74 protein-coding genes, 1 tRNA gene and 4 pseudogenes are annotated in these 96,577 nt (G+C 58.9%); 42 read left to right on the top strand and 37 right to left on the bottom strand.

Going from position 1 to position 96,577, the window contains the following annotated elements; all coding sequences use genetic code 11:
* The 6 genes and pseudogenes from CKW29_RS21670 to cmoB all read left to right on the top strand — a co-directional run.
* A pseudogene (locus tag CKW29_RS21670) lies at positions 1 to 194 on the top strand (DDE-type integrase/transposase/recombinase); the annotation flags it as partial.
* 321 nt (positions 195 to 515) lie between these two features.
* On the top strand, positions 516 to 2,936 hold the full coding sequence (lon, locus tag CKW29_RS21660) for an endopeptidase La (protein WP_095149086.1): 2,421 nt from the start codon (positions 516 to 518) through the stop codon (positions 2,934 to 2,936).
* 146 nt (positions 2,937 to 3,082) lie between these two features.
* Positions 3,083 to 3,475, top strand: a complete 393-nt coding sequence (locus tag CKW29_RS21655; RefSeq protein WP_095147082.1) for a protease inhibitor I42 family protein — start codon at positions 3,083 to 3,085, stop codon at positions 3,473 to 3,475.
* A gap of 2 nt (positions 3,476 to 3,477) precedes the next feature.
* A complete protein-coding gene (locus CKW29_RS21650; RefSeq protein WP_095147083.1) occupies positions 3,478 to 4,113 on the top strand; it encodes a lysoplasmalogenase in 636 nt (211 codons plus the stop codon).
* A gap of 134 nt (positions 4,114 to 4,247) precedes the next feature.
* Positions 4,248 to 4,991 (top strand): carboxy-S-adenosyl-L-methionine synthase CmoA, encoded by a 744-nt coding sequence (cmoA, locus tag CKW29_RS21645; RefSeq protein WP_095147084.1) that lies wholly within the window; start codon positions 4,248 to 4,250, stop codon positions 4,989 to 4,991.
* Positions 4,988 to 5,944, top strand: coding sequence for a tRNA 5-methoxyuridine(34)/uridine 5-oxyacetic acid(34) synthase CmoB (cmoB, locus tag CKW29_RS21640; RefSeq protein ID WP_095147085.1), 957 nt, complete (start codon positions 4,988 to 4,990; stop codon positions 5,942 to 5,944). Before cmoA ends, cmoB begins: the two co-directional genes overlap by 4 nt.
* Positions 5,945 to 5,989: 45 nt before the next feature.
* Here the strand turns inward: cmoB and tadA are convergent, their stop codons facing one another.
* The 6 genes from tadA to CKW29_RS21610 form a co-directional block, all read right to left on the bottom strand.
* Positions 5,990 to 6,487: a tRNA adenosine(34) deaminase TadA gene (gene tadA / locus CKW29_RS21635; protein ID WP_095147086.1), complete on the bottom strand. Its 498-nt coding sequence runs from the start codon at positions 6,485 to 6,487 to the stop codon at positions 5,990 to 5,992.
* The gene (locus CKW29_RS21630) at positions 6,487 to 7,863 is read right to left on the bottom strand and encodes a multicopper oxidase family protein (protein ID WP_095149092.1); all 1,377 of its coding nucleotides are present in this window, start codon (positions 7,861 to 7,863) and stop codon (positions 6,487 to 6,489) included. Before CKW29_RS21630 ends, tadA begins: the two co-directional genes overlap by 1 nt.
* 216 nt (positions 7,864 to 8,079) lie before the next feature.
* Complete coding sequence (guaA, locus tag CKW29_RS21625; RefSeq protein WP_095147089.1) at positions 8,080 to 9,657, bottom strand: glutamine-hydrolyzing GMP synthase; 1,578 nt, start codon at positions 9,655 to 9,657, stop codon at positions 8,080 to 8,082.
* Positions 9,658 to 9,756: 99 nt separating this feature from the next.
* The gene (gene guaB, locus CKW29_RS21620) at positions 9,757 to 11,226 is read right to left on the bottom strand and encodes an IMP dehydrogenase (protein ID WP_095149085.1); all 1,470 of its coding nucleotides are present in this window, start codon (positions 11,224 to 11,226) and stop codon (positions 9,757 to 9,759) included.
* A gap of 151 nt (positions 11,227 to 11,377) precedes the next feature.
* Complete coding sequence (locus CKW29_RS21615) at positions 11,378 to 11,926, bottom strand: sugar ABC transporter ATPase (RefSeq protein ID WP_095147091.1); 549 nt, start codon at positions 11,924 to 11,926, stop codon at positions 11,378 to 11,380.
* A gap of 89 nt (positions 11,927 to 12,015) precedes the next feature.
* The gene (locus CKW29_RS21610; RefSeq protein WP_095147092.1) at positions 12,016 to 12,783 is read right to left on the bottom strand and encodes a sulfite exporter TauE/SafE family protein; all 768 of its coding nucleotides are present in this window, start codon (positions 12,781 to 12,783) and stop codon (positions 12,016 to 12,018) included.
* A 102-nt stretch (positions 12,784 to 12,885) separates the two neighbouring features.
* Here CKW29_RS21610 and CKW29_RS21605 point away from each other — a divergent pair, with 102 nt between their 5' ends.
* From CKW29_RS21605 to leuA, 4 genes are all read left to right on the top strand, one after another.
* Complete coding sequence (locus tag CKW29_RS21605; protein WP_095149084.1) at positions 12,886 to 13,791, top strand: LysR family transcriptional regulator; 906 nt, start codon at positions 12,886 to 12,888, stop codon at positions 13,789 to 13,791.
* 77 nt (positions 13,792 to 13,868) lie between these two features.
* Positions 13,869 to 15,248, top strand: a complete 1,380-nt coding sequence (gene xseA / locus CKW29_RS21600; RefSeq protein WP_095149083.1) for an exodeoxyribonuclease VII large subunit — start codon at positions 13,869 to 13,871, stop codon at positions 15,246 to 15,248.
* Positions 15,249 to 15,251: 3 nt separating this feature from the next.
* Positions 15,252 to 16,073 carry a M23 family metallopeptidase gene (locus CKW29_RS21595; protein ID WP_095147095.1) on the top strand — a complete coding sequence of 274 codons (822 nt, stop codon included), beginning with the start codon at positions 15,252 to 15,254 and terminating at the stop codon, positions 16,071 to 16,073.
* A 331-nt stretch (positions 16,074 to 16,404) separates the two neighbouring features.
* Positions 16,405 to 18,084 (top strand): 2-isopropylmalate synthase, encoded by a 1,680-nt coding sequence (leuA, locus tag CKW29_RS21585; protein WP_095147097.1) that lies wholly within the window; start codon positions 16,405 to 16,407, stop codon positions 18,082 to 18,084.
* A gap of 93 nt (positions 18,085 to 18,177) precedes the next feature.
* Here the strand turns inward: leuA and CKW29_RS21580 are convergent, their stop codons facing one another.
* From CKW29_RS21580 to trmJ, 21 genes are all read right to left on the bottom strand, one after another.
* Positions 18,178 to 18,969, bottom strand: a complete 792-nt coding sequence (locus CKW29_RS21580; protein WP_095149091.1) for an amidohydrolase — start codon at positions 18,967 to 18,969, stop codon at positions 18,178 to 18,180.
* Positions 18,957 to 20,105 (bottom strand): pyridoxal phosphate-dependent aminotransferase, encoded by a 1,149-nt coding sequence (locus CKW29_RS21575; protein ID WP_095149082.1) that lies wholly within the window; start codon positions 20,103 to 20,105, stop codon positions 18,957 to 18,959. Before CKW29_RS21575 ends, CKW29_RS21580 begins: the two co-directional genes overlap by 13 nt.
* Positions 20,106 to 20,296: 191 nt before the next feature.
* Complete coding sequence (gene der / locus CKW29_RS21570; protein ID WP_095147100.1) at positions 20,297 to 21,760, bottom strand: ribosome biogenesis GTPase Der; 1,464 nt, start codon at positions 21,758 to 21,760, stop codon at positions 20,297 to 20,299.
* Between the two features lie 136 nt (positions 21,761 to 21,896).
* The gene (gene bamB / locus CKW29_RS21565) at positions 21,897 to 23,048 is read right to left on the bottom strand and encodes an outer membrane protein assembly factor BamB (RefSeq protein ID WP_095147101.1); all 1,152 of its coding nucleotides are present in this window, start codon (positions 23,046 to 23,048) and stop codon (positions 21,897 to 21,899) included.
* Entirely contained in the window at positions 23,041 to 23,682 is a 642-nt protein-coding gene (locus CKW29_RS21560) for a tetratricopeptide repeat protein (protein ID WP_095147102.1), read from the bottom strand. Before CKW29_RS21560 ends, bamB begins: the two co-directional genes overlap by 8 nt.
* Before the next feature lie 40 nt (positions 23,683 to 23,722).
* Entirely contained in the window at positions 23,723 to 25,012 is a 1,290-nt protein-coding gene (gene hisS / locus CKW29_RS21555) for a histidine--tRNA ligase (RefSeq protein WP_095079953.1), read from the bottom strand.
* A gap of 22 nt (positions 25,013 to 25,034) precedes the next feature.
* On the bottom strand, positions 25,035 to 26,144 hold the full coding sequence (gene ispG / locus CKW29_RS21550; RefSeq protein WP_095147103.1) for a flavodoxin-dependent (E)-4-hydroxy-3-methylbut-2-enyl-diphosphate synthase: 1,110 nt from the start codon (positions 26,142 to 26,144) through the stop codon (positions 25,035 to 25,037).
* Between the two features lie 3 nt (positions 26,145 to 26,147).
* Positions 26,148 to 27,170 (bottom strand): RodZ family helix-turn-helix domain-containing protein, encoded by a 1,023-nt coding sequence (locus tag CKW29_RS21545; RefSeq protein ID WP_095147104.1) that lies wholly within the window; start codon positions 27,168 to 27,170, stop codon positions 26,148 to 26,150.
* Positions 27,170 to 27,928, bottom strand: a complete 759-nt coding sequence (pilW, locus tag CKW29_RS21540; RefSeq protein ID WP_095147105.1) for a type IV pilus biogenesis/stability protein PilW — start codon at positions 27,926 to 27,928, stop codon at positions 27,170 to 27,172. The genes CKW29_RS21545 and pilW overlap by 1 nt, the downstream gene beginning before the upstream one ends.
* A 12-nt stretch (positions 27,929 to 27,940) precedes the next feature.
* Positions 27,941 to 29,089 (bottom strand): 23S rRNA (adenine(2503)-C(2))-methyltransferase RlmN, encoded by a 1,149-nt coding sequence (rlmN, locus tag CKW29_RS21535; RefSeq protein ID WP_095147106.1) that lies wholly within the window; start codon positions 29,087 to 29,089, stop codon positions 27,941 to 27,943.
* Between the two features lie 28 nt (positions 29,090 to 29,117).
* The gene (ndk, locus tag CKW29_RS21530; protein WP_007916882.1) at positions 29,118 to 29,543 is read right to left on the bottom strand and encodes a nucleoside-diphosphate kinase; all 426 of its coding nucleotides are present in this window, start codon (positions 29,541 to 29,543) and stop codon (positions 29,118 to 29,120) included.
* Positions 29,544 to 29,633: 90 nt separating this feature from the next.
* Positions 29,634 to 29,834, bottom strand: a complete 201-nt coding sequence (gene iscX / locus CKW29_RS21525) for a Fe-S cluster assembly protein IscX (protein ID WP_007941386.1) — start codon at positions 29,832 to 29,834, stop codon at positions 29,634 to 29,636.
* 14 nt (positions 29,835 to 29,848) lie between these two features.
* A complete protein-coding gene (fdx, locus tag CKW29_RS21520) occupies positions 29,849 to 30,190 on the bottom strand; it encodes an ISC system 2Fe-2S type ferredoxin (protein WP_095079940.1) in 342 nt (113 codons plus the stop codon).
* A 2-nt stretch (positions 30,191 to 30,192) separates the two neighbouring features.
* Complete coding sequence (hscA, locus tag CKW29_RS21515; RefSeq protein ID WP_095149081.1) at positions 30,193 to 32,055, bottom strand: Fe-S protein assembly chaperone HscA; 1,863 nt, start codon at positions 32,053 to 32,055, stop codon at positions 30,193 to 30,195.
* 51 nt (positions 32,056 to 32,106) lie between these two features.
* On the bottom strand, positions 32,107 to 32,628 hold the full coding sequence (gene hscB / locus CKW29_RS21510) for a co-chaperone HscB (protein ID WP_095079937.1): 522 nt from the start codon (positions 32,626 to 32,628) through the stop codon (positions 32,107 to 32,109).
* A gap of 8 nt (positions 32,629 to 32,636) precedes the next feature.
* Positions 32,637 to 32,960, bottom strand: a complete 324-nt coding sequence (gene iscA / locus CKW29_RS21505) for an iron-sulfur cluster assembly protein IscA (RefSeq protein ID WP_095147109.1) — start codon at positions 32,958 to 32,960, stop codon at positions 32,637 to 32,639.
* A gap of 34 nt (positions 32,961 to 32,994) precedes the next feature.
* Positions 32,995 to 33,381: a Fe-S cluster assembly scaffold IscU gene (iscU, locus tag CKW29_RS21500; protein ID WP_028620148.1), complete on the bottom strand. Its 387-nt coding sequence runs from the start codon at positions 33,379 to 33,381 to the stop codon at positions 32,995 to 32,997.
* Between the two features lie 95 nt (positions 33,382 to 33,476).
* A complete protein-coding gene (locus CKW29_RS21495) occupies positions 33,477 to 34,691 on the bottom strand; it encodes an IscS subfamily cysteine desulfurase (protein WP_095147110.1) in 1,215 nt (404 codons plus the stop codon).
* Between the two features lie 50 nt (positions 34,692 to 34,741).
* Positions 34,742 to 35,233, bottom strand: a complete 492-nt coding sequence (iscR, locus tag CKW29_RS21490) for a Fe-S cluster assembly transcriptional regulator IscR (protein ID WP_019693470.1) — start codon at positions 35,231 to 35,233, stop codon at positions 34,742 to 34,744.
* Between the two features lie 183 nt (positions 35,234 to 35,416).
* Positions 35,417 to 36,193, bottom strand: coding sequence for a serine O-acetyltransferase (gene cysE / locus CKW29_RS21485; RefSeq protein WP_095149080.1), 777 nt, complete (start codon positions 36,191 to 36,193; stop codon positions 35,417 to 35,419).
* Positions 36,194 to 36,195: 2 nt separating this feature from the next.
* Entirely contained in the window at positions 36,196 to 36,966 is a 771-nt protein-coding gene (gene trmJ / locus CKW29_RS21480) for a tRNA (cytosine(32)/uridine(32)-2'-O)-methyltransferase TrmJ (RefSeq protein WP_095147111.1), read from the bottom strand.
* Positions 36,967 to 37,268: 302 nt separating this feature from the next.
* Between trmJ and suhB the strand changes: the two genes are divergently transcribed.
* Positions 37,269 to 38,087: an inositol-phosphate phosphatase gene (suhB, locus tag CKW29_RS21475; RefSeq protein WP_095147112.1), complete on the top strand. Its 819-nt coding sequence runs from the start codon at positions 37,269 to 37,271 to the stop codon at positions 38,085 to 38,087.
* Positions 38,088 to 38,420: 333 nt separating this feature from the next.
* On the opposite strand, the gene CKW29_RS21470 is transcribed toward suhB, so the two are convergent.
* From CKW29_RS21470 to queA, 6 genes are all read right to left on the bottom strand, one after another.
* A complete protein-coding gene (locus CKW29_RS21470) occupies positions 38,421 to 38,969 on the bottom strand; it encodes a glycine zipper 2TM domain-containing protein (protein WP_095079924.1) in 549 nt (182 codons plus the stop codon).
* Between the two features lie 119 nt (positions 38,970 to 39,088).
* The gene (secF, locus tag CKW29_RS21465; RefSeq protein WP_095147113.1) at positions 39,089 to 40,003 is read right to left on the bottom strand and encodes a protein translocase subunit SecF; all 915 of its coding nucleotides are present in this window, start codon (positions 40,001 to 40,003) and stop codon (positions 39,089 to 39,091) included.
* A gap of 9 nt (positions 40,004 to 40,012) precedes the next feature.
* Positions 40,013 to 41,881, bottom strand: coding sequence for a protein translocase subunit SecD (gene secD / locus CKW29_RS21460; RefSeq protein WP_095149079.1), 1,869 nt, complete (start codon positions 41,879 to 41,881; stop codon positions 40,013 to 40,015).
* A 62-nt stretch (positions 41,882 to 41,943) separates the two neighbouring features.
* Positions 41,944 to 42,279 (bottom strand): preprotein translocase subunit YajC, encoded by a 336-nt coding sequence (gene yajC, locus CKW29_RS21455; RefSeq protein ID WP_095147115.1) that lies wholly within the window; start codon positions 42,277 to 42,279, stop codon positions 41,944 to 41,946.
* Between the two features lie 44 nt (positions 42,280 to 42,323).
* A complete protein-coding gene (gene tgt, locus CKW29_RS21450) occupies positions 42,324 to 43,439 on the bottom strand; it encodes a tRNA guanosine(34) transglycosylase Tgt (protein ID WP_176465364.1) in 1,116 nt (371 codons plus the stop codon).
* Between the two features lie 14 nt (positions 43,440 to 43,453).
* Positions 43,454 to 44,518: a tRNA preQ1(34) S-adenosylmethionine ribosyltransferase-isomerase QueA gene (queA, locus tag CKW29_RS21445; RefSeq protein WP_095149078.1), complete on the bottom strand. Its 1,065-nt coding sequence runs from the start codon at positions 44,516 to 44,518 to the stop codon at positions 43,454 to 43,456.
* A gap of 108 nt (positions 44,519 to 44,626) precedes the next feature.
* On the opposite strand from queA, the gene CKW29_RS21440 reads away from it, so the two are divergent.
* From CKW29_RS21440 to CKW29_RS21300, 30 genes and pseudogenes are all read left to right on the top strand, one after another.
* A tRNA-Leu gene (locus tag CKW29_RS21440) sits at positions 44,627 to 44,711 on the top strand.
* Positions 44,712 to 44,886: 175 nt separating this feature from the next.
* Positions 44,887 to 46,128 carry a tyrosine-type recombinase/integrase gene (locus CKW29_RS21435; RefSeq protein ID WP_095149077.1) on the top strand — a complete coding sequence of 414 codons (1,242 nt, stop codon included), beginning with the start codon at positions 44,887 to 44,889 and terminating at the stop codon, positions 46,126 to 46,128.
* 166 nt (positions 46,129 to 46,294) lie between these two features.
* Positions 46,295 to 47,272, top strand: a complete 978-nt coding sequence (locus tag CKW29_RS21430; protein ID WP_143496900.1) for a hypothetical protein — start codon at positions 46,295 to 46,297, stop codon at positions 47,270 to 47,272.
* 165 nt (positions 47,273 to 47,437) lie between these two features.
* Positions 47,438 to 47,701: an AlpA family transcriptional regulator gene (locus CKW29_RS21425; RefSeq protein ID WP_095149075.1), complete on the top strand. Its 264-nt coding sequence runs from the start codon at positions 47,438 to 47,440 to the stop codon at positions 47,699 to 47,701.
* Position 47,702: 1 nt separating this feature from the next.
* A complete protein-coding gene (locus CKW29_RS21420; protein ID WP_095149074.1) occupies positions 47,703 to 48,227 on the top strand; it encodes a Rha family transcriptional regulator in 525 nt (174 codons plus the stop codon).
* A 299-nt stretch (positions 48,228 to 48,526) separates the two neighbouring features.
* Positions 48,527 to 48,736, top strand: coding sequence for a hypothetical protein (locus CKW29_RS21415; protein WP_095149073.1), 210 nt, complete (start codon positions 48,527 to 48,529; stop codon positions 48,734 to 48,736).
* Positions 48,736 to 49,044 (top strand): hypothetical protein, encoded by a 309-nt coding sequence (locus tag CKW29_RS21410; protein ID WP_095149072.1) that lies wholly within the window; start codon positions 48,736 to 48,738, stop codon positions 49,042 to 49,044. Before CKW29_RS21415 ends, CKW29_RS21410 begins: the two co-directional genes overlap by 1 nt.
* A gap of 3 nt (positions 49,045 to 49,047) precedes the next feature.
* A complete protein-coding gene (locus CKW29_RS21405) occupies positions 49,048 to 50,010 on the top strand; it encodes a toprim domain-containing protein (RefSeq protein ID WP_095149071.1) in 963 nt (320 codons plus the stop codon).
* Entirely contained in the window at positions 49,997 to 51,802 is a 1,806-nt protein-coding gene (locus CKW29_RS21400; RefSeq protein WP_095149070.1) for a DUF927 domain-containing protein, read from the top strand. The genes CKW29_RS21405 and CKW29_RS21400 overlap by 14 nt, the downstream gene beginning before the upstream one ends.
* 417 nt (positions 51,803 to 52,219) lie before the next feature.
* A pseudogene (locus CKW29_RS25860) lies at positions 52,220 to 52,368 on the top strand (IS3 family transposase); the annotation flags it as partial.
* A 138-nt stretch (positions 52,369 to 52,506) separates the two neighbouring features.
* Positions 52,507 to 53,220: an autoinducer binding domain-containing protein gene (locus tag CKW29_RS21390; protein WP_095149090.1), complete on the top strand. Its 714-nt coding sequence runs from the start codon at positions 52,507 to 52,509 to the stop codon at positions 53,218 to 53,220.
* 156 nt (positions 53,221 to 53,376) lie between these two features.
* The gene (locus CKW29_RS21385; RefSeq protein WP_095149069.1) at positions 53,377 to 53,925 is read left to right on the top strand and encodes an acyl-homoserine-lactone synthase; all 549 of its coding nucleotides are present in this window, start codon (positions 53,377 to 53,379) and stop codon (positions 53,923 to 53,925) included.
* Between the two features lie 55 nt (positions 53,926 to 53,980).
* A complete protein-coding gene (locus CKW29_RS21380) occupies positions 53,981 to 54,919 on the top strand; it encodes a diiron oxygenase (protein WP_095149068.1) in 939 nt (312 codons plus the stop codon).
* 16 nt (positions 54,920 to 54,935) lie between these two features.
* Positions 54,936 to 55,526, top strand: a complete 591-nt coding sequence (locus tag CKW29_RS21375; RefSeq protein ID WP_159950331.1) for an aminodeoxychorismate/anthranilate synthase component II — start codon at positions 54,936 to 54,938, stop codon at positions 55,524 to 55,526.
* A 32-nt stretch (positions 55,527 to 55,558) separates the two neighbouring features.
* Positions 55,559 to 57,019, top strand: a complete 1,461-nt coding sequence (gene pabB / locus CKW29_RS21370; protein WP_095149066.1) for an aminodeoxychorismate synthase component I — start codon at positions 55,559 to 55,561, stop codon at positions 57,017 to 57,019.
* Positions 57,016 to 58,275 carry a chorismate mutase gene (locus tag CKW29_RS21365; RefSeq protein WP_095149065.1) on the top strand — a complete coding sequence of 420 codons (1,260 nt, stop codon included), beginning with the start codon at positions 57,016 to 57,018 and terminating at the stop codon, positions 58,273 to 58,275. The genes pabB and CKW29_RS21365 overlap by 4 nt, the downstream gene beginning before the upstream one ends.
* Positions 58,276 to 58,277: 2 nt before the next feature.
* Positions 58,278 to 59,600, top strand: coding sequence for a hypothetical protein (locus CKW29_RS21360; protein WP_095149064.1), 1,323 nt, complete (start codon positions 58,278 to 58,280; stop codon positions 59,598 to 59,600).
* Positions 59,597 to 61,303 (top strand): thiamine pyrophosphate-dependent enzyme, encoded by a 1,707-nt coding sequence (locus tag CKW29_RS21355; protein WP_095149063.1) that lies wholly within the window; start codon positions 59,597 to 59,599, stop codon positions 61,301 to 61,303. The genes CKW29_RS21360 and CKW29_RS21355 overlap by 4 nt, the downstream gene beginning before the upstream one ends.
* Positions 61,215 to 65,402, top strand: a pseudogene (locus CKW29_RS21350) (amino acid adenylation domain-containing protein); the annotation flags it as partial. The gene CKW29_RS21355 and the pseudogene CKW29_RS21350, both read left to right, overlap by 89 nt.
* A 30-nt stretch (positions 65,403 to 65,432) precedes the next feature.
* Positions 65,433 to 67,037, top strand: a complete 1,605-nt coding sequence (locus CKW29_RS26350) for a (2,3-dihydroxybenzoyl)adenylate synthase (RefSeq protein ID WP_371850802.1) — start codon at positions 65,433 to 65,435, stop codon at positions 67,035 to 67,037.
* A gap of 31 nt (positions 67,038 to 67,068) precedes the next feature.
* Positions 67,069 to 67,962 carry an isochorismatase family protein gene (locus CKW29_RS21345; RefSeq protein WP_095149061.1) on the top strand — a complete coding sequence of 298 codons (894 nt, stop codon included), beginning with the start codon at positions 67,069 to 67,071 and terminating at the stop codon, positions 67,960 to 67,962.
* Entirely contained in the window at positions 67,959 to 68,729 is a 771-nt protein-coding gene (locus CKW29_RS21340) for a 2,3-dihydro-2,3-dihydroxybenzoate dehydrogenase (RefSeq protein ID WP_095149060.1), read from the top strand. Before CKW29_RS21345 ends, CKW29_RS21340 begins: the two co-directional genes overlap by 4 nt.
* Before the next feature lie 38 nt (positions 68,730 to 68,767).
* Complete coding sequence (locus CKW29_RS21335) at positions 68,768 to 69,562, top strand: hypothetical protein (protein WP_143496898.1); 795 nt, start codon at positions 68,768 to 68,770, stop codon at positions 69,560 to 69,562.
* Positions 69,559 to 70,965, top strand: coding sequence for a chorismate-binding protein (locus CKW29_RS21330; RefSeq protein ID WP_095149058.1), 1,407 nt, complete (start codon positions 69,559 to 69,561; stop codon positions 70,963 to 70,965). Before CKW29_RS21335 ends, CKW29_RS21330 begins: the two co-directional genes overlap by 4 nt.
* Positions 70,966 to 71,055: 90 nt before the next feature.
* Positions 71,056 to 72,966: a threonine--tRNA ligase gene (gene thrS, locus CKW29_RS21325; protein WP_095149057.1), complete on the top strand. Its 1,911-nt coding sequence runs from the start codon at positions 71,056 to 71,058 to the stop codon at positions 72,964 to 72,966.
* A gap of 294 nt (positions 72,967 to 73,260) precedes the next feature.
* Complete coding sequence (locus tag CKW29_RS21320) at positions 73,261 to 74,331, top strand: 3-deoxy-7-phosphoheptulonate synthase (protein ID WP_095149089.1); 1,071 nt, start codon at positions 73,261 to 73,263, stop codon at positions 74,329 to 74,331.
* Positions 74,332 to 74,347: 16 nt separating this feature from the next.
* Positions 74,348 to 74,683, top strand: a pseudogene (locus tag CKW29_RS21315) (IS5/IS1182 family transposase); the annotation flags it as partial.
* 1,300 nt (positions 74,684 to 75,983) lie between these two features.
* Positions 75,984 to 79,994 carry a hypothetical protein gene (locus tag CKW29_RS21310; protein WP_095149056.1) on the top strand — a complete coding sequence of 1,337 codons (4,011 nt, stop codon included), beginning with the start codon at positions 75,984 to 75,986 and terminating at the stop codon, positions 79,992 to 79,994.
* A gap of 103 nt (positions 79,995 to 80,097) precedes the next feature.
* Positions 80,098 to 80,868 carry a hypothetical protein gene (locus tag CKW29_RS26145; RefSeq protein WP_256584931.1) on the top strand — a complete coding sequence of 257 codons (771 nt, stop codon included), beginning with the start codon at positions 80,098 to 80,100 and terminating at the stop codon, positions 80,866 to 80,868.
* Positions 80,869 to 81,373: 505 nt separating this feature from the next.
* Positions 81,374 to 82,117 carry a hypothetical protein gene (locus CKW29_RS21300; protein WP_256584930.1) on the top strand — a complete coding sequence of 248 codons (744 nt, stop codon included), beginning with the start codon at positions 81,374 to 81,376 and terminating at the stop codon, positions 82,115 to 82,117.
* Positions 82,118 to 82,269: 152 nt separating this feature from the next.
* Here the strand turns inward: CKW29_RS21300 and CKW29_RS21295 are convergent, their stop codons facing one another.
* The 4 genes from CKW29_RS21295 to CKW29_RS21280 form a co-directional block, all read right to left on the bottom strand.
* The gene (locus CKW29_RS21295; RefSeq protein ID WP_095149055.1) at positions 82,270 to 82,689 is read right to left on the bottom strand and encodes a hypothetical protein; all 420 of its coding nucleotides are present in this window, start codon (positions 82,687 to 82,689) and stop codon (positions 82,270 to 82,272) included.
* Positions 82,682 to 83,389 carry a hypothetical protein gene (locus tag CKW29_RS21290; protein ID WP_095149054.1) on the bottom strand — a complete coding sequence of 236 codons (708 nt, stop codon included), beginning with the start codon at positions 83,387 to 83,389 and terminating at the stop codon, positions 82,682 to 82,684. Before CKW29_RS21290 ends, CKW29_RS21295 begins: the two co-directional genes overlap by 8 nt.
* 310 nt (positions 83,390 to 83,699) lie before the next feature.
* The gene (locus tag CKW29_RS21285) at positions 83,700 to 86,945 is read right to left on the bottom strand and encodes an ATP-binding protein (RefSeq protein ID WP_095149087.1); all 3,246 of its coding nucleotides are present in this window, start codon (positions 86,943 to 86,945) and stop codon (positions 83,700 to 83,702) included.
* Between the two features lie 1,602 nt (positions 86,946 to 88,547).
* On the bottom strand, positions 88,548 to 92,072 hold the full coding sequence (locus CKW29_RS21280) for a hypothetical protein (protein ID WP_143496895.1): 3,525 nt from the start codon (positions 92,070 to 92,072) through the stop codon (positions 88,548 to 88,550).
* A 2,025-nt stretch (positions 92,073 to 94,097) separates the two neighbouring features.
* Here CKW29_RS21280 and CKW29_RS21275 point away from each other — a divergent pair.
* The gene (locus CKW29_RS21275) at positions 94,098 to 96,293 is read left to right on the top strand and encodes a hypothetical protein (RefSeq protein WP_095149052.1); all 2,196 of its coding nucleotides are present in this window, start codon (positions 94,098 to 94,100) and stop codon (positions 96,291 to 96,293) included.
* Positions 96,294 to 96,577: the final 284 nt, after the last annotated feature.

The raw sequence follows: 96,577 nt of genomic DNA, 5'->3' as shown, positions 1-96,577 counted from the left end.
TGATCACTGACGCCTACTCACGGAAAATCGTGGGTCATCATGTGCATGAGAGCCTGCACACCGCGTCAGTGATCAAGGCGCTCAAGAACGCCGTCGGACAGCGCCAAACCAAGCAGACGCTGATCCAGCGTTCAGACCGTGGCGCCCAGTACTGCTCCGATCTTTATCAGCGGCTGCACATCAAGCACGGCATGGTCAGATCCTCGGAATCGACCAGTGCCAGTTAAAGACTGTTACCTATGTGCTTGAACTGTTTTGTTACCTATGTGGGTGAGTCATACCGGCGAGACCTTTTGGGTACTTTTGGGGCGTTTGCCAAAAGTGCCTCGCCGTAAGGGCGAAACCGCCAGCCGCCATGACCGCAGCAACGGATATGTACACCAGAAAAAGAAGGTCGGCAGTCAGGCCACGTAACAACCCGCTTACCAAACAAATCCCCCCCAAAGCCCCCTGAACATTGAAACCGCCCCCCACCTGCCCCATCTAACTTTCATACCCCATTGCGCAGGTGCCCCATGAGCGACCAGCAAGCATTCCCGAAAGACCCCAGCGAATACGCCGCACCCGAAAACGCCGAACACCACCACGCCGCCGGTAAAGGCCTGGCCCTGCCCGAGCAGAACCTGCCGGACAAGGTCTACATCATCCCGATCCACAACCGGCCATTCTTCCCGGCGCAAGTGTTGCCGGTGATCGTCAATGAAGAACCCTGGGCCGAGACCCTGGACCTGGTGGCCAAGTCCGAGCATCACTCGCTGGCCCTGTTCTACGTCGACACCCCGCTAGACGACCCCCGGCATTTCGACACCTCCGCCCTGCCGCTCTACGGCACCCTGGTGCGGATCCATCACGCCAGCCGCGAGAACGGCAAACTGCAATTCGTCGCCCAGGGCCTGACCCGCGTACGCCTTAAAACCTGGCTCAAGCACCATCGCCCACCGTACCTGGTGGAAGTCGAATACCCGCACCAGCCGAGCGAACCGACCGACGAGATCAAGGCCTACGGCATGGCCCTGATCAACGCGATCAAGGAACTGCTGCCGCTCAATCCGCTGTATAGCGAAGAGCTGAAGAACTACCTCAACCGCTTCAGCCCCAACGACCCGTCGCCGCTGACCGACTTCGCCGCCGCCCTGACCTCGGCCACCGGCAGCGAACTACAGGAAGTGCTGGACTGCGTGCCCATGCTCAAGCGCATGGAAAAAGTCCTGCCGATGCTGCGCAAGGAGGTCGAAGTCGCGCGCCTGCAGAAAGAAATCTCCGCGGAAGTGAACCGCAAGATCGGCGAGCACCAGCGCGAGTTTTTCCTGAAAGAACAACTCAAGGTGATCCAGCAAGAGCTGGGGCTGACCAAAGACGACCGCAGCGCCGACATCGAGCAGTTCGAGCAGCGCCTGACCGGCAAGGTCCTGCCGGCACAGGCGCAAAAACGCATCGCCGATGAAATGAACAAGCTGTCGATCCTCGAGACCGGCTCACCGGAGTACGCGGTGACCCGCAACTACCTGGAATGGGCGACGGCAGTGCCGTGGGGCATTTATGGGGAAGACAAGCTCGACCTCAAGCACGCGCGCAAGGTGCTCGATAAACACCACGCCGGACTGGACGACATCAAGGACCGCATCCTCGAATTCCTCGCCGTGGGCGCCTACAAAGGCGAAATTGCCGGTTCCATTGTCCTGCTGGTCGGCCCGCCGGGCGTGGGCAAGACCAGTGTCGGCAAATCCATTGCCGAGTCCCTCGGGCGGCCGTTCTATCGCTTCAGCGTCGGCGGCATGCGCGACGAAGCCGAGATCAAGGGCCATCGCCGCACGTATATCGGCGCCCTGCCGGGCAAACTGGTGCAGGCGTTGAAAGACGTCGAAGTGATGAACCCGGTGATCATGCTCGACGAAATCGACAAGATGGGCCAAAGCTTCCAGGGCGACCCGGCCTCGGCACTGCTGGAAACCCTGGACCCGGAACAGAACGTCGAATTCCTCGACCATTACCTGGATTTGCGCCTGGACCTGTCGAAAGTCCTGTTCGTCTGCACCGCCAACACCCTGGACTCGATCCCGGGCCCGTTGCTGGACCGCATGGAAGTGATTCGTCTGTCGGGCTACATCACCGAAGAGAAAATCGCCATTGCCAAGCGCCACCTGTGGCCCAAGCAGCTGGACAAGGCCGGGGTGGCGAAAACCAGCCTGTCCATCAGCGACAACGCCCTCAAGGCCCTGATCGACGGTTACGCCCGCGAAGCCGGGGTACGGCAACTGGAGAAGCAACTGGGCAAACTGGTGCGCAAGGCCGTGGTCAAGCTGATGGATGATCCGCAATCCGTGATCAAGATCGCCCCCAAGGACCTCGAAGCCTCCCTGGGCATGCCGGTGTTTCGCAACGAGCAAGTGCTGTCCGGCACCGGCGTCATCACGGGGCTGGCCTGGACCAGCATGGGCGGCGCGACCTTGCCGATCGAAGCCACCCGCATCCACACCCTCAACCGCGGCCTCAAACTCACCGGGCAACTGGGTGATGTAATGAAGGAGTCGGCCGAGATCGCTTACAGCTACGTGACCTCGCACCTCAAGCAGTTCGGTGGCGATCAGAAATACTTCGACGAAGCCTTCATCCACCTGCACGTTCCGGAAGGCGCGACCCCCAAGGACGGCCCGAGCGCCGGCGTGACCATGGCCAGTGCTCTGCTCTCGCTGGCACGCAACCAGCCGCCGAAAAAAGGCGTGGCCATGACCGGCGAACTGACCCTGACCGGGCATGTGCTGCCGATTGGCGGTGTACGGGAAAAGGTGATTGCCGCGCGCCGGCAGAAGATTTTCGAACTGATCCTGCCCGAGGCCAACCGTGGCAGCTTCGAAGAACTGCCGGACTATTTGAAAGAAGGCATCACCGTGCACTTTGCCAAACGCTTTACGGATGTGGCCAAGGTGCTGTTCTGAGGTTTCTGTAGCGCCTGGACCGGCCTCTTCGCGGGTAAGCCCGCGAAGGCGTCGGCACTGACGACTGCATCCCGGTCTAACCGTCACAATTTGTCTCATCTTCGGTTATGCTCGCCGTTCGTCGCAAATCCGGAGCGCCTGACCCCATGTCCCCAACCCGCCTGTTGCTGCCCTTGAGCCTTGCCTTGCTGACCGCCTGTGCCACCCAGTCGAAACACAACGTGACGCTGGAGCAACAGAGCCAATGCCCGGTGCAGTTGAACAACGGGCAGAACCTGATCCTGACCCTGCCGAGCAACCCGACCACGGGCTATCGCTGGGCCATTCAGGATTCGGCGGGGGGCGTGCTGCGGGCGATCAGCCCTGAGGTGTACACCAACCCCGAAGAAAGTGGCCTGGTGGGTGCGGGCGGACAATCAACCTGGCGCTTTCAGGCCTTCGCCAGCGGTAACGGCCGCTTGCGTCTGACCTACCAGCAGCCGTGGGAGCCGGAAGCAGAACCGGCGCAGACCTTCGACTGCACGATCACGGTGAACTGACCATGGGCTGGCTGATTCTGGCGCTGATGGGCGCATCGACCTTTCTCTACGGGGTGAGTGTTCACGCCGAGTTGCTGTGCCTGCTGGTCAAGCCGTTGCCGGTGCTGGCCCTGCTGGGCTGGTTGCACGACGCACCGCCCAGCGAGTATCGACGCTGGATCAGCCTGGGCCTGATCTTTTCCCTGCTTGGAGACGTGCTGTTGGCGTGGCCCGGCGACCTGTTCGTGTTTGGCCTGGGCGCGTTCCTGGTGGCTCACCTGGCGTACCTCAAGGCTTACTTGAGCGATTGCCGACGCTTGGCACTGCTGCCGCTGATCCTGGCGGTCGTCGTGGGTGGACTGTTGCTCAGCCTGCTGATTTCCCACGGCCTGGGCCCCCTGCTGATTCCGGTGATTGTCTACGCCACGGCCATCAGCGCCATGCTCTGGCGCGCCCTGGCCCGCCTGGACAGCGATGTCCCCAAGCGTTCGGCACTGCTCGCCGCCGCAGGCGCCGTGGCCTTTGTGTTCTCCGACAGCGTGATCGGCATCAGCCGCTTCGTGATGCCGTTCGACGCCGCGCCCTACGTGATCATCATCAGCTACTGGCTGGGGCAATGGGGGATCGCGGCGTCGGCCTTTTCCCAGAAGCAACGTTGAACCACCGTGGCGAGGGAACAAGCGCCCTCGCCATACCCATTGCCTGATGCTGGCGGTTTATCAGACAACCCGCGCATCCACGCGCCAACTTGGCTAAAATACCGGCCTTTTCCACATCCGCCGCTGGAACCGCCGTGAGCAAACAACCCGATCGCCTTTTCGCCCAGCCTTTGGCCCAGGTGCCTGACTTCGCCTTTAACGAGGATGTGGTGCGGGTGTTCCCGGACATGATCAAGCGCTCGGTACCGGGTTATCCGACCATCGTCGAAAACCTCGGCGTGCTCGCCGCACAGTTCGCCCAGCCCAACAGCGTGCTCTACGACCTTGGGGCCTCCCTGGGCGCCGTGACCCAGGCACTGCGTCGTCACGTGCGCACCGACGGTTGCCGGGTGATCGCGGTGGATAACTCTGCGGCAATGGTCGAGCGCTGCCGTGAATACCTCAACGGCCAGGACTCGATGTTCCAGGAGTTGCTGCCGGTAGAAGTGATCGAGGGCGACATCCTCGCCCTGCAATTCCGCCCTGCCTCGGTGGTGGCGTTGAACTTCACCCTGCAATTCATCGCCCCGGACCAGCGCACGGCGTTGCTGTCGCGCATCCGTCAGTCGCTGTTGCCCGGCGGCGCCCTGATCCTCTCGGAAAAACTGCGCTTCGAAGACGAGCAGGAGCACGCGCTGCTCACCGACCTGCACATCGCCTTCAAACGCGCCAACGGTTACAGCGAACTGGAAATTGCCCAGAAGCGCAGCGCCATCGAAAACGTCATGAAGCCCGACAGCCTCGAAGAACACCGCGAACGCCTGCTGGCGGCCGGGTTCTCGAAAGTCGTGCCGTGGTTCCAGTGTCTTAACTTTGCCTCGTTGATTGCCTTGCCATGATTGATCTGTCTCCCCTCGCCCGCCGTCTGGCCGGTACCCCGCTGGCCGACTGGGCCAATACCCTGCAAGCGCAACTCGATAGCAAAATGGAAAAGGGTCATGGCGATCTGGAGCGCTGGCAGAGCGCGCTAGACGCCTTGCCCAGGATCCAGCCGAGCGAAGTCGACCTGCTGAACGGCCTGACTCTGGACACCGACTGCGATGACCAGACCCGTGCGCAAATGCGCACCGCACTGATGGGCCTGTCGCCGTGGCGCAAGGGGCCGTTCGACCTGTTCGGCGTGCATGTCGATACCGAATGGCGTTCGGACTGGAAGTGGTCGCGGGTCGCCCCCCACCTGGACCTTGCGGGCAAGCGCATCCTCGATGTCGGCTGCGGTAACGGGTACTACATGTGGCGCATGCTCGGCGCCGGCGCTGACAGCGTCATCGGCGTTGATCCCAACTGGCTGTTCTTCTGCCAGTTCCAGGCCGTGCAGCGTTACTTGTCCGAGCCCAACGCCTGGCACCTGCCGTTCCCGTTCGAAGACCTGCCACCGAACCTGGAAGGCTTCGACACCGTGTTCTCCATGGGGGTGTTCTACCATCGCCGCTCGCCGATCGAGCACTTGCTGGCGTTGAAGGATTGCCTGGTCAAGGGTGGCGAACTGGTGCTGGAGACGCTGGTGATCGAAGGTGACGAGCAACAGGTGCTGGTGCCGGAAGACCGCTACGCGCAGATGCGCAACGTGTGGTTCCTGCCATCGGTGCCGGCGCTGATGCTCTGGCTGCGCCGCGCCGGGTTCAGCGATGTGCGTTGCGTGGATGTGAGCGTGACCACGATTGAAGAACAACGCGGGACGGAGTGGATGAAGTATCAGTCGCTCAGTGACTTCCTCGATCCCGAGGATCACAGCAAGACGATTGAAGGGCTGCCAGCGCCGATGCGGGCGGTGATTGTGGCCCGCAAGTAAGCCGATCGCCCGATCATTCGAGATCAACATGTGGGAGCGGGGTGTTTAGTCTGAAGGCTTCGCTCGCCGAGCCTTGAAAAACTCGCTCAACACCGCCCCGCACTCCTCGGCCAGCACCCCGCCTTCATACAACACCCGATGGTTGAGAAAACCCTGAGTGAAGAACTGGCCCTGGCTCTGCACAATCCCGGCCTTGGGCTCCAGCGCCCCATAGACCACCCGGGCAATCCGCGAATGCACGATCAGCCCGGCGCACATGCTGCACGGTTCCAGCGTGACGTAGAGCGTGCTGCCCGTCAGGCGATAGTTGCTGACGGCCTGGGCGGCGGCACGGATGGCGACCATCTCGGCGTGGGCGCTGGGATCGCTGCCACTGATCGGGCAATTGAAGCCGCGACCGATGATCTCACCGTCCTGCACCACGACCGCGCCGACCGGCACTTCTCCCAGGGCCGCACCTTGTGCCGCGAGGGCCAGGGCTTCACGCATGAAGTGCTGGTCGCGACTACGGTCGATGATCTGCGCGGGGCGAATCTGACGCATCAGGCCACCTCGATCGCGGCCATCAGGCCGGTTTCCATGTGGTCGATCACGTGGCAGTGGAACATCCATACCCCCGGGTTATCCGCCACCAGCGCGACGCGCGCGCGCTCGTTCTTGCCCAGCAGGTAAGTGTCGGTGAAATACGGGACGACCTTGTGCCGGTTCGAGGCAATGACCTTGAAGCTCATGCCGTGCAAGTGGATCGGGTGTTGGTACTGGGTCATGTTCTTCAATTCGAAAATATAGCTCTGGCCTTTCTTGAGCGTAGCAATCGGCCGGTCGGCGCAGGTCTTGTCCGTGATATCCCAAGCCTGGCCGTTGATCTGCCACAGGCTGGGCGGCTTGCCATTGTCAACGTTTACCGACACCGAGCCCACCCACTCGAAATTGAAGTTGAGTTTCTCGGCATTGGCCATGTCCGGCTCGGCAATCGGATTGGCCGGCAGTGCGGGCGGCCACTCGGTGGGTGCATCGCTGTTGGCCACCGAACGGAAGGTGCCCAGGCGCACCGGACCGTTGCGCAGTGCCAACTCCTCACCCGCCGCGGGCGCCTTGATCGCCAGGCAAATGCGCATGCCCGGCCCCAGCCAGTATTCTTTGCCCAGCGGGCGCGGTTCGATCGGGTTGCCGTCCAGTGCATAGATCCGGGCTTCGACTCCCGGAATATTGATGCGGTAGGTCAGGGTGTTGTCCAGGTTGAGCAAGCGCACCCGAGTGATCTGCCCGGCCGGCAGCTCGATCACCGCCTGCGGCACTCCGTTGATGGTCGACAGGCGCCCCGCCGTGCCACCCCGCGCAGCCTCGCGTGGAATGCTGAAGGGTACGAACGAACCTTCCTCATCCACATGCCAGTTCTTCAGGCTCAGGGTTTTCTCGTACTTGAAGCCGGTGGGCTCACGTTCTTCGACAATCAACGGCCCCACCAGCCCGCGCCCCAGCTCTTCGCTGCTGCTCACATGAGGGTGATACCAGTAGCTGCCGGCGTCCGGCACGCGGAACTTGTAATCGAAGTACTCGCCCGGCAACACCGGCAGCTGCGAAACGTAGGGTACGCCGTCCATTTCCAGTGGCAGGCGGATGCCGTGCCAGTGAATGGTGGTGGCCACTGGCAGGTGGTTGATGAAGCGCACCCGCAGCCACTCGCCCTGGCGCACCCGCAACTCGGTGCCCGGCGCCGATGGGCCGAATGCCCAGGCTTCGGTCTTATGCCCGGGCACCAGCTCAACGTCCAAGGGCGCGGCGATCAGCTCGTAGTCATGCCCTGCGTTGGCGTCCGCCCGCTTCCCCAGCCAGTAACGCGACGCACCACCGACCCCGACACCTACCACTGCCAGACCGGCCAGACCACCCAGTATTTGTCGACGGGTAAAGGACATGGACTCAACTACCTCACGTATCTGCCGCAGGCGCAGGGCCCGCAAAAGGCGAATACGATACACCCGCAGTTGTGAAAGAAACAGCAAAGCGGACGTGACCACGGGACGCAGGCAAGCCAGACGACTGTCCATCACAACGCAAAAAGGCCGCGTGAACACGAGGTTCACACGGCCTTATTCGATACCGGCAATCAAGCCATCAAGGCTTGCGCGGGATCATTCCCACTCAATGGTCGCTGGCGGCTTGCTCGACACGTCGTAGGTGACGCGGGAGATGCCTTCGATTTCATTGATGATGCGCCCGCTGACGGTTTCCAGCAGTTCGTAAGGTAGGTGTGCCCAACGCGCAGTCATGAAGTCGATGGTTTCCACGGCACGCAGGGCCACGACCCAGGCGTAACGACGGCCATCGCCCACCACACCCACCGATTTCACCGGCTGGAACACCACGAACGCCTGGCTGACCTTGTGGTACCAGTCGGCCTTGCGCAGTTCTTCGATGAAGATGTGGTCGGCACGACGCAGCAGGTCGGCGTATTCCTTCTTCACTTCACCGAGGATGCGCACGCCCAGGCCCGGGCCCGGGAACGGGTGACGGTAGACCATGTCGTACGGCAGGCCCAGTTCCAGACCCAGACGACGAACTTCATCCTTGAACAGCTCACGCAGGGGTTCAACCAGCTTGAGGTTCATTTCTTCCGGCAGGCCACCCACATTGTGGTGCGACTTGATCACGTGGGCCTTGCCGCTTTTCGCGCCAGCCGACTCGATCACGTCCGGGTAGATGGTGCCCTGGGCCAGGTACTTGATGTTGTCCAGCTTGCAGGATTCGGCATCGAACACGTCGATGAAGGTACGGCCGATGATCTTGCGCTTCTTCTCAGGGTCGGACTCGCCGGCCAGGTTACCGAGGAACTGCTCTTCGGCGTTGGCGCGGATCACCTTGACGCCCATGTTCTCGGCGAACATGGCCATCACTTGCTCGCCTTCGTGCAGACGCAGCAGGCCGTTGTCGACGAAGACGCAGGTCAGTTGGTCGCCAATGGCCTTGTGCAGCAGCGCGGCAACCACCGAGGAGTCCACACCGCCGGACAGGCCGAGCAGTACGTTGTCGGTGCCGACCTGGGCACGGATGTTGGCAATCGCATCTTCAGCGATTTTCGACGGCGTCCACAGGGCTTCGCAGCCGCAGATGTCGAGGATGAAGCGCGACAGGATGCGACCGCCCTGCTTGGTGTGGGTCACTTCCGGGTGGAACTGCACGCCGTAGTAGCCGCGCTCGTCGCTGAACATGCCAGCGATCGGGCAGCTCGGGGTGCTGGCCAGGATGTGGAAGTCTTCCGGCATCTTGGTGACCTTGTCACCGTGGCTCATCCATACGTCGAGGCCGAACAGGCCGTCAGCGTCGATGTGGTCTTCGATGCCGTCGAGCAGGCGGCTCTTGCCGACCACGTCAACGCGGGCATAACCGAACTCACGCAGTTCGGAACCTTCCACCTTGCCGCCCAGCTGTTCAGCCATGGTCTGCATGCCGTAGCAGATACCGAAGACCGGTACGCCCAGGTCCCAGACCGCTTGCGGTGCACGAGGGCTGTCGGCGACGTGTACGGACTCGGGGCCGCCGGCGAGGATGATCCCTTTTGGCGCGAATTCGCGAATCGCTTCGTCGTCCATGTCGAACGGGTGCAGTTCGCAGTACACGCCGATTTCACGCACGCGGCGGGCAATCAGCTGGGTGTACTGGGAACCGAAGTCGAGGATCAGGATGCGGTGAGCGTGAATGTCGAGGGCCATGATTCAGTCTCGTCTAAGTAATTCAGAAACAGTCGTGATTCAGAAACAACTCGGGGCTGAATAGAACAGCCCCGGTTACTTAACTTTTTGCTTGAAGGCTCAACCTACGCGGTAGTTCGGCGCTTCTTTGGTGATCTGCACGTCGTGAACGTGGGATTCGGCCATGCCAGCGCCAGTGATCCGCACGAACTCAGGCTTGGTGCGCATTTCTTCGATGTTGGCGCTACCGGTGTAGCCCATGGAAGAACGCAGGCCGCCCATCAGTTGATGGATGATAGCGCTCAGGGTGCCCTTGTACGGAACACGCCCTTCGATGCCTTCCGGAACCAGCTTCTCGGCGCCGGCCGAGGAGTCCTGGAAGTAACGGTCGGAGGAACCTTGAGCCTGGGACATGGCGCCCAGCGAACCCATGCCACGGTAAGCCTTGTACGAGCGACCCTGGAACAGTTCGATCTCGCCCGGTGCTTCTTCGGTACCGGCGAACATCGAGCCCATCATCACGCAGGAAGCACCGGCCACGATGGCCTTGGACAGGTCACCGGAGAAACGGATGCCGCCGTCGGCGATCAACGGAACGCCAGTGCCTTCAAGGGCAGCGGCAACGTTGGCGATGGCACTGATTTGCGGCACGCCGACACCGGCGACGATACGGGTGGTGCAGATCGAGCCAGGGCCGATACCGACCTTGACCGCATCCGCGCCCGCTTCGGCCAGAGCCTTGGCCGCAGCGCCGGTGGCGATGTTGCCGCCGATGACCTGCACTTCAGGGAAATTCTGTTTGACCCAGCGAACGCGGTCGATCACGCCTTTGGAGTGACCGTGGGCGGTGTCGACCACCACCACGTCAACGCCGGCTGCCACCAGGGCGGCAACGCGATCGCCGGTGTCTTTACCGGTACCGACGGCAGCGCCGACACGCAGGCGACCTTGATCGTCCTTGCTGGCCAGCGGGTAAGCCTTGGCTTTTTCGATGTCGTTGACGGTCATCATGCCCTTGAGGGCGAACTTGTCGTCGACGATCAACACGCGCTCGATGCGGTGCCTGTGCAGCAGTTCACGCACATCGTTCTTGTTGGCGCCTTCCTTGACCGTGACCAGGCGCTCTTTAGGCGTCATCACTTCACGGACAGTGGCTTCCAGACGGTTCTCGAAACGCACGTCACGGGAGGTGACAATGCCGACCAGGTCGCCATTGTGCAGCACCGGAACGCCGGAGATGTTGTGCATGCGGGTCAGTTCGAACAGCTCGCGCACGGTAGCGTCGGCGTCGATGGTGATCGGGTCCTTGACCACACCGGCTTCGTAACGCTTGACCTTGCGCACTTCGGCAGCTTGCTGCTCGATGGTCATGTTCTTGTGGATGATGCCGATACCACCTTCCTGAGCCATGGCGATTGCCAGACGGGCTTCAGTGACGGTGTCCATGGCGGCGGAGACCAGTGGAATATTCAGCTCGATGCCACGGGTAAGACGGGTTTTAAGACTGACTTCGTTAGGAAGCACCTCGGAATAACCAGGCACTAAAAGAATGTCGTCGAAGGTCAGAGCTTCTTGGCTGATACGCAGCATCGCGGGGGCTCCCGAGCGGGAAAATGGAAGCGCGCCATTATACTCAGACACCCCCGCGGGCTCAATGTAAAAGTCTGTCTATTATTCGCATTGCTGATGTACGGGGATTTCGTTCTTTGTCGGCGCGGCCGAACGCTGCGCCTGCGGGTATTCAAAGTTCGACTTTTACCCAACTCACCGGCAAATCCAGCCACTCGGCAAACTCATCGATAAAACCCTGCTTGAACCCGGCCTCGGCCCAGTTATTGAAGATAAAGCCCAGGTTGGAAAACCCGCACTCCTGCAGAAACAGGAAGCCATTGATGTCATCTTCATGCCCGCATTCGGGGCATATGAAGTTATCGGTGCGGCCCGGCATCCAGTCTTCAAGGCTTTCGAACAGTGCTTCGCCGATCTCCTTGCGGCATTCGGCACAACCGGCCTCCTCGAGAAAACCCTTGGCCGGGGTATAGATGCAGCGCTTGGTGATGATTTCCAGGCCGTTGACGGGATCGCCGAACGGCAGCGCTTCGGGATGCAGCACCACGGCCCGCGCGCCGGGCGCGATGGCATGGGCCATGCGATTGCCGGTACGGCCGCAGGTGGTGAGTGCCTCCTCAATGATGTTCTTGCGCACCAGCCACCGCACAATCGCCCGCGCCCGGGCCTCATGCACGGGCAGGGTAGAGATTTTCGGGACGATGATGCTTTGGGAATTCATGAGGCGGCCTGCGACTTCTGATAAGGATGTGCTGCGGTATTCGACCTGACGCCAGGGCGGTCGGCAGCATAATCCCTGCCCCGCTCAGGTCAAGTACTCAGGTACCGCCCGATCAACGCAATCCCGCTGGCCAGCACCAGCCAGGTGACCAGTCGCACAAAGGCTTCCCGGGACAACTTCATGGTCAACCGTCGACCCATCCACAGCCCCAGCACCATGGCCGGCAACAAACACAGCGCCAACATCAACAAGGGTAGCTCGGCATACACCCCGGCGATCACGAACAGGCTCAAGCGCACCACCGTACTGCAACTGATCAGCGCACTTTGCGTGGCCCGGGCTTCGTCCTTGGGCAAGCGACTGTTCAGGTAGATGGCATACAAAAAGCCCCCGCTGCCGAACAGCGCACCAAACATCCCGCCGACCGTGCCCATGGGCATTGCCCATACGGCGGACAACCGGGCTGGCCGCGCCTTCACCCACAGGCTATAGACCGCATAGACGCTGATGAACAGCCCCATCAATAACAGCAACAGGTCGGACTTGAGGTTCAACAGGAAGATCACCCCCAGTGTGCAACCCAGCGCCATGCACGGCAGCAGGCGCAGCAGTTCGGGCCTGGCCACGTCCCGGCGCGAGGGCAACAGATTGCCGAGCGCCGCGACGAAATCCAGCAACACCAGCAGCGGCACAATCTTCGACAACGGCATGAACAGAATCAGCACCGGGCCCGCCACCAGCGCCGTGCCAAAGCCGGCGATGCCAAACACGATATAGGCCAGGACAATCCCCGCGCCGATCACCAGCCAATCCACAGAGCCAAACGGCCATTGCTGCAACAACTCGATAACACTCATCGGTTCGACGTCCTGAGTCCAAGGTGAAATGACTTTAGCCAGCGACGAGCCTTGCGACTAATATCTTCAGCGCCGCCTACCCATCTCGAAAAGGCATGACTCGTGCTCTCCATCCGCCAACTGCGCTACTTCGTCGAAATTGCAGAAACCGGCAGCTTCAGTGCTGCCGCCGAACGATTGTTCGTGGCCCAGTCGGCCCTGAGCCGACAGATCAAGGAAATGGAGAGCCGACTCAACACCCCGCTGTTCGAACGCACCGCTCGCCAGCCAAGGCTGACCGCCGCCGGCGAAGCCTTTTACCCTCGGGCCAGAGACCTGCTGATCGAACTGGGCAAAGCCAGCGACATGGCAACCCAGGTGGGCACAGGTCAATTGGGCACCTTGCGCCTGAGCCACTCCAGCACCGTTCCCTTGAGCGGCCGGTTGCTCAATGCAATCAGTGGCTACCTGGATCATTGCCCCGGCGTCTCCATGGAGATCGTCAAGCTGTCCTCCGAAGCACAACTCGAAGCGCTGGCCGAGGGCCGCCTGGACGTCGGACTGCTACGCCTGCCGGTGCTGCGCCAGCGCGAAGGGGTGAGCATTGTCCCGCTGTTCAGCGAGTCGTTATTACTCGCCGTCCCTCCCACTCATCCACTGGCAATCGATCATCCCGAACAGGCCATCGATCTGGCGCAATTGAAGGACGAAGCCTTTATCTCGATCCCCCATCCGCAGCGCGGGGGGCTCAGCTATTTATCCGCCGAGTTGTGCATGCGCCAGGGCTTTTTTCCCAAGGCGGCCCGCGTGGTGTCGCGCAAAACCACCCAGTTGCAGCTGATTCAGGCCGGTTTCGGGATTGCCCTGCTGCCGGAATCGATGCGCGACATCGCGCCAGCCAACATCCGCTTCCTGCCCCTGGCGGATCCGGACTGCCAGAGCACCGTCGCCCTCGCCTTTGCGCAAAATCCCACGGCGCTGGTCCAGCAGTTCACGCAACACTTCACCCAGTCTTGCGCACCTTTCTGAGGGAGCAGCGCCCACCCCACAAGGGATTTGCGCTGACTCATGGAGATTGATCGCCGAATGCCTTTAAACTGCGCCCCATGATTAAAGATCCCTTTGCAAGACTCGGCCTGGACCGTGAAGTCCTGACCGTCAGCCAGCTCAACGGCCGCGCGCGGGTGTTGCTCGAAGACGTGTTCAGCAACATCTGGGTCGAAGGCGAAATCTCCAACCTCGCCCGCCCGGCGTCCGGCCATGTGTATTTCACCCTCAAGGACAGTGGCGCCCAGGTGCGTTGCGCGCTGTTTCGGCAGAACGCGGCGCGGGTGCGCCAGGCGCTGAAGGATGGCCTGGCGGTGAAGGTCCGGGGCAAGGTCTCGCTGTTCGAAGGCCGTGGCGACTACCAGCTGATTCTCGACACCGTGGAGCCGGCTGGTGACGGTGCGCTGCGCCTGGCCTTCGATGCGCTGACGGAGAAGCTCAGCGCCGAGGGCTTGTTCAGCGCCGAACGCAAGGTCGCGCTGCCGGCGCATCCGCAACGCATTGGTATCATCAGTTCGCCCACCGGCTCGGTGATCCGCGATATTATCAGTGTGTTCCGCCGCCGCGCGCCGCACGTGGCATTGACCCTGATCCCTACCGCCGTGCAGGGCCGTGAAGCCACCGGGCAAATTGTCCGCGCCCTGAAGCTGGCCGACGCCCGAGGCTTCGATGCCTTGATCCTGGCCCGTGGCGGCGGCTCGCTGGAAGACCTCTGGTGTTTCAACGAAGAAGCCGTGGCCCGTGCGGTGGACGCCTGCGTTACGCCGATCGTCAGTGCCGTCGGCCATGAAACCGATGTGTCGATCTGCGATTTCGTCGCCGATGTCCGCGCCCCCACGCCGTCGGCCGCCGCCGAGCTGCTGGCACCGGACTCCAGCGACCTGTTGCACCGTGTCGAAAGCCTGCACCGCCGACTGGTGATGCGCATGCGCGACCGCCTGATGCGTGACCGCTTGCGCCTGGAAGGTATGGCCCGGCGTTTGCGCCATCCCGGCGAACGCCTGCGTCAGCAGGCACAGCGCCTGGACGATCTGGACATGCGCCTGCGCCGCGCCTTCGAGCGCAACCTCACGGCTCGCCGCGAACGCTTGATCCGCCTGGAAACCCGCCTCGCCGGGCAGCACCCGGGGCGGCAACTGGCGCTCTTGCGCCAGCGCCTGGACAGCCTCGCCGAACGCCTGCCGCGTGCGATGCGCGAAGGCCTCAAGGCACGACACCTGCACCTGCAGACCCAGATGCAAACCCTGCACGTGGTCAGCCCGCTCGCCACCCTGGGCCGTGGTTACGCCATCTTGCTGGATGAGCGCGGCAATGCAATCCGCAGCGCCGCGCAAACCCAGAACGGCCAACGCCTGAAAGCCAGGCTGGGCGAAGGCGAACTGCAGGTCCGGGTCGAAGACAACCATCTGACGCCTGTCACCCTTTCTCTACTGGATTGATCCATGCCGCGTTTTTTCAGTGTTCTCTTTGTGCTGTGCCTGACCGTCAACGCCCACGCCGACAGCTACATCACCCGCTTGCTGAACAAGCCGGTTCCCGGAGGCGTTGCGGTGCTCGACCTGGGCACCTCGGCCCAGGCGCCAAAGGCCAGTTACCAGGGCAAACCGGTGCTGGTGGTCAAGGAGCAGAACAACTGGCTGGCGATTGTCGGCGTGCCCCTGACGGTCAAACCCGGTACCCAGCAAATCAGCAGCGGTGGCCGCACCCTGAGCTTCAGCGTCGGTACCAAGCAGTACCCGGAACAACGCATCACCCTGAAGAACACGCAGCAGGTCAACCCGAACCCGACCAATCTCAAGCGCATCGAGGGTGAACTGGCCGAGCAGCTCAGCGCCTACCGCACCTTCAGCCCGAACATTCCGAGCAACCTGCTATTGGACAAACCGGTCAACGGGCCGCTGTCGAGCAAGTTCGGCGTGCGCCGGTTCTTCAACGGCGAAGAGCGCAACCCCCACGCTGGGCTGGACTTCGCGGTACCCGCCGGCACCCCGATCAAGACCCCGGCAGGCGGCAAGGTGATCCTGATCGGCAACTACTTCTTCAACGGCAACACGGTATTCGTCGACCACGGCCAGGGTTTTATCAGCATGTTCTGCCACATGTCGAAAATCGACGTGAAGGTCGGCCAGCAGCTGGCCCGCGGCGGTGTCGTCGGTAAAGTCGGCGCCACCGGCCGCGCCACCGGACCGCACATGCACTGGAACGTCAGCCTGAACGACGCCCGCGTGGACCCGGCGATATTCATTGGCGCGTTCCAGCCATAACCCGCCCACAGGGATTGCGCATGACGAACGGTCTGCGCAATACCCAACAACATTTCCACATAATCCACGAATAAAATCTCGCCAATAACGACTTTTCGAGTATTCCTCTCAAAGTTTTTCGACTGCTTGCCATCCTTCCTCGCCGCGGTTAGGGTTGAAGGCATGAAAACCTCTCACACCCTCATTCAGCTTCGCCAGCACCGCAGCCTGTGCCTCGTCAGCGCACGACTGCCGGGCTGAATCGCAGTGCCTCGCCCCCGGTTTTATCCCACGTATTTTTGATCCACCGGCAGGCCGCCACTTTTCGGCCAACAGAATAAGGACTTCCCAGATGAGCATGCTCAAAAACCCGTCTTCCAAATACCGCGCGTTCCCGACCATCGACATTGCGGATCGCACCTGGCCGTCGAAGACCATCACCGCCGCGCCGATCTGGTGCAGTTCCGACTTGCGCGACGGCAATCAGTCGCTGATCGAGCCAATGGACGCGGTGAAGAAGCTGCGCTTCTGGAAAACCCTGGTGTCGGTGGGCGTGAAGGAAATCGAAGCTTCCTTCCCGGCGGCCTCGCAAACCGACTTCGACTTCGTGCGGACCTTGATCGAAGACGGCCACATCCCGGACGACACCACCATTCAGGTGCTCACCCAGGGCCGTGAAGACCTGATTGCGCGCACCTTCGAATCCCTTCGCGGGGCGAAAAAGGCCATCGTCCACCTGTATAACGCGACCTCCCCTTCCTTCCGCCGGATCGTCTTCAACCAGGACAAGGACGGCGTCAAGGAAATCGCGGTCAGCGCGGCCAAGCTGTTCGTCAAATATGCCGCCCAGCAGCCGGAAACCGAATGGACGTTCGAGTACTCGCCGGAGACCTTCAGCGCCACCGAGCTCGAGTTCGCCAAGGAAGTCTGCGACGCCGTGATCGAGGTCTGGAACCCGACCCCCGAACACAAGATGATCCTCAACCTGCCCGCCACCGTTGAGTGCGCTACACCGAATATCTACGCCGACCAGATCGAGTGGTTCGGTCGTCACATCAACCGTCGTGACAGCGTGATCATCAGCCTGCACACCCACAACGACCGTGGCACTGGCGTTGCGGCCACCGAACTGGGCTTGATGGCCGGCGCCGACCGCGTCGAAGGCTGCCTGTTCGGCAACGGCGAGCGCACCGGTAACGTCGATCTGGTCACCGTGGCCTTGAACCTCTACACCCAGGGCGTCAACCCTGAGCTGGATTTCTCCGACATCGACGGCGTGCGCAAGGTCGTCGAGGAGTGCAACCAGATTGCGGTTCACCCACGTCACCCGTACGTCGGTGACCTGGTCCACACCGCATTCTCCGGCTCGCACCAGGACGCCATCCGCAAGGGCTTCGCCCAGCAGCAACCGGACGCCCTGTGGGAAGTGCCGTACTTGCCGATCGACCCGGCCGACATCGGCCGCAGCTACGAGGCCGTGATTCGCGTCAACAGCCAGTCCGGCAAAGGCGGTATCGCCTACCTGCTGGAACAGGAATACGGCATCAACTTGCCACGCCGCATGCAGATCGAGTTCAGCCAGGTGGTCCAGCGCGAAACCGATCGCCTGGGCCTCGAGATGACGGCTCAGCAGATCCACGCCTTGCTGCACAGCGAGTACTTGCAGGCCAACACCCCGTACGCGCTGGTCAGCCATCGCCTGCAGGAAGAGAACGGCCATAGCTCGGTCGAAGTGGAAGTTTCCAGCAAAGGCCAGGGCGAAACCAACCTGCACTGGCGCGGCAAGGGCAACGGTGCCCTGGAAGCCCTGGTGGCCGGCTTGCCGATCCCGGTGGAAATCATGGACTACAACGAACACGCCATCGGCGCGGGCACCAATGCCAAGGCAGCGGCCTACATCGAGCTGCGTGTGAACGGCGAACGTGCAGTGCACGGCGTGGGCATCGATGAAAACATCACCACCGCCAGCTTCAAGGCCCTGTTCAGTGCCCTGAACCGCTCCCTGAGCCAGCCACAGGCCAAAGCGGCGTAACACGATAGCCACAGCGCAAAGGCCCCGGGGTGTGAACCTCGGGGCCTTTTTGTTGGCTTTCTATTTTGCGTTGCCTGTCAGGCAACAAGACTCTCAAGTGAACGCGAAGGTATCGGCATCCAGATCAGCCGGGAACCGTGTGCGGTAAGCGGCTAGCTCGGCAGCATCCAGCACCACCTTGAACACCCCGTCGGCCTCGCCGGCGCTGAGCAGCGTCTCGCCCTGGTAATCCAGCACCTGGCTGTCGCCGGTATAGGCAAAGCCCTTGCCATCGGTGCCAACACGGTTCACCGCTGCCACGTAGCACAGGTTCTCGATCGCCCGCGCCGGCAACAAACGGTTCCAGTGCTGACGCCGGGCTCCCGGCCAGTTGGCGGTGTACAGCAACAGGTCGGTGTCGTGTGGATCACGGCTCCAGACCGGGAAGCGCAGGTCGTAGCAAATCAGTGGACGCACCCGCCAGCCCTTGAGTTCGAACTGCACCTGACGCTCACCCGGGGTGAAATGGTTGTGCTCGCCCGCCATGCGGAACAGGTGGCGCTTGTCATAGTGCCAGACCTCGCCGTCCGGTCGCGCCCACAATAGCCGGTTGCGATGACTGCCATCGGCGGCCTGGACAATCACACTGCCGGTGATCACCGCGCCCAGTTTCGCCGCCTGAGCCCGCAACCATTTACTGGTCGGGCCGTTTTCCGCTTCGGCGAGGGTCTCTGACTCCATGGAGAAACCAGTGGTGAACATCTCCGGCAGGATGATCAGGTCCGCACCGCGTGCCTGCTCCAGCAACGGTTCGAAATGCTCGAGGTTGGCCTGGCGGTCATGCCAGGCCAGCGTGGTCTGGATCAACGCAACATTGAGATTGGGCAAGGTACTCAGATCACGCATAGTTTTTCCGCTGCCTCACGCAGGGTCTCCTCTCGCTTGGCAAAACACAGGCGCACCAGACGCTGTTCCTGTGGTGGGTTCTGGTAGAACACCGACACCGGGATCGCCGCCACACCGTGCTCGCGGGTCATCCACATCGCCATGTCGACGTCGTTCAGGTCCGGGCGAATCGCGGAATAGTCGAGCAACTGGAAATAAGTGCCGGCAACCTTGGTAAAGCTGAAACGCGAAGGCAGGAGCAAATCGCAGAACAGATCGCGCTTGGCCTGATAGAACGCCGGCAACTCCTCGACATGCTCCGGGTGCTCGGCCATGTAGTCGGCCAAGGCGTACTGCAACGGTGTGACACCGCAGAAACTGACGTACTGGTGCACCTTGCGCAGTTCCGCGGTCAATGCCGGTGGCGCGACCACATAACCGGTCTTCCAGCCGGTAACGTGATAGGTCTTGCCAAACGAGCTGACCACAAAGGCGCGCTGATACAGCTCTTCGTGGGCCAGGACACTGACATGGGGCACGCCATCGAACACCAGGTGTTCATATACCTCGTCGCTGATCACATAGATGTCGCGGTCGCGGATCAGCTCGGCCAGTTGATCCAGCTCGGCACGGGAGATCAGTGCACCGCTGGGGTTATGCGGCGAGTTGAGGATGATCATGCGCGTGCGCGGGCTCAACGCTTCACGCAACTTCTGGAAGTCGATGGCAAAGTCCTTCACCCCAAGCTGCACATGCACGCAACGCCCGCCCGCCAGTTCCACCGAAGGCTCATAGCTGTCGTAGGCCGGGTCGAAGACGATCACTTCGCCGCCGCTGTGGATAACCGCCTGAATGGCGCAGAAGATCGCCTGGGTGGCACCGGGCGTGATGGTCACCTCGGTGTCGGCATCGACCCTGGCACCGTAGCTGCGGGCAATCTTCGCGGCCACTTGCTCGCGCAGCACCGGCAGGCCGGTCATGGGTGAGTACTGGTTGTGGCCACTGGCAATATGCCGCCCCACTGCATCGCGCAGGGCCTGCGGGCCATCGAAATCGGGAAATCCCTGGGACAGGTTCAGCGCACCGGTCTGCGCCGCGAGCTGAGACATTTGGGTGAAGATGGTGATGCCGACATTTGGCAGCTTGCTGGTGATCATCGGTGGGCCCCTGCAGGTGAGCTGCAAGTTTCAAGCGACAAGCTGCAAGCGGTCAAGCGTCAAACCGCCAGGCACAAAAAAGGGCCCCGAAAAGGACCCTTTCTTGGTGTCGGTGCGAGCTACAAGCTACAGAGTTGAAGCAGGCAAGCTCTTCACTTGCCGCTTACAGCTTACAGCTTGCAACTGCCCTTTTACCTTTTATCACGGCGCTTCTTGTCGGCTTTCTTGTGGTGCGACATCAAGCGACGCTTCTTGTTGACCTGACGGTCGGTGAGCGTGTTCTTGTTGGCTTCGTACGGGTTTTCACCCCCCTTGAACTCGATGCGGATCGGCGTACCAACCAGCTTCAAGACACGACGGTAGGTGTTTTCCAGGTAACGGACGTAAGAGTTCGGAACCTTCTCGACCTGGTTACCGTGGATCACGATCAACGGCGGGTTGGCACCACCCAAGTGGGCGTAACGCAGCTTGATCCGGCGGTTGTTGACCATCGGTGGCGCGTGCTCGCCAACGGCGTCTTCGAGGATCTGGGTCAGGCGGTTGGTCGGCCAGCGAGTGATCGCCGACTTGAACGAGTTCTGTACCGACTGGTACAGGTTACCCACGCCAGTGCCGTGCAGTGCCGAGATGAAGTGGATGTCGGCGAAGTCGACGAAGAACAGCCGACGCTCCAGCTCGACCTTCACGAAGTCACGTTCCGACGGCGTCATGCCGTCCCACTTGTTCAAGGCGATAACGATGGCACGACCGGCTTCCAGGGCAAAGCCCAGCAGGTTGAGGTCGTGGTCCACCACACCCTCACGGGCGTCCATCACAAAGATCACCACGTTGGCGTCTTTGATCGCTTGCAGGGTCTTGACCACCGAGAACTTTTCAACTTCCTCGTTGATCTTGCCGCGCTTGCGCACACCGGCGGTGTCGATCAGCGTGTACTTCTCCTCGTTACGCTCGAACGGGATGTAGATACTGTCGCGCGTGGTGCCGGGCTGGTCATAGACGATTACCCGGTCTTCACCGAGCATGCGGTTGACCAGGGTCGACTTGCCGACGTTCGGGCGACCGATGATGGCGATCTTGATGCCATCTTTTTCGCTTGGGCCAGGAATGCGCACCGCTTCTTCGCCTTCGGCGACGTCGGCGTTCAGGTCCTCTTCTTCGGTGTCACGCGGGAATTCGCTCAGGGCGGCTTCCAGCAGTGTGTTCACACCGCGACCTTGCGCACCGGCAACACCAATGGCGTGGCCCATGCCCAACGGAGCAAATTCAGCACGGGCCATTTCAGGATCGATGTTGTCGATCTTGTTGGCCACCAGCAGGGAGCGTTTGTTGCGCTTGCGCAAGTGCTCGGCAATCATCTGGTCGGCGGCGGTGAAGCCAGCCTTGGCGTCTACCAGGAACAGAACGACATCGGCTTCTTCGATAGCCAGCAGCGACTGCTGGGCCATCTTTTCGTCCATGCCGTGTTCATCACCGGAAATACCACCGGTGTCGACCAGGATGTAGGAGCGCCCTTGCCACTTTGCCTCACCGTATTGGCGATCACGGGTCAGACCGGAAAGGTCGCCGACAATAGCGTCGCGGCTTTTGGTCAGGCGGTTGAACATGGTGGATTTACCGACGTTCGGTCGGCCCACCAGGGCGATTACGGGAACCATGCGGCTCTCCACTTCGTTATTTCAGAAAATACAAAAGCCGCTGCGAGGCAGCGGCTGGTGCTCGGGGCAGCGCCTGCAAGCGCTGCAAACCCCGGAAATCCGGGGCTGCCTGGGGTATTAACCCCAAGCATAGTCCTTACTTGATGGTCAGGGCTTCCAGTTTGCCGCTGTTGCCATACACATAAATCGTGTCACCCACCACCAGCGGACGGGCACGAAGGCCGTCGCTGTCGATGCGTTCACGGCCGACGAAACGACCGTCCACCTGACTCAGCAGGTGCAGGTAACCTTCCAGGTCACCGACTGCAACGTAGCTGGAGAACACTTCCGGAGCCGACAATTGACGGCGGGCCAGCGAATCGTTGCTCCACAAGGCCGTGGTGGAACGTTCGTCGACGCCTTCAACCGTGCCTGAAGACAGGCTCACATAGACGTTACCGAAACCCTGGGCGACACCGGCATAGCTGGAAGCATCACGCTGCCAGAGCTGGCGACCGCTCTCCATGTCCAGCGCCGCAACGCGACCCTGATAGCTGGCGACGTACAGGGTACCGCCAGACAACAGCAGGCCACCGTCGATGTCGACCACGCGATCGAGTTCCGAACGACCTTGCGGGATCGCGACGCGAGTTTCCCACACCGGCACGCCGTTGGAGATGTTCAGCGCCACGACTTTACCGGTCGACAGACCGGCCAGCGCCAGGCGATTGGTCACGATCGGCGCACTGGTGCCACGCAGGGTCAGTACGGCCGGTGTGCTGTCATACAACCAGCGCTGGTTGCCAGTGGCCGCATCCAGGCCGATCAGGCGATCGTCCTGGGTTTGCACCACCACCACGTCACCGTTGTTCGCAGGCGGCGCCAGCACTTCGCTGGTCACACGAGCGCGCCACTTTTCTTCGCCGTTGATGGCGTCCAAAGCGACCACTTCGCCCTTGAGGGTGCCGATCATTACCAGACCGTAACCCACGCCGACGGCGCCGGAAACAGGCAGTTCAAGATCCTTTTTCCACTTGACGTCACCGTTGCCGCGATCCATCGCCACGACCACGCCGCTGACATCGCCGGCATAGATGGTATTGCCGTCGATTGCCGGCACCAGCATGTTGTAGGTTTCGCCCTGACCGTCACCGATCGAACGGCTCCACTGCTTTTGCAGGACCACTTCTTCCTTGAAGTCGACCAGCTCCGCCGGTGGCAGTTCTTTTTTGCTGTTGCTGCTGCAACCCGCGGCCAGAACGGCCAGAGCCAGCAATGCTGCATGTTTCCAACGGATCACGTCACGCATCCCCTTTGGCCAGGTCGTCCAGTTTGATTTGCAGGCCGCCTACCGCTGCTTCATCCGACAGCGCCGCCTTGGCTTTTTGATACGCCGCGTGGGCTTCGTCGGTACGGCCCAACTGGACCAGCAGGTCACCCTTGAGCTCTTCACGAGTGGCCAGGAATGCTTTGTCCGCATCGCCTTCAAGCAGTTTCAGGGCCTCATCGACCTTGCTCTGCCCAGCCAGCACCTGAGCCAGACGCTGACGCGCCACTTCACCCAGGGCTGCGTTGGCCGGCTTGTCGGCAACGGCCTTGAGTTCGCGTGCAGCGTCATCGAGCTTGCCGCTGTCGACCGCGACTTTCGCCACGAACAGGCTGCCGTATTGCGCGTAGGCAGTGCCGCCGAACTCGCTATTGAGCTTGTTCGACAGGTCCGCGACACGGGCCATGTCAGGCTTGCCGTCCGGGGTCAGCGTGGTTTCCAGCAATTGCTGATAGAGCATCGAGGCGCCTTGCGACTGGTTGCCCTGATACTTCTGGAACGCCTGCCAGCCGAACACGATGACCAGCGCCAACAGGCCGCCAGTGACCAGGGGTTTACCGTTGCGCGTCCACCAGTCCTTCAAATCCGCCAGTTGTTCATCTTCGGTACTCGACACCCCAATACTCCTTATTCGCTAAATCGGCTGTTGGACAGCTTCAACCCTGCACGACGCAGGTGGCCAGGTGAGCGGCGAGCGCATCCCAGGCAATGCTTTGTTGTTCGCCCTGGCCACGCAGGGGTTTGAAACCTACCACTTGCTGGGCCATTTCGTCGTCACCCAGGATCAGTGCGTACAGTGCACCGCTCTTGTCGGCTTTCTTGAACTGGCTCTTGAAGCTACCGGCGCCGGCATTCACTTGCAGGCGCAGGTTGGGCAACTGGTCACGCACCCGCTCGCTCAAGGTCAGGCCGGCCAGCTCGGCCGCTTCGCCGAAGGCGCACAGATAGACATCGACCTGACGGGAGATTTCCTGCGGGATCTGCTCCAGGGTTTCCAGCAGCAGCACCAGGCGCTCGATACCCATGGCGAAACCAACGCCCGTGGTCGGCTTGCCGCCCATCTGCTCGACCAGGCCGTCGTAACGGCCGCCCGCGCACACAGTGCCCTGGGCCCCCAGCTTATCGGTGACCCATTCGAAAACGGTCTTGCTGTAGTAATCCAGCCCGCGCACCAGCTTCGGGTTGATCACGTAAGGAATGCCGGCGGCGTCCAGGCGAGCCTTGAGGCCCTCGAAGTGAGCGCGCGACTCCTCGTCGAGGTAGTCGGCCATCTTCGGCGCATCAACCAGTACCGCCTGGGTATCGGCGTTCTTGGTGTCGAGCACCCGCAGCGGGTTGGTTTTCAGGCGGCGCTGGCTGTCTTCGTCCAGTTGGTCCAGGCGGGCCGACAGGTACTCGACCAGGGCCTCGCGATAACGACCACGGGATTCGCTGGTACCCAGGCTGTTGAGCTCGAGCTTGACCGCGTCACGGATGCCCAGCTCGCCCCACAGGCGCCAGGTCAGCACGATCAGCTCGGCATCGATGTCCGGACCATCGAGGTTGAAGACTTCAACGCCGATCTGGTGGAACTGGCGATAACGGCCTTTCTGTGGACGCTCATGGCGGAACATCGGGCCGATGTACCAGAGCTTCTGCACCTGGCCACCGCCCGTGATGCCATGCTCCAGCACCGCGCGCACGCAGGCCGCCGTGCCTTCGGGGCGCAGGGTCAGCGAGTCGCCGTTGCGGTCCTCGAAGGTGTACATCTCTTTTTCGACGATGTCGGTCACTTCACCGATGGAGCGCTTGAACAGCTCGGTGAACTCGACGATCGGCATGCGGATCTGCTTGTAACCGTAGTTATCCAGCAGACGCGAGACGGTACCTTCGAAATGACGCCACAACGGGGTCTGTTCGGGCAGGATGTCGTTCATGCCACGAATGGCTTGTAGAGACTTGCTCACAAAAATTCCTTAATTCGTTCGATCAGCCGCGAGCGATGACCGCTGCGTCAGCTTCGACCTTTTCGGCCGCTTTCTCGCGGATCAAGCGTTCAAGCTCATCCACGAGATTTTCATTCGTCAGTTTCCGCGACGGCTTGCCGTCGATATAAATCAGGTTCGGCGTGCCGCCGGTCAGGCCGATATGGGCCTCTTTGGCTTCACCAGGACCGTTGACCACGCAACCGATGACCGCCACATCCAGCGGCACCAGCAGATCCTCGAGGCGCCCTTCCAGTTCGTTCATGGTCTTGACCACATCGAAGTTCTGCCGCGAGCAACTCGGGCAGGCGATGAAGTTGATACCACGGGAACGCAGGTGCAGGGATTTGAGAATGTCGTAGCCGACCTTCACTTCCTCGACCGGGTCGGCCGCCAACGAGATGCGAATAGTATCGCCAATCCCTTCGGCGAGCAGCATACCGAGGCCCACGGCGGATTTCACTGTGCCTGAACGCAAACCGCCGGCTTCGGTGATCCCCAGGTGCAGTGGCTGCACGATTTCCTTGGCCAGCAGACGGTAGGCTTCAACGGCCATGAACACGTCGGAGGCCTTCACGCTGACCTTGAAGTCCTGGAAATTCAGGCGTTCAAGGTGCTCGACGTGACGCAAGGCCGACTCCACCAGCGCGGCCGGGGTTGGCTCGCCATATTTCTTTTGCAGGTCTTTTTCCAGGGAACCGGCGTTCACTCCGATACGGATCGGGATCCCGCGGTCGCGGGCCGCATCGACCACCGCACGCACACGGTCTTCACGACCGATGTTGCCCGGGTTGATCCGCAGGCAATCGACACCCAGTTCGGCGACGCGCAAGGCGATCCGATAGTCGAAGTGGATGTCGGCAACCAATGGCACCTTGACCAGCTGCTTGATGCGACCGAAGGCTTCGGCGGCATCCATGTCCGGAACGGAAATCCGCACGATATCGACGCCAGCCGCTTCCAGGCGATTGATCTGGGCCACGGTGGCGGCCACATCGTTGGTATCGCTGTTGGTCATGCTCTGCACAGCGATAGGCGCATCACCGCCCACCGGTACCGAACCGACCCAGATCTTGCGGGATTCGCGACGTTTGATTGGAGATTCGCCGTGCATGACTTATTGACCCAACTTCAGGCGAGCAGTCTCGCCACTGGTGAACGGAGCTACATCGACCGCTTGCCCGTTGTAGCTGATCTGCGCGCCACGGGCAAAGCCCAGGCGTACTGCAAAGGGTGGCTTGCCGCTGAGGTCGACGGCCTCGCCTTTACGCTTGAGACCGCTCAACAGCACTCTGCCGTTGCCATCGGTGACTTGTGTCCAGCAGTCGGCCACGAACTGGATCCGCACCTGACCGGCGCCGGCTACCGGAGCAGTCGGTGCTACCGTCGGGGCAGCAGGGACTACCGGAGCTACCGGGGCTGGCGCGACAGGCGCCGGAGCAACGGCGGCGACGGCCACGACCGGGGCGGCTGGTGTCACAGGCGCCACGACAACCGGAGCGGCCGGCGTCACGACCGGGGCTGCCTGGGCCGGTACCTGGGTGTTTTCCTGGACCTCGGCAGTTGCTGCGGCCTCAGGCAACTCCAGCGGCGTGGTGCTTTCGGTCTGGGCTTGTGCCACCGCCTGATCTTCCGGCTCGTCGAGCGGGTGGATCTGCGTGGTGCCATCGGCGCCTTCGACTTCGACATGTTCCGGGTTCAAGCCGATCAAATCCTTGGTGCGCAGCGAGGTTTGATCCTGCCACCAGACAAAACCGCCACCCACGACGGCGATCAGCAACAACAGGCTGACAATGCGCAAAATGGTGTGGGAAACGCGGCTTGGCTCTTCGATGCGACCCAGGCTGTGTACGTTGCTGCCTTTGGCATCGGTGCCGGTGTGCTGGTCGAATTGTTGAACCAGGACGGCCTGGTCCATGTCGAGCAGTTTGGCGTAAGCGCGGATATAGCCACGGGCAAAGGTGTGCCCTGGCAGCTTGTCGAACGCGCCGGCTTCCAGATTGCTCAGGGAAATCACAGTGAGATTGAGCTTCAGAGCCACTTCGCTCAGCGACCAACCATTGCTTTCACGCCCCTGACGCAGGGTCTGGCCAGGGTTTACGCGAGTCGCTGCTACAACTTCGGGATGCGCCGCTTTCATCATTGCTCCGACAGGTATTGCTGATATTCCGGTGTACCGGGATAGAGTCGTTTTAATTGCAGGCCTAAACTGGCGGCCTTGTCACGATCGTCGAACACGTCGGCCAGCCGAACGCCGAGCCATAGACTACGTGCATTTTGCTCGGCTAGCAGGCTAAAACGGTCGTAATAGTCACGCGACGGCACATAATGCCTGTCTTCGAAGGACAACTCAGCCATTTCCAGCAATGCACGGGGTTGTTGACGATTCAGGCGCAGGGCTTTTTCCAGCTGTTGCCGGGCCAGGTCGCGCTGCCCCAGCATCGCGGCGGTCATGCCCAGGTTCTCGAACACCCGCGAACGTCCAGGGTAAAGGCTATCGGCGGCAGCTTGCTCAAAGCGCTCGTAAGCTTCCTTGTAACGTTTCTCTTCAAAGAGAAAGCTGCCGTAGTTGTTCAGGATACGCGCATCATCCGGGCGGGCTGCCAGGGCCTTGCGAAAATGCTGGTCAGCCAGTTCAGGTTCCATTTCGGCCTGAAACACCAGGCCCAGGGCAGCATTGGCTTCGGCGTCCGAACCATCGAGCTCCAGGGCCTTCTTGAGCGGCACCTTGGCCTGCTCGGTCATGCCCTGTTGCAGATACCCCATGCCCAACTGCACGTAGGCAGTGCGCGCCTCGTCACGGCCCTTGCTGGTTTTCATCGGATCGAAGTCACCCGACAAAACACAGCCAGCCGACAGGCTGGCAAACAGCAAGAGCAGCGCAACGCGCAGGGACATAGAGATCCTCTCTTAGGTACGATTCGCAGCGTCTTGCGCGATATCGCTGTCGGCGCTCAACTCACGCACGGCAATATAACGTTCGCTACGACGGGTGCGATCCAGCACCTGTCCTACCAATTGACCACAGGCCGCATCGATGTCTTCGCCGCGTGTGGTACGCACGGTGACGTTGAAGCCTGCGTGATGCAGTTGATCCTGGAAACGCCGGATGGCGTTGTTGCTCGGACGCTCGTAACCGGAGTGCGGGAACGGGTTGAACGGGATCAGGTTGATCTTGCACGGGATGTTCTTGAGCAACTCGATCATTTCAACCGCATGCTCGACCTTGTCGTTGATGTCCTTGAGCAAGGTGTACTCGATGGTCAGCACGCGCTTTTCGCCCAGGGACGACATGTAGCGCTGGCACGACTCGAGGAGCATCTTAAGCGGATACTTCTTGTTGATCGGCACCAATTGGTTACGCAATGCGTCATTGGGTGCGTGCAGAGACAACGCCAGGGAGACGTCGATGTGCTTGGACAGCTCATCGATCATCGGCACCACGCCCGAGGTGGACAGGGTCACGCGGCGCTTGGAGATCCCGTAGCCCAGGTCATCCATCATCAGATGCATGGCGGCCACGACGTTGTCGAAGTTCAGCAGCGGCTCACCCATGCCCATCATCACCACGTTGGTGATGGCACGGTCGGCGGTTGCCGGGACGCTGCCAAAGGATTTGTTGGCAATCCACACCTGGCCAATGACTTCGGCGGCGGTGAGGTTGCTATTGAAGCCTTGCTTGCCGGTGGAGCAGAAACTGCAGTCCAGGGCACAGCCTGCCTGGGACGAAACGCACAAGGTGCCGCGTTTGCCCTGGGGAATGTACACGGTCTCGACGCAGCTGCCGGACGCCACGCGCACCACCCACTTACGGGTGCCGTCGCTGGAAATGTCCTCGCTGACCACTTCGGGACCACGAATTTCAGCAACGACCTTGAGCTTTTCGCGCAAGGCCTTGCTGACGTTCGTCATGGCGTCGAAATCATCGACGCCAAAGTGGTGAATCCATTTCATTACCTGACCGGCACGGAAACGCTTCTCCCCGATTGAGTCGAAGAATTTTTCCATTTCCAGCTGAGTCAGACCCAGCAGGTTAGTTTTAACAGTCGATGTAGTCATGGATTCACCTTCACTCTTAAGCCAATGCTTAGCGAGTGGTTACTTCAGTAGCTGCGAAGAAGTACGAGATTTCGCGAGCAGCAGCGGCTTCGGAGTCCGAACCGTGTACAGCGTTGGCGTCGATGGAATCAGCGAAGTCAGCACGGATGGTGCCGGCAGCTGCTTCTTTAGGGTTGGTAGCGCCCATCAGCTCACGGTTCAGAGCGATAGCATTTTCGCCTTCCAGAACCTGGACAACAACCGGGCCGGAGATCATGAAAGCAACCAGGTCGCCGAAGAAACCACGAGCGCTGTGCTCAGCGTAGAAGCCTTCAGCTTCAGCCTTGGACAGTTGCTTCAGTTTCGAAGCTACAACGCGCAGGCCAGCTTTTTCGAAACGAGTGGTGATCTCGCCGATAACGTTTTTTGCAACAGCGTCAGGCTTGATGATGGAGAAAGTACGTTGAACAGCCATGGTGTAACTCCAGAAACGGTAATTTGCGAAAAATTAAACCCGCGAATTATACGCGGGTTCTTTGGTATTGCCTAACGGCGTACGGTGCGTTCAGTCGGCTTCTTCGATCCAGGCCGCTTGAATTGCTTCAAGCACCTTCTCGCCACCGCGGGTGGGGTCATCACTGAACTCCGGCAATGCCAGCACCCACTGGTGCAGATCGACGAAGTTCACGTAGCGCGGGTCCACATCCGGCTTGGACTCAGCCAGCTGGATCGCGATTTCCAGCACATCAACCCATTTAAGACTCATGACAATTCCTTGAATCAGTGCGGCGCTTCGGCAGCATGGTTGAGCGAGTATTTCGGGATTTCGACAGTCAGGTCTTCGGTCCCGACCTTAGCCTGACAGGCCAGGCGCGACACGGCTTCCAGCCCCCAGGCCTTATCAAGATAGTCTTCCTCCAGCTCGTCAGCCTCTTCCAGAGAGTCGAAGCCTTCGCGAATCAGGCAGTGGCAGGTGGTGCAGGCGCAGACGCCGCCACAGGCACTTTCCATCTCGATATGGTGCTCATGAGCCAGTTCGAGGATGGACACACCGGTCTCAGCCTCCACAACCATGCCGTCCGGGCAAAACTTTTCGTGTGGCAGAAAAATGACCTGCGGCATCGTTATTCCTCAATCTCATTCAGGTTGCGCCCCGCCAGAGCGGCTTTCACCGTCGAGTCCAGGCGGCGGGCAGCAAAAGCATCGGTCACTTGCGACAGACGCTTGGTCTGCTGCTCGATGGCATAACCATCGGTACCTTTCATCAACTCGGCCAGTTCTTGCATCTGCAGTTCGATGACCATGCGTTCTTCGGCGTCGAGCAGACGATCGCCGTCCGCATCGAGGGCGCCCTGCACCGCTTCGATCAAGCGCTGGGCATCGACTTGCTGCTCACGCAGCACACGGGCGACTTTGTCGTCATTGGCGTGCTGGAACGAGTCCTTGAGCATGCGGGTGATTTCGCCGTCGGTCAGACCGTAGGACGGCTTGACCTGAATGCTCGCCTCGACGCCCGAACCCAACTCACGAGCCGAAACGCTGAGCAGGCCATCGGCGTCGACCTGGAAGGTCACGCGAATCTTCGCCGCACCCGCGACCATGGCCGGAATACCGCGCAACTCGAAGCGCGCCAGCGAGCGGCAATCGCTGATCAGCTCGCGCTCGCCCTGCAGCACATGAATCATCATGGCCGACTGGCCATCTTTGTAGGTCGTGAAGTCCTGGGCCCGCGCGACCGGGATGGTGGTGTTGCGCGGAATCACCTTCTCCATCAGGCCGCCCATGGTTTCCAGCCCAAGGGACAACGGAATCACGTCAAGCAGCAGCAGTTCGCCGCCATCGCGCTTGTTACCCGCCAGGGTATCCGCCTGGATCGCGGCACCGATGGCCACCACTTGATCCGGGTCGATTTCGGTCAACGGCTGACGACCGAACGCCTCGGCCACTGCTTGGCGCACACGGGGAACGCGGGTCGAACCGCCCACCATCACCACCGCATGCACATCATCCAGTTCGATACCGGAGTCGCGAACGGCACGGCGGCAAGCCTTGAGGCTGCGAGCGACCATGGGCTCGATCAGCGCATCGAAAGCTTCACGGGTCAGTTCGGCTTTCCAGTCACCGTAAGCGACTTCGACCACCGCGGCGTCCGTCAGGGCTTCCTTGGCCGCGCAAGCGATTTGCAGCAAGTGGCGCTGCGTGCCCGGATCAAGATCGGCGGACAGACCGGCGCACTCGATGATCCAGCCGGCAATCGCGTGGTCGAAGTCATCGCCACCCAGGGCGCTGTCGCCACCGGTGGCCAACACCTCGAACACACCGCCGGTCAGGCGCAGAATCGAAATATCGAAGGTGCCGCCACCCAGGTCATAAATAGCGACCAGGCCTTCGGCATGCTGGTCCAGACCATAGGCCACCGCCGCCGCGGTTGGCTCGTTGAGCAAGCGCAGCACGTTCAGACCGGCCAGCTTGGCCGCGTCCTTGGTGGCCTGGCGCTGGGCATCGTCGAAATAGGCCGGAACGGTGATGACCGCACCGACCAGCTCGCCGCCCAGGGTCGCCTCGGCGCGCTGACGCAGCACCCTGAGGATGTCGGCGGAGACTTCGACCGGGCTTTTCGGCCCCTGCACGGTGTCGATGAACGGCATGTGCGACTCGCCGTCGACGAAGCGATACGGCAGTTGCTCGCCCAGCTGCTTGACGTCGGACAGACCACGACCCATCAAGCGCTTGACCGACAATACCGTGTTCAACGGATCGGCAGCGGCCGCCAGCCTGGCGGACTCGCCCACCTCGACACGGTCGGCGTGATAGCGCACCGCAGACGGCAGGATGACCTGCCCGGCGGCGTCGGCCAGAGGTTCGGAAAGACCACTGCGCAATGCAGCGACCAGCGAATTGGTAGTGCCCAAGTCAATCCCCACAGCCAGGCGACGCTGGTGCGGTTGAGGACTTTGGCCGGGTTCGGCGATCTGCAGTAGGGCCATCGTTATCAGGACTTATCTGTATATCAGGCGTGCAACCTTGGCGGCACTGGGTTAATCGTCGAGGCGCTCTTCTAACTGGCGCACTTCGTAAGTGAGCTTGTCCAGGAACTGCATGCGCCGCATCAGGCGTTCAGCCCGTTCACGTTGCACGGCATCGTTCCAGCAAGCTGCGAAGCTTTGGTTCAGTTCATCCTGGGCGACTTTCAGGCGGCGCTTGAACGCGGCAACGCCATTCAGGTCAGCACTGTCCTGCAGGTCTTCGAGCTCTTCACGCAACTCCATCTGTTGCAGAAGAAACTCCGGATCATGCACCGTGACCTCCAGCGGTAGCTCGCCACCATTCAAAGCGAGCAAGTAACGCGCGCGCTTGGGCGGACTCTTGAGCGTCTGGTAGGCCTCGTTGAGGCTCGCGGATTTCTCTAGCGCCAGCCGCTGCTCACGCTCGGAAGCGTCGGCAAAGCGGTCTGGATGGACGCCGCGCGCCAACTCACGGTAGCGCGTAGCCAACTGGTCGAGGTCCAGGTTGAAGCTCGGTTGCAGCTCAAACAAAGCGAAATGACAAGGAGTACCCACGAGCAGCCTCAGATGTTGAAGCTTTCGCCGCAGCCACATTCACCGCGCACGTTGGGATTGTTGAACTTGAAGCCTTCGTTCAACCCCTCCTTGACGAAATCGAGCTCGGTGCCGTCAAGGTACGCCAGGCTTTTCGGATCGATGATCACTTTCTCGCCGTGACTTTCGAATACCTGATCGTCCTCGCCAACCTCATCGACAAACTCCAGCACGTAGGCAAGGCCGGAACAGCCCGTGGTGCGAACACCCAGGCGAATCCCATCACCCTTGCCGCGCCCGTTGAGGGAGCGTCGCACGTGTTGAGCAGCCGCTTCTGTCATGCTGATAGCCATCGGTGACTCCTTACTCGTCGCCAAATCTTGAAAGTCAGATCAAGCCTTTCTTCTGCTTGTAATCGCGAACAGCGGCCTTGATGGCGTCTTCAGCGAGAACCGAGCAGTGGATTTTCACTGGCGGCAGAGCCAGTTCTTCAGCCAGCTGAGTGTTCTTGATGGTTTCTGCCTCGTCCAGCGTCTTACCCTTCATCCACTCGGTGGCCAGGGAGCTGGAAGCGATGGCGGAACCGCAGCCATAGGTCTTGAACTTGGCATCTTCGATGATACCGGCTTCGTTGACCTTGATCTGCAGGCGCATCACGTCGCCGCACGCCGGAGCGCCGACCATGCCGGTGCCGACATCAGGATCTTCCGCGTCCATCTTGCCGACGTTGCGCGGGTTTTCGTAGTGGTCGATGACCTTTTCGCTATAAGCCATGGTACTTATCCTCACTCATCAGAGAGTCGCTCTTCGGGCCCTGCACGCCTGCATTTCAATGCGCGTGACAGGACCCATGTGCGGCGACTTATATATCAGTGTGCCGCCCACTCGATCTTCGAAATGTCGACGCCGTCTTTGTACATGTCCCACAGCGGCGACAGGGCGCGCAGCTTGGTGACGGCCTCGCAGACTTTCTGCGCGGCGTAATCGATTTCTTCTTCGGTGGTGAAACGGCCGAAGGTGAAGCGGATCGAGCTGTGTGCCAGTTCGTCGTTGCGGCCCAGGGCGCGCAGTACGTACGAAGGCTCAAGGGACGCCGAGGTGCAGGCCGAACCGGACGACACCGCCAGATCCTTGAGCGCCATGATCAGCGACTCGCCTTCGACGTAGTTGAAGCTCAGGTTCAGGTTGTGCGGTACACGGGCAGTCATGCTGCCGTTGACGTACAGTTCTTCGAGGTCTTCGACCTGCTTGAAGAAACGGTCGCTCAAGGCTTTGATGCGAACGCTTTCGGCAGCCATGTCTTCCTTGGCCACGCGGAACGCTTCACCCATGCCAACAATCTGGTGGGTCGCCAGGGTGCCGGAACGCATGCCACGCTCGTGACCGCCGCCGTGCATGGTCGCTTCCAGGCGAACACGCGGCTTGCGGCTCACGTACAGCGCGCCGATGCCTTTTGGACCGTAGGTCTTGTGCGCCGAGAACGACATCAGGTCGACCTTCAGCTTTTGCAGGTCGATTTCGACCTTGCCGGTGGACTGCGCGGCGTCGACGTGGAACAGAATGCCCTTGGAGCGGGTCAGTTCGCCGATGGCCGCGATGTCGTTGACGGTGCCGATTTCGTTGTTCACGTGCATCACCGACACCAGGATAGTGTCATCGCGCAGCGCGGCTTCGATCATCTCGGGCGTCACCAGGCCATCTTCACGCGGGTCAAGGTAAGTCACCTCGAAACCTTCACGCTCCAGTTGGCGCATGGTGTCGAGGACCGCCTTGTGCTCGATCTTGGTGGTGATCAGGTGCTTGCCCTTGCTGCCGTAGAAATGCGCGACACCCTTGATTGCCAGGTTGTCGGACTCGGTGGCACCGGAGGTCCAGACGATTTCACGCGGGTCGGCGTTGACCAGGTCAGCGACCTGGCGGCGAGCGTTTTCGACCGACTCTTCGGCCTTCCAGCCGAATACGTGGGAACGGGACGCCGGGTTACCGAAGTTTCCGTCGACCAGCAGGCATTCACTCATTTTTTGCGCGACACGCGGATCAACCGGGGTGGTCGCAGAGTAATCAAGGTAAATCGGCAATTTCATGGACTATCTCCTAAATCAGGCTGGCTGGCGTGCCGCTAGCTCTTGGGCTGTCATTCGACGGCGGACGCTTCAATCTTGTCCAGACGCGGCGTCTTGCTGTTGCAACGACGCTGGTCCTGACGCTGGGCTACTTCTTGTACCTCACGGCGAGTGACAAGATCAGCCAAGCTGATACCGCTGAGAAATTCGTGGATTTGCAGGCTCAGATCACACCACAAGTGGTGGGTCAGACAGGTGTCGCCACCATGGCAATCACCCAGCCCCTGGCATTTGGTTGCATCGACCGATTCGTTCACCGCATCAATGACCTGAGCCACCTGGATCCCCTGCATATCACGCGACAGCTGGTAGCCGCCGCCTGGACCGCGAACACTGGACACCAGGTTGCTGCGGCGCAGTTTGGCGAAAAGCTGTTCGAGGTAGGACAGGGAAATGCCTTGGCGCTCGGAGATATCAGCCAGGGACACCGGCCCATGCTGCGCGTGCAACGCCAGGTCAAGCATGGCGGTGACAGCGTATCGGCCTTTTGTAGTCAGTCGCATGGACAATTACCACGGAGTTTCGGGATGGGGACGAGTATGCAATTCCCGAGTATTTAAGTCAACTATAAGACCTAGTACTTTAGTCAGGTTTACCCGCAAAAGAGCGCGCGCACTATAGCAAAGTCTGCGGCTTAATGGCACACCCGTGAGGTGCACCACACAGCCGCGACACACACCACGCCATCAGCTCGCCTGGCTTTCATCCTTGCCCTTCACACAGGCGAAGTCTTCCTCGCGCAGCGAGGGCAGGTCCTTGGCACAATACGGGCTACCCAGATCCTTCAGCGCGCCGCACATATCCTCCAGCCGACCGTCCACCGCCTGCAGGTGATCCAGCAACTGGCCAATGGCACGCGCCACCGGGTCCGGCATGTCTTCGCTGACGCCATAGGCGTCGAACCCAAGCTTCTCGGCCATGGCCTTGCGCTTGGCTTCCTGTTCGTCATCAGACTTGACGATGATCCGCCCAGGAATCCCGACCACCGTCGCCCCCGCCGGCACCGCCTTGGTCACGACGGCATTGGAGCCGACCTTGGCCCCAGCGCCCACCGTGAACGGCCCCAGCACCTTGGCGCCCGCCCCCACCACCACGCCATCTTCCAGCGTCGGGTGGCGCTTGCCTTTGTTCCAACTGGTGCCGCCCAGGGTCACGCCCTGATACAGGGTGACGTCATTGCCGATCTCAGCGGTTTCGCCGATGACGATGCCCATGCCGTGGTCGATAAAGAAGCGCCGGCCGACCTTGGCGCCCGGATGAATCTCGATCCCGGTCAGCCAGCGACCGAAGTTCGACACCAGTCGCGCCAGCCATTTCCAGCCCATGCCCCACAACGCCGACGACAGGCGATGAATCCAGATGGCGTGCATGCCCGGGTAGCAGGTCAGCACCTCAAACGCATTACGTGCCGCCGGGTCGCGGTGGAAAACGCTCTGGATATCTTCACGCAAACGCTCGAACATCATTAATCCTTCCGTTTAAGGAGCTCACCACGGGCCGCTTTCTGGGTTTCCGTGAGGATGCCACGCAAAATATTCATTTCCGCCCGGCTCACCGAGCTTCGACCGTACAACCGACGCAGGCGCGCCATCAAGTGCCGTGGCTTTTCCGGATCAAGGAACTCAATGGCCACCAGGGTCTGCTCCAGGTGCTCATAGAATCGCTCCAGCTCATCCATGGTCGCCAGCTCACCGCTTTTGGTGGACGCCACCTCATCTTTCTCGACCTTGCTTGGCTGGCCCTGTGCCGCCAGCCAGGACATGCGCACTTCATAGCTGAGCACCTGCACCGCCGCCCCGAGATTCAGCGAACTGAACTCAGGATCCGAGGGGATGTGCACGTGAAAATGACATCGCTGCAGCTCTTCATTGGTCAGACCGGAATCTTCACGACCGAACACCAGAGCGATCTCGGCGCCCTGCCCGGCCTCTTCAACCACTTTACTGCCGCACTCACGCGGATCGAGCAACGGCCAGGGGATGCGACGATCCCGGGCACTGGTGCCCAGCACCAGGTTGCAGCCCACCAGGGCATCTTCCAGAGTGGCGACAACCTGGGCGTTTTCCAGGATGTCGCCGGCACCGGAGGCCCGCGCATCGGCTTCGTGGTGCGGAAAAATCCGCGGTTCGACCAGCACCAGCCGCGACAGCCCCATGTTCTTCATGGCACGCGCAGCCCCGCCGATATTGCCCGGATGGCTGGTATTGACCAGGACGACACGAATGTTCTGCAGCAAGGGAGGCGCTCTCTGACAGGGGATTTGGCGGCAAATCTTACAGTTCATCCAGGCATCCTGCCTCAAATATTACTGCCTGGCCCGACCCCACTCACTGTCGCCATGCTGCACCGACGCGCGCCTGTCGCCCGCCATGAATCGCAACGACGCCCCGCCCGGGCCCATTGACCGCTCGTCAAAAAGCCCGCGCTTTTAAAGGGCCAGATGCAAAGTTAAGCCACGAAAACGAACGTCGTCGTTCATCTGTAGAAACTTTCTGCTAGAATGCTCGGCTTTCTTTAACAACCTTAGGTGACACATCCATGCAGCCCATGCTGAATATCGCGCTGCGCGCCGCCCGCAGCGCCAGTGAATTGATTTTCCGCTCCATCGAGCGCCTGGATACCATCAAGGTCGACGAAAAAGACGCCAAGGACTACGTGTCCGAAGTTGATCGCGCGGCCGAACAGAAAATCGTCGATGCCCTGCGCAAGGCCTACCCGAACCACTCGATCCTGGGTGAAGAGACCGGCATGCACGCCGGCACCGGTATCGAAGGCGAAGAATACCTGTGGATCATCGACCCTCTGGACGGTACCACCAACTTCCTGCGTGGCATTCCACACTTCGCCGTGAGCATTGCCTGCAAATACCGTGGCCGCCTGGAACACGCCGTGGTCCTGGACCCGGTTCGCCAGGAAGAATTCACCGCCAGCCGTGGCCGTGGCGCCCAGCTCAACGGTCGTCGCCTGCGTGTAAGCGGCCGTACCAGCCTTGACGGCGCCCTGCTGGGCACGGGCTTCCCGTTCCGCGACGACCAGATGGACAACCTCGACAACTACCTGGGCATGTTCCGCAGCCTGGTTGGCCAGACCGCCGGCATCCGTCGCGCTGGCGCAGCAAGCCTGGACCTGGCCTACGTGGCCGCTGGCCGCTTCGACGCCTTCTGGGAGTCGGGCCTGTCCGAGTGGGACATGGCAGCAGGCGCCCTGCTGATCCAGGAAGCAGGCGGCCTGGTGAGCGACTTCACCGGCGGTCACGACTTCCTTGAAAAAGGCCACATCGTTGCCGGCAACACCAAATGCTTCAAGGCAGTCCTGACGGCCATCCAGCCGCACCTGCCAGCCTCGCTGAAACGCTAAGCGATTGGCATACAAAGGCACCCTTCGGGGTGCTTTTTTATGCCTGAAATTCGTACTCAGGAACACCACATCCCACAGGGATGCATGGCGACGCGAAAACTCCGCGCACAAAAAAGCACCCCGCAGGGCAATACCGATCAGTTAAGGAGATGAGGTCGAATGTGTAGGAGCGAGCGTGCTCGCGATGAACTCAAGAGCAACGCGTTTAATCAGAAAACACGCGCTATCGTTAACGTCCATCGCGAGCACGCTCGCTCCTACAAAGGTCGGCGCTCGCTTAACTGACTGGCATTGCCCCGCAGGGTGCTTCTTGTTGAGCTTGAGTTCAGCGGATCACTGAGCCGGTTCGTTCTGCCCCAGGATCAGCTGACCTTCCTTGTCGACCGGAATCTGGTTACCCGGATCACGATCCATACGCACCTTGCCTTCCTTGCCAGCCAGCGAATAACGCACGTCGTAGCCTACGACCTTCTCACTGATGTCATTGACCGTGTTGCATCGGGTTTGCGTGGTGGTGTAGGTATCACGCTCCTGCATGCCTTCCTGCACCTTGTTGCCGGCGTAACCGCCGCCCACCGCACCCGCGACCGTGGCGATTTTCTTACCGCTACCGCCACCGATCTGGTTGCCCAGCAGACCACCCGCCACCGCCCCCAGTACGGTACCGGCGATCTGGTGTTGATCTTTTACCGGCGCTTGCCGGGTAACAGCGACATCCTTGCAGACTTCACGTGGCGTCTTGATCTGTTGTTTGACCGGCTCGACCGCCAACACCTGAGCGTACTCAGGGCCGCTTTTTACCAGCTTATAGGTGGCAACAGCCCCCCCAGCAGTGACAGCGACAGCACCTAGCACCGCACCAACCAGCATCGACTTGTTCACATGAACCTCCTGACCATCACATGCGGGATAAACCCGCGCTTCTCCCAGCCTTGGAGCACAAAAAAAGGCGCGAGTTCAATACTCGCGCCTTTTCAGATATTACCAGAAGGAATGACGCCTCAAGGACGGTCGTCCACTTCCTTCTCGGTGTTGGCAGGAGGAATCAGGTCCTCGCTGCTCAGGTTCAGCCAGATCAGCACCACGTTGGCGATGTAGATCGACGAGTAGGTACCCGCCAGCACACCGATGAACAGCGCAATGGAGAAGCCGTACAGGTTGTCGCCACCGAAGAACAACAGGGCCGCGATCGCCAACAAGGTGGAGATCGAGGTTGCCATGGTGCGCAACAGGGTTTGCGTGGTCGAGATGTTGATGTTCTCGATCAGGCTGGCCTTGCGCAGCACCCGGAAGTTCTCACGCACCCGGTCGAATACCACGATGGTGTCGTTGAGCGAGTAGCCGATGATCGCCAGCACCGCCGCCAGCACCGTCAGGTCGAAGGTGATCTGGAAGTACGACAGGATACCGATGGTCACGATCACGTCGTGGATCAAGGATACGATCGCACCGACCGCAAACTTCCACTGAAAGCGGAACGCCAGGTACAGCAGGATGCCGCCCAGCGCCATCAGCATGCCGAGGCCGCCCTGGTCGCGCAGCTCTTCACCCACCTGCGGGCCGACGAACTCGACGCGTTTGACCACGGCCGAGTTGTCGCCACCGGACTTCTGCAGCGCTTCAGCCACCTTTTGACCCAGCAGCGGGTCATCGCCCGGCATCCGCACCAGCAAGTCGGTGGTCGCACCGAAGCTCTGGACCACGGCGTCGTTATAGCCCGACGAGGCCAGTTGCTCGCGCACCTTGGTCACATCGGCCGGACGCTCGTAGGTCAGCTCGATGAGCGTACCGCCGGTGAAGTCCAGCCCCCAGTTCATGCCCTTGGTGACGCAGCTGAACAATGCCAGGACCGTAAGGAACAATGTGATGCCGAACGCAACGTTGCGAACGCCCATGAAGTTGATTGTACGTAACATGGCAGCCCCTTAAATCCACAACTTCTTGAAGTCACGACCGCCGAAGATCAGGTTGACCATCGCGCGGGTCACCATGATGGCCGTGAACATCGAGGTAAAGATCCCGAGGGACATGGTCACTGCGAAGCCCTTGACCGGGCCGGTGCCCATGGCAAAGAGGATGCCGCCGACCAGCAAGGTGGTCAGGTTGGCGTCGAGAATCGCGGTAAATGCCCGGCCGAAGCCTTCGTTGATTGCACGCTGCACGGTCATGCCCGCGGCGATCTCTTCACGGATCCGCGAGAAGATCAGCACGTTGGCGTCGACCGCCATACCCATGGTCAAGACGATACCGGCGATACCCGGCAGGGTCAGGGTTGCACCCAGCAGCGACATCAGGGCCAGCAGCAACACCATGTTCACCGACAAAGCGACGGTGGCGATGATGCCGAAGAAGCGGTAGATGGCGATGATGAACAGCGAGACAAACAGCATGCCCCACAGCGATGCATCGATACCCTTGGTGATGTTGTCAGCACCCAGGCTTGGACCGATAGTACGTTCTTCAGCAAAATACATCGGTGCCGCCAGACCACCGGCGCGCAGCAACAGGGCCAGCTCCGAGGATTCGCCCTGACCGGTCAGGCCAGTGATGCGGAACTGGGCACCCAGCGGCGACTGGATGGTCGCCAGGCTGATGATCTTCTTCTCTTCCTTGAAGGTCTGGACCGGCACGTCTTTCTCGACGCCGTTGACCATCTGCTTGACGTAGGTGGTCACCGGGCGCTGCTCGATGAAGATCACCGCCATGCTGCGGCCGACGTTCGAACGGGTCGCACGGTTCATCAGCTCGCCGCCGTGACCGTCCAGGCGAATGTTCACTTCCGGCGAGCCTTGCTCACCGAAACCGGCCTTGGCGTCAGTCACCTGGTCACCGGTGATGATCAGCCCACGCTCGATGAGCGCAGGAGGACGGTTGCCCTCACGAAACTCGAAGGTTTCGGAAGTGGCTTTCGAAGCACCCGGCTCTGCGGCCAGACGGAACTCAAGGTTGGCCGTCTTGCCCAGGATACGCTTGGCTTCGGCAGTGTCCTGCACGCCTGGCAGCTCGACCACGATGCGGTTGGCACCCTGGCGCTGAACGATAGGCTCGGCTACACCCAGCTCATTGACGCGGTTACGTACCGTGGTCAAGTTCTGCTTGATGGAGTATTCGCGGATTTCCGCCAGCTTGGCCGGGGTCATCGCCAGACGCAGTACCGGCTGACCGTTGAGGTCGGCGGGAACAATGTCGAAATCGTTGAAGTTCTTGCGGATCAGCGTACGGGCCTGTTCGCGGGCTGCTTCATCAGTGAAGCCCAGCTGAATGGCGCCACCCAGTTGCGGCAGGCTGCGATAGCGCAGACGCTCTTTACGCAACAGGCTCTTGACGTCGCCTTCGTAGACTTTCATGCGGGCATCGAGGGCTTTGTCCATGTCCACTTCCAGCAGGAAGTGCACACCACCGGACAAGTCCAGACCCAGCTTCATCGGGTGCGCGCCAAGGCTGCGCAGCCATTGCGGGGTGGTTTGTGCCAGGTTCAGCGCGACAACATAATCATCGCCCAGTGCCTTGCGCACGACGTCCTTGGCTGGAAGTTGGTCTTCCTGTTTGGTCAGGCGTACCAGACCGCCCTTGCCTTTTTCCGCCAGAGTGGCGGCCTTGACGTTGATCCCGGCCTCGTTGAGCGCTTTGCTCACACGATCCAGATCCGCCTGAGTCACCTGCAGCGCAGTACTTGCACCACTGACCTGAATGGCCGGATCGTCAGGGTATAGATTGGGAGCGGAATAAATCAGACCGACCGCCAGCACCGCCAGGATCAGTACGTATTTCCACAGAGGGTATTTGTTCAGCATCACGCCGCCCGCTTATGACGCGGGGCGCCTTGCGCGCCCCGTCGATTGGTAGAAGATGAAACTTAGATCGCTTTCAGCGTGCCTTTTGGCAGCGTGGCAGCGATGGCGCCTTTCTGGAACTTCAGCTCTACCGAGTCAGAAACTTCAAGAACAACGAAATCATCAGCTACTTTGGTGATCTTGCCGGCGATACCGCCAGTGGTCACAACTTCATCACCTTTTTGCAGGCTGCTGAGCAGGTTCTTCTGCTCTTTAGCGCGCTTGGCCTGTGGACGCCAGATCATCAGGTAGAAGATGACCAGGAAGCCCACCAGGAAGATCCACTCAAAGCCAGTGCCAGCAGGGCCAGCAGCAGGTGCAGCGGCGTCAGCCATCGCATTCGAGATAAAAAAGCTCATTTAGCACTCCAGTTGCAGAATTAGTGTCTTAAACGTTTTAAAACTCAGTCCAAAGGCGGAACAGGCAACCCGCGCTTGGCATAGAAGGCATCGACAAAGGCGGCCAATGTACCCTGTTGAATAGCCTCGCGCAAACCAGCCATAAGCACTTGATAATGGCGCAAGTTATGGATGGTATTGAGCATGCTCCCCAGCATTTCGCCGCACTTGTCCAGGTGATGCAGATAAGCGCGGGAGAAGTTCTGGCAGGTATAGCAATCGCAGGTCGGATCGAGCGGCGAATCATCATGGCGATGGAACGCGTTACGGATCTTCAGCACGCCAGTATCAATGAACAGATGCCCGTTGCGGGCATTACGGGTTGGCATCACGCAATCGAACATGTCCACCCCGCGGCGCACACCCTCAACCAAGTCTTCCGGCTTGCCAACACCCATAAGGTAACGAGGTTTGTCAGCCGGCATCTGGCCCGGCAGATAATCCAGCACCTTGATCATTTCGTGCTTGGGCTCGCCCACCGACAGGCCGCCAATAGCCAGGCCATCGAAACCGATCTTGTCGAGGCCTTCCAGGGAGCGCATGCGCAGGTCCTGGTGCATGCCGCCCTGAACGATGCCGAACAGCGCCGCCGTGTTGTCGCCATGGGCTTCTTTCGAACGCTTGGCCCAACGCAGGGACAATTCCATGGAAATACGGGCGACGTCTTCGTCGGCCGGGTACGGCGTGCACTCGTCAAAGATCATCACAATGTCGGAGCCCAGGTCACGCTGGACCTGCATCGACTCTTCCGGCCCCATGAACACCTTGGCGCCATCCACCGGAGAGGCGAAGGTCACGCCCTCCTCCTTGATCTTGCGCATGGCACCCAGGCTGAACACCTGGAAACCACCGGAGTCGGTCAGGATCGGGCCTTTCCACTGCATGAAATCATGCAGGTCGCCGTGCTTCTTGATCACTTCGGTGCCAGGACGCAGCCACAGGTGAAAGGTGTTTCCCAGGATGATCTCGGCGCCGGTGGCCTCGATATCGCGGGGCAACATGCCCTTGACCGTGCCGTAAGTACCCACGGGCATGAACGCCGGGGTCTCGACGGTGCCGCGCGGGAAGGTCAGGCGACCACGACGAGCCTTGCCGTCGGTGGCCAAAAGCTCAAAAGACATACGACAGGTGCGACTCATGCTGTTTCCTCAGGGCCCGATTCACTAGGGGCAGTCGGCGCTGGATTACGGGTGATGAACATCGCATCACCGTAGCTGAAAAAGCGGTATCCATGCTCGACCGCGGCCTTGTAGGCCGCCATGGTTTCGGGATAACCGGCGAATGCCGAAACCAGCATCAACAGCGTGGATTCAGGCAAATGGAAGTTGGTGACCAGGGCATCGACCACATGGAACGGTCGGCCCGGGTAGATAAAGATATCGGTGTCGCCGCTGAACGGCTTGAGCACGCCATCACGGGCCGCGCTTTCCAGCGAGCGCACACTGGTGGTCCCCACGGCCACCACACGCCCACCGCGAGCCCGGCAAGCCGCGACCGCATCCACCACATCCTGGCCGACTTCCAGCCATTCGCTGTGCATGTGGTGATCTTCAAGGCGCTCGACACGCACCGGCTGGAAAGTGCCAGCGCCGACGTGCAGGGTCACGAACGCAGTCTCGATGCCCTTGGCGGCAATCGCCTCCAGCAACGGCTGATCGAAATGCAGCCCCGCCGTCGGTGCCGCCACCGCGCCCAGGCGCTCGGCGTACACCGTCTGATAACGCTCGCGGTCCGAACCTTCGTCCGGGCGGTCTATATAAGGAGGCAGCGGCATATGCCCGACACGGTCGAGCAACGGCAGCACTTCTTCGGCAAACCCCAGTTCGAACAATGCATCGTGGCGCGCCAGCATCTCGGCTTCGCCACCGCCGTCGATCAGGATCTTCGAACCAGGCTTGGGTGACTTGCTGGAACGCACATGGGCCAGCACGCGATGACGGTCGAGCACCCGTTCCACCAGGATTTCCAGCTTGCCGCCGGAAGCCTTCTGGCCAAACAGCCGCGCCGGAATCACCCGGGTATTGTTGAACACCATCAGATCGCCCGGGAGCAAATGCTCAAGCAAATCAGTGAATTGACGGTGTGCCAGAGCGCCGCTAGGCCCATCGAGGGTCAGCAGGCGACTGCCGCGCCGCTCGGCCAAAGGGTGGCGAGCGATCAGCGAATCAGGGAGTTCGAAAGTAAAGTCAGCAACGCGCATGATGGGGTTCGTCTAGCAGGGCCGGGAAGTCTAGCGGAAATAGTGAAAATAGACCATGAAACCTGATTGACCAACGGTAAACTCGTCTCTATACTTCGCCGCCATTGAGCCCTGATGGCGGAATTGGTAGACGCGGCGGATTCAAAATCCGTTTTCGAAAGGAGTGGGAGTTCGAGTCTCCCTCGGGGCACCATCTGCATGTTTTTACCTGTCTCTGGCAGTGTATAAAACGACACGAAACAACATGAAAAGCCCGCCCTGTGCGGGCTTTCTTGTTTCTGGCTGTATCTAGCCGTCTCTCCCTATACTTCCCCTTCTTGTATCCCCCCTTGTATCCTCAGAAAAGTTCATAACTTTGGGATACAAGAATGAAGCGCTCAGATATCAAGCGCCGCCCTCTCGCCGATACCGTGCTGACCAGCCTGGAGCCAGAAGAGAAGGAATTTCGAGAGCTCGACAGCAACGGCCTCTACTTTCGGGTTAAAGCGAACGGCGGGAAGTCCTGGCAGCTGCGCTACAAGAAGCCGGGCGGCAACTGGGCCTGGCTTGGTCTTGGGGGCTACCCTGAAGTAAGCGGGACATTGGCGAGAAGCAGAGCCGCCGATCTACGCAAGACAGTCAGCGACGGTATAGACCCGCTTGAGCAGAAGCGCGCCGACAAGGCAGCAATTGAAACATCGAAGACCAGAACATTTCGCGCCGCCGCCAATGGCTGGCTACAGGCCAAGGTAGAAAAGGGCCTTGCTGATTCGACGCTCAACAAGATTCGCACCTACCTAGACAAGGACATACTCCCAGCTCTGGGTGACAAGCCACTGGACGAAATAACCCGCACCGACTGCGCCGCCCTTCAAGCATCAATCGAGGCTCGCGACGCCCATAACGTGGCAGAGAAGTGCCGCACCTGGGTCAATCAGATATTCGGTCGAGCCATTGGCCTAGGCCTGACTGAGAACGACCCCGCCAGTCGGTTGCGCGATATAGCCGCCCCTGCCCCCAAGACAAAGCAGCACCCTCACCTACTGGAGCCCGAGCTACCCGACTTCATTCGGGCACTCAAAACCACCACCAGCCGACTACCAGCCCGAACCGCCGCTTGGCTCTGCATCTGGACGGCATCCCGTCCCGGTATGGTTCGCCTTGCTGAATGGTCGGAAATCGACCTGAGTACCGCCACCTGGACAACTCCAGCCGCAAAAATGAAGATGCGCCGCAACCATGTGGCACCTCTCCCTACTCAAGCGATAGACGCGCTACGTGAACTGTATCGAGTGACGGGACGCAGCCGTTGGCTGTTCCCAGGTGTTGGCCCAAAGAACCCAACCATCAGTGAAAACACAATCAACAAGGTGTTTGCCGGAGTTGGATATAAAACTCGCCTCGTCGGGCATGGCACCCGCCATACGGCCAGCACCCTGCTGCGCGAACACAGCTGGCCGAAAGACCACATAGAAGCGCAACTCGCCCACAAGGAAGAGGGAATCTCAGGCATCTACAACAAGGCCCAGTACCTGGAGCAGCGCGCCACCATGATGCAATGGTATGCGAACTATCTAGATGGCCTAGCTAGCGGCACAGTTCTCCAGGGCGATTTTGCCAAGAGGGCCTGATCCAGGCCTTCCATTGCGCTCATAGACAGATATAGACTGAACGCCATTACTGTTCAGATAGCCAGTGTTTACCTTTAGCTGTGCTTACTTTGTCTAGTCAAAGTAGGCACTCACGCATCGCCTGGCTAGCTATCTACTGCAAAAGGGGAGCGCCTTGGGGGGCGGTATGACACACGAAGCCAGCTATGTTTCGCTAGAGACCTCATGTTCGTTGCTGAAGACAACGAATCCGACCTTGCTAGGCGCTATAGCTGATCAGCTCTGCTCTATTGTAGAGCCAGAATCTGAATTCAATCCTGAAACCATTTACGTGAATGGCAATTCAGATCCTGACAGCCGTCCTCCAGTTACCTATCTAGACATCTCAAAATACTTCAGGAAAGCCACTGGTAAGTTTGTGCCGGTACTTTTTGAAACCCCATATGAGGTTGTCGAATCACGCACTGTGATGGTCAACCGTGAATGGCTCAGGGGTAAAGTTGAAGCGGCTAGAGAAAGGCTTGGACAAATCCAGCCAGCCCAAGTCGAAACCGTCCATAGCTCTCAAATCCTTAAAATGGCAAATGCGAGTTTCTACAGCGTTTTTGAAGACCAGCCTGCAGCCTTAGATGCTCGCGGGTACAAAGACCTTCAAAAAAGGCTAGAAATTCAAAATGATCAGAGGAAAGCTCAAGTCGCGGCGAGTAAAGACGCGATCGCAAGACGCGATGCCGAGGAGCAAATCTCAGTCCTAAAGGCGCTACTCATTGAGTCTCAATCAAAAGAAAAAGTGGTTACCGAGGAAAATCGGAGCCTCTATAACGAACTGAGAGCAAAAGACAGGAAAATACAAGAGAAGAAGCAGCAAATTGGTGCTCTATCAGAAAAGCTGTCGACATTTGCAACCTGCTTCAACCCCCACCACCCTCTGCACCCCCCAAAATTGATGGAGGCGTTTGAGTGCTGGCAGACACTGACTAAAAATGGCGAACACAATCCATCTGGCCCAGGTGGACGTGGATCAATCTCCTTGGTTTTGGACTGGCTTCACCAGAGAGGCGACGAAAAAGCGGGGACATTAAAAATTCCAAGCGCAAAAACCAAGCGCCTTTCAGTAATCGTTGGCTGGCGAGGATTAGGTAGCGGGGCAATAAGGTCCAAGTAATAGGTCACCCATTCCAAGCCCTAGCAAACACTGAGAAATCCCTCTGGAAAAGCTTATAAATTAAAGGGATAGGTCACCTATTACCAATAATAGGTGACCTATCCTGTGGATAACCTTCGCATTCAATCTGTATTCCGTCACTTACAGCGATAACGGGATACACATATGGATTTCACTCGCGACAAAACCGCTACCTGCAACATCCAACACCTCGACCCTGCCACCACAATAATTCGTATACCTGAACTGTCGGCAATTACTGGCGTAGCACGCGCCACTGTCTACAAGCGCCTCAAAGACGATCCGACGTTTCCCCGTCCTGTTCCGCTGAGCAACAGCAAGTCGCGCGGCTCACCGGTTGGCTTTGTATTGGCCGAGGTACAGGCTTGGGTTCGCCAGCGCATCGCTCTGCGTAACGAGGTGGCCTAAAATGAAAAAGGCCACGATCCCCGAAGAGAAACGTAGCCTGTCGCACGGCGATATTGTCACTGTCCCCCTGGCTCAATACAAAGGTGAGGCGCGAGCTGACAGCCGTGTCCTGGCTGCGCAACTGGGTAACCAACATGAAAACACCTACGACCTGATTAAGCGATACGAAGCGGATTTCCGCCAACTTGGGGTTCTCCGGTTTGAAACCGGAAAACCCTCTGCTGGCTTGCAAGGTGGTCGCCCGGAGGCTTATGCCCTGCTCAATGAAGACCAGAGCTATCTGCTGCTGACCTACAGCCGTAACACTCCGAAAGTCCGGGCACTCAAAATCAGCCTAGTGAAAGCGTTCTGCGAGACCCGTTACGGGAACGCCTGCCAGACGCTGGAAGCAGCGAAGAAAGAAGCAAGCCAGAGCGGAAGCCGGCTGGCTCATTGGCGCCATAAAAAGCCGGGACTCCATCAGCATGTCGCGCACTTGCGGGAACAACTGCAGCTCACCCTCGGTCTGGAGGATGTGCGCCCTTGAATACCGCGCAACCATTCCTTCCCCTTGCCATGCATTCCCGTAAGCGTTATGGTTTGTCCGTCGCTGCAAATTCAGCGACCGGGTTTTGCAGCCCGAACATCGTTAGGCGCATAAGCGCCACCGTCTCGAAAGCTGGCGTTTTTTTTATGCCTGCTATTTCGTTTTATGGTGGCTGTGCGTGGGGCGCTTTCGAGCGCGCCGGGTTCCTAACGTCCCGGTCTGCAAACCTGCGCACAGCCGCCACCCAATTCTGTTTTGCAGCAGGTAGTGGCGGTTCCTCAACGTTAGGAGCTGATCCCATGCAGCAGCACATCCACGCCCTTAATCCGTCCAGCACCCACCAAGCAATCGCCCTGATCGGCGCCGAACTGATCGCCTACCGCGTCAATCGCTTGCCTGAGCAACGTGCCCACCTTCTTGGCCTGGTGCAAATGGCCGATACCCTCGGCGCCCTGAGCAGCACAGACCGCGCCACACTCGCCACAACGCTGACCGTCGAGGGGGCTTAATGAACACCCTCAACTGCACGCCTGATAAATCGATTGTCGACCTGAACAGCGATCAACGCCGCACGCTGATCGACCTCATTGAGGTCGAGCGCAATCACGCCTCCCACTGGTGGACGATGCTCAACGAAATGCGCTGCCGTGGCGAGCTGCCTAACTGGGTGAAAGACCAGTCTATCGGGAGCAGTCCGGACCATGACCGCTGGTTAACTGATTGCTCCTACACCAACAAGGCGTTGTTCGGGCGTGCCTATGTGCGCGGTGAAGCAAGCCAGCAGATGTTTCGCTGCAACCCTGATCTGAGGGCCTAACTCATGACGAATTTTCAACACTGCCAATCGGCGGTGACGCCCCCGGCTTGCCTGGAGAAAGTCACCGGGCCGTCTTATGTCAGCCATCACCAAGCCACACCGGTCCTGTTCCGTGAAGCGCTCCAGGCGACCTATGGACTTCTCGACTGGCTGCCCGTGGATGACGGTCTGATCCATCGCTTCCACGTTCCCGGCGACAAGGCCGGCAGCCACAACGGCTGGTATGTGCTGTTCGTCGATGGCATTGCCTCGGGCGCGTTTGGCAGTTGGAAAACGGGGGGCACCAGCACCTGGTGCAGCCGTGAACCTGCTGATCTGCGCGAAGCCGAGCAGGTGCGCCAGCGCATCGAGCAAGCCAAGCGCCAACGCGAAGCCGAGCAGCAACAGCGCCAGCTCAAGGCAGCGATCCGTGCTCAGCGTTGGTGGCGCGATGCACGCCGCGCTGATCCTGCCCACCCATACCTCATCAACAAGGGCGTCCGTCCACATGGCCTGCGCCAGTGTGGCGACGCATTGCTGGTGCCGCTGTATGTCAGTGGCGAGCTGGTCAACCTGCAACGCATTGCCAGCGACGGCAGCAAGCGCTTTCTGGCGGGTGGCCGGGTCAAGGGAAGCTATTCGCCCTTGGGCAGCATCGTGCAGGGTCAACCGCTGTGCATCTGTGAAGGCTGGGCCACGGGCGCCACGCTGCACCAACACGGCTACGCCGTCGCCTGCGCCATGAACAGCGGGAACCTCAAGGCCGTGGCACTAGCGCTACGCGCCCGATACCCAGACCTGAACATCATCATCGCCGGCGACGACGACCGGCTCACCGACGGTAATCCGGGACGCACGGCCGCCAATGCCGCCGCCGCGCTCGTGGGTGGCCAAGTGGCTTTCCCGGAGTGGCCGGAGGGCGCCCCCGCGGACCTCACCGACTTCAACGACCTCGCCAACTGGAAACTCGCCAATGTCCCAGCCTGACAGCAACGTCATCAGCCTTCGGCCAGATGCGCCGACCATTGCGCCTGAGCGCCCCTGCTGGGCCGTGTACGAGCATTGGGTAACCAATGAGAAGGGGCGCAAGCTGCGCCCGGGTGTGTACCGCCACGGGTTCAAGCGCGCAGCCGGCCAGGATGAAGACGACGCCGACAGCGACACCAACGACCGCCCGATCATCGATGAGTGGATCGCCAGCCCGGTGACCGTGACGGCCCGGACCACCAATAGCGACGACGGCAGCGAGGGACGCTTGCTGCGCCTGTTCACCGACAGCGGCATCAAGGAATGGATCATTCCCATGGAGGTGTTCGGCGGCAGTGGCGAGGATGCCCGCCGCCAGCTGTTCGGCATGGGCGTCATCATTGCGCTGAAAAAGCGCGCCGCCTTTATGGAGTACCTGCTGGACCAGCGTCCCGAAGAGGTGTTCGCCACCACGAGCCGTCCGGGCTGGCATGAGTCGGGCGCCTTTGTCTTGCCTGGCCGCACCCTTGGCAGCGACCAGGTGCGTTATCAGGCCAGCGGCAAAGGCCAGAACCTGTTCAGCGTGCGCGGCGAGCTGGCGCTCTGGCAAACCGAAGTCGCCGCCAAGTGCGCGGGCAACCCGGTGCTGACCCTGGCGATCGGCTGCGCGCTGGCCGGACCGCTGCTGAGTCTGGTTGGTGTGCTCGGTGGCGGTGTGCACCTGGTGGGCGACAGTTCCAGCGGCAAGTCCCTGGCGCAGTTGATTGGCTCATCGGTGTGGGGTGACCCGGGCGTGTTCGCTGCCAGCTGGGACATGACCAAGGGTGGCTTGGAGATCGAGGCTGCCGGGCGCAATGACACCCTGTTGCCGTTGGATGAAATTAAGCGCGCCGATCCGAAGCGCGTCCAGGAAATGGCCTACTCGCTGGCCAACGGTCAAGGCAAGGGCACCATGACCCGCGAGCGCGAAGGTCGGGCCAAGCTGAGCTGGCGCCTGCTCACCCTGTCCAGCGGCGAACGCTCCTTGTCCGAACACGCCGCCATTTCCGGCAATGCGGCCCACGCGGGGGCCGAGCTGCGCATGGTCGACGTGAACGCCGGTACACGCACACACCGGGCCTTTGATGAGTTGCACGGCCTGGAGGGTGCCGACTTCCACCGCCTGCTCACCGTGGCCGTGAGTGCCCACCATGGCCACCTTGGGTCAGCATTCGTCGAGCAACTGCTCGCCAGCGACGACCGCCCCGGTCTACTGGAAGACTTCGCCAACGTGCGCGCCAAGTTCGTCGAGGACAACGCACAGGCCGGCCGGGTGGCCGACCGCTTCGCCGTAATTGCCCTGGCCGGGGAAATGGCGATCGCCTATGGCCTGTTGCCTTGGGCACCGGGTAACGCCCTGACCGACTGCCAGTTGCTGTATGGCGAGTGGCTGGCGCGGGTCGGCGGCGGCAATGCCGAAGACCGGCAGATCCTCGCCGGCATCCTCGACTTTATCGACAAGCACGGCAGCAGCCGCTTCTCCGATGTGGATGACCAAACGCCAGACACCAAGGTGTTCAACCGGGCCGGGTACTGGGAGTTATCCATGGGCAAGCGCCTGTACCTTTTTAACAAGTCGGCACTGGTCGAGGCGGCCAATGGCTACGGCCTAAGTCGTGTGGTCAAGGCGCTGGACGGTGCGGGTGCGTTCGCCAAGCGCGACACCGATAGAGAGAGCCGCAAGACCAAGAAATATCGCCTGCCCGGTGGTGGGTCCGCGCGTCTGTATGTCGTCGATACCGAAGCCATGGACATGGAGGCCGCCAGCGTATGACCAGCCAACACCAATGGCCAACTTCACAGGAACCTAGTTTTGTGGGGAACGCGGGGAACAGTGGGAACAGCCAATGTTTCCGTGGCTTTAGGCTGTTCCCCCTTATTGAGATGTTGGGGGAACAGGGGGAACACACACCTGTTTTTCAATAAGCGACCCTGCCTCTGCCTTGCGATCTGGCTGCAGTTGTCACGGGCCCCGGCTCCGACGGAGGTGCGCGGCACATAGGGCATGGCCAGCCGTCGATCCACCACACCCAAAATTTTGGAGACTCGTCGATAGTGTACGGATGAAGCCGGCCAGAGAGAGGGGTGAATAACATCAAATTAATGCCCTAGCTCTGGGGTGATAGCAGGCCGCTGCGGTTCAACCCTGGCGGCCTTTTATTCATCCTGTAGTGGTCGGTCACCCATTTACATGGGCTACATGACAGCTCAAGAAGCGCACCGAGACATCAGCCATTACCTGATGCATCGGTACAACTGTATTCGCCCCCATCAATTCAACGGAGGGCTGGGGCCAGCTCAGACCGAGAGAAAACTAACGTCGTGTCCGGGATTAGTTGACCACCACAGTATTCATTTCCGCGGTTTGAAATACCCTGCGGAAATTTGGAACCAAGAGACCTAATGCAATATGCTCCCCGGCCAAGAATCCGGCACACCCTGAGCGGCGTACCCATACAAGAGACTGCGAGAACAAACATGGACGGTTGGCAGATCGAGCTTTTGCATGCATTGGACATGGCCAGTGACGAGAACGTTATCTTTGGCCTAATCCTGGAAGCCAGCCTTGCGCTGGGTTTCAACTACTGCGCCTATGGCCTGCAGATTCCCTACCCACTCTCGAGCCCCAAGGCCATCATGCTGAACAATTACCCCCAGTCCTGGCGGGAACGCTACAGCAACGCCAGGTACCTCGCGACAGACCCGACCATCCTTCAGGGACGACAATCGGAACGCCCTATCCTCTGGAATGACCAGCTCTATGCAGAAACACCCGAGCTCTGGGAAGAGGCGCGTGGATTCGGTCTGTGTAAGGGACTTTCTCAATCCAGGCTCAATGCCGGCGGTACAGGCGGAATGCTGACAGTCGCAAGGACTGACGGTGACATCAGCGAACGTGAACTGCACCATAATGGCGAAAAGCTGCAATGGCTGGCGAGCACCGCCCATAGCGCGCTGTGGGGTATCCTGACCAAACGCCACAGGACGGCGGAGGATCCTGACCTCACAGACCGTGAGCGGGAAATCCTGAGGTGGACAGCTGACGGCAAGTCTGCTGGCGAAATCGCCGACCTACTGACGGTTTCCAAGAACACTATCGACTTCCATATCAAGAACGCCATACGCAAACTCCAGACAGCCAACAAGACCGCCGCGGTCGTTCGAGCGGCCTTGCTCGGCCTGCTTTTCTAGGACTAGGCAATGCCCATTCCCGGTGCATGGTCAGCCTGGTAGGCGGACGCTTCATGCCAATTGAATGAACGGTGCAACTACCTTTTTTGGTAGGTTACACAACTAGGTCCGGTGTATCTAATAGCTCCGCAAACGGAAAGTTGCGGAGCGAGAGAAATGGAATTCATTACCGGCACCTTTGAAACATTGGACGCCCACATGCTTTCAGCCATGGCGTCATACCGATATCAGGTTTTCGTCAAGCAACTGGGCTGGGAACTCGATTGTGAAGAAGATTCAGAGTTCGACCAATTTGACAGGGAAGATACCGTTTACATTCTGGCCCTTGATGAGGAAAAGAATGTAATCGGCGTGGCTCGTCTATTAAGCACGGCCACCCCTTACCTGCTGAGCGAAGTATTTCCGGAACTAATGGCTGGTCAGCCGCTACCGGCCAGCGAACACGTCTGGGAGCTGTCGCGTTTCGCCGCCGCCGGTCCCTCGCAACGGCGCATCGGCAGCCAGATTTCCTCGCCCAACGCCATCGCCCTGATGCAGGCCACTCTGCGCTGCGCCGCGCATTATGGGGCACAGAAGCTCATCACCGTGTCCCCACTAGGCATAGAGCGCTTACTGCGAAACGTGGGAATCGATGCGTTCCGAGCAGGCCAAGCATGCAACAAGTATGGCCAACACCTCTATGCCTCCTGGATCACCGTGAATTGACAGGCGCCTTCTCGCCCGGCGCCATCGTTACTACTCACCCTATCTGGAAAACACCATGAGCCTCGACCTGATCAATGATCACTGGTACGCGAAAGCCACCGTGCGCAGCACACCACGAATCATCGTTCCCGATTATGACGGCCAACAAATCATCTATCCCGTTTCTCGTTGCGCGATGTGTGAGCATCCGCTCATTCGCGAACACGGGCCAGAGTTGAAGGCATATATATTGACCCAAGCGGCATACCAGTTCCTCTACAACGTCGGCTTGCTGGAAACAAAGTTCATCATTCAGTGCTGCCTCGATATGTTGCACGACAAGTTTCCAGGCATTGGCGACACTGAAAAACTGCAAGCGCTGACCGTTATCATCGATGAAGGCTATCACGCGCATGTTGCGCTGGATTACCTCACCCAGATGAATGCAAAAAGTGGCATCGAGGCCATCGAAGTTCCACAGACCAACCAAAAACTGGATGCGACAGCGCGCGCCTATGCGCAACTCCCGGAGTCACTGCACAAGGAGTTCCAGCTTCTCGCGGTCACTATCGCAGAAAACGTGCTGACCGACGAAGTGGCGAATCTGGGGCGAGAGAGGGAACTGAGCAAATCATTCACGACGCTGATGACCGATCACGTCCGTGACGAAGGTCGTCATTCCCGCTTCTTTGCCGATCTGATGAAAAAACGCTGGCCTACCCTACCGGAAAGTACCCGCGAGCGATTCGGCCTGATGCTACCCGCCTATCTCGACGACTTCCTCGACATCGATCGCGAACGACGCTTCGAGCGGCGCATCCTGGCCCATTGCGGCCTCTCGCCCGAGCAGGCTGAACAGGTAATCCACGAATCCGACCCGACCTTCCATGCCGACCATGCACGCATGAAGAAGTCGATCCTCCAGCGCCTGTATCGGCTGCTCCGGCAGATGGGCATCCTCGACCTGCCCCAGGTCAGGGAAGCATTTGCCAACCGCGATTACGCCTGCGCCTGACCAGAGGTAAATGTTCGTGAAGACGCTGATCATCGACAACCATGACTCCTTCACCTACAACCTGTTCCAGTTCATGGGCCAGGTGTGTGGTGAAGAACCAGACGTATACACCAATGATGTCTCGCCGCTGGTCATCAACCTAGCGCGCTACGACGCCATCATCATCTCCCCCGGCCCCGGAACACCGGCACGCCGGGCCGATACTGGGCTAAGCGAAGACGTTATCCGCGATGCCTGCGTACCGGTGCTGGGTGTCTGCCTTGGGCATCAGTGCATGGCACACCTGCACGGGATGGATATCGTGCATGCCCCTGAGCCGATGCACGGACGTCTGAGCCGGATCAGCCATGACGGCGAGGGCGTGTTTGTCGGCCTGCCAGCCGACCTTACCGTGGTGCGCTACCACTCGCTGGTGATTCGGAAAATCAAGTCCCCCTTTGTGGTCAGCGCTTGGGATGAAAACGGCATGATCCACGGCATTCGCCACAAGGATCGCCCCATGCATGGCATCCAGTTCCATCCCGAGTCCATCTGCACCGAGGCAGGCCTACAGATGCTGAGCAACTTCCGCGACCTAGCACACCGGCACCAGGCCGGTCGCTGCTGAAGGCCCTTTGCCTCTTTTATCGGAGAATCAAAATGACCGTCAATCGCGTCGAGTTCCGGACCCTGAACCATGCGCCAGACACCCTGACAGCTTTCGATCTTGAGTTTGCCGGTTCCCCGGCGCGCTTCCTGCTGGAAAGCAGCGTGGTACTCCCCGGTTTTTCCCGTTTCACCTTCATGGGCGATTCCCATGGTCGCTGGACCGAGGTCCTGCGCTACAAACAGGATACGGCTAGCCTGGAAACCCAACACGACGACCAGACGGTGCAACATCAAACCGCCGACTTCCTCTCCTGGCTCGGCACTCGCATGGCCGCGCAGCACAGCCCCTGCCCCAGCGACTTGCCGTTTGACTTCAACCTCGGCTATGTCGGCGTAATGGGCTACGAGCTCAAGGTGGCGACACTGGACGACCCGGCTTGGTCGTCCAATGCACCGGACGCATGCTTCATGCTCGCCACACGCATGCTGGTGATCGACCACCAGGAAAACCGAAGCTACCTGCTGCATCTTGTCAAGGACTCCTCCGATCTTCCAGCGGCCCACTCCTGGCTGGAGCAAGCCAGCGAGCGCCTGCTCGCCCTACCTGCCAACCAACCGCTACCAAAACGCCCCAAGCGCATGTCCCTCGACCAGGTCGAAGGCTGGATCGCCAACCATGCCAATGCCCGGCACGAAAAAGCGGCCTACATCGAGAAGATCCTTGAGGCGCAACACCAGATCACCGACGGAGAAACCTATGAGGTCTGCCTGACCAATCTGGTTGAACTGCCGTTCGAGCATTCCGCCTACGATCTCTACCGGATCATGCGCGAACTGAGCCCCGCGCCACATGCCGCCTATTTCGCTATCCCCGGGTTCGAGATGGCCAGCTCATCGCCCGAGCGCTTCCTCAAGATCGACCGAGAAGGCCAGGTCGAGGCTAAGCCAATCAAGGGCACCCGCCCCCGAAGCAACGACCCGGAAGAGGATCAGCGCCAGCTCGACAGCCTGCGCCAGGACGAGAAGGACCTGGCCGAGAACCTCATGATCGTCGACCTACTGCGCAACGACTTGGGTAGGGTCTGCCGGATAGGTTCGGTCAAGGTCCCAGGCCTGTTCGTGGTGGAAAGTTACTCCCATGCGCATCAGTTGGTATCGACGATCCAGGGTCAGCTCAAGCCTGGCATGGATGCGTTGGACTGCATCAAGGCCAGTTTCCCCGGCGGCTCGATGACCGGTGCGCCGAAAAAGCGAACTATGCAGATCATCGGCAAGCTCGAGCAGGGTGCGCGCGGTGCGTACTCAGGCTCCTTGGGCTGGCTAGGCCTGGGCGGGGCGTGCGACCTGAGCATCCTGATACGCAGCGTGGCCGTACATGATGCTTGGGCCCGCTTCGGTGTGGGCGGCGCCATCACCGCACTTTCAGACCCGGAAAGCGAGTACGTCGAAACGATGGTTAAAGCAAGCGGCATGGTGGAAGCGATCTCCCTGCTCTGTGAGGTGACAGCATGACCCGGCCACCTTTTGAACAGAATGCGACTGCCATCGTCGTCGGCGCTGCCGGCTCGATCGGCCGAATGCTCAGTCAGCAACTAAGCGCGACAGGGCTTAAGGTCCTGGGCGTGGATATGGCCTCACTTGAGCAAGCGGGAAGCGAGACTTTCGCGTTCATACAGGAGGACATCTGCAACCCCTCCGATCGCTTGTGCCAGCAGTTGGCATCGGCCAACCTGGTGATTCTTGCTGTCTCGGAGAAGGTCCTGCTGCAAGCGCTACCAGCTCTTATGCCACACCTGCACCTGGACTGCCTTCTTGTCGAGACCCTCTCCATCAAGAGTGCCTTCGCCACCCTGATCCGAGATGTCTCGCTGCCCCAGGCTGTGGTTGGCCTAAACCCAATGTTCTCTGGCGACCTGTCGCCGGAGGGGCGCCCAGTGGTGGTGGTGCCTTACCAGATGGGAGAGGGGCTCGATGATCTACTCGAGCGCCTGCAAGCCCGCGGCATGCGCCTTTTCACGATGTCGGCGGAAGAACATGACCAGACCATGGCGTTGTTCCAGACCGTAGGACATTCGATGGTCCTTGCCTTCGGCCAGACCCTGCTGGCCAGCGGTGCATCCCTGGAGAACCTGATCGAGCTCGCGCCGCCACCGTTCAAGGTACTGCTGTGCCTTCTCGCACGCATGATGACCAATCATCCGGACGTGTACTGGGAAATCCAGGCCGCCAACCCGGCATCCAAAGCGGCGCGCGACGAGGCCCTGACTCACCTGCGACACCTTGACCAGCAAGCCTGCAGTGATGCTCATGTCGAATTCCTCGCCGCCATGGCCAGCCTGCGAAACGGTCTTGAGCAGGTCCAGTCCCGCCTCGCCGGCACCTGCCGGCACCTGTTCGAGGCGCTGGAAGCAATTGATGTGGCGACGCCTGCTGACAGTGGCCAGTTGGGAACGCACCGCGACCGCATCGACCGTATTGATGACCAACTGATCGACCTACTCGCGCAGCGCCTAGATATCATCCGCGAAGTCGCTAAGACCAAGAAAGACAACAACACCGCAGTGATGCAACCACAGCGGGTAAAGGAAGTGGTCGGCCGCTGCACCGAGCGGGGTCGCGCGCGTGACGTGCCCACGTCCCTGATTGAACAGCTGTACCACGCGATCATAGAACAGTCGTGCCAGATCGAGTACGACGTCATCGGCGGCCCTCGCCAGGCATTGTTCGCCGCCACACCGGAAGTGTTTTCCCAGACAGGAGTCCGTTAAGCATGAAGCAGGACGAAAGCAACGTAGGCCCAGTCATCGATTGGTTGGCACAGACGCTCGGGCAGGATTACAAATACCGCCAGGACACCCTGAGCCTGACCGCCAACGAGAACTACCCGAGCGAGCTGGTGCGCCTCACCTCCGGTAGCACTGCAGGGGCGTTCTACCATTGCTCCTTTCCGTTTCCGGTGCCTCTGGGCGAATGGCATTTTCCCGAACCCGGGCAAATGAACGAGATCGCCGACGATCTTCGCGGCCTAGCAAAACGGATGATGGGTGCACAGGCGTTCGACTGGCGCCCCAATGGCGGCTCCCCCGCCGAGCAGGCCCTGATGCTTGCGGCCTGCAAGCAGGGTGAAGGCTTCGTGCACTTTGCTCACCGCGATGGCGGACACTTCGCGCTGGAACAATTGGCGACCAAGATGGGCATCGAAATATTCCATCTGCCCGTCGATCCCCAAAGCCTGCTGATCGACGTGGCCAAGCTCGATGACATGGTTCGACGCAACCCGCATATCCGCATCGTTATCCTCGACCAATCCTTCAAGCTGCGCTGGCAGCCGCTGGCCGAGATTCGCGCAATCCTTCCAGACTCCTGCACACTGACCTATGACATGAGTCATGACGGCGGCCTGATCCTGGGAGGTGTGTTCGACTCCCCGCTGGCCTGCGGGGCCGACATCGCCCATGGCAACACCCACAAGACCATACCCGGACCGCAGAAGGGCTTTATCGCATTCAAATCTGCCCAGCATCCGCTACTGGTCGAGACCTCGTTGTGGGTTTGCCCACACCTGCAGAGCAATTGCCACGCCGAATTGCTGCCTTCGATGTGGGCAGCCTTCAAGGAAATGGAAGCCTTCGGGCCGGCCTACGCACACCAGATGGTGCGCAACGCTAAGGCTCTGGCAAACCAGTTGCACGAACTGGGCCTGAACGTCTCTGGCGAGTCGTTTGGCTTCACAGAGACTCACCAGGTCCATTTTGCAGTGGGCGACCTGCAGCAGGCCTTGTCCATGTGCGTGGACAGCCTGCACGCCGGCGGCATTCGCTCGACCAACATAGAGATTCCGGGCAAGCCGGGCATGCATGGCATCCGTCTGGGTGTGCAGGCCATGACGCGCCGCGGCATGAAGGAGGACGATTTCCGTCGAGTGGCCGGACTCATCGCGGACCTGTACTTCAAGCGTACCGAGCCTGCACGTGTCGCATCCAAGGTCAAGGAACTGCTGGGTGACTTCCCCCTGGCGCCACTGGCCTACTCGTTCGACCAACAGATCGACGAATCGCGCCGCCGCCTTCTCGAGCGAGGAATCCAGCGATGAATGCATTGACCCGTCTGTTCACCTCGACCCGGGAGATGACCCTCGGCCAGTTGGTCGGCCATGTCTTGGTGGAAAGCGACATCAGCGACCTGTTCTGCATCCCCGGTGACTTCACCATGCAACTGTCCAGGGAGATGCTCGGTACGCCTGGCCTGGCGCTGCGCACCATGTCCCACGAGTACAGCACGACCTTGACCGCCCTAGGCTACGCCCTCGGCAAAGAGGCTCCGGGTGCAGTCTGCTTCACCTACGGAGTGGGCGCACTGAATGCCATCAACGGCATCGCCCAAGCCTATGTCGAGCGCCTGCCACTGCTGGTCATCTCAGGCTCGCCCGGACACAAGGAACGCCAAGGCTCGATGTTCGCCCACCACACTATTGTAGACCACGGCACCCAACTGCGACTGATGAAAGAAATCACGGTGCACCAAGCCTGCATCGAGGACCCCCATCAGGCTCAGGAACAGCTGCGCGAAGCGATCGTCATCGCCATGCGCCACTCGCGTCCGGTCTATGTCGAGATCCCTCGCGACCTATTCCTGCACAAGGTACGGCATACGCCCCGGCGTGCGCAGTTGAAACGCGAGCCGATGCTCTTCGACCACGTCGCACTAAGCGCCGCCGAGAAGGCCCTCAGGCTCATCGAACAGGCACGCCAACCGGTGCTGGTTCCAGGCCTTGACGTCAAGCGCGGTAGACTGGGAAGCGAGGCTTTGGCGCTGTGCGAAGCCTTGGGGCTGCCCTGGGTGGAAACACCGATGTCGCGTGGTGGCCTGCAGGTGGACCATGCCAACTACAGGGGTATCTACGCCGGGCCTGCATCACCATCGCGACTGACACAGGCCCTGGTCGATGACTGCGATGTACTGATACTGCTCGGTGAGCCGAACTCCGACGTCAACATGGGCATCGCCAGCCAGATCGCAGGTGGACGGCTGATCCACGCCAACGATGGCTTGGTGATGGTCGGACGCCAGCGCTTCGACCTGAGTACCGAGGCCTTCCTGCGCGCCCTGGTAGGCCTCGCCGGCAACTCCAGCCGCCATGGCCAGTTGCTTGCCCCCCTGGATGGCCAGGAGACCGCCTTCATCCGCCCACCCTTGCCCGAACGGCTACTGGCCTCGGACACGGCACTGACTCCCTACGAAATCATCGACGAGCTCAACAGGGTGTTCGCCGACAATGCCGAGCTGGACCTCATCGTCGACTGCGGTGATGCCTTCTTCATGTCGTTGGGCATGTTCCCCCGGGATGTGCTGGCCTCCTCTCTGTACATGAGCATGGGCCTGGCGGTCCCAGGTGCCATCGGGTATCAGCTAGCCACTGGCAAGCGGCCTATCGTGCTGGTGGGTGACGGTGCATTCCACATGACGGGCAACGAACTGATGCACGCGGCCCGTTTCGGCACCAGCCCGATCATTGTGATCCTCAACAATCGTCGCTGGACCTCGCTTTCCGGCAAGCCACAGGACCGTGCGCTGACCGAGCAGCCAGACCTCGAGTTCGTCAATATCGCCCGCTTCCACAAGGTTCAGGGGTTCACCGCGCACACGTCGGAGCAGCTTCGTGGACAGCTTGCCGAGGCCATGGCCATGGACAGACCCATTCTGATCGATGCTCGCATCGCACCCGACACCCGTTCCTATCTATGTGAGCGCTTCTTCGACGCTGTGCAGAAGCAGCAGCACTTACCCAAGGCCTGAACCTCCCTGCCCCAGACACAGAATGGAGTCGTTATTAATGGAAGCCGTCACCACAGTCCCACTCACTGCCGCCCAACAAGCCATCTGGCTGGGGCATCAGATGGCCACCGACAGCGCTGCCTACAACATCGCCAGCGTCATTCGTTTCGATGGCCATCTGGACCAGGCGCGGCTGAACCTCGCTGTGAGCCAGGCCCTGAGCGAGAGCGATTGCTTGCGTGCCCGCCTGCGCGAGGAGCAAGGACAGGTTCACCAGGAAATCCTCACCGCACAGCCGATAGAGGTTCCGCTGGTGACATTCGCCGATGAACCACAAGCTCGACGTTGGATGGCCAGTGATCTGGCAACGGCGATGGATCTTGGTCAACATCCGCTGCTACAGACGACACGTATCAGGATCGCCGGGGAAGCCGACTGGCTGTACATCAAGAGCCACCACCTGGCTCTCGACGGCGTTGGGCTTGGACTGTTCCTCAAGCGTTTGGCGGACCTGTATGGGCAGCAGTGCGGCGGCCCCAGCATCGGAGCCCCCCTGGGCGAAATTTCCAAGGTGCTTGAGGCGGAGCAGGCCTACCGTACCTCGCCACAATTCGAACTGGACCGCGCGTACTGGCTCGAACGGGTTGACCATTCAGTGACGGTGGCAAGCCTCAACCCGCTGGTGAAGCTGCCGGTACGGCAAGCAATTATGCATCGCAGCCTGCTATCCACAGAGACCTTCGAACAGTTGCGCGAGTGCGCGGGGCATCTGCAAGGCCATTGGGTGCATGTACTGATCGGTGCCTTCGCCGCCTTCATCGGCCGCAGCACCGGTCATCGTGACGTGGTAGTCGGCATTCCGATGATGAACCGCCTCGACACCCAGGCCCACGACGTTCCCTGCACGCTGGCCAATGTTCTGCCGTTGCAGGCACGGATCGACCCGTGGACCAGTGTCCGTGACCTGGTGGGCGAGATCAGTGCATCGCTGGCCTCGATGCGCAATCACCAACGCTATCGGGCGGAAGAAATTCGTCGGGACAGTAATCTGTTGGGTGAAGACCGTCGCCTGACGGGGCCGCAGATCAATATCGACATCTTCTCGCCTCCCTTGGCCTTCGGCCAGCTCCAAGGACATACCGAAGTCCTCAGCGCTGGCGCTGCCGATGACCTATCGCTGCTTGTCCAGCCTGTGCCTGGCAAAGGTCTACTGGTCTGCGGCATGGCCAATCCTGACCTGTACGACGAGCAAACGTTAGCTGGCCACGTGGAGCGATTCCTGAGCTTCGTCGAAACATTTGCCAATGCCATGGACAAGCCGCTCGGACAACTGGTCGCTCATGCTCAGGCGCCTTGCCCAACCCTACCTGACAGACCGGTCGAGCAGACCACGCTCACCGACGGTTTCTCGCACTGGGTCGCCACTTCGCCGGACGCCATCGCGGTGACGCTCGGCGACAGCTCACTGAGCTACTTGGAACTGGACCAACGCGCCAACCGCCTCGCGCACCTCATTAGGACCCATCTTCCAACCCGCTCTTCGACACCGCAGCGCACCATCGCCCTACTGCTGCATCGCTCACTGGACACAGTGGTCAGCATCCTTGCCGTCCTCAAATGTGGCGCGGCCTATGTGCCGCTCGACCCAGACGCGCCCGAAGAGCGGCTGGCCGGCATCCTCGACGAATGTGCCGCCGACCTGATGCTGTGCAGCGAATCCACCGCGCCCAAGGCAAGTGCGCTGCTGACCGATCAGCGTACGATCAGCGTGGATGCCAGCGACACGCTTGACGCGTTGCAACTTGCCTCGGACGAGCCACCGAAACAAGGCCCACGGGCCCTGGACCGCGCCTATGTGATCTACACCTCAGGCTCCACAGGAAAGCCAAAAGGTGTGTGCGTCAGTCACCAGAACGTCGTGCGGTTGTTCAGCAGCACCCATACCTGGTTCAACTACCGCAGCAGTGACGTCTGGACCGGTTGCCACGCATATATCTTCGACGCGTCGGTCTGGGAAATGTGGGGAGCACTACTGCATGGTGGTCGCCTGGTGATCGTGCCAGTGGACACTACCCGCGATCCTCATGCGCTTCTACAACTAGTGGTCCGTGAGCACGTTACCGTGTTCGGGCAGATTCCCTCAGCCTTCTATCGTTTCATGGAAGCAGAAGCCGACCATCCTGAACTTGTCGCGCAACTGTGCCTGCGCTACCAGTGCTTCGGCGGCGAAGCTCTTGACCTCGGACGATTGGCGCCCTGGTTCGACCTGCCACGTCCCGCCCAGACGCAGTTGCTCAACTTATACGGGATCACCGAAACCACCATCAACACCTGCCATCGCTTCATCACCCGTGAGCAGGTCCTGGCAAATGCCGGCAGCCTGATAGGCCGCCCGTTCGCCGACATGGACATCCAGGTTCTGGACGATGCGCTGCAACCAGTCCCGGTAGGCTCCCAGGGGGAAATGTACGTGCGTGGCCAAGGTTTGGCACAAGGTTATCTGGCTCGGCCCGAGTTGGACGCCACACGCTTCGTCGCAGACCCGTTCGGGTCGCTGGGCCAGCGCATGTACCGCAGCGGTGACGTGGCGGTTCGCCTGGCCGATGGCGAACTCGAGTACATCGGACGTGCCGACCAGCAGGTAAAGCTGCGTGGCTATCGCATCGAGCTTGGCGAGATCGAGAGCTGCCTGCGCACCCATAAATCCGTATCCAACGCCGTAGCGCTGGTTGTCACTGACCGGGCCAACGATCCGAAACTGGTTGCCCACGTGGTTCCTGCCCCCTGCTACTCGCTGGTCGACGTGGACACCGAGGCCCTGCGTGACTACTTGCGCGAGCATCTACCGACCTACATGGTCCCTGCCGCCATTGGCGTGCAGGAAGCCTTTTCCATCACCGCCAATGGCAAGCTGGACCGGCGTGCCTTACCACAAATCGAGGCAGGGCAGGAGCGTCACCTGGAACCCCCGCGCGACAGCCTCGATGAGCAGGTCTTGGGCAGTTGGTCGGCTCATCTTTGCATCGATCGCATAGGCATCGACGATGACTTCTTCACCATCGGTGGTGACTCCATCAAGGCCATTGGTTTGTGCCGAGAAATGGGCTTGCCTGTAATGCAACTCTTCGAGCACCCCACTCCACGTGGCTGCGCTGATTGCCTGCGCCAGAACGGCGAAAGCTCTACCGAGCAGGGCTGGACGCTGGCCATGGGCGCCAGCGCCCGGCCCGACCGTGCCACGCTGCTGATGGTGCCCTTCGCCGGAGGCAACGCGTTTGCTTATCGAAAGCTGGTCGAACAGCTCGGTAGCGCCTTCAACTACCTGTGCGTCCTGCTTCCGGGCCACGAGGTCCTTCGTGCCGACGAACCGTTCATGGACAACGACACTATCGCTGCCGGTGTGGTCACCGAGGTTCTGGCAACTGTGGAAGGGCCACTGCTGGTGTATGGCCACTGCGCCGGCAACGCCCTGGCCCTGGACATCAGCCGGCGCTTGGAGAAGGCCGGCGCGGACCTGCGTGGGCTGATCATTGGCGGCATGTTACTGGACCAAGAGCCCGAGCAGGTTGAGCAAGAGGTTGCACTGCGTTCCGGTGAACAAATCATCAGCTTCCTGCGCGAGCTGGGCGGATTCAAGGAAGTTCCTGACGAACAAAGCCTGGCCGCAATCGGCAATATGACCAAGCACGATGCCGGCCAGACGGCAGCCTTCTTCAGTCGTGAGGCTAGGCACAGGGCAGGACTACAGACCCCGATCCATGTGATCGTCGGCAGTGATGACCCGCTAACACCGGACTATGGGACACGCTATCTGGACTGGCAGGCCTACAGTGCAGAGGTTTCACTGGACGTAATCGAAGGCGGCGGGCACTACTTCGTTTCAGACCTACCAGAGGCCCTGGCAACCATACTGCTACTCCGTCACGCCTCGCTGGCCAAGCCCCAGGCACGGCGGGTACAACATGTGCTGCGTGACTTCAACAACCCCTTCGATGCCCAGCACGGCAGCTTCCTGCTACTGCGCAACTGTGCGGCACAGCCTTCACTGTGGCCAAGCTTCGCCCCGGTCCCACAAGGTTGGCAGGTCGTTTTTGGCCCTGATTCGCGTCAGCGTTGCCTCGATTATCTGCAAGCCAATCCACAGGCCCCCGTGCCTCAGCTTCCTGGCCTTGACGCGCCATACTGGCCAGCGGTATTCGAAACCTATTATCGCCAGCAGGGTGCCTGGACCGGCGAGACTCTGGATGCGTGTATCGCCCGACATGCCCAGCAGGCACCTGAGCGGATCGCCGTCAGCGATGGCGAACGTAAGCTTTCCTACGCCGAGCTAGACAGCCGTTGCAACCAGCTTGCCGACGGATTCGCCCGCCTGGGGCTGGAGCCAGGTGATCGGGTCGTGGTCCAGCTTCCCAACGTGCTGGAGTTCATCGAAACGACCTTCGCCCTATTCCGCCTGGGTGTGATCCCGGTCTTCGCTCTGCCCACCGACCGGCGCAACGAGATCTCCCATATCCTTCAAGCCAGCAATGCTGCGGCGTATCTGATCAAGGATCGTACCCTGGGCTTCGACTACCGCGATATCGCCCGTGAACTGCTATCCCTGCAGGCCGCGCCTCGGCACGTGATCGTACTTGGCGATGCCCAAGAGTTCACCCCCTATTCCAGCCTCTACGGCGCCAATGTCCGCCGGCAAGCCGGGGACAGCCGTGCACCAGCGCTGATCACCCTGTCAGGTGGAAGCACTGCCATGCCGAAGCTGATCCTCAGGCGCCATGACGACTATCTCTACAGCATCCGCGCCAGCGCCGAGATCTGCCAACTGTCACCGGAGAGCGTCTACTTATGCGTGCTGCCGGCCGGGCACAACTTCACCCTCAGCTCGCCGGGCTTCATCGGTACGCTGCTTGCCGGTGGCAGGGTGGTGATGCAGACCGACCCAAGCGGCTCAGCCTGTTTCGCCAGCATCGCTCGCGAAGGCGTGAACTTCACGGCAGTCGTACCGAGTCTTGCCCAAGCCTGGCTGCATGCACCGCGCCAGCATGACCTTAGCAGCCTACGTTTTCTGCAGGTGGGCGGAGCACGGCTGAGCGACGATGTCGCCGAGCGGCTGACCGAAACCTTCGCATGCACCTTGCAACAGGTCTACGGAATGTCCGAGGGGCTGGTCTGCTACACCGGTCTGGAGGACGGTCTTGAGCACGTCCTACATACCCAAGGCCGCCCCATGAGCCCGCTGGACGAGATATTAGTGGTTGACGACGACGACCAGCCCGTGACTGACAACCAGCAAGGGCATCTGCTTGTCCGAGGGCCTTATACCATCCGTGGCTACCTCGACGCGCAGCAGCAAAACTCCAGGGCATTCACCACCGATGGCTTCTACCGAACCGGCGACGTGGTCTGTCTGCGCGACGATGGCTACCTGGTAGTCACTGGTCGCCACAAGGACCAGATCAACCGAGGCGGCGAGAAGATCGCCGCTGAGGAGATCGAGGGGTACATGCTGGCCCACCCCGACGTACTAGAGGTAGCTGTCATCGGCATACCCGATCCTCTTTTGGGAGAGCGATCATGCGCCATCTTGGTGGCGGTGCCCAACACCATCTGCGATACCGACGCGCTCAGGAAACACCTGCAGGCTCGCGGTATTGCCACCCAACGTATCCCTGACCAGTTCCTGTGGGTACCGAGCCTGCCCAAAACCACGCTGGGCAAGATTGACAAGAAAGTGTTGCGCCAGCAATTCGCTGCGTGACCCGCACCTCCACGCGTTCAAGGAAAATCGTATGGCGATTCCACAGATCCAGGCCTACCACCCTCCGACCCACATCCCTATAGGCCGTGCGCAGCTGCCATGGACGGTCGATGCGGGGCGGGCAGTCCTGCTGATTCACGACATGCAGAACCACTTCCTCAAACCCTATGCGTCGAAGGTCTTCGTCGACACACTGGTTCAGCGTATTCAGACGATTCGCGAGGCCTGCCACACACTTAACATACCCGTCTATTACACCGCCCAGCCCGGCGACCAGAGCGTGGAATCCCGGGGGCTGCTCTCTGATTTCTGGGGCCCCGGGCTCTTGGAGGATGGTCAGAGTCCGTGCATCGTGGCAGGGCTGACACCTGATCCGCAGTGCGACGTAATGCTGGTCAAGCACCGCTACAGTGCCTTCGCCCGGTCCGATCTGCTCGAGCGCCTGCGCTCGGCCGGTCGCGACCAACTGATAATCTGCGGCGTCTACGCTCACATCGGTTGCCTGGTGACCGCCACCGACGCATTCATGTCAGACATCCAGCCGTTCGTGGTGGCCGACGCCCTGGGCGATTTCTCCCTTGAACGCCACCAACTGGCCTTAGAACACATGGCCCATTGCTCGAGCGTGGTCCTGTCGACCCAGCAACTGCTCGATGGACTCGGCTCGCCCCAGCAACATAGCGCGACCAGCCTGCTGGAGGACATCGCCCAATGCCTCGAACTGCCTGTCGAGCGTGTTGCGCAGGTGGACGACCCGGTCGAGCTGGGCCTGGACTCGATTCGCCTGCTGGTACTTTTCGAGCAATGGCAGCAGGCCGGCCTGCCGGTGACTTTCCTGGAGCTATTGGAGCGGCGCAGCATTAAGGCTTGGGTACAACTGATCGAGCAGCGCCAACTGGCCGAGTCCGGCAAGGAGCCTGCATGAAACGCTTCGCTGGCCAAGCCATCCTCGTCACGGGCGCGGCCCAAGGCATCGGCGCCGCAGTGGTCGAACGCCTGCTCGAGGAAGGGGCGACCGTCCTGGCCCTCGATCGCAACAATGCCGGCCTAGCCCAACTCGCCCTCCAACTGTCCTCGGACAATCTAAAACTGCACACTATCGACATTACCGACAGTCAGCAGGTCGGCGCGCTCATTGATCGCATCGACGAGCAATACCCTATCGAGGGCCTGGTCAATGCCGCGGGCACGCTGGAGTCGGCACCGTTCGACCAGTTTTCCCACGAGGCTTGGCTGCAACTGTTCGAAATCAATGTGCATGGCACCTTCCACGTGTCCCAGCACGTAGTCAGGCGCATGATCCTCAGGCGCCGAGGCTCGATCGTGACCCTCGCCTCCAATGCCGCTACAACGCCGCGGGTCAACCTGAGTGGCTACTGCGCGTCGAAGGCTGCGGCCGCCATGCTGACCCGTTGCATGGGCCTCGAACTCGGCAAGTATGGCGTGCGCTGCAACGTGATATCACCAGGCTCCACGCGCACGCCGATGCTGTACCAGTTGGCTGGCGAAGACGAAGGTCTGGATGAACGCATGATCCGCGGCGATCTAAACCTGCATCGCACTGGCATTCCACTGGGCAAGATCGCCGAACCCCGGGATATCGCGGCCGGTGTCACGTTCCTACTATCGAGCGATGCCAACCACATCACCCTTCAGAACCTTGTCATGGATGGTGGCGCCACGTTTGGCTGAGCGCCCGTATGAAAAATCATTGCGAGACGGATTGCCACATGGACATCGATATTTCGCCTCTAGCCACACACCCACGTGCGAGCGGCAAACGCGTACACGCGATCCCGCCCGTGCTCGGCACGTCATACCGGCAAACCGCAGTGGCTGCGCTCAGACACCAATTGAGCATGGCCTTGGCCGGACATTGCTTCGTCCAATGGATCGAGTTGCCGATTCATCTGCCCCTGGACGGCCATGCTGTTGCCGCTGCCTGCCAACGCCTGCGTCGCTATCTGCACTGGATGCTCAAGCGCCCGATCGTGACAATCCTGCATTCGACGACAGCGCAGGTCGAAAGCATCCTAAGCCTGCCAGACACCTACCTGGCGTGCGATTGGTCCACGCATCCGGCGACACTGCAATCAGGTCCAATTGATATCGAAAGGGCGGTGATGTGGCTCGGCGCCGACAGCTTGCGCCAGCAACAAGGAGCCTGGTCAGCCGCCCCGCTAACCAACCCCGTAGCGCTTGAGGTTCACGGCCTGACCGCGGACGAAGTGACGAACCTGCTTGCCATCGTCAACCCAACCCGAGAACCCGGCAAGTCGATACTGCTCTCTGACGTGCCACCGGACCAAGAAGGCTGCCTCTGGTTGTTCGACTCGCGCAACAATTCACAGAGCCTGCGGGCAATGGCGGGCATGGGCAAACTCCCACAGGGCTTGGTGCATCGCTGGCAGTGCAGCGCCGGTTCGCCTGGCCATCCGGTATTGCCTGAACCCACGAATTTCGAAAAAAGCCTACAGCTTTGCAGCCATCTGGCCCAGATACTCAAGGAGCCAACTCGCGCATGATCAGCCACTTCGAGTTTTCGCCCCCCCCTACTCTTTGCGTGCAGGAAACCGGCAACGCCCTGCTGGCGGAACTGAGCAGCACCTTCCCGGCCCTGGCCAGTCAGTTCTGCTGCGTATTCAGCGAGCATACCGAAGGCAGGGACCGCTCGCTGGTCGGCCTCGGCAGCCGGTACAGCTTACGGGTGCGTCGTGACCTGCAGACTCTGCGGATCAATTGGCAGGACCAGGACACGGTGCTGCTGAGCGAGACCCTCCACCTCGATCCCGACCTGCCTTTCCATGAACAGCTGTTCCAATCCGTCGCGCGCTTCTGGAAGTCGCTACGAGGCACCTCGCCGGCGCTCGCTGCGATGGGCAACGATACGCCCTTGCTAGGTGGCTGGCGCTGCGCGACCCATCCTGAGCAACTGGAAGAGCCCTTGGTGATGACCCTGCCAAACCTCTTTCTATGGATCGAGCAAGGCCGACTCACCTACGGAACGTTCGACGACGCTTTGCGCGAGGGTGTCGAGCGCTGCCTGGCGCGTCTGACACCGCAGGGTCCTATTTCACTTCCAGCGGTCCAAGGCTGTGAACTGATACCTCAGTGTTCGGACTATGTGGACAACCTGCTCGATCTGCTCAAGGAAATGGAGGTCAGCGAAGCGGACAAGGTAGTGATTGGCCGGGAGGTCAAGCTGCAGATGGCTGCCGCGGTCGACCCAGTGCAACTGCTCCAGCAAGTGGCGCCGCGCCCCAATCATCATTACGAATACCTGTTTCGCTGGGACGACGGCCCCGCATGGATCGGTATTTCGCCGGAAACGCTAATACGCACCGTTGGCACCAGGGTCATCGTCGAGCCATTGGCAGGTACCCGTAAAGGCTCCAGCGAGGCCTACAAGCGTGACCGTTATCGCCAAGAGTTGCTGTCGGACAGCAAAGAGTTGGAGGAGCACGAAACCGCCGCCCAGCTGTTCCTCGAACAGCTACAGGGCGTCTGCCAGCCAGGCTCGCTGAAGCTGCGCGAGTCGAAGAGTGTCATCGACCTCGGTTACGTGCAACACCTCAAGAGCATGATCGAAGGCGAGCTAACACCGGGTGCGAATGTGTTCGACGCGCTTGCTGCGGTCTACCCGCCCGCCACCATCTGGGGCAAGCCGCTGGCTCTGAGCGGCGAACGGATTCGTCGTTTCGAATTCATCAATCGAGAATTCTTTACCGGTGGCCTGGGCTACCTAACGCTCTCGGACCAATGCAACTTCGCCTTGGCGATCAGGACCGCCAAGGTTACACCGGAGCATGTTCATATATTTGCTGGCAGCGGCATCGTCAAGGCCAGCGATCCCTACCGGGAATGGCTTGAGACCAACAACAAGATGAAACCGTATCTAGAAAACGACTCTTGGTTTTATCCCACGTGATAACGTAAAAATGCTTCGTGCAGGATAGCGCGAGGCCCCCATATCGGCGCCCAGGCGCCTAAGTCAAACTACACGAGCACAAGCAAAATTATGGTCTCTATTGCTCTACCGGATGGCAGTCGCAGGGAATTCCCGGAGCCGCTCACCGTTCATCAACTGGCACAATCCATCGGAATCGGTCTGGCTGCTGCCACACTCGCGGGCAAGGTCGACGGTCGTCTGGTCGATGCCTCCTTCGAGTTGACAACCGATGCCACTGTTGAAGTCGTGACAAGCAAGAGCCAGGAGGCTCTGGAGATCGTGCGTCATTCCACGGCGCACTTGCTCGCCCAGGCCGTGCAACGCCTCTATCCCGGTACCCAGGTCACCATTGGCCCGGTCATCGACAATGGCTTCTACTATGACTTCGTCACCGAGCGCCCCTTCACTCTCGATGATCTTCCACTGATCGAAGCGGAAATGAAGCGTATCGTCGACAGCAACCTGCCGATCGAACGCCGCACCCTTTCGCGAGACCTAGCGATCGACTTCTTCCACGCCTTGGGCGAGTCGTATAAGGTCCGCATCATCGAAGACATTCCAGCCAGCGAAACCCTCTCGCTGTACAGCCAGGGCGAGTTTACCGACTTGTGCCGTGGCCCCCATGTGCCCGACACAGGCAGACTCGGTGCATTCAAGCTCATGAAGGTGGCAGGAGCCTACTGGCGGGGTGACTCCAGCAACGCCATGCTCAGTCGCATCTACGGCACGGCCTGGCTGAACGAAAAACAGCTGAAAACCTACCTCTCGCAGCTGGAAGAGGCCGAGAAGCGCGACCATCGCAAGTTGGCCAAGCAACTCAATCTATTCCATCAGCAGGAAGAGGCCCCGGGCATGGTGTTCTGGCATCCCAAGGGCTGGTCGATCTGGCAGACAGTCGAGCAATACATGCGCAAGGTGTATCGCGACAACGGCTACCAGGAGGTGCGTTCGCCACAGGTGGTGGACAGCTCCCTATGGCGCCGCTCCGGGCACTGGGACAACTACAAGGAGAACATGTTCGTCACCGAGTCGGAGAACCGCCAGTACGCACTCAAGCCGATGAACTGCCCTGGTCACATCCAGATCTTTAAGTTCGGCCTGCGCAGTTACCGGGAACTGCCGATCCGCTACGGCGAGTTTGGTGGCTGCCATCGTAACGAACCGTCGGGTGCCCTGCATGGCATCATGCGCGTCCGCGCATTCACCCAGGACGACGGTCACATCTTCTGCACCGAGCAGCAGATCGAAGCGGAAATCCAGACGTTCCATCACCAAGCGCAAAAGGTCTACAAAGCCTTCGGCTTCGAGGATGTGGTGGTAAAGATCGCCCTGCGCCCCGAGCCAGGCAAGCGCCTGGGTAGCGACGATGTATGGGACAAGGCGGAGAACCAACTACGCTCGGCCTTGTCCGCCTGCGGCGTGAGCTGGGAGGAGCTGCCCGGCGAGGGCGCGTTCTACAGCCCGAAGATCGAATATCACCTGCGTGACGCCATTGGCCGCGAATGGCAGGTGGGCACCATCCAGGTGGACTACCACATGCCCGATCGCCTCGGTGCCGAGTACGTGGACGAGCACTCCCAACGGCAGCGGCCGGTTATGCTGCACCGTGCCATCGTCGGCTCCATGGAGCGGTTCATCGGCATCCTAATCGAGCATCATGCCGGGGTTTTCCCGACGTGGCTGGCTCCGGTGCAGGCCATGGTTCTTACCGTGACAGACGCGCAGAACGCTTATGCCGAGCAGGTGCGTGAGCAGCTGCGGGGCATGGGGCTGCGCGTCGAGGCCGACCTGCGCAACGAGAAAATTGGCTACAAGATCCGCGAAAGCACCTTGCAGCGCGTACCCTATCTGCTGGTGATCGGCGATCGCGAGAAAGAGAATGCCACGGTCACCGTCCGCGCGCGCTCAGGCGAAGACCTCGGCACGCAGAGCATCGCAGCCTTTGCCGAGCGACTCACCAGGGAGAACGTAGTCGACTGACCCTGCTGTAACAAAGGTCCCGTCCCCGGACGGGACCTCTCCATGGCCTCTCCAACGAGCCATGCACCTGACACCTCAGTTCGGAATGGAAGCTGATCCAAGGAGGTCATGATGTTTGTTGCCCCACCTGACTAGCCTGCTTTTCGCCACTCTCGCACTACCCTCTCGAGACGCCTTCCAGACTGCATGGAAGCGCGCTCAGGCTATGCCTGCGCGCTGCATCCGGCCAGGAGCATGTTCGAGACCACTACAGCGCTGTGCAGCGTGCCCTTTGAGCAGCACCAGGATGCCTACATGAATACCATCGCCACCTTGCGTTCGGATATACACCAGCCCTTCACTTGCGTGCCGGGCGCGGAGCCCGACGACCTTCGCTTACCCAGCCCTCTGTCACTCAGGACCTCTCTGCCATTACCCGATCACCTGGAAGACCAGATCAGGCAACAGCGCCAACAAGTCCGAGACGTCATCCAAGGCAACGACCCGCGCTTGCTTGTTATCGTCGGCCCTTGCTCGTTGCATCATGGACAGTCGGCGATCGAGTATGGCAGCCGCCTGGCTGATTTGGCCGTGGAGCTGCAGGACCGGCTGCTGATCGTCATGCGCGCCTATGTGGAAAAACCACGCACCACGATCGGCTGGAAGGGCCTGATGTACGATCCCGCGCTTGATGGCAGCGACGACATGCTGGCAGGCCTTGCCCTGTCCAGGTCGCTCATGCTCGAGCTAGCCGACCTCGGCTTGCCGTTGGCCTGCGAATTGCTGCAACCTATGGCGGCACAGTACTTCACCGATCTGCTGAGCTGGGTAGCAATCGGCGCCAGAACCTGCGAATCACAGATCCACCGCGAACTGGTAAGTAGCTTACCAATGCCAGCGGGCTTCAAGAACGGCACAGATGGGGGCCTTGGAATCGCGTGTGATGCCATATCCAGCGCCACGCATCCTCACCGGTATTTCGGTATGGACCTGTATGGCCAGCCGGCGGTCATCAAAAGCCTAGGCAACCCAGATTGCCACCTAGTGTTGCGCGGAGGTCGCAATGGCCCCAACCACCATGCCGACGATGTTGCCGAGGCGCGCCGCCAGCTTCTGAAGGCAGGCATCGCTCCCCGCCTGCTGGTGGACTGCAGTCACGCCAACAGTGGCAAGGACTTCGCTCGGCAACCGGAGATATTGGAGGAAGTCATAAGGCAGCGCCAAGCGGGCAACCGTGACCTGTTTGGTCTCATGCTTGAGAGCCACTTGAATCCGGGTAGTCAGGAGCTTTCGGCGCAGTTGCGCTACGGGGTATCGATCACCGACGGCTGCCTCGGCTGGTCCGATACCCAGGCACTGCTACGCCGAACAGCCGACATAGCCTAGCTGCGCACGAGTGTTCTGGCACGACCCAACGATGGAGGAGACGCTTTACGAGACGACGATCCTGCACCAGTTTTCCGGACTGAGCCTAGTGCGCACTCCTGACGAAACTACCATCCTCAACTACCGTCGTTTGCAGGAGAAACACGCACTGGCAACCGGAATCCTGGCTGTGCTCAATGGTTATCTGGGCGATCGAGGTATGTCCTTGCTCCAAGGCTCCAACTTCGATGCCACGCGAATCAATACACCCAATTCGACCAAGAACAAAGTCGGTGAGCGCGCCCCGGAAATGCACCAGACCATGAAGGACAACCAATACAATTTCGGCGCCAAAGCCCATATCGATGCCGAAATTGTATTGGTTCTGGTGCAGAACCACGCAGTTAACCAGGTTAACTCCTTGGTTAACCATGGATTCACCTGAAAGCAAAGCGGGCTGTGGTCTTCAGTCGGTTAGCTCTCGCGCCTGCCAGAGGTAGAGTTGTCTATCGCCAGCAGATCACGCACCTAAGCTGACGCAGGCTCGGTTCAATTATGACTATGGCCCACGTTTAAACCGTCCGACCCAAAGTGAGCTACCGTCACTTCGCCTTGACTAACTACAAGGGGCATCCATCATAACACCCCCGCCACTACGTCTGTCGGGGATTGGCAGAGCCAAAAAACAGCATCGCTTCGACAAGTGCGGACACCGACTGTGCAGCATTTTGCTATCAGTGTGACGATTTGGTCTAACTGATCAACTGACCTCTCTGTCGATCTACCCTGCGATCTGGCTGCATCTGCCCCCCCCCCCCAAAAAAACATACTGGGATACAAGTCCCCCCGCCAAACGCCCCGGAAACATTGGCTGCTCCCACTGCCCCCCCCCGTTTTTGTTTAAATCAGTCACACATTGGATGACGGACAATTGCGATAGGGAGAGCGCTGGCACGCTGGGAAATTTCAGAGGGTCCTCTTGAGGGCGTGGGGCTTGGGGGTAATTCGGGCCCCGCTCGTTCGCTACATATGACCCATTTTCGGAGGTTGGTTGTTGTTTCGTCGACTACTACGAGTCCTTGATTCTATGGGGTTTGCGGCCCTACTAATCGCAACTACTCAATCCAGCCATGTCGATGAGGAGATGGCCTAGGTTGGTGCATCACAGATTGGCTCACCCACGATGGCGAAAACAACCGTCATATCACGTTCGGTCTCTCGAGAAACATACGCCTGCACTCATTTCTAGAGGTGGACAGACTGAACGACTTCCGGTCAGGCCGTTAGACACGGGTTCAATTTGGTCACGGCTCAGGTTGACCGGTGTTAGATCCTGAGATTCCGGTGACCCTCTGGAGGCCTTACAGAACAAGGCCTGCAAGGTCTTTCAGAAAACAACCATAGGTGAGGATTTAAAACTGCCTATGGTTGCAAACCAAGTTTCTGCTGCACGCGACCAAACGGTACATCATGACCTACAGCAATCGGCGAATTGCAGACGCTCGCAGGTGTCTCCGATGAGTTGAAGGCGGCTATAAGAAAGTGGGGCTTATGCGGGTATCGACAATAGAACCTGGCAGCTGGCTTGCGCCCTGTGCGGGGGCTTATGTGAATTCAAGTAGGATATGCCTACCGTTGTAGAAACGCAGGCGCGCAATTCGGAGTGGAATGATATGGACGAGGATGAGGAGCCGATGTTCTCAGCTGACCGTGACACCGGGGAGGAAGCAGGCTCAGGCGCCCATTCTCTCGCTGGCTACGACTATCAAGTCGACATCTCCATCTGGTTGGCCCTCGATGTAATGCTTGGCTCTGGCCTGACTCAGATGGTCGAACTTGAGCCCAGTAGCGAGGAGGATCTCGAAGCGCAACTGGCAGACGACGAACCCGGGTGCATAGCGACACGAGTTGGTCTGGATGGCTACACGCTTGTCGTGCAGGCAAAGCTCCGCGGCGGCGACGCCTGGACCGTCAACGGCATCAGTCGTGTCCTGAAACATGGAAGCGCAACCCGATTGTCGGCAGCGCGGCGGTTGGCCTCCCCTACTATCCGATACCTTTTAGTAACCAGCGCGGCTCTAAACGGAAAAACGAGAGGGCTAGCAGTGAAGCGCCCCGGAAGTTGGCCTAAGAGCAGCGGAATGCCTGCCTCGATGGTGAAGGAGCTACCGGCAGGAGCGGCGGGTCGCGTCGCCGTCATCGGCAATTTGGACGAAGAGCACTTAATCCAGGAAATCAAACGACTCCTGATCGAACGGTTTGGAATCCCGAACTCGCGCTGGATCGAGTGCCTCCGCACGCTCCGCGACGAGGCGCGGCTGCGCGTTCGGCGCGCGGGCGAGGGACGCTGGCGCCGGGAGGACCTCGCGCAGGTGATCCGCAACCACGACGGCTACCTCGCGAGTTCGCCGCAACTCGACGATTATGTCCAACCCCGAAACTGGCAAGATCTGCGCGACGCGATGGGAAGCCCCAAATACGCCGCTATCATCGTTGGCCAATCCGGAACTGGAAAGACGCTCGCGACAAGCAAACTTTACGAAGAACTTCGCCGCGAGAACCCAGGGTTGACGCGCGTTCCAATCCGCCATGGTCCGCAGCAGCTGCGCGATGACCTGACGCCTCCGCCTGTTCTCTATGACATCGAGGACCCGTGGGGCCGCTACGATTTCGATCCTGCCAGCCGACCCTGGAACGACGAACTTGCCCAATGGCTGGGACGAGCACGCGCCGATAGCATGATCATCGCCACGAGCCGGCGGGACGTGGCCATGTCGTCAGGCGCGCTGAAGTCGGTTGATCCGTGGGTGGTTCCGCTCGAGGCGGAACATTACGGCAAGCCTGAGCGACAGCGGCTCTATCGCACTAGAATCGATACTTTGCCGCGGGACGTGCGCCTACTGGCGACCGGAGCAGAGCCGCAGGTACTCGATATGTTGGCAACCCCGCTTGAAATCGAAAAATTTTTCGATGCGCTGCGCACCATGGGCCGTCCACAGAAATATGGAGAGCGTGCTTTCATAGGCGACGCGATCACCAAAGCTCATGAGCAGTCGATTGAATTGACAGTCATCCAACAAATTGAGGAGCGGGAAGATGTTCGAGCCGCAGCCGTCATCTGGGGGTTCCTGAAGGCAAGCGATCGTCTGTCGCTCCGGATGCTTCGCAGCTTGGAGCTTGATCTTGCCGAATCTCTGCCCGCCTTCGAAAAAGGCGTTATGCCTTTAGTGGATTGTTTCGTCGCTGCACGCAACCTGCGTTCGGGCGCAGGGGATGTGAGTTATTATCATCCCCGTGTCGAAGCCGGTGTAGAGGGGGCGCTCAAGCGCCATCCAATTCCCGTAACCCTCGCGCTTCGTACGCTCCTCGACGTACTGACCGATCCAGATGGACCAGGGGAAGATTGGGAAGCAGGGATCGCCGCGCGCATCGTCGCTGCTGCCCAGCGTATCCCAGAGCTGAGGCTCATTCCGCGGCCTAAAGCGGCAGCTAAGATCGACGCCTGGCTATCTGATCGCCTCATCGACCCTTCTGTCAAATTGAGCGAATATGCAAGCCTTGCAGCTGCGGCGGGTTCACCTGCGTCCAACGCTGCCGAGTTTGTTCGCTACCTTCTACACCGACACCGACCGGATCAGAGCTTTGGTGGCATGCATTTCTGGGAACGTCCTGAACATCCCGATGCCTGGTATGACCGCCTGCGCGCGGATCGAACGATTGCTGTGATCGCCGGGCGCTACATCCGGGAGATGCTGCCAGATGATAGCGACCACTACAGTTTGTCTTTTGTCGACGACCTCAATCGCTTGGCGCCCGACCTGACCTCAGCCTATCTCGAAACAGCAGCGGCCATCGTCCGCCATGGGGTCACCCACGCCTCCGATGTTATCGCTGCCGGCGCCTTGCGCGATCTTGACGGCTTCGAGCCTATCGTGGATGCAGCGATCGAAGTACTCACGCCTACAACGGACGAGCAGGCGCAGACGCGCGCGACCCACCTCGCCATCATCAATGGGGTTTATAACAGCGATTATGCCGAATATCTCTCCGACAATGATGATGGTTATACGGCGGGGGAATTTCTACAAGCCTATGCCGATCGTATGCGTAAGGTGAAAGGGTGGCGCAGCCTCGCGCAGCACCGACACGCCGCGCCGCTCCTCCCCTATTGGATGCGGTCTCTCGTGAGAGGAGCAGATACCGAGCCGCCGTCTGACGACGAAGTCGCTGGCGCCTTCGCCGCCGCCTTCGGTAGCGACGAAGAGGAAGCCCTATGGTTAATCGTGATGCCGCATTGGGACGAGCAGTATCGGGAGCGGCTTCTTTCCCGCATCCGTGAGGGGTCTTCGCTAAGCGCGGTGCGGCATGCCGCACTGGCGTGCGTCATTGAAAAGACGCCTGATTCGCTGCCGACGATTGCCGATGAGCTTCGTCAGGTTGGAAAGGATGAGCGGATTGTCGAACTCATGATCGACCTCGCACATCTTCAGGACCGGCGGAAGGGCGACGGCGACAAGCATGAAGCAGCCGCTACAATTGCTCTGAGTTGCCTCGATCCGGCGCTTCGGGAGCTGTGCAGAGCAGCCCAGAAGAGCGTGGAAGAAGAACCGCAGCCTTTATCTTCGGCCGCACTCGCCCTGCTGGCAAAACCGGTCCGATCAAGCCCGAGCGTGCGTGCGTTGTGCATTCGTCGACACCTCGACCTTCCAGGCTCTGCGCGCGCGGACATAGAGTGGACCCTCGCGCATAGCGACGACAATGAATCATGCGTCGAAGCAATTGACGCCGCCATTGCACTGGGGATGGAGGATGTTGTCGCCGGGGCGCTGGACCATAGATACTCCCATGTCGTGGCGAAGGCGCTCCTTGAAGTCGGAGCCTGCATCACGGCGCCCCTACCGGCGGATTTACTCGCTTTGGCACACGCCCAGGGAAGCCCGGTGAGGAAGGCCTTGGTCCGCCTGCTAGGGACCAAGCCTCATCTGAACCATCTTCCAGTGCTGCTGCGCCTAGCACACGACCAATGGTCTTCATCATCACGGTTCTATGGCGAAGAGGACAAATTCCCGATCGCGCGCTCGGCAGTCGATGCGATCGCCGGTCTTGCGCCACTTGATGCGGAAATCCTTGAAAAACTACAGGAGATCGCGCTTGGGACCTCTGACTGGCTGGTCCGGGCTGGCTTGTTCAGGATCATCGCTGTGCAGGGCGGACGCACGTTCCAAGAACGGCTTTTAGAGCTCGCTGTTACGCCGGGTCGCATTCGCGTCAGGCGCGCGGCAGCCCGCGCGATGTTGACGGAGGTACATATACTGGACTCTGCAATAATTAGCCAGATCACCGCAGATCTCCTGGCAAAGCGCGAGCCATCAATCGCCGCCATGTTGACCCTCATCGCAGCATGTCGAATGGATCTTCATGAGCGCCTTGAGCTTGCGCGCGGAATATCGGCGAACGCTAAGCGGCGAGCTCTTCTCCTCTTAATGCTTTGGCCTGCTGTGGAACCTGACGAGTCTTCTAGGTCAGCTATCGAGCAGCTTCTTCCCGACAATCACTCATCGCTCGCATGGGTGAAGGCCGGACCGAGCGAGAAAGCCGAGGATACCTTGATCGCCGACCTCGGCGATCCTGCTATATGCCTGCAGGTCCTTGATTGGCTGAACCCCAAGGAGAAGAAGTCGTGAGCAATCCTCGCCACCTCAGACCGGCCATGAAGCACAGTAGTGAGCAGGCTCGTGCTGGAGCCTTGGAGTAGCCATAATGCTGGCCCAACGTACGAGGTTCAGCATGCAACAGCCGCAGGATTTCATCTCACTGGCAGAGTTTTGTGATCTGTTGGAAGGTCAGATTCATCCAGTGATACTCAGCAATGAGAACAAGGACGAGTACATTTCTCACCATGGGGTAGGCACAGCTTTCGTGCTGGAGCACGAGGGGGACCTGTTTGTTGTCTCAGCCCAGCATGTGCTGAACAGCCAACGAGCGACACATGAGGGCTTGCGGATTCGGCTTCGAAACGCACCTATCTCAATCATTTTCGACCGACGTGCTGTCTTTCGGGATGAGTCTGATCCCGACCCGGACTCCGACCTTGTCATCATGCGGATTGTGAAATCTCAGCACGAAGCCTTGTTCGCCGCAGGACTCTCATGTGTGCGTGCGACAGACTGCATCCCAACTGAACAGATTGAGGATATCGATGCTTTTCACATTTACGGCTATCCAGATGAAGGCCGAGGATACGAATACGATGAGAAATCGCTCACGGCAGTGCTGTGGTGCGTGAGTGGCCTGCTAACCGAACCGGCGCTTCCTGGACTTACTACCGTGCGAATCGTGAGTGAGCGTCCCGCTGAGTTTCGTGGCATGAGCGGTTCCATGGTCATAGCTGAGAAGGACGGTGAGTGGAAGTTCGGCGGAATGGTCACACTCGCAAGCAACACCAAAGGCCTTTTAAGCTTCATACCAGCTGAGAAGATCGTCTACTACCTGAACAAAATGCTAATCATGGAAATGATGGGCATGGTCCTTCCCGAGGACGCTGAAATGACGCTCTGAAGGCGTGTTCGGAGTGGGGCGGGTGCCGCCCTTCGCGACGGGCAGAAAGCGGCCAATAACGGACGTTGGATGATGACCGCTTCGCACCCTGAGGCGCCAAGGTAACCCGAAGGTATCTCCGGGCACCGTTAGATACGGGTTCAATTCGGTCACTGCTCAGGTTGACCGGTGTTAGATCCGGAGATTCTGGTAATCCTCTGTAGCCCTTACAGAACAAGACCTGCAAGGCCTTTCAAGAAACAACCATACGAGAGGATTTAAAAGCGCCTATCTATACCGTCCAGTGGCTCGACTGACGCCCCATCAGCAGCAGCGCATTCGTGTGGTGCTGGCGTGGGGAGAGGACGCGCCCCAACAGCTTGCGCACAACGTTGGTGGGCTAGCTGCAACAATCACTGAGCAGCGTATCGTTGGCCCGGATGGCCGGCTGCAAACGTGGTTCCTTTCACATAGCATGAGCGGCGAACCATCGCTTCGCTCTCGACCCTGAAGACACGGATTGATCATGAAACTCATGGAATGGGCAGACCTCAAGGTCCTCTACAAACGCAGTCGCAAACAACCTAACAAACTATTGTTCAAGCGCGAAAATGCTCGCAAGTTATGGCCGATGTGGATGGCTGTGGTGTCAACGATACCGCTCACTGTGTTCGCGATTTTTGGCATCAAAAATCCGACGCTGATTCCCTACGCGTACATAGCCCTCTTTCCATGGACACTCGCGCTCTACCTCACCCGCCTCAAAGCGCTTAGCATCGTTTATCCGCGGCAGTTCGCCGAACATGCTATCGACCGTCATTCCTCTCTGGGACAAGAAAACACCCTTTGCTATGCCTTTTTTCTGGAGGCGGTGCGCGATGCGGGCTACACCGCCGCGAAGCTCCGGGAGTTTTCGGCCTATGCAGATCTGACCGGAAAACCAGCGAAACCAGCGCTGTCGCAGAATCTGGGCTTTGCCTCTGTCATCGCCTTTATGATCGCCCTTTGCACTGAGGTTATCAAAGCCACAACATTTTTTACGTGGGGTAAGGGCTCAGTAGTCGTGATGCTGGGTATCACGGCGCTGTTCATTTTCTGGTTGGTTTTGGACGGCATTCACAGTGCGGCCTATGAGAGGGGTTGGGTAAAACGCTATCTGGACATGGCTGCTTATGACTTGGAGGAGCCCCTTCAGGGCGCCCCGCAGGACAGTGCCGAGGTACCCGCGCTGGATCCCCCGTCCGCCGTGGCCACACCTTCACCCGCGTAGGCCAGTAACGGAAGTTTTGCAGCCGTTTCCTGTATCTATCCCAAGGGAGAATACACAACGGCAAAAACAGCCTCGGAAGCGATCCGCCCCCACGAGATATGCCGGGTAGACGACATTCTTTATCTGGCTTCCCAATCCCCCAACCAGGGCCTTTAATCGAATGACGGCAGTCCTGTCTGCTCAATGATTCTTGCCAGCACAGCCTGTTCGTCATACGAAGTTGGGGTGGTGCAATGTTGAGCCTTGCCGCGCAAGTCCACTTCCCAACTCCGGTACCAGTCATCCCAAGGCCCCACATACACAGCTGGACGGCCGGGGAACTGATCCGCAGTCAGGTCGACAACCAGCGAGTCCACGACTAGCCAGATGTGAGGTGTGCCATCCCGAAGCGCGCTCACGCTTTCTGCTTCAGACCCACTCGGCTTGCTGTTCAGGTAGTGCCCTAACAGTTCGGAAGTAACGCCACAGCAAGCACGGGGGAAGTTAGACATGTGCTGTGGCAGTAATCCCAAATCCCTTTGTGCTTCGAGCGATGCGCGGAAAGCATGAGCAATCTTCAGTAACTCAATCATTCACTAGAGCCTCAAGAATGTGGTCAAGACGGTTCCACTCGCTGTACAGTTCATCCTCGTAAGAAGAGTCGCATAGCTCACGGGATGCAATCAGGTCGGCCACACACACGAGACCGGCTTGCAGTTCCACGAGCGGTATCACGCTCTCTTCTTTTTGGTGCGCGATTGTGGGGGAACCTTTTTTCCCCTTGCGCGATGTGCTGTAACGCGCCCAAGTATCGGTCGGCTCGAGAGCATCAAGCTTTCTAATTAGCGCATCAAGCTCTGGCGGCGGTGGTGGCAGATCGAGATCCTTTACCCTACTTTGGACTCGGCTCAGGAGGGTGGGAAGGTCATGCCCGAACAGCTCCGCACTGCGCTGTTCTATGTCTGTTTTGTAGGCCAGGTCCTTCAGTTGATTCCTGAAGTCCTGAATGTCAAGGATCCACCCCAAAACAGACTTCAGTAAAAGCTCTGCTGCGTGTCGTTGCAAATAGAAGGCCGGCAGGCCAATGTCATCAAGGCAGCCTGCAGATTGCCCTTGATCAATCAGCATTTGTGCCGCTTGAAGATACGACTCGAAGTAGTTCGGGCTACGCCAGAATCCTCCCACCCTTGCCAACCCAGAGGCGAGATCAGCTTCGATCTGTTCGGCACTCTTGCCCCCTACCATCACTCTGCTGCCCGCATCGGCGTAGAAGGGGCGCTCAAATTCCACCATGAAAGCCTCCAAATCTTCTCGTACCACCGGCAATGCGCCAGAGGCCGCATCTAGATGACAGCATTAATCACGAGCTGGAGGGCAGATGCAACGGTGAATCAGACTGGTGTGAATCGCCCCGGATTTCCTAGACACCTGCAAGCTCACTGTGTAATGCCTTTCAAACTCCATCGGTGGCGACCTGCAGCACAAGCCCCAGAACTACCCTCATGAACGGTGGCAATCGGCCAATAACAACCCGTCAGCCCCAGTCGCCACCAGACGAATACTGACGTTCGGACCTGCCTAGAAAATCCGGGGAGACTCAAACTTAGGTCGCGGGTCTTGGGAACAGTGGAGTCCAGACGCCCACCTTCGCTCGGTAGAGTATTGGCAGAGAATTGTTCGGGCACGTCTCGGGAAGCACCAAAAGCAAACCCTGATTCTTGAACCCGAGCGGATGTTTGTAAAGTTTGGTACCCAGTTGCAGGCAAAGAGTTTTCGCTTTGTGCATCTGTTCTTCTGTCTCCCAAAAGCCATGGCCTTCGGCAGGAAACGCATAGGAAGAAGGGGATAGAATTTCACATAGATAAAGGTCGTGCCTTACACCGTACTTGTCCAGCGTAGTTCTGACCTTCTTCTCCCCCTCCTCTGTGCCAATCAACGAAATAATCAAGACAGGAATATCTAGCTCGACCAGCTGAGACGCGAGATTATCGAGCAGGCCAGCCAAGCCTTCCGATAGGGTATCACCACTGCCAATGACATCATCCACGATGATTATCGCCTTGGGAGGGTCCTCTTCCTTCGCCGCAGCAAGCCTCTTGCCAATGAGAGCGGGCTCTATGATCCTTTGAGCGGACAGCGAATTTGTCTTAGCATAAGTTCGAGCGTACTGAAGGCCGCTCTTGCCTACTCCATCGACGAAGGTGATGAATACATCACTTCGTCGGTCTGTACGGCGGGTTATCGTCGTTACGCCAATTACTGGCCTCACTATTCGGGCGTGTGCGGTTTTCAAATACTCCTCAATTTCTACAGGATTAATGAACCTGATATTTTCAAGTATTGAAAAGAGCAGACGCTGGTTAAGTATGTCCGTCTCCTGGTCAAGCCAAGCTCTGATCTGTTCGCCATCAACCTTCTGCGCACGATAAATCGGCCATTGGGCCACTAGCGTTTGGATGTCTTTGGCAGTGACATGCGCCTTGTCCTCCGCCGCCTTGATGCTCTCCTCAAACTCATCACCAAGGGTGCTCGTAACGAGCTTGTTGAGGCCATACTCTGTCAGCCAGTTCTCAAACAGAGGAACAGTAAAATAAAGATCGCCGTTTCGCTCATACAAGATTTCACGTCTCTGAAAATCTGCGATGAGCGGTGTGATCTCATGTTCAAGCAAATGTGCGCTCACCGCCCTGGCCTTGACGTCTTCTTCTCTTCGTTTATGTTCGCGCAGGGATCGCCCTATGCCTACCAGAAGTCTCAATCGCTTCAGTTCGGCCACTTCGGCGTGCTCTCGTTCGAAACTGATCCCGTCCTTCCATAAGTGCGCAAATGCGTTCGTATCCAGTTCAGCCAGAAGCATTGGTAGGCCACTCATAACATCGGATGCGATGATCTCGGTGTCGCGCTCCGCGATGGCAATGCTGACAATTTTCGAGCACAACAGCTTTGTGTAATACGGATGCCCGTGGGTCAAGGTGAAAATCTGGTTGATCGCTTCATCGTCCCAGTTCAGCTGACCCTCGACAGGCTTCGTAATGAGTTCAAGATATTCGGCCCATTCTGTGCTTCTGGAGAAATAATCCAGCGTTTCGCGAGAGAACTTATTGAGCTGGTCACCCTGCGCACCGATGATAAACGGCATCTTCTCACCGCCCACCAATATGAACGCGAGATTTTTCCTGGCGGCCAGAGTCCTCAGGTTGGCGAAAAATGTCTCTGCGATCGGCCCTGATCGATACATCTCGGGATGTATCTCATCGAACTCATCAAGAATGATGACAAACTTCTTGTTGGGGTGCCTCACCTCAAGCTTCTTGGCTGTGAGGTTCAGGTCAGCAATGGACTCTCTGAAGTCGGCAGGAGCAACATCGCTGGCTGGCATATATTCAAGTAAAAAGTTGTAGATATTTTCACCGAGCGATTTCAGCGTACCCTGAGGAGAGGTCGAGCAATACTCACCATACTCGAGGTACAAGCTATGAAAATCCAGACGGTCACGCTCAAGGTAATTAACGACAGCTTTCGCAAGCGAGGTTTTCCCGATTCTCTTCTGCCCGGTCACGTACGTTGAAGTCATCGGGTGTTTCAAGAGTTTGTTGGCAATAGCTTTGACCTTTGCGCTTCGCCCCACGAACATATCACCTTCGGCCACCTCAAGGCTGTAGGGCTCTAGGGACTCCAATGAGAGCCAGTCTACCGCCTCATTCTGGCCCTCTATCACTAAGTCAAATATCTCGCTGCGTTGCGTACCGAACAGTTCGCGCCAACTAATATCGACCGTCATTTCAACCTTCGTGGAAGCTTCAATTACATAAGCTCGCAAACAGACAGCAAATTTTCCTGGCGGCACATCACCACAGCGTAATCGGTCGTTCTCGAGAATCACACTAGATCCGCTGCCACAGTCGATCTCTACGATCACCTCTACTGCAGTACTGGGGCCTTTGTTGACCAGTGGAAGGATAATATTTATGAAACGATCAACTTGGTGCAGCGGGTAGCGTTTTTCAGCCGCCCTTGGTGGTTTCCGTATTGGTTCTATGACGGATGCGAGGCGCTCGGATGCCGTTGTCTTGACAAGTTCCACGGCCTTTTTCACAGCCTCCAAAAATGGAAGTGCAAATTTTTCAGTGAAAAAAGATTGTGAAGTGATGGTTAGGGTGTACCCCTCATCGAGAGTACGCTCCAACTCATCCAGATTGAGTTTGTAGTCAGACCCACTGCTGTTCACCACGGCGTCCAGACTTTCCACCAAGGCCTCAAGCTTCGTTTTGATAGGGACGTAGTTGAAGGGTTGGAGATAGCCTTGAAAGGTGTTGTGCCGCAAACACTTGAGAATTGAGGATTTCTGGGTAGCTATCTCGTTTAAAGATCCGGAGACCTGGCTCAAGGCCGAATAGTGGGCGCAGATTGTCCCGTGAAGCGTTTTAATTATGTTGATCTTTTCGAAATTTTGCTGCTTGTCTACTCGGCAATGCTTCATCAGCTCAGGGGTATGGGACTCGATGATCGCAAGGATCTTTCGAATGATGAGATTGTGCTCGTCGTCTATCGGTAACAATCCATCAATTGCCATGCAGCGGATTAGAAGGATAGCGACTATCCGGTGGTTAGAGGTGCCGGATTCGACTTTCCCCAGCACTCGTTCTAGATTTGACCCAGAGTGTACCCCTGAGAGGTGGCAAACCTCAGCTATGGCGTTGACGAGTGCATCCCGGGCATCCGTGTAAACCGCAGCCGAATGTAGCCCTTCCCCAACCTTGCGGATCTCCTCTTCGAGTAGGAAGATCCTCACGTTACCAGTTCCTTGTACGGGGGCCGTTTGTGCCGGGGGCGGGGCTTTGACATCCATCTTTATTTCCCTATGCATGGACTGTGTATGCGAACTTCTGATGCGCAACATAGCCGAACGCCAGCATTCGGTCTAGCACCCCTATTCCGTGTTAGCAACCGGGCACCGCTGTCACTACTGAAGGAGGCGGACAGGACCCGGAAACACCAGCCTCGTGATACTCGTGCATAAGATGTGGCGTCCGAAGGTGAACCACCTGGGGTGTACCAGATGCTGAATTACATTGTGCTTGGCAGATGGGTTGCCACTCCAATGCAGCTACAAAAAGCCCTCCAAACTTGCACTTACCTCCCGGAAACCTTGACGACTATGTCAGCGGCAATGGGCTTGGACGATCAACGGCGATGCAATTACGCCGAGTCACACTACACACGACCCACTCACACCAGAAACACGCCGGGGACCCTGGCAATTTGATCGAGGGACGGGTGCGAAGACTCGCGTGATCGTGTTAGCGGCAGCGTCTAAAAGTTAGTTGACAGGTTGACAAAAAAATCCTGAATTTTGAGCTGTCGGTGACGTGCAACGCATAGCCGATTTTCTGTACAGCCCCCGCAAACGCTAAGCGCGGTGTGCGTAGAGGCTTCGTCAGTTGCCCCCCCGAACAGAGGCTCGAAATCCTTGTCAACCTTGTCAAGTAAGTTGACAAGGTTGACAGCTGCCGGGGGCAAAACCGCAGGACTGCTAGTTACCAGTGGGGAAACTGAATAAGCAGTCTGGCAGGCACTCAGAGTGAGTGCGGTTATCCGACCACCATTGGTGGTTGGAGATGGCGCAAACCCGAGCAGGATCAACAGACCATCTACTGTTTCAAACCGAGGATGGTTCGCACTCACTTCCGCGTTTCAAGCGCGACTTCGGCAGCAGCTCGACTTGCCGCGTTTTAAACGGAGGCAGTGTCGCTCACCAGGTCAAACTTGAGCCGACATGAGCGGCACGTCAGGAAGAACCTTTTTCCTCAGTCGTGCCCTCAGTTGTGCTCAGCCTTAGGCATGGGCACGACTGGCGAAGTGATGTCACGGGTTTGACCTTGGGGTAACTCCGGAAAATTTTCCGGACTTTCTGACGTGAGGCGAAGCTATCGAGCTGGAGCTTGATGGTCGTCACGGCGGCGACCGCAAGAGTCAGTCGACCGAAGATCAAGAGGGAAGATTTTCCACCTTGATCGAGCAGCTCAGGAAAATTTTCCTAAGCTGGGGTCGGAAACAAATCCGAGGTCTGATCACCCAACCGACACACGCCCCGGGCCCTGCCTATGCCCTCATTGCCTGATCGTGGATTCCACCTGAATTTAACGGGTCCTCCCGAGGGGGTGGGGCTTGGGGGTAATTCGGGCCCCGCGTCTTGTGTATGTACCACCCATTTTCGACGGTTGGTTGTTGTTTGGTCGACAGGCACGAGCCCTTGATTCTAAAGGCTGCCCGGCCTGGCTTATCACAACCAACCAGGTCATACCATGGGAGGCATGGCCCAAGTTGGTATATCGCAACTGCAGTCAGCAGCTCTGTGTAATTGCACTGACTTATCTGCCGTTTACATCCGACTTCCCAAATGAAGGTAATTGCGAAAGTACCTCCAACAGCGCGGATATCACGATGCAAGTCACGCCTTCGCCGCCCTTACGTTAAGAGCGGTGGCGATATCTTGCATGAGCAAGGCGTCGTGGAGACTCTTCAGTGCGTTGGCACCAGGCATCAGCCGGCCGTGTGCCCATGCCGCAATGCTTTCCGCCAAGGCAACATGCCCAGCCGCAACCTCCTCGCTTAGTTGGCGCGGTAGCAATTGAACAGACTTTCCCTCCGTGAGCGTCTCGAACTCCAAGAGGGCCCCGGCGAGCCTTCGCTCATCGTCCTTCTGAACCGTTTGTTCCACGACGGGACGCCCCTCCGTGCCAAGGCCGAAGCGTCGTAGTCCGTCGAGTTCGATGATGAGGTCGAGGGCTACTTGCGCCGTTCGGGTCAGGGTGTCGTCCAGCCGGAGTATATGAAGTGCGTCTAGCCAATCATCGACTGCGTATGCCAACGGAAACAGAGTGGACACCCCTCCGACGGTCAGCAGCGAAATCGCAAGTCCTCCGATGCGTGGCACGATCCAGATGCGACGCCCCTCACCTATGGTGGCACGGATGAGCGACTCCTGCTTCAGATGCCAGGTCAACCAACCAGAGGGTGACTCCAGATCTACGATTGCTAGTAGTTCTGAGGTTGACCAAGGCAAGGGGTTGTCCCAATCCGGGCGAGCATGAAGTTCCAGTTCGATAGCGTTTTTCTTCAGTTCGGCTTTGATCTGTTGCAAGTACTTGGTCGTTCGTATCTGCAACTGCTGCTCGACGGCCATCCTGACACGACGCAATGCGCTCCCAAGTTCAGCTCTGCGGACTTCGGAGACCCACAGTTGTGTCGGCCGTGCCCCTTGGGTGCCTGCTTCTGCCGCCATCAGGCGAAGTGAGGCGATCAAGCCTTCAAGCCGTCCCAATAATTTCTCTGGAGGAGCGCCTATGAGAGTCCAAGGTTCGCCTCGTGCTTCCTGCACGTTTTTGAGCAGGTCGCCTACCCACATGACGAATGCACCGTACCCTTCCGGCAGATGAGCGAATCGTCGTATCAAGTCGGCGGAACAGTAGAACAATAGGTTTTGTAACGGTGTGCTATACACCTCCGGTGCGCCGCCAGTCGGCGGCCCATCTCGGGGCGGTGTAAGCGTGCGCGAAGCTTCATGCACGTTGCCGAACCGCTCCAGAATCTTAGGCGGCGGCAACTTGCCCCGCAGCACGCCGTCTACGATGCGCTCTAGCACTGGGATGAGCTGCTCCAACAACGCATGGGCACGTTGTAAGTAATCCGTGTAGCTTTCTGTTCCGACCAATCTCGCCGCCGCTGCGGTCCAGCGTCGGTTCCACTCGGGCAGAGCCGAGGGCGGTAGATTTTCGCGCGGTATGCGCTTGGTAGCGAACGGAAATCCCAACAGGCCAGATGGAAGATTATCGGCTGCAACTGCGTCAACGGCAGCAACAACTGCTGTGGGATCAAGTCCGAGCAGACGATTGCAAAGCTGCACTACCTCATCATGCACGTCCGTCTGAGCCGAGTGCGCGACGTGAAAGATGGAACCACGTAGAAGGCGACCTTCGAGCGCCACTTCGACTTCCACCGGGCTGGCCCATGGCGTTTCAAGCGGGACGCGGGCCAGCAATCGTTTGCAAACGTTGACGTTCGCCCAAGTCGTCGCAATTTGCAGATCAATGAGTCGGGCTGCGCCTAACAGATCAGCAGCTCCAGTGAGGTCGAGCGTCTCGAACGCGGGCCTAAGGGTGCTGAGCACCAACCGGACGCTCTCGGGAACCTCCACTCCCACCAGTGCGCCCAGAAGCGCTCGAAGATGGATCGTATCGGCGGCGGCGAACAATGCGCTGATGGCGTCTGGAGATATTGCGGAAAGAAGACTTAGCCGCGGATCGGACCCTGACCGGGTCCGTAAAACACGTACAGCACCCAGTAGACGCTCGGGGATCGGCAGAGATGAAAGGTCCGAGCCTGACACGGCGAACATTACAGCCAAGCTGATCTGCGTCGGCTCCAATCCGAGCGCCAATGCTTCGGGCACCCAGCGCCTTAGTGTGGTCTCAACGTGGGCCTGGCCTAGGCCAGACAGAGCCGCTGCCATGGATACCGGGTCATTGTCACGCTCCAGTCGTACCGTAAGCGCTTTCACGAGGGTGGCTGTTGCATCTGGAAGATGAACAATCACATAGGTAGCCAAGGCGCCTAGGCTTGCGCCGTGAGCAGTGTGGACCGTTTTTTCAACAGTGTGCGATAGCGTCGGCGGCGGGTGAGCATGGCAGAGGTCGAAGAGAGTCGTCGACCGGAGCTGGTGAAGGCCACCCAATCGCCCATCTGCCATCTCAGTTACGAGATGCTCGTCAATGAGTCGACGCTGCGCCCGGCTGAGGTCGCCTTGTGCAATGCCAAGCACAGCGGGCAACCGCCCACTATCGATCGTGGCGCCGGCGGCACCAGCAAGGGCCGTGACTCGAAGAATAGCCAGCTCCACGTCCCGAAACTCCCGGAGTCGCCGGTCAACCTGTTCGCCGAGGACAATCTCAAGGCGGTCACCGCGGGTCAGAATATGCGTGTACTCAAGCAGAAGTCCGTCGCTCCGGCTCCACGGTTCGCGCCAGCCCGCCCAGCAGGTCTGACCTTGATCCGAAAGTCGACGCCAGATCCGTTCCGCTACAGCCTCCTCGACAAAGGGTCGGATCTCGCGTGCACGAGACCGCGAAGTCAGTGTGAATACATCTTCCTCTCTGATTGAGCCTAACAGCAGAATACCGCTTCCAGCGCCGGCCTCCCGGATCAATGCATCCCAAAGATCAGCGCCCCCCCGACCGACATCGTCTAGAACGAAGCCGACCGGCGCAGCAGGTGAAGCCCTTAGTGCACGAGCGAGACGGCCGAGGAGGTAGGCATCAGCAGCATCGCCCCGCTTAACTTCGAACCATCGGGTTGTATGTCGAACTGCCCGGGCTGCTTCCCACATCAAGGCGGATTTTCCGGTACCTGATTGGCCAACGATCAAGGCTGCCCCACTGGCTTCCAGCGCAGCAAGCACGGTACGGCGAGCCTCCGGCCTTTCGGCGACAAGGCCTGCGGCGAGGTGGCCGGGGCGCGTATCGACTCCTTGATAGAAACTGGGATCGTCTACAGGTGTGAGAAAATCGACGGCATCACAATATCCATAGCGGAGGGCTTCCTCCATTCCCGTCAGATCCAATATAGGCTCCATCCGGCGGAAACTCGTCTCTACGTCTGATACGGCCAGCCCCTCAAAACGACTGTCCTTCACCAACCCATTGGCATCTGCCAAGGCACCGATCTGGTTTAGCAGCTCACCGTAGTGGACCTGCGCAGCTAGAGGTGTACAGGGCATGGCATGACTGATGGCCGCCACTGCAACTTCAAATGGTGCCGGTGCGATCCAGATAAGAGTGCGTGGTGCGAACGCCGCCCAGTTTGGATCGCTGCTCAGTATTTTGGCCAAACCTGAGTGATCTGACAGTACATGGTCGACTGTCGGCCCCTCTGCCACATGACGCTCCAAGATCAGGATAAGTTCGTCCGGCGTGGACAAGGCCGCTGCAGATCGGGCCCAGAGAGCCCGCACGAAAGCCGCCACCTCACCTACGGAAAACGGACCTAAGTGGTCGCGGCGCGACTTCACCTGTGCAAAGGCAGAGTTCGTCGTACTGCGTAGTTCGTAGTCATCCCGTCCTTCGGGTACCACTTCGCCGTACGGGAGCTCATCGGCCCAGCACCGAACCACTAGCCAAACGCCGGCTGCATCTTGGTAGCGAAAACCGCGACCCGCATGCGATCCCGCGCGCGACGCGCCCTGTTCCGAGACTCTCATTCGAACTCGCCTATATTCTGTAACGCGGCACCGAGCACTTGTTTGGTGGATGAGTGTCTATCCGTGTCACTTCGCCATAAGAGCAGGGTTTGAAGACAGTTCCGAGCTTCCTGCAGAATCGACATGAGACTCCCTTTTCCATTGATATCTTTTCCAGCAACTAACGATGCTAGCACCACTTTGAAAAAGAAATGATCAGCCTTGCGCAGACTCAATTATTGGCGGCAAAAAATTCCTCACGCTAATGAGCTCTTTTTGATCGGTTCCTTCGGGCAACCTTTTTGGCAGATTGCTGCGTATTGGTTAAATTGGATGCAAACGGTAGTCAGCGGCAACGTGCTTGGACGGTCGATCATGTGCGCTGCAATTACACAGCGCCACACCACAAAACGGCCTACCTTCTCCAGAAATATGCCGGGGACCCTGGCAATTTGGTTGGTAGACGGGTGCGAAGACTCGCCCAAGAGCATTAGCGGCCCCCTCGCCAGCTTAGCTAACTGGTTAACTCGGTTGGTTAACTTGGCTGTAAGCCTTACGGGCCGTGGCCTGTAGCCCAGTTAACTAAGCATTTGAGCAGGTTAACTCGGCTGACCGCCAATTCGCCTGAAAGCCAAGCGGGCCGGGGCTTCCAGGTTAACTGGTTAACTGGTTAACTGGTTAACTGGTTAACTGGTTAACTGGTTAACTGGTTAACTCGCTGGTTAACTCGCTGGTTAACCGAACTGAAAGCCTTACGGGCCGAGGCATGTAGCCCGGTTAACTAAGCATTTGACCTAGTTAACCTGGTTAACTCTCGCGCTAGGAACGTGAAAGTTGTCTATCGCCAGGCTGGCCGCGCACCTGACAGCAGGTTGGAGCAGGTGCGGTTTAATTGTGACCATGGCCCACATTCAAACCGTCCAGCCCAAAGTGAGGCTCTGTCACTTCGCCTTAACCAACTACAAGGGGTACGTCCACTAGGGGTGTCATCCCTCAAAACGACACCCCCGCCACTACGTCTGTCGGGGATTGGCAGAGCCCTAAAACAGCATCGCTTCGACAAATGCGGAGACCGACTGTGCGGCATTCTGGTCTCACTGATCAACTGACGTCTCTGTCGATCTGCCCTGCGATCTGGCTGCTCCTGTTCCCCCAAAAAAACACTGGGGTACAAGTTCCCCCACCAAAGCCCCCGGAAACATTGGCTGTTCCCACTGTTCCCCCGTTCCCCCGTTTTTTGAAATCAGTCACACATTGGATGACGGGGAATCTCGATAGGGAGAGCACTGGTACGCTGGGAGATCTAAACGGGTCCTCCTGAGGGGGGTGGGGCTTGGGGGCAATTCGGGCCCCGCGTCTTGTGTATGTACCACCCATTTTCAGTAGTTGGTTGTTGTTTGGTCGACAGGCGCGAGCCCATGATTCTATTGGATGCACAGCCTTGGTTATCACAACCAGCCAACCTGGCCATGTCTGCAATGGGATGGCCAAGGTTGGTGTATCCCGGATTGCCAATAGCACCACTGTGAGATTGCACTGACTTAACCATCACTCGCATCCAATTTGACCAGCCACCATGGTGGCGACCGGCTGCACACAACCCAATGTAGCCGGTGGAGACAAACAGAAAAATGGCTCAAGGTTGACCTTCTTAGGCTACGCTGGCCAATGTGTAGGGGAAAAGATTGAGGGCGAGTATTTGATTTAAATTTTATAACGATCAAATTGATCACTCATCATTACATAAAATGATTTCAAGGACGTATCATGAAAAAACTGAAGGTAAGTCTTAATAACTGCTATGGCATTTCATCACTAGATCACAACTTCGATTTTGACCCAACCAAAATCAAGTCTAAAGCATATGCAATCTATGCGCCCAACGGTTCAATGAAGACTTCCTTTTCAAAGACTTTTGAAGATATTGCCGGAGGCAAAAAACCAATAGAAGAGAGATACGGCCGCCCATCACTGCACGTGATTGAGTCTGACAATGAAGCGATCCAACAAGATACTATCTATGTCCTCAAGTCTGAAATAGATATCAGAGAGGACAGCTCCGCCATAACAGACATCCTTATAAACCCTGAGAGCAAGTCCAGATATGACGAACTTCTCGTAGGCCTTGACAAACTAAAGGGCAATCTTACCAAATCCCTTCAAAAACTATCAAAAGTAAAACAAACTGACATCGAGCAAACAATATTAAAAGACTTTAATGAAAAAAACCTATCATCCTGCATCAAGCAAATAAATGAATCTCCAACTGAGGATGACTTGAGCTCATATGAATACGCTACAATTTTCGATCAGAAAGTGGTTGATATTTTAAAAAGTCAAGATTTTATTTCTAAAGCCAATGAGTTCAGCGAGCGCTATCAGGAACTCTTCGATCAGTCCGGGACAATATACCAAAAAGGTATCTTCAACCCAGTTAAAGCAGAAGTATCCTTCAGCACTTTAAACAAACAAGGTTTTTTTGCTGGCGGCCATCGCATCCACTTGAGAGGCGATGACGTTTCAATAGACAAAGCCGAACTTGATCAAAAAGTGCAAGCAATTCACGCAAGTATTGACGGAGACGAAACACTTAAAGCACTTCAGGCAAGCCTCGCAAAAAACGCGCAAACACAGGCATTGATTGAACTCATCGAAAAGCAATCTCCCTCTCAGACCGAACTACTTCTCAACAAACTAAGACCAGAAAACCAAGATCAGTTACGTAAGGACCTTTGGATCAACTACATCCAGAACAACACAGACGCAGTTGCTTATTATGACTCGTATGCTGCGAACAAAGCTGAAATTGAAAGCATTGAAGCGATTGCAGCACAGGATGCTCCTAAATGGACGCTTGCTGTAGATCTTTTCAACGACCGCTTTGTGGATATGCCTTTTACACTTTCGGTAGCTAACCAAGCAAAGGCTGCTTTAGGTAAAGAGAAAGCCCGATTAAAATTCACATTCAAAGAGGGAGACGACAAAGTAGAGTGGTCACGCCAAGAAGTAAAAACTCTGAGCCAAGGTGAAAGACGCGCACTTTACCTACTTAACTTCATCTTCGATGTAGAGGCTCGAAAAGCTGCCAAGCAAGATACACTTTTCATTATTGACGACATTGCCGACTCCTTCGACTACAAGAATAAACATGCAATCATTCAGTACTTAGAGGATCTGAGCAAGGTTCAGAGCTTTTACCAGATAATCCTAACTCATAACTTCGACTTTTTCCGGACGCTTGCTACCAACTTCGTCCACCGTGAAAGATGCCTTATGGCCAACCGCAACAATTCTTCCATCAGCCTCACCAAAGCCGAAGGAGTAAATAATTACTTTATTGGAAAGTGGAAGGGAAAAGTAGCAACTGATAGATTTATTCTTTGCGCCACCATCCCGTTCACCCGAAATCTGATTGAGTATACGAAAGATGATACAGATGATGACTACCTAACACTCACAAGCCTGCTTCACTGGAAAAGTGACACAGACCAAATCACCATAGGCAATTATCTAGAAATCTACAATAGACTTTTTGGCACCCATCACGACACTTCCGACTCATCACCTGTAAAAGATTTACTCTTCACGAATGCTGATGAAATCTGCAAGTTAGATGAGCACGACGGATTAAATCTAGAGAATAAAGTTTTACTATCCATAGCCATTCGCATACAAGCGGAGATTTTCTTAATCACCGAGCTTCGAAAAATAAAAAATGACGCAAACTACTGGAGCAAATCAAACAGTCAGTTTGGTGCACTCATGAAAGAATATTCTGATCTTTGCGCGGCAAGCCCAGCTGTACGGACACTGGAAAAAGTTAGCGTTACTGTTAGCTCAAACATCCACCTCAACTCATTCATGTACGAACCAATACTGGATCTGACAATTGAGCACCTCATCGCACTTTATAACGAAGTCTATGCCTTAAACCAAGAGGCTACCGGACTCGTGACGGAGTAATTTACTATTGCAGGATTAGAGGCGCTCGCCACAGAGGCAGGTCTTTTAGAAACACTAGCACCTTATAGTGACCTGCCCTCTCCAAAAAAGCAGGGGACCCTGGTGGACTTCCTCGGAGACAGGTGCATCGACTCGCCCAAGAGCATTAGCGGCCCCCTGTAGTGGTCAACTAATCCCGGACACGACGTTAAGTTTTTCTTCGGCCCGAGCTGGCGCCAGCCCACCGTTGAATTGATGGGGTCGAATCCAGTTGTACCGATGCATCAAGAATTGGCTGATATCAC

Origin of the sequence: Pseudomonas sp. Irchel s3a18 (assembly GCF_900187535.1) — a bacterium.
GTDB lineage: Bacteria > Pseudomonadota > Gammaproteobacteria > Pseudomonadales > Pseudomonadaceae > Aquipseudomonas.
This window is presented reverse-complemented; position numbering and strand designations above follow the sequence as displayed.

Excerpts from the sequence above, each read along its gene's own strand:
- CKW29_RS21340 (WP_095149060.1), top strand. The coding sequence starts at position 67,959 with ATGAAACGCTTCGCTGGCCAAGCCATCCTCGTCACGGGCGCGGCCCAA.
- iscA (WP_095147109.1), bottom strand. The coding sequence starts at position 32,960 with ATGGCTATCAGCATGACAGAAGCGGCTGCTCAACACGTGCGACGCTCC.
- CKW29_RS21345 (WP_095149061.1), top strand. The coding sequence starts at position 67,069 with ATGGCGATTCCACAGATCCAGGCCTACCACCCTCCGACCCACATCCCT.
- hscA (WP_095149081.1), bottom strand. The coding sequence starts at position 32,055 with ATGGCCCTACTGCAGATCGCCGAACCCGGCCAAAGTCCTCAACCGCAC.
- CKW29_RS21580 (WP_095149091.1), bottom strand. The coding sequence starts at position 18,969 with ATGCGTGATCTGAGTACCTTGCCCAATCTCAATGTTGCGTTGATCCAG.
- cysE (WP_095149080.1), bottom strand. The coding sequence starts at position 36,193 with ATGTTCGAGCGTTTGCGTGAAGATATCCAGAGCGTTTTCCACCGCGAC.
- CKW29_RS21385 (WP_095149069.1), top strand. The coding sequence starts at position 53,377 with ATGGAATTCATTACCGGCACCTTTGAAACATTGGACGCCCACATGCTT.
- CKW29_RS21330 (WP_095149058.1), top strand. The coding sequence starts at position 69,559 with ATGATCAGCCACTTCGAGTTTTCGCCCCCCCCTACTCTTTGCGTGCAG.
- CKW29_RS21290 (WP_095149054.1), bottom strand. The coding sequence starts at position 83,389 with ATGGTGGAATTTGAGCGCCCCTTCTACGCCGATGCGGGCAGCAGAGTG.
- guaA (WP_095147089.1), bottom strand. The coding sequence starts at position 9,657 with ATGGCCCTCGACATTCACGCTCACCGCATCCTGATCCTCGACTTCGGT.
- lon (WP_095149086.1), top strand. The coding sequence starts at position 516 with ATGAGCGACCAGCAAGCATTCCCGAAAGACCCCAGCGAATACGCCGCA.
- CKW29_RS21615 (WP_095147091.1), bottom strand. The coding sequence starts at position 11,926 with ATGAATTCCCAAAGCATCATCGTCCCGAAAATCTCTACCCTGCCCGTG.
- secF (WP_095147113.1), bottom strand. The coding sequence starts at position 40,003 with ATGTTACGTACAATCAACTTCATGGGCGTTCGCAACGTTGCGTTCGGC.
- CKW29_RS21610 (WP_095147092.1), bottom strand. The coding sequence starts at position 12,783 with ATGAGTGTTATCGAGTTGTTGCAGCAATGGCCGTTTGGCTCTGTGGAT.
- ispG (WP_095147103.1), bottom strand. The coding sequence starts at position 26,144 with ATGCACGGCGAATCTCCAATCAAACGTCGCGAATCCCGCAAGATCTGG.
- CKW29_RS21335 (WP_143496898.1), top strand. The coding sequence starts at position 68,768 with ATGGACATCGATATTTCGCCTCTAGCCACACACCCACGTGCGAGCGGC.
- CKW29_RS21310 (WP_095149056.1), top strand. The coding sequence starts at position 75,984 with ATGGACGAGGATGAGGAGCCGATGTTCTCAGCTGACCGTGACACCGGG.
- CKW29_RS21295 (WP_095149055.1), bottom strand. The coding sequence starts at position 82,689 with ATGATTGAGTTACTGAAGATTGCTCATGCTTTCCGCGCATCGCTCGAA.
- bamB (WP_095147101.1), bottom strand. The coding sequence starts at position 23,048 with ATGCGTGACGTGATCCGTTGGAAACATGCAGCATTGCTGGCTCTGGCC.
- iscU (WP_028620148.1), bottom strand. The coding sequence starts at position 33,381 with ATGGCTTATAGCGAAAAGGTCATCGACCACTACGAAAACCCGCGCAAC.
- rlmN (WP_095147106.1), bottom strand. The coding sequence starts at position 29,089 with ATGACTACATCGACTGTTAAAACTAACCTGCTGGGTCTGACTCAGCTG.
- pilW (WP_095147105.1), bottom strand. The coding sequence starts at position 27,928 with ATGTCCCTGCGCGTTGCGCTGCTCTTGCTGTTTGCCAGCCTGTCGGCT.
- yajC (WP_095147115.1), bottom strand. The coding sequence starts at position 42,279 with ATGAGCTTTTTTATCTCGAATGCGATGGCTGACGCCGCTGCACCTGCT.
- secD (WP_095149079.1), bottom strand. The coding sequence starts at position 41,881 with ATGCTGAACAAATACCCTCTGTGGAAATACGTACTGATCCTGGCGGTG.
- guaB (WP_095149085.1), bottom strand. The coding sequence starts at position 11,226 with ATGCTGCGTATCAGCCAAGAAGCTCTGACCTTCGACGACATTCTTTTA.
- ndk (WP_007916882.1), bottom strand. The coding sequence starts at position 29,543 with ATGGCTGTTCAACGTACTTTCTCCATCATCAAGCCTGACGCTGTTGCA.
- CKW29_RS21630 (WP_095149092.1), bottom strand. The coding sequence starts at position 7,863 with ATGTCCTTTACCCGTCGACAAATACTGGGTGGTCTGGCCGGTCTGGCA.
- CKW29_RS21415 (WP_095149073.1), top strand. The coding sequence starts at position 48,527 with ATGCAGCAGCACATCCACGCCCTTAATCCGTCCAGCACCCACCAAGCA.
- CKW29_RS21355 (WP_095149063.1), top strand. The coding sequence starts at position 59,597 with ATGAATGCATTGACCCGTCTGTTCACCTCGACCCGGGAGATGACCCTC.
- CKW29_RS21655 (WP_095147082.1), top strand. The coding sequence starts at position 3,083 with ATGTCCCCAACCCGCCTGTTGCTGCCCTTGAGCCTTGCCTTGCTGACC.
- der (WP_095147100.1), bottom strand. The coding sequence starts at position 21,760 with ATGGTTCCCGTAATCGCCCTGGTGGGCCGACCGAACGTCGGTAAATCC.
- CKW29_RS21365 (WP_095149065.1), top strand. The coding sequence starts at position 57,016 with ATGACCCGGCCACCTTTTGAACAGAATGCGACTGCCATCGTCGTCGGC.
- CKW29_RS26145 (WP_256584931.1), top strand. The coding sequence starts at position 80,098 with ATGCAACAGCCGCAGGATTTCATCTCACTGGCAGAGTTTTGTGATCTG.
- tgt (WP_176465364.1), bottom strand. The coding sequence starts at position 43,439 with ATGTCTTTTGAGCTTTTGGCCACCGACGGCAAGGCTCGTCGTGGTCGC.
- suhB (WP_095147112.1), top strand. The coding sequence starts at position 37,269 with ATGCAGCCCATGCTGAATATCGCGCTGCGCGCCGCCCGCAGCGCCAGT.
- CKW29_RS21320 (WP_095149089.1), top strand. The coding sequence starts at position 73,261 with ATGAATACCATCGCCACCTTGCGTTCGGATATACACCAGCCCTTCACT.
- CKW29_RS21545 (WP_095147104.1), bottom strand. The coding sequence starts at position 27,170 with ATGAAAGCGGCGCATCCCGAAGTTGTAGCAGCGACTCGCGTAAACCCT.
- CKW29_RS21650 (WP_095147083.1), top strand. The coding sequence starts at position 3,478 with ATGGGCTGGCTGATTCTGGCGCTGATGGGCGCATCGACCTTTCTCTAC.
- leuA (WP_095147097.1), top strand. The coding sequence starts at position 16,405 with ATGAGCATGCTCAAAAACCCGTCTTCCAAATACCGCGCGTTCCCGACC.
- CKW29_RS21390 (WP_095149090.1), top strand. The coding sequence starts at position 52,507 with ATGGACGGTTGGCAGATCGAGCTTTTGCATGCATTGGACATGGCCAGT.
- CKW29_RS21595 (WP_095147095.1), top strand. The coding sequence starts at position 15,252 with ATGCCGCGTTTTTTCAGTGTTCTCTTTGTGCTGTGCCTGACCGTCAAC.
- xseA (WP_095149083.1), top strand. The coding sequence starts at position 13,869 with ATGATTAAAGATCCCTTTGCAAGACTCGGCCTGGACCGTGAAGTCCTG.
- iscX (WP_007941386.1), bottom strand. The coding sequence starts at position 29,834 with ATGAGTCTTAAATGGGTTGATGTGCTGGAAATCGCGATCCAGCTGGCT.
- CKW29_RS21430 (WP_143496900.1), top strand. The coding sequence starts at position 46,295 with ATGACACACGAAGCCAGCTATGTTTCGCTAGAGACCTCATGTTCGTTG.
- fdx (WP_095079940.1), bottom strand. The coding sequence starts at position 30,190 with ATGCCGCAGGTCATTTTTCTGCCACACGAAAAGTTTTGCCCGGACGGC.
- CKW29_RS21275 (WP_095149052.1), top strand. The coding sequence starts at position 94,098 with ATGAAAAAACTGAAGGTAAGTCTTAATAACTGCTATGGCATTTCATCA.
- pabB (WP_095149066.1), top strand. The coding sequence starts at position 55,559 with ATGACCGTCAATCGCGTCGAGTTCCGGACCCTGAACCATGCGCCAGAC.
- thrS (WP_095149057.1), top strand. The coding sequence starts at position 71,056 with ATGGTCTCTATTGCTCTACCGGATGGCAGTCGCAGGGAATTCCCGGAG.
- CKW29_RS21380 (WP_095149068.1), top strand. The coding sequence starts at position 53,981 with ATGAGCCTCGACCTGATCAATGATCACTGGTACGCGAAAGCCACCGTG.
- iscR (WP_019693470.1), bottom strand. The coding sequence starts at position 35,233 with ATGCGACTGACTACAAAAGGCCGATACGCTGTCACCGCCATGCTTGAC.
- CKW29_RS21425 (WP_095149075.1), top strand. The coding sequence starts at position 47,438 with ATGGATTTCACTCGCGACAAAACCGCTACCTGCAACATCCAACACCTC.
- CKW29_RS21420 (WP_095149074.1), top strand. The coding sequence starts at position 47,703 with ATGAAAAAGGCCACGATCCCCGAAGAGAAACGTAGCCTGTCGCACGGC.
- CKW29_RS21575 (WP_095149082.1), bottom strand. The coding sequence starts at position 20,105 with ATGATCACCAGCAAGCTGCCAAATGTCGGCATCACCATCTTCACCCAA.
- CKW29_RS21400 (WP_095149070.1), top strand. The coding sequence starts at position 49,997 with ATGTCCCAGCCTGACAGCAACGTCATCAGCCTTCGGCCAGATGCGCCG.
- tadA (WP_095147086.1), bottom strand. The coding sequence starts at position 6,487 with ATGCGTCAGATTCGCCCCGCGCAGATCATCGACCGTAGTCGCGACCAG.
- CKW29_RS21410 (WP_095149072.1), top strand. The coding sequence starts at position 48,736 with ATGAACACCCTCAACTGCACGCCTGATAAATCGATTGTCGACCTGAAC.
- CKW29_RS21495 (WP_095147110.1), bottom strand. The coding sequence starts at position 34,691 with ATGAAATTGCCGATTTACCTTGATTACTCTGCGACCACCCCGGTTGAT.
- CKW29_RS21300 (WP_256584930.1), top strand. The coding sequence starts at position 81,374 with ATGAAACTCATGGAATGGGCAGACCTCAAGGTCCTCTACAAACGCAGT.
- CKW29_RS21405 (WP_095149071.1), top strand. The coding sequence starts at position 49,048 with ATGACGAATTTTCAACACTGCCAATCGGCGGTGACGCCCCCGGCTTGC.
- CKW29_RS21285 (WP_095149087.1), bottom strand. The coding sequence starts at position 86,945 with ATGGATGTCAAAGCCCCGCCCCCGGCACAAACGGCCCCCGTACAAGGA.
- CKW29_RS21360 (WP_095149064.1), top strand. The coding sequence starts at position 58,278 with ATGAAGCAGGACGAAAGCAACGTAGGCCCAGTCATCGATTGGTTGGCA.
- cmoB (WP_095147085.1), top strand. The coding sequence starts at position 4,988 with ATGATTGATCTGTCTCCCCTCGCCCGCCGTCTGGCCGGTACCCCGCTG.
- queA (WP_095149078.1), bottom strand. The coding sequence starts at position 44,518 with ATGCGCGTTGCTGACTTTACTTTCGAACTCCCTGATTCGCTGATCGCT.
- CKW29_RS21435 (WP_095149077.1), top strand. The coding sequence starts at position 44,887 with ATGAAGCGCTCAGATATCAAGCGCCGCCCTCTCGCCGATACCGTGCTG.